41 protein-coding genes and 1 pseudogene (2 of these 42 only partly in view) are annotated in these 115343 nt (G+C 73.1%); 24 read left to right on the top strand and 18 right to left on the bottom strand.

What is annotated here, in order from left to right:
* The 8 genes from ACFXKZ_RS19090 to ACFXKZ_RS19055 all read left to right on the top strand — a co-directional run.
* Nucleotides 1–5613, top strand: partial view of an SDR family NAD(P)-dependent oxidoreductase gene (locus ACFXKZ_RS19090; protein WP_380001865.1) — the 3' portion only. The gene continues 6180 nt to the left of window position 1, outside the view; 5613 of the gene's 11793 nt are visible here — the last part of the coding sequence; its start codon lies beyond the left edge, outside the window; it ends in the stop codon at nucleotides 5611–5613.
* A gap of 79 nt (nucleotides 5614–5692) precedes the next feature.
* Nucleotides 5693–6808 carry an alpha/beta fold hydrolase gene (locus ACFXKZ_RS19085; protein WP_380001863.1) on the top strand — a complete coding sequence of 372 codons (1116 nt, stop codon included), beginning with the start codon at nucleotides 5693–5695 and terminating at the stop codon, nucleotides 6806–6808.
* A 2-nt stretch (nucleotides 6809–6810) separates the two neighbouring features.
* Complete coding sequence (locus tag ACFXKZ_RS19080; protein ID WP_380002071.1) at nucleotides 6811–11364, top strand: type I polyketide synthase; 4554 nt, start codon at nucleotides 6811–6813, stop codon at nucleotides 11362–11364.
* 116 nt (nucleotides 11365–11480) lie between these two features.
* Nucleotides 11481–13118: an ABC transporter substrate-binding protein gene (locus ACFXKZ_RS19075; RefSeq protein ID WP_380001861.1), complete on the top strand. Its 1638-nt coding sequence runs from the start codon at nucleotides 11481–11483 to the stop codon at nucleotides 13116–13118.
* On the top strand, nucleotides 13115–14050 hold the full coding sequence (locus ACFXKZ_RS19070) for an ABC transporter permease (protein WP_380001859.1): 936 nt from the start codon (nucleotides 13115–13117) through the stop codon (nucleotides 14048–14050). Before ACFXKZ_RS19075 ends, ACFXKZ_RS19070 begins: the two co-directional genes overlap by 4 nt.
* Nucleotides 14047–15276, top strand: coding sequence for an amidohydrolase family protein (locus tag ACFXKZ_RS19065; protein ID WP_380001857.1), 1230 nt, complete (start codon nucleotides 14047–14049; stop codon nucleotides 15274–15276). The genes ACFXKZ_RS19070 and ACFXKZ_RS19065 overlap by 4 nt, the downstream gene beginning before the upstream one ends.
* An 88-nt stretch (nucleotides 15277–15364) precedes the next feature.
* Nucleotides 15365–16249, top strand: coding sequence for an ABC transporter permease (locus tag ACFXKZ_RS19060; protein ID WP_380001855.1), 885 nt, complete (start codon nucleotides 15365–15367; stop codon nucleotides 16247–16249).
* Nucleotides 16239–18077 carry a dipeptide ABC transporter ATP-binding protein gene (locus tag ACFXKZ_RS19055; protein ID WP_380001853.1) on the top strand — a complete coding sequence of 613 codons (1839 nt, stop codon included), beginning with the start codon at nucleotides 16239–16241 and terminating at the stop codon, nucleotides 18075–18077. The genes ACFXKZ_RS19060 and ACFXKZ_RS19055 overlap by 11 nt, the downstream gene beginning before the upstream one ends.
* Before the next feature lie 172 nt (nucleotides 18078–18249).
* Here the strand turns inward: ACFXKZ_RS19055 and ACFXKZ_RS19050 are convergent, their stop codons facing one another.
* Nucleotides 18250–19068 carry an SAM-dependent methyltransferase gene (locus ACFXKZ_RS19050; RefSeq protein WP_380001851.1) on the bottom strand — a complete coding sequence of 273 codons (819 nt, stop codon included), beginning with the start codon at nucleotides 19066–19068 and terminating at the stop codon, nucleotides 18250–18252.
* Nucleotides 19069–19205: 137 nt separating this feature from the next.
* Nucleotides 19206–20705, bottom strand: a complete 1500-nt coding sequence (locus ACFXKZ_RS19045) for an MFS transporter (RefSeq protein WP_380001849.1) — start codon at nucleotides 20703–20705, stop codon at nucleotides 19206–19208.
* Between the two features lie 257 nt (nucleotides 20706–20962).
* On the opposite strand from ACFXKZ_RS19045, the gene ACFXKZ_RS19040 reads away from it, so the two are divergent.
* Nucleotides 20963–21568, top strand: coding sequence for a TetR/AcrR family transcriptional regulator (locus ACFXKZ_RS19040; protein ID WP_380001847.1), 606 nt, complete (start codon nucleotides 20963–20965; stop codon nucleotides 21566–21568).
* Between the two features lie 108 nt (nucleotides 21569–21676).
* Here ACFXKZ_RS19040 and ACFXKZ_RS19035 read toward each other — a convergent pair whose 3' ends face one another.
* The gene (locus tag ACFXKZ_RS19035) at nucleotides 21677–22720 is read right to left on the bottom strand and encodes an LLM class flavin-dependent oxidoreductase (protein ID WP_380001845.1); all 1044 of its coding nucleotides are present in this window, start codon (nucleotides 22718–22720) and stop codon (nucleotides 21677–21679) included.
* 355 nt (nucleotides 22721–23075) lie between these two features.
* On the opposite strand from ACFXKZ_RS19035, the gene ACFXKZ_RS19030 reads away from it, so the two are divergent.
* The gene (locus ACFXKZ_RS19030; RefSeq protein WP_380001843.1) at nucleotides 23076–23384 is read left to right on the top strand and encodes a hypothetical protein; all 309 of its coding nucleotides are present in this window, start codon (nucleotides 23076–23078) and stop codon (nucleotides 23382–23384) included.
* 107 nt (nucleotides 23385–23491) lie between these two features.
* Here the strand turns inward: ACFXKZ_RS19030 and ACFXKZ_RS19025 are convergent, their stop codons facing one another.
* From ACFXKZ_RS19025 to ACFXKZ_RS18980, 10 genes and pseudogenes are all read right to left on the bottom strand, one after another.
* On the bottom strand, nucleotides 23492–25186 hold the full coding sequence (locus ACFXKZ_RS19025; RefSeq protein WP_380001841.1) for an amidohydrolase family protein: 1695 nt from the start codon (nucleotides 25184–25186) through the stop codon (nucleotides 23492–23494).
* Between the two features lie 327 nt (nucleotides 25187–25513).
* Entirely contained in the window at nucleotides 25514–26692 is a 1179-nt protein-coding gene (locus ACFXKZ_RS19020; protein ID WP_380001839.1) for a cytochrome P450, read from the bottom strand.
* Nucleotides 26689–27225 (bottom strand): nuclear transport factor 2 family protein, encoded by a 537-nt coding sequence (locus ACFXKZ_RS19015; protein ID WP_380001838.1) that lies wholly within the window; start codon nucleotides 27223–27225, stop codon nucleotides 26689–26691. Before ACFXKZ_RS19015 ends, ACFXKZ_RS19020 begins: the two co-directional genes overlap by 4 nt.
* Nucleotides 27222–32981, bottom strand: a pseudogene (locus tag ACFXKZ_RS19010) (SDR family NAD(P)-dependent oxidoreductase); the annotation flags it as partial. The pseudogene ACFXKZ_RS19010 and the gene ACFXKZ_RS19015, both read right to left, overlap by 4 nt.
* A gap of 116 nt (nucleotides 32982–33097) precedes the next feature.
* Complete coding sequence (locus ACFXKZ_RS19005; RefSeq protein WP_380001836.1) at nucleotides 33098–43345, bottom strand: type I polyketide synthase; 10248 nt, start codon at nucleotides 43343–43345, stop codon at nucleotides 33098–33100.
* 85 nt (nucleotides 43346–43430) lie between these two features.
* The gene (locus ACFXKZ_RS19000; RefSeq protein ID WP_380001834.1) at nucleotides 43431–65747 is read right to left on the bottom strand and encodes an SDR family NAD(P)-dependent oxidoreductase; all 22317 of its coding nucleotides are present in this window, start codon (nucleotides 65745–65747) and stop codon (nucleotides 43431–43433) included.
* A 48-nt stretch (nucleotides 65748–65795) separates the two neighbouring features.
* Nucleotides 65796–91097, bottom strand: coding sequence for an SDR family NAD(P)-dependent oxidoreductase (locus ACFXKZ_RS18995; RefSeq protein WP_380001832.1), 25302 nt, complete (start codon nucleotides 91095–91097; stop codon nucleotides 65796–65798).
* 453 nt (nucleotides 91098–91550) lie between these two features.
* Complete coding sequence (locus ACFXKZ_RS18990; protein WP_380001830.1) at nucleotides 91551–91712, bottom strand: CstA-like transporter-associated (seleno)protein; 162 nt, start codon at nucleotides 91710–91712, stop codon at nucleotides 91551–91553.
* Nucleotides 91713–91762: 50 nt separating this feature from the next.
* The gene (locus ACFXKZ_RS18985) at nucleotides 91763–93877 is read right to left on the bottom strand and encodes a carbon starvation CstA family protein (RefSeq protein ID WP_380002069.1); all 2115 of its coding nucleotides are present in this window, start codon (nucleotides 93875–93877) and stop codon (nucleotides 91763–91765) included.
* A 148-nt stretch (nucleotides 93878–94025) separates the two neighbouring features.
* Nucleotides 94026–94274, bottom strand: a complete 249-nt coding sequence (locus ACFXKZ_RS18980; protein ID WP_380001828.1) for a DUF3311 domain-containing protein — start codon at nucleotides 94272–94274, stop codon at nucleotides 94026–94028.
* A gap of 183 nt (nucleotides 94275–94457) precedes the next feature.
* Here ACFXKZ_RS18980 and ACFXKZ_RS18975 point away from each other — a divergent pair, with 183 nt between their 5' ends.
* The 6 genes from ACFXKZ_RS18975 to ACFXKZ_RS18950 all read left to right on the top strand — a co-directional run bounded on the left by ACFXKZ_RS18975 (nucleotide 94458) and on the right by ACFXKZ_RS18950 (nucleotide 101100).
* Nucleotides 94458–96032 carry a sodium:solute symporter gene (locus ACFXKZ_RS18975; protein WP_380001826.1) on the top strand — a complete coding sequence of 525 codons (1575 nt, stop codon included), beginning with the start codon at nucleotides 94458–94460 and terminating at the stop codon, nucleotides 96030–96032.
* Nucleotides 96029–96652, top strand: a complete 624-nt coding sequence (locus tag ACFXKZ_RS18970; protein WP_380001824.1) for a sigma-70 family RNA polymerase sigma factor — start codon at nucleotides 96029–96031, stop codon at nucleotides 96650–96652. Before ACFXKZ_RS18975 ends, ACFXKZ_RS18970 begins: the two co-directional genes overlap by 4 nt.
* Nucleotides 96649–96930, top strand: a complete 282-nt coding sequence (locus ACFXKZ_RS18965) for a hypothetical protein (protein WP_380001822.1) — start codon at nucleotides 96649–96651, stop codon at nucleotides 96928–96930. Before ACFXKZ_RS18970 ends, ACFXKZ_RS18965 begins: the two co-directional genes overlap by 4 nt.
* 248 nt (nucleotides 96931–97178) lie before the next feature.
* Nucleotides 97179–98825 (top strand): discoidin domain-containing protein, encoded by a 1647-nt coding sequence (locus ACFXKZ_RS18960; protein WP_380001820.1) that lies wholly within the window; start codon nucleotides 97179–97181, stop codon nucleotides 98823–98825.
* A gap of 29 nt (nucleotides 98826–98854) precedes the next feature.
* Entirely contained in the window at nucleotides 98855–100147 is a 1293-nt protein-coding gene (locus tag ACFXKZ_RS18955; RefSeq protein ID WP_380001818.1) for an MFS transporter, read from the top strand.
* Nucleotides 100144–101100 (top strand): hypothetical protein, encoded by a 957-nt coding sequence (locus tag ACFXKZ_RS18950; protein ID WP_380001816.1) that lies wholly within the window; start codon nucleotides 100144–100146, stop codon nucleotides 101098–101100. The genes ACFXKZ_RS18955 and ACFXKZ_RS18950 overlap by 4 nt, the downstream gene beginning before the upstream one ends.
* 17 nt (nucleotides 101101–101117) lie before the next feature.
* Here the strand turns inward: ACFXKZ_RS18950 and ACFXKZ_RS18945 are convergent, their stop codons facing one another.
* Together ACFXKZ_RS18945 and ACFXKZ_RS18940 are read right to left on the bottom strand one after the other, a co-directional pair.
* Nucleotides 101118–101807 carry a class I SAM-dependent methyltransferase gene (locus ACFXKZ_RS18945; protein WP_380001814.1) on the bottom strand — a complete coding sequence of 230 codons (690 nt, stop codon included), beginning with the start codon at nucleotides 101805–101807 and terminating at the stop codon, nucleotides 101118–101120.
* Nucleotides 101808–101880: 73 nt separating this feature from the next.
* A complete protein-coding gene (locus tag ACFXKZ_RS18940; protein WP_380001812.1) occupies nucleotides 101881–102870 on the bottom strand; it encodes an ArsR/SmtB family transcription factor in 990 nt (329 codons plus the stop codon).
* A gap of 181 nt (nucleotides 102871–103051) precedes the next feature.
* Between ACFXKZ_RS18940 and ACFXKZ_RS18935 the strand changes: the two genes are divergently transcribed.
* Nucleotides 103052–104308: an alpha/beta hydrolase gene (locus tag ACFXKZ_RS18935; RefSeq protein ID WP_380001810.1), complete on the top strand. Its 1257-nt coding sequence runs from the start codon at nucleotides 103052–103054 to the stop codon at nucleotides 104306–104308.
* 145 nt (nucleotides 104309–104453) lie between these two features.
* Here ACFXKZ_RS18935 and glpK read toward each other — a convergent pair whose 3' ends face one another.
* Both glpK and ACFXKZ_RS18925 read right to left on the bottom strand, forming a co-directional pair.
* Nucleotides 104454–105980 (bottom strand): glycerol kinase GlpK, encoded by a 1527-nt coding sequence (gene glpK / locus ACFXKZ_RS18930; protein ID WP_380001808.1) that lies wholly within the window; start codon nucleotides 105978–105980, stop codon nucleotides 104454–104456.
* A 52-nt stretch (nucleotides 105981–106032) separates the two neighbouring features.
* On the bottom strand, nucleotides 106033–106743 hold the full coding sequence (locus ACFXKZ_RS18925; protein ID WP_380001806.1) for an MIP/aquaporin family protein: 711 nt from the start codon (nucleotides 106741–106743) through the stop codon (nucleotides 106033–106035).
* A gap of 388 nt (nucleotides 106744–107131) precedes the next feature.
* Here ACFXKZ_RS18925 and ACFXKZ_RS18920 point away from each other — a divergent pair, with 388 nt between their 5' ends.
* The 4 genes from ACFXKZ_RS18920 to ACFXKZ_RS18905 all read left to right on the top strand — a co-directional run bounded on the left by ACFXKZ_RS18920 (nucleotide 107132) and on the right by ACFXKZ_RS18905 (nucleotide 112373).
* Nucleotides 107132–107899, top strand: coding sequence for an IclR family transcriptional regulator (locus tag ACFXKZ_RS18920; RefSeq protein ID WP_380001804.1), 768 nt, complete (start codon nucleotides 107132–107134; stop codon nucleotides 107897–107899).
* 200 nt (nucleotides 107900–108099) lie between these two features.
* A complete protein-coding gene (locus ACFXKZ_RS18915; RefSeq protein ID WP_380001802.1) occupies nucleotides 108100–109674 on the top strand; it encodes an FAD-dependent oxidoreductase in 1575 nt (524 codons plus the stop codon).
* A gap of 125 nt (nucleotides 109675–109799) precedes the next feature.
* Nucleotides 109800–111407, top strand: a complete 1608-nt coding sequence (locus ACFXKZ_RS18910; protein ID WP_380001800.1) for a sigma-70 family RNA polymerase sigma factor — start codon at nucleotides 109800–109802, stop codon at nucleotides 111405–111407.
* Nucleotides 111408–111530: 123 nt separating this feature from the next.
* A complete protein-coding gene (locus ACFXKZ_RS18905; RefSeq protein ID WP_380001798.1) occupies nucleotides 111531–112373 on the top strand; it encodes a CAP domain-containing protein in 843 nt (280 codons plus the stop codon).
* 34 nt (nucleotides 112374–112407) lie between these two features.
* Here the strand turns inward: ACFXKZ_RS18905 and ACFXKZ_RS18900 are convergent, their stop codons facing one another.
* Entirely contained in the window at nucleotides 112408–113019 is a 612-nt protein-coding gene (locus ACFXKZ_RS18900; RefSeq protein WP_380001796.1) for a TetR/AcrR family transcriptional regulator, read from the bottom strand.
* Between the two features lie 92 nt (nucleotides 113020–113111).
* On the opposite strand from ACFXKZ_RS18900, the gene ACFXKZ_RS18895 reads away from it, so the two are divergent.
* From ACFXKZ_RS18895 to ACFXKZ_RS18885, 3 genes are all read left to right on the top strand, one after another.
* Nucleotides 113112–114353, top strand: a complete 1242-nt coding sequence (locus ACFXKZ_RS18895; RefSeq protein WP_380001794.1) for an MFS transporter — start codon at nucleotides 113112–113114, stop codon at nucleotides 114351–114353.
* 80 nt (nucleotides 114354–114433) lie between these two features.
* Nucleotides 114434–114622 carry a DUF1059 domain-containing protein gene (locus ACFXKZ_RS18890; RefSeq protein ID WP_380001792.1) on the top strand — a complete coding sequence of 63 codons (189 nt, stop codon included), beginning with the start codon at nucleotides 114434–114436 and terminating at the stop codon, nucleotides 114620–114622.
* 60 nt (nucleotides 114623–114682) lie between these two features.
* A protein-coding gene (locus ACFXKZ_RS18885; protein ID WP_380001790.1) for a PHP domain-containing protein crosses the window boundary here: on the top strand, nucleotides 114683–115343 show its 5' portion. 383 nt of this gene lie beyond the right edge of the window; the window shows 661 of its 1044 coding nt (coding positions 1–661); the start codon lies at nucleotides 114683–114685; its stop codon lies beyond the right edge, outside the window.

Genomic DNA, 115343 nt, shown 5'->3' with positions numbered 1-115343 from the left:
GTCTTCGACCACCCCACCCCCACTCGGCTCGCGGCATTCCTGCGCACACAACTCGCCGACGCCGAGCCGACGGCTGCCACGGCCGCGCCTGCGTCCGCGCCGACACCGAGCGCCGCAGTCGTCTCCGGGGGGAGCGAGGAGCCGATCGCAATCGTCGGCATGGGGTGCCGTTTCCCGGGCGACGTGCGGGGGCCGGCGGACCTCTGGCGGCTGATCACCGACCGGACGGACGCGATCAGCGTCCTCCCGGAGAACCGGGGTTGGGACACCGCCCGACTGCACGACCCGGACCCGGACGCCACCGGCCACACCTACGCCCGGGAGGGCGGTTTCCTGCACGACGCGGGCGACTTCGACGCCGTCTTCTTCGGGATTTCGCCGCGGGAGGCGGCGGCGATGGACCCGCAGCAGCGCCTGCTTCTCGAAACGGCGTGGGAAACCTTCGAGAACGCCCGCCTCGATCCCACCGCGCCGGCCGTGCGCAACACCGGGGTCTTCACCGGCGTCGTGGCACAGAACTACGCGGACAACCCGGCGCCCCACCACGCGCGCAACCTGGAGGGCTACCTGGCCACCGGCACCACGACCAGCGTGGCGTCCGGGCGGATCGCGTACACGCTGGGTCTGGAGGGTCCGGCGATCACCGTCGACACCGCCTGCTCGTCGTCGCTGGTGGCGATCCATCTCGCGAGCCAGGCGCTGCGCAACGGCGAATGCGACCTCGCGTTGGCCGGCGGCGTCACCGTCATGTCGACGCCGACCCCCTTCCTGGAATTCAGCCGCCAGCGCGGACTGGCCCCGGACGGCCGCTGCAAACCCTTCGCCGCCGACGCCAACGGATTCGCACTCGCCGAAGGCGTCGGCCTGGTCCTCCTCGAACCCCTGAGCCGAGCCCGCGACAACGGCCACACCGTACTCGCCGTGATCAGGGGTTCGGCGATCAACCAGGACGGTGCCAGCAACGGTTTGACGGCGCCGAACGGGCCGTCGCAGCAGCGGGTCATCCGCAGCGCCTTGACCAACGCCGGATTGACGGCCGATCAGGTCGACGCGGTGGAGGCGCACGGGACAGGCACCACGCTCGGGGATCCGATCGAGGCGCAGGCGTTGTTGGCCACGTACGGGCAACACCGCGATCCCGAGCGGCCGTTGTGGTTGGGGTCGGTGAAATCGAACATCGGACACACCCAGGCCGCCGCCGGGATCGCCGGTGTGATCAAGATGGTCCAAGCTCTGCGACACGAGACCCTGCCCGCGACGCTGCACGTGGACGAGCCGACCCCCCACGTCGACTGGGACACCGGCGCCGTCTCGTTGTTGACCGAGGCCCGGCCGTGGCCGCGCACCCCCGACCGCCCGCGACGCGCCGCGGTGTCCTCGTTCGGGATCAGCGGCACCAACGCCCACCTCGTCCTCGAACAGGGCGACCCCACCCCGAACGAAGCCACCGACCACGAAGTCCCGTCCGGTCCGGCCGTGATCGCGCTGTCCGCCAAGGACGACCACGCCCTGCGCACACACGCGGAACGCCTGCACGCCCACCTCGTCGAGCGCCCCGAGACGACGCCGGCCGCGCTCGCCGCGGCCCTGCGTACACGTTCCGTGTTCGACCATCGGGCGACGATCGTCACCGACGACAGCGACGAACTCGTGGCCGCACTCGACGCCTTGGCCACCGACGCGTCTCACCCCGCCCTCGACCGCGACGTCGCCCGTCCGGGTAAGACCGTGTTCGTGTTCCCGGGTCAGGGCGCGCAATGGGTCGGCATGGGCGCCCGACTCCTGGATACGTCACCGGTGTTCGCCGAACATCTCAACGCCTGCGCACAGGCGTTGGCCCCCTACGTCGACTGGAACCTCATCGACGTCGTCACCGGAGCCGACCAAGCCCCCAGCCTCGACCGCGTCGACGTCGTACAACCCGCCCTGTGGGCCATGATGATCAGCCTCGCCCGCCTGTGGGAACACCACGGCATCCACCCCGACGCCGTCATCGGCCACTCCCAAGGCGAAATCGCCGCCGCCCACATCGCCGGAGCACTCACCCTCCACGACTCCGCCCGCATCATCGCCCTACGCTCCCAAGCCATCACCACCCTCACCACCCACGGCGGCATGCTCTCCATCGCCCAACCCCCACACACCATCCGACAACTCCTCACCCACCACCCCCACCTCACCATCGCCGCCCTCAACGGCCCCCACTCCACCGTCATATCCGGAAACCACCAAGAACTCGACCAACTCCAAACACACTGCGAAACCCACGACATCCACGCCCGTCGCATTCCGGTCACCTACGCCTCACACAGCCCCCACGTCGAACCACTCCACCCACAAATCCTCACCGACCTCGCCCCCATCACCCCCCAACCCACCACCATCCCCCTCTACTCCACCGTCACCACCACACCCATCGACGGCACCCACCTCACCCCCGAACACTGGTACACCAACCTCCGCACCACCGTCCGCTTCCAAGAAACCATCGAAGCTCAACTACGCGACGGCTACACGCACTTCATCGAGACCAGCCCGCATCCGGTGCTGACCGCGGCCATCCTCGAGATCATCGACGAGAACACCGCCGAGGACACGAACAGCGCGAAGGGCGCGCCGGTGCCCGCCACCGTGCAGGGCACCCTGACCCGCGACGAAGACACCCCCGCGCGGGTGCACACCGCACTCGCCCGCGCGTTCGCCACCGGACTGCTCCCCGAGTGGCCGCCCTCGGCCGCGACGCTCGCGGCCGACGTGCCGACCTATCCCTTCCGGCCCGAGACCTATTGGGTCGAAGCCGGCCACACCCGGGCCGACGCCGGCGGTCTGGGACAACTCGCGTCGCCGCACCCGCTGCTGGGCGCCGCCGTGGAACTGGCGGACGGGGATGGGCTGGTCCTGACCGGCCGGCTGTCCCTGGCCACCCACCCCTGGCTCGCCGACCATGCCGTACACGACACCGTCCTGCTTCCCGGAGCCGCCTTTCTCGACCTCGCCCTGCACACGATCGGGCTGCTCGACGGCCGGCACGATCTGGAGGACCTGGTCCTGCACGCTCCGTTGGCGCTCTTCGAGCAGCAGGCGATACACCTGCAACTGTCCGTCGGCGCCCCGGACGAGTCCGGGCACCGCACACTGGCCATCCACTCGCGACCCGAGTCGGCGGACCCCGACACCGCGCCCGGCGCCTGGACCCGGCACGCCGGTGCCACCGTCACCCCGGCCGGCGGCCGGGCCACGGCGGACCGGACGATGGGCGGCGCGTGGCCCCCGGTCGGGGCGAAGCCCGTGGATCTGCTCGACCGGTACGCGGACTTCGCCCGCCAGGGCTACCGGTACGGGCCCCTCTTCCAGGGGCTGACCGCCCTGTGGCGCGACGGCGACGACCTCTACGCCGAGATCCGCCTGCCGGACGACGCCGACCCGACCGGCCACACCATCCACCCTGCCCTCCTCGACGCCGCGTTCCAACCTTTGGCGGCCGTCTTCGCCGACGGCCGCGACCTGCACCTGCCGTTCGCGTTCGGCGGCGTGCGCCACACGCCGGGGGCGGGCACTGTCGTGCGGGCACGACTGAGCCGCACCGGATCGAACACGTTCAGCGTGACCGTGACCGACCCCGACGGCGCGCATTTCCTCGACGTCGAGACGCTGACGACCCGGGTGATCGGCCCGGAACAACTCGCCGCGCTCGACCATCGCCCCGTGAAGGGCCTGCACGTGGTGCGGTGGGAACCGTACGACGCCGGCAACTCCTCGGCGGAGGCCACGAATCCGGTTGTGCTCGCGGAACCCGGTCACTGGCTTGCGACGGCCCTGGCCGCCGCCGGACACGACGTCGTCGCCCATCCACACCTCGATGCGCTGAACGCGGCGATCCGCGCCGGCGCTCCGGTGCCGGCCGTCGTCCTGGTGCCGGCGGACGGGCCGGCGGTCGACCCGGCCGCCGAGGAGGCGTCGGGCATGGACGTACCGCAGGCAGCGCGGTATGCCGTGGAGCGGGCACTCGCGTTGACGCGGGAGTGGCCGGCCCAGCTCGCGTACGAGCGCTCGCGCCTGGTGTTCGTCACCCGCGATGCCGTGGCCACCGGGCCGGAGGATCTGCTGGACAACCTGGCGCACGCACCGCTGTGGGGCCTGCTCCGCTCGGCGCACAGCGAACATCCGGGCAGCTTCGGGATGGTGGACGTCGACGGCGGCGGGGGCCCGAGCGCGCCGCAGGCCCTGGCGTCCGCCGTCACGGCGGCGGAACCCGAACTGGCCATCCGGGCGAACCGCCTGCTCGCACCGACGCTGACCGCCTACACCCCGGCCGGCGCCGAGGAAGAGGAAAACTCGTCCCTCACGATCGACCCCGAAGGGACCATCCTGATCACCGGTGGCACCGGCACCCTCGGGTCGCTGACGGCACGTCACCTGATCACCCGCCACGGTGCCAGGCACCTGGTGCTGACCAGCCGCACCGGTGGCACCCCCGAAACCGACACGATCGTCGCCGAACTCGGGGAGTTGGGCGCCGAGGTCGCCGTAGTGCGAGCGGACGCGAGCGACCCCTCACGGATGGCGGAGCTGTTCGACGGCATAGACCCGGCCCACCCACTCACCGCGATCTTCCATGCCGCCGGCACCCTCGCCGACGCCGCGCTCACCAACCAGACGTCGGAACACCTCGACATCGTGCTGCCTCCGAAGATCGACGCCGCCTGGCACCTGCACACCCTCGGCGCGCGGCTCAGCCGCGCCCCCGCCCTGATCCTGTACTCCTCGGCGGCGGCCACGTTCGGCAGTCCCGGGCAGGCCAACTACGCGGCGGCCAACACCTTCCTGGACGCCCTCGCCCACCATCGCCACGCACGGGGCCTGCCCGGCACCAGCCTCGCGTGGGGTCCCTGGCAGCAGACCAGCAACCTCACCGCCGCACTCACCGCCGTCGACCACGAACGCCACCGAGACCAGGGCGTCGTCCCCTTGGCGACGCCACACGCGCTCACCCTGCTGAGCTCCGCGCTGGCCGCACCGCTGCCCGCCCTCACCGTGATCGACCTGCGCCGACGCACCGTCGCCCAGCCCACGCCGAGGCGCCGCGCCTATGCCGAACTCCCGGCCGAGGAACGCCGGAAGGCGCTGCTCGACCTGGTCCGGGACACGGTCGCGAGCGTGTCGGGTCGTGGGGGCGGCGGGCACGAGGAGATCGACGACCGTCAGTTCAAGGACCTCGGGTTCGACTCGATGACGGCGGTGGAGCTGCGCAACCGGCTCGGCGCGGCCACCGGGCTGCGCCTGCCGGCCACACTCGTCTTCGACCACGCGACCCCGTTCGCGGTAGCCCGTTTCCTGGACGAGCGTCTGGCCGAGGGCCTGGACGACGACGGCGCCTCGCCCACGTCGGCGCTCCTCGCCGACCTCGACCGGTTCCACGCGGCGGTGGCCGGGTTGACCGCCGAGGACCGTACGCGCGGCGAGGCCGTCGTCCGGCTGCGGGAGATTCTCCGCAGCCTGGACGACGCGCACGACGTCACCGACCCGCAGGCGCCGGACCTCGACACGGAGATCGAAACGGCGTCCGCCGAGGGCATCCTCGATCTCATCGACCGCCGGTTCGGTGCGCTGTGACGCGCCACCCCCGCGAGCCCACGAGCCGTATGCCCGCCACCGCAGCCGCCCATCCATCGCCCGCCGGGAGGCGTCCCGCATGAACGACATCGACGAGCTGAAGCAATTCGTGGAGATCCACGCCAGGTCCCAGAACATCCCGACCGCGCGCTATCGCGAGATCGTCGCGAACGTGACCCACGACCGCGGCGACACCGAGGGCTCGTGGGTCCGGGCATGGAGCGACGCGGCGCGGGAGTTGGAGGCGAAGGGCCGTCCGCTCGACGCCTGTCGGCACTACAACATGGCCCGCTTCCCGTTCGTGGACGGGCCGGACCGGCAGCACGCCCTCGATCGTTGTGTGGCCGCGTTCGATCTGTGGCGCCGGACCCAGGGCGACATCGAGCCGTTGCTCGTGGAATCGCCCGACGGGCCGTTGCGCTGCTGGACGGCCAATCTGTCGCCGACCAGGGCTCGTCCGATCCTGTTGGTGACGGGCGGGATCGTCAGCGTCAAGGAGCAGTGGGCCCCGGTCCTGGCCCAGGCGAAGCGGCTCGGAATGGCCGGTGTGGTCACCGAGATGCCCGGCGTGGGCGAGAACGGGCTGCGCTACGACGCGGACAGTTGGCGGATGTTCCCCTCGGTACTGGACGCGGTGGCCCGGCACGCACCGGTGGAGTCGGTGTACGCGGTGGCGTTGAGCTTCAGCGGGCATCTCGCGTTGCGTGCGGCGACGCACGACGACCGGATCAAGGGCGTGATCACCGCCGGGGCGCCGATCGAGCACTTCTTCTCCGACGCGCAATGGCGACGACGGGTGCCCCGGGTGACCCGGGACACCCTGGCCCACCTGGCGCGGGTCGCGCCCGACGAGGTGGGTGCGCACATGAGCGAATGGGGCCTGGGCAAGAACGAGTTGGCGGCCCTGGACATTCCGGTCGCCTACATGACCAGTCTGCGTGACGAGATCATCCCGCCCGGCGACGCGGAGGCGATCCGCGAGCACGTCCGGCGGCTCACGCTGATCGGCAACGACGACGTGCACGGCTCGCCGGACCACGTGGTCGAGACGCGGTTGTGGATCCTGCTGAACCTGCTCCGGATGAGCGGTCGGCGAGGCCCGCAGCGCGCCGTGCTCGGCACGCTGTGGCGCGTGGCGCGCACACGCAACCGCTTCAAGGAGCAGGGCAGGGTCGCGGAAAGGGTGAACGGCTGATGGTGGCGAACACGCCGGACGAGGCCAGGCTCGTCGAGTATCTCAAGCGGGTGACCGCCAAGTTGAGTCGCGCGCAGCAGCGGCTGCGCGATCTGGAGGCCCGGGCCGAGGAGCCGATCGCGATCGTGGCGATGGGCTGCCGCTACCCGGGAGGCGTGCGCGATCCGGAGGACCTGTGGCGACTGGTCGCCGACGGGCGGGACGCGATCGGGTGGTTCCCCGACAACCGGGGCTGGGACCTGGATGCGCTCTATCACCCGGACCCGGACCATCCCGGTACCGCGTACACCCGGCAGGGCGGGTTCCTGTACGACGCCGACCGCTTCGACGCGGGGTTCTTCGGGATCAGCCCGCGCGAGGCACTGGCCACCGACCCGCAGCAGCGGCAGTTGTTGGAGGTGGCGTGGGAGACGTTCGAGCGCGCGGGGATCGACCCGACGACGTTGCGGGAAACCCCGACCGGGGTGTTCGTCGGGGTGATGTACGACGACTACGCCTCGCGGCTGCACCGGATGCCGGCGGAGTTCGAGGGGCTGGTGGGCAATGGCAGCGCCGGCAGCGTAGCGTCCGGACGCGTGGCCTACTCCCTCGGGCTCCAGGGGCCGGCGGTGACCGTGGACACCGCCTGCTCGTCGTCGCTGGTGAGTCTGCACGTCGCGGCGCAGGCACTGCGGCACGGCGATTGCTCGCTGGCGCTGGCCGGCGGGGTGACCCTGATGGCCACGCCCGCGCTGTTCGTGGAGTTCAGCCGGCAGCGAGGGTTGTCGGCGGACGGCCGGTGCAAGTCGTTCGGGGCGGCGGACGGCACCGGATTCGCCGAGGGCGTCGGGCTCGTGCTGTTGGAGCGCCTCGGTGACGCGCGGCGCAACGGCCATCCGGTACTGGCACTGCTGCGCGGCTCGGCGGTCAATCAGGACGGGGCGAGCAACGGCCTGTCCGCGCCCAACGGTCCGGCGCAGGAGCGGCTGATCCGGCAGGCGTTGGCCAATGCGCGGTTGTCGCCGGCCGAGGTGGACGTGGTGGAGGCGCACGGCACCGGGACGTCGTTGGGCGACCCGGTGGAGGCGCAGGCGATCATCGCCACCTACGGTCGGGATCGCCCCGAGGGGCGGCCGGTGTGGCTGGGCTCGATCAAGTCGAACATCGGACACACCCAGGCGGCGGCCGGGGTGGCGGGCGTGATCAAGATGGTGCAGGCGCTGCGGCACGGTGTGCTGCCGCGCACGTTGCACGTGGACGAGCCCTCGCCGCACATCGACTGGGACGCGGGGGCCGTGTCGCTGTTGGCACGGGAGGTGCCGTGGCCGGCCCTGGAGCGGCCGCGCCGGGCGGCGGTGTCCTCGTTCGGGATCAGCGGGACGAACGCGCACCTGGTGCTCGAACAGGCCCCGCCGGACACCCCGGCCACGCCGTCGGGCGGGGACGGGCCGCGTGCGCACGCCCCGGAGGGGCCGGCGCCGTGGCTGTTGTCGGCCCGGAGCGCGCAGGCGTTGCGGGACCAGGCGCGCCGGCTGCACGCGGCGGTCTCGACCGCGCCGGAGCCGGGGGCCGTGGACGTGGGCAGGGCGCTGGCCACCACCCGGACCGCCTTCGAGCATCGTGCGGCGGTGGTCGCGCCGGACGCCGCGGGCCGGCTGCGGGCGTTGGCCGTGCTGGCCGACGGCGGTGTGGCGCCCGGGCTGCTCGTGGGTCGGGCGGCGCGCGGGTCCACCGCGTTCATGTTCACCGGCCAGGGCAGCCAGCGGGCCGGGATGGGCGCCGAACTGGGCTCGGTGTTCCCGGCCTTTCGCACGGCGCTGGACGAGGTGTGCGCGGAGTTGGACCGGCACCTGGACCGGCCGTTGGCGGGTCTGTTGGCGGCCGAGGCCGGGTCGGCCGACGCGGCGCTGTTGGATCGCACCGGGTACACCCAGGCGGCTTTGTTCGCGGTGGAGATCGCGCTGTTCCGGCTTCTGGAGCACTACGGGGTCGAGCCCGACTACCTGATCGGTCACTCCATCGGCGAGTTGGCCGCCGCACACGCCGCAGGGGTGCTGACGCTGCCCGACGCGTGCGCGCTCGTCGCCGCGCGCGGTCGGTTGATGCAGGCGCTGCCCGGTGATGGGGCGATGGCCTCGTTGCGGGCGGGCGAGCGTGATGTGTCGCCGCTGCTGGCGGGCTACGAGGAGCGGGTGGCGATCGCGGCGGTGAACGGGCCGACGTCGACGGTGATCTCCGGGGACGCGGACGCGGTCGCGGCGGTGGCCGCGCGCTGGCGTCATCTCGGGCACAAGGCGCGCACATTGCGGGTCAGCCACGCCTTCCACTCGCCGCACATGGACGCCATGCTGGCCGACTTCCGCGAGGTGGCCCGCGGGCTCCGCTTCGCCGCGCCGAGGTTGCCGATCGTCTCGAACGAGACGGGAGTGCCGGCCACGGCACGGGAGTTGGCCTCGCCGGAGTACTGGGTCCGCCATGTGCGCGGCACGGTGCGCTTCCACGAGGGGGTGCGCTGGTTGAGTGGGCAGGGCGTCGGTACCTATCTGGAGTTGGGGCCCGACGCGACGCTCACCCCGATGGCTCAGGAGTCCTTGGCCGCGGAGCGCGACGCGGCGGTGGTCGCCCCGTTGTTGCGCCGGGACCGGCCGGAGCCGACGACGGTGGCGGGGGCGCTGGCGCAGGCGCACATCCGCGGTGTCGCGGTGGACTGGCGACGGTGGTTCGCCGACGTCGCGCCGGCGGGGGGCGGGCGCGAGGTTTCGCTGCCCACCTACGCGTTCCAGCGCAGCCGCTACTGGCTGGAGCAGACGGCCGAGCAGACCGCGCCCGAACAGCGCACCGGTGGTGCCGAGGCCCGGTTCTGGGCGGCGGTCGAGGAGGGCGACGTCGCCGTGTCCGCGGCCGAGCTGGGCCTGCGCGGCGCGCAGGAGCGGGCGTTGCGCGAGTTGTTGCCGGCGTTGTCGACGCTGCGCCGCAGCCGGCGGTGGTGGTATCGCTCGGGATGGAAGCCGTTGCCGGGCGAGAGCGAGGAGAGCGGCGAATCACCGTCGTCGGGGCGTTGGTTGGCGGTGGCCGAGGAGGGTGACGCGGGCGCGGTCGCCGACATCGCGGCGCTGTCGTCGGCCGGGCTGCGCCGGGTGTCGCGGGTGCTGCTCGCGCCCGGCGGCGATGTCGCGGACGCGGTGGCGCAGGCGGTGCCGGACGCGGCGGGCATCGACGGGGTGTTGTGGTTCGCGGCCGGGTCGGCCGAGTTGGGCGCCGCCGCAGAGCGCACCCTCGCGCTGTTGGCGGCGTTGCCCGCGGTGGGGGTCGGGGCGCCGGTGTGGGTGGCGACGCGGGGCGCGGTGTCGGTCGGCCCGGCCGATCCGCCGCGGCGGCCGGCCGACGCGGCGTTGTGGGGGCTGCGGGATCGGCTGCGCGGCGGGGGTCTGGTGGACCTGGGCGAGGTGGTGGACGAGCGGGCCGCCGGGCGGCTCGCGGCGCTGCTGGCCGAACCCGGTGCGGAAAACGAGGTCGCGGTGCGCGCCGACGGGGTCTTCGTGCGTCGCTGGTGGCACACGGCGGTCGAGGCGGGCGAGGCGTCGGGCGAGGGGGCGGCGCTGGTCGTCGGTACCGATCCGCTGGCCCTGGCCGCGGCGCGTCGGCTCGTGCGCGACGGCCGCGAGCGGGTGGTGTTGGCCGGTCCCGGCGCCCGGGCCGTGGTCCGGGACCTGCCGGACGGGGTCACGGTCGTGGACTGCGACCTCGACGACGCGGACGCGCTCGCCGCGTTGGTGGCCGCCGGGTCGGCCGACCGTCCGCTCACGCTGCTCGTCTGCGTGGCCGCGAACGTACGCGAGGCGGCCCCGGCCGTGGTGCTCGACGCCTTGACGCGCGATGGCGGGCCCGCCGCCTTCGTACTGATCTCGCCCGGCGCTGCGGCGCTGCCGGCCCCGGCTCCGGCGGCCGACACGGCCGTTCCCGCCCTGTTCGACTCCCTGGCCCGGCAGCGGCGGGCCGCCGGTCTGCCCGCGGTCGCGGCGTGCTGGGGGCCGTGGACGGAGAGCACGCACGAGTTCGGGGCGGGCGACGCGAACCACGCGGTCGTGGCGGATCTGGTCTTCCCGGCCCTGTTCGGCGCCGCGGCCTCGACGGACGGCGACGTGTCGTTGGTGATCGCCGACGTGCCGTGGTCGGCGCTCGCCTCGCCCGGTGCGCTGGTGCGCGATCTGCCGGAGGTCGCTCGCTCCCACGCGGGCCCCGCGCCCGCACTCGCCTCGGTGGTGGATCCGGATGCCGCCGAGCGGCTGCGCGAGCGGTTGGCGGCGCTGTCCGCGGACGAGGAGGAGAAGGTGCTGACGGATCTGATCACCGAGCATGCGGCCGCCATCCTGGGCCACGACTCGCCCGCGGCGGTGGACCCGACGGCAAGCCTGCTCGATCTGGGCATGTCCTCGTTCACCGCGCTGCAACTGCGCAACCAACTCAGCGCCGCCACCGGCCTGGACCTGCCCGCGACCGCGCCCTACGACCACCCTTCCCCGGCCGCGTTCGGACGTTATCTGCGGGCCGAACTCGCCGGCCGTACGGCCGCCTGAACCCGGTAAACCCGGCGTTAAGGATCCTTTAAGCGCACCCCGTGAGAGTCGTCCTCGCCCGCCCCCACCAGAGTCCGGCGGGCCCCGGGCGAGGAGGCACGACCATCGACTCACGGATGCGATCACCTGGATTGACCGGCACGTTGCGGATGATCTGCGCGCTGACGTGTCTGTGTCTTGCCCTCTCCTCCTGCGCCGGCACGCGGGAGGAGAGCGGCGCGGTCGCGGGTGCCGGCAAGACGCTGCGCTACGCGACCGCGACCGAACCCGAATGCCTGGATCCGCAGGTCGGCGGGCGCGACGTGGACGCCCTCATCGATCGCAACATCTTCGACTCCCTCGTCAGCGCGACCGAGGACGGCACCTTCCGTCCCTGGCTGGCCGAGAGTTGGACGATCTCCGAGGACCGGACCACGTACACTTTCCGACTGCGCCCGGGCGTGCGATTCCAGGACGGCACGCCGCTGGACGCGGCGGCCGTCAAGGCCACTCTCGACCACGCGGTGGATCCGAAGGCCAAGTCCTTCTACGCGGCCAGTCTGGTCGGCGCCTACGCCGGTGCCACGATCGTGGATCCGCTGGTGATCGAGGTGCGTCTGTCCCACCCCAGCAGTCCGTTCCTCCAGGCGCTGAGCACCCCCTACCTCGGTATCCAGTCGCCGAAGTCGATGCGCGAGAACGCGGGCAGGTTGTGCCAGAAGCCGGTGGGCTCCGGTCCGTTCGGCTTCGTCGAGTGGCGCAAGAACACCAGTGTCGTGCTGAAGCGGAACCCGGACTACAACTGGGGCCCACCCGATGCCAAGCACACCGGCATGGCGAAACTGAAGGGCATCACCTTCTCGTTCGTGCCGGAGAACTCGGTGCGGCTGGGTTCGCTGATGAGCGGTCAGGTGGACGCGATCGGCGAGGTGCCCACGGTGAACGCGACCACCGTGGCCAAGGCGCTGCGGCTGCTGCGTCATCCGGCACCGGGCGCGGTGTACACCATCTTCCTGAACAGCGGCAGCGGACCGCTGGTCGACGAGCGGGTGCGGATCGCGCTGCAACGCTCCCTGAATCTGGACCAGTTGATCAAGGCCCTGCATTTCGGGCAGTACGACCGGGCCTGGAGCGTGCTCGGCCCGACCACCGTGGCCTACGACCGTACGGTCGAGGGCTCGTGGAAGTACGACCCCAAGCTGGCGAACCGGTTGCTCGACGAGGCCGGGTGGACCGGCCGGGACGCGGCGGGCTACCGCACCAAGGACGGCCGACGGCTCACCCTCGTGTGGCCATATGCCAAGCAACTCTCGCGCGACGGGCGCGAGTTCATCGGCCAGGGCATCGCGGCGGACGCCCGCAGGGTCGGCTTCGACGTGCGCTTCGAGCGGGAGGAGCCGGGCGCGCTGAACACCCAACTGGCGTCCGGCAAGGGACTGGACATGTTCGCAATGAGCTTCGTGCGATCCGAACCGGACATCCTGCGGTACTTCTTCGCCTCGGACCAGACCGTGAACAAGGGTGGCGGCAACCTGTTCCGGGTCGCCGATCCACAGCTGGACCGGTGGTTCCGGGACGCGACCACCGACAACGACACGGCCGCCCGCAGGCAGTCCTTCGAACAGGCCCAGCAATACATCCGCACGCACGCGCTGGCGATACCGGTCTACGTGCCGAAGGCGATGATCGGCACCTCGAAAAAGCTGCACGACGTGGGTTTCGCGCCGGACGCCTACCCGCTGTTCTACGACGCGTGGCTGGGGGCGGGACGATGAGCGCTCGACTGGCCTGGTTGGTACGCCGGATCGTGCTCGGCGTGATGGTGGTCCTGGGCGCGGCCACGGCGGCGTTCGCCGCGATGCACCTGATGCCCGGCGATCCGGTGCAGGCGATGCTCGGCCAGAGCGGGCGCACCCCCGAACTGGTCGCGCGGGTACGCCACGACACCGGCCTGGACCGGCCGCTGTACGAGCAGTACGGGCTGTTCCTGGGCCGATTGGCCCGCGGCGACCTGGGTACGTCGTACCAACTCCAGGAAACGGTGACGGAGTTGATCCGCTCGCAGGTCTGGTCCACGGTGGCCCTGTCGCTCGCGGGCTTCCTCCTGGCGATCGTGATCGCGGTACCGGTGGCGGTGGCCACCGCCGCCCGCCGGCCGGCTTGGCGCCGGCTGACCTCGACGGTGGAACTGGTACTGGCGTCGGTGCCCGGTTTTTGGATCGGGGTGTTGTTGCTGACCGTCTTCTCCTTCCACTGGCAACTCTTCCCGGCGGTCGGCGGCACCGGGGCGCGCGGACTCGTGCTCCCGGCGCTGACCCTGGCGCTGACCCTGGTCGGCGTGTTCACCCAGGTGTTGCGGGAGGAGATGGAACGCGCCCTGCGCGAGCCGTTCGTGCTGAGTTCGCGCGCCCGGGGCGCGGGCGAGACCACGGTGCGGTTGCGCCATGCCCTGCGGCACGCGCTCATCCCGCTGCTCACCCTCTCCGGCTGGACCGTGGGCACGCTGCTCACCGGTGCGGTGACCATCGAGACGGTCTTCAACCGCCCCGGGGTGGGCCGACTCCTGGTGACCGCCGTCGACAGCCGGGACTTCCCGGTGATCAGCGGCGTGGTGGTGCTCTCGGCCGCAGTCTTCGCGGTGATCAGCATCGGCACCGACTGGCTGTACACGATCGTGGACGCGCGGGTACGGGAGGTACGGACGTGAGTGACGAGCGGATCCTGACCGCCGCGCTGGTGTTGACCGGGCCGGCGGACGAGGTGATCGAGGACGGCGCGGTACGCGTGCGCGACGGCGTCTTCGCCGATGTGGGCCCTCGTCGTGAGGTCGTGGAGCGGGCCGCGCCCGACACTCCCGTACTCGACCTGGGCGGCGCGACGCTGCTGCCCGGTCTGATCGACTGCCATGTCCACCTCGCCTTCGACGCGAGCGAGGATCCCGTCGCCGCGTTGCGCGCGGCCGACGACCGCGACCTGCTGCTGGACATGGCGGGCCGGGCCCGGCGGTTGCTCGACGCGGGGGTGACCACGGCGCGCGATCTGGGTGATCGCGGCGGGCTGGCGGCGCGGCTGCGGGACGCGATCGAGGCGGGCACGCTGCCGGGTCCGCGCCTGCTGACCGCGGGGCCGCCGATCACCGTGACCGGCGGACACTGCTGGTTCCTGGGCGGCGCGGCCGACGGCGCGGACCGCATCCGCGAGCGGGTGCGGCGCAACGTGGCCGACGGCGCCGACGTGATCAAGGTGATGAGCACGGGCGGCAGCATGACGGCGGGCGGACCGCCCGCCTGGCAGGCGCAGTTCTCGGTCGAGGAGGTGACACTGGTCGTCACCGAGGCGGCCCGCTTCGGCCGCCGGGTGGCCGCGCACGCGCACGGCACCGCGGGTATCGAGGTGGCGCTGGCCGCGGGGGTACACACCCTCGAACACTGCTCGTTCGTCACGGAACCGGCCCTGGGCGAGGATCACGAACGCCAAGATCGGCTGATCCGGGAGATCGCCGAGCGCGGTGTGGCGGTGTGTCCGACGTTCAGTGCCACGCTCACCGACGTCGAGCGCCGGCTCGGCCCGGACGTCCTGCGCCCGTGGCTGAATCTGGTACACCGCCAGTACGAGGCGGGCGTACGGCTGATCGCGGGCACCGACGCGGGCATCGCCCAGGCTCCGTTCGAGGGGTACGCGCAGGGTCTGGAGTGGTACGTACGGGCCGGACTGCCGCCGAGGGCGGTGCTGGAGATGGCCACCACGAACGCGGCGGAAGCGCTCGGCCTGGCCGAGCGGATCGGCCGGATCGCGATCGGCCTGGACGCGGACGCGGTCGTGGTCGACGACGATCCGCGCAAGGGCTTCGGCACGCTCGCCGACCCCCGGTTGGTCCTGCGCCGGGGCCGGCCGCACGTACCCGCGCCGCGTGCCTCGGCGGAAGCCGCGTGAGCGCGCCCACCCGGGCCCGCCTCGCGCGCGCCCGGCACCTTTGCGGCAAGCCCGGATCCACCGTGGGACTCGAAGGGATGGACCGCCGATGAGCGGCGCAGGCATCGCGGCGATCGAAGCCGCTCCGGTCCCGCCATCCGCCCGGCGGCGCACCGCGGCCGGCCCCGGACCCGGCCTCGTCGTGGCCGGTGTGGTCCTGGCCTTCGTCGCCCTCGCGGCGCTGTGGCCGGACCTGTTGACCACGCGGGCGCCGGACGCCATCGAGCCGGTACAGGCGCTGTCGGGCCCCAGCGCCGAGCACTGGTTCGGCACCGACCAACTGGGCCGCGACATCTACAGCCGCATCGTCGACGGCGCCCGACCGTCCCTGGAGATCGGCATCGGGGCCACCGTCATCGCGGTCGCGGCCGGCTCGATCCTGGGGGTCGTGGCGGCGACCGCGGGCCGGGTGGCCGACGAGTTGATCATGCGGATCACCGATGTCTTCCTGGCCTTTCCCGGCCTGATCCTGGCCATGGTCCTGGTGGCCGTGCTGGGCCCGGGCACCGGCAACGCGATGTTGGCGATCAGTTGTTCGCTCACGCCGGGCTTCGTGCGGCTGGCCCGGGGTCAGGCACTGGTGGTGCGCGAGGCCGACTACGTACGCATGGCGATCGTTTTCGGCCGCAGCCGTTGGAGTGCCTATCGCACCCACCTGCTCCCGAACACGATGCCGCCGCTGCTGGTCCTGGCGACCGTCAACATCGGCACCGCGATCCTCGCGGGCTCCGCGCTCAGCTTCCTGGGCCTGGGACCGAAGGACTCGTCCTCGGAATGGGGATCGATGCTCTCCGAGGGACGCGACTATCTCGGCTCGGCCTGGGCCACGGCGGTCTTTCCCGGGCTGGCGATCAGCGTGACCGTCGTCGCGATCAACGTGGTGGGACGCGGCCTGCGGCAACGATTCGACGGGAGGTCCACCGATGGCGACTGATCGTGGTGAGCCCTTGCTCAGTGTGCGCGACCTGCGCGTGTTCTTTCCGAACGGCCGACGCGGTCGGGTCGACGCGGTCCGCGGTGTCGACTTCGACCTGCGGGCCGGCGAAGTGCTGGCGATCGTCGGGGAGTCCGGCTCGGGCAAGAGCGTGACCGCACGCTCCCTGGTCGGACTCGCCGGTCCCGGCGCGCACGTACGGGCCGACCGGCTGCGCGTGGACGGCGAGGATCTGCGCACCGCCTCGGCACAGCGGTTGCGCCGGATCCGCGGCCTGCGCGTGGGCCTGGTGCTGCAGGACGCGCTGTCCGCGCTGGACCCGGTGCGTACCGTCGGTGCCGAGGTCGGCGAAACCCTGCGGGTGCACAACCTGGTCCGCCGGGCCGAGGCGGTACCGCGCGTGGTGGAGCTGCTGGAGCGCGCCCGCGTCCCGGAACCGGCGCTGCGGGCCCGGCAGTATCCGCACCAGCTCTCCGGCGGCCTGCGCCAACGTGCCCTGATCGCCGCCGCGATGGCCGCCGATCCGCCGATCCTGATCGCCGACGAGCCGACCACGGCCCTGGACGTGGGCGTGCAGGCGCGGATCCTCGACCTGCTCGCCGCCAAGCGCGACGCCGGCACCGGCATCCTGCTCATCAGCCACGACCTGGCCGTGGTGGCCCGACTCGCCGACCGGGTCGCGGTGATGTACGACGGGGTGTTCGTCGAGGAGGGCCCCACGCGCGAACTGCTCACCGACCCGCGCCACCCGTACACGCGGCACCTGCTCGCCGCGATCCCGGCCGGGCAGGACCGGGACATCCGGTTGTCCGCCGGGCAGCACCGCGCCGACGTCGCCGCTCCGGTCGCCCGGGGATGCCACTACGCGCCGCGCTGCCCCCTGGCCGAGGACGCGTGCCGGGTCGAGGAGCCGGTCCCGGTGGCGATCGGCGATACGCACACCGCGCGCTGCCGCCTCCTGGACGCGCCCTGGACACCGGCCGACCGGGTCTCGCGGGCCGAGGGGCGGCCGGCCGGGAAGACGGTCCTGGCCGCCGCGCATCTGTCGAAGTCCTTCCCGGGCCCCGACCGCAGTCGACGGCTCGCGGTGGACGACGTCTCGTTCACCCTGGGCGCGGGCGAGACGCTCGGCATCGTCGGCGAGTCGGGCTCCGGCAAGAGCACCACCGCACAACTGGTACTGGGCCTGCTCGAACCGGACGAGGGGCAGGTCACCCTGCACGGAAGTCCGTGGTCGCATCGGCGCGAGCGCGATCGCCGTCCGCTGCGCCGGCGGATCCAGTTCGTCCCACAGGAGCCGCTCGCCTCCTTCGACCCCCGGTACTCCGTCGCGCGACTGATCGCCGAGGGCCTGGGCGGCACCGCACGCCGGGAGGTGCGCCGGCACCGCGCCCGAATCGCCGAACTGCTCACCCTGGTCGGCCTGGACCCGGCGCTCGCCGACGCCCGACCCCGACGACTGTCCGGCGGGCAGCGCCAACGGGTCGCCATCGCACGGGCGTTGGCCTCGGAGCCGGACGTGATCGTGTGCGACGAACCGGTCTCGGCCCTGGACGTATCGGTCCAGGCCCAGATTCTGGACCTGCTGGGCGATCTCCGGCAGGAGTTGGGGGTGGCCCTGCTGTTCATCTCGCACGATCTGGGGGTGATCCGCCATCTCAGCGACCGGGTGCTGGTGATGCACGACGGGAAGGTGGTCGAGACCGGTACCGCGCGAGAGGTCTTCGACCGGCCGACGCACGAGTACACCCGATCGCTGCTCGCCGCGCTGCCCAGGGTCGGCGACGCGTTCGCCCGGGCCGAGCCGTTGGCGGACTCCGCCACGTGAAACCGGGGCGCGTGACCCGCGCCCGTCGACGGCCGTCGCGGAAGCTTCACCGCGGCGGCCGTTTGGCCGCCGTGTCCGTGGCGGGAGTCGGACGAACGACGAGTGTCCGACCCCACGGCACGGGGAACCGTAGGGGCCGGACACTCGGGAGAGCCGTGCGGGTAGGTGTGAGTTACCGGCGCACGGCGGTCAGGAGGCCACCATTGGACCGCCCCTGCGCCTGGCGGCCGTAGGAGGCGGCCACGTCGGCCCGGTCCAGCAGTCGGGCGTCCCAGCCGTTCTCGCCCAGCCAGGGCATCGTGCCCTCACCGAGACCGCCCTTGGCCATGGCCGCGATCTCGGCCAGTCCGGGCACCGCCTTGGCCTCGGCGAGGAACGCGGACTTGTCCAGGTTGGCGTGCTCGAACGACATCCGGCTGCCGGACGCGGACAGGTCGCCGATCATGCCGAGCAGTCGGGCCGCCTCGTCCGCGGTGAGGTAGCCGAGTACGCCCTCGACCAGCCAGGCCGTCGGCACGGTGGGATCGAACCCGCCCGCGACCAGTCGGGCGGGCCAGTCGTCGTCGCGCAGGTCCGTCATCAACACGTCGCGGGCGCAACGCGGTCGGGCGTCGGCGGCGTCCAACACCTCGTTCTTGAAGTCGAGCAGGTCGCCGAGGTCGATCTCGTACAGGTGGACGCCGGCCGGCCAGTCCAGGCGGTAGGCGCGGGCGTCCAGACCCGCGCCGACCAGAACGACCTGCCGACACCCGGCCTCGGTGGCCGCGAGCAGGTATTCGTCGAAGAAGCGTGTGCGCACGATGACGTTGAAGCTGAGGATCTGCTTCCAGGTGGCTCGGGCCTCGACCTCGGCCGGGTCGCTCTCGTGTTGCTCGGACGCCGCGATGAACAGCGGCGCGAAGGGGTCGTCGAAGAGGCGGTCGGGGCGCCGACTCTCCTCCGCACGCACGTATGTGGCCTCTATCGACGTTCGTGCGATCTTGGAACGCATCCGGACTCCTTCGTCGTGTCGGTGTGACCGGTGTGACGGGTGTATCGGGCGCCGCTGAAACCGCTCTGAAACCGCTCTGAAACGACGCCGGACATCCCGCCCGGACGGGCCCCGGGCAGGGCCCGTCCGGGACTCGATCAGCTCGACGGCTTGGGCTTGGGCGGGCCCTTGATCACGAAGATCGCGATCAGCAGGGCGGCGCCCACGAAGGCGGTACCGGCCAGGAACGCGCTTTGCATGCCCTCGCTGAAGACGTGCTGCGTCCACTCGGAGGGGGAGGCGCCGTGCCGGTCGCCGTCCGCGGCGTTCTTGCTCGCCGTGCCGAACACCGTGACCAGGATGCCGAGTCCGAGTGCGCCGCCGAGTTGCATCATGGTCTGGAGCACGCCGGAGGCGGCGCCCGCGTCCCTGGGCTCGACCCCGGCCATCACCGTGACGTTCATCGGCATGAAGCTCAGCCCCATCCCGATGCCGAACAGCAGCAGCGGTCCGAACACACCGGTCCAGAAGGAACTGTCCTCGGTGAGCCGCGTGAACCAGAAGAAGGCGCCGGTCATCAGCGCCGCGCCGACGATCATCAAGAGCTTGGCGCCGAACCGCTTGAGCAGCTTGGGCACCTGGGTCACGGTGGCGAACATCCCGAGCGTCATGGGCAGGAAGGCGCAGCCGGATTCGGCGGGGCTGAAGCCCAGTACGTCCTGGATGTACTGGCTCAGGAAGAAGAACATGCCGAGCATGCTCGCGGTGAGCAGCAGCACGTTGAGATAGGCACTGGAGCGGTTGCGGTGCGCGAACAGCCGCAGCGGCAGGATCGGCGGGTCGATCTTCGTCTCGATCACCACGAACGCGGCCAGCAACACCCCGGCCAGCACGAAGGACGCGATGGTCGTCGCGTCGCCCCAGCCGTCGTCGGGGACGCGGATGAAGGCGTACACCAGGGCGACCATGCCGACGGTCGAGGTGACCGTGCCGAGGTAGTCGATCCTGCTCTTGCGGTGCTCCGGTTCACGAATGTATCGGGGGGCGAGCAGCGCGACGGCCAGCCCGATCGGCACGTTGATGAACAACACCCAGCGCCACGAGGCCCAGTCGGTGAGCACGCCGCCGAGGATCAGCCCGATCGATCCGCCGGCGCCGGCGGTGGCCGAGTAGACGCTGAGCGCCTTGTGCCGAGGGGCGCCCTCGGCAAAGTTGGTGACGATCAGGGACATGGTGCTGGGCGCGGCCAGCGCGGCGCCCACACCCTGAACGGCCCGGGCGGCGATCAGCAGCTCCGGGTTCTGGGCCAGGCCGCCGACCAGGGATGCAACGGTGAAGACCACCGTGCCCAGGACGAGCATGCGGCGCTTGCCCAGGATGTCGCCGATCCGGCCGCCGAACAGCAGCAGGCCGCCGAACGCCAGGGTGTAGGCGTTGATCACCCAGGCCAGGCCGGTGCGCGAGAAGCCGAGGTCCTGTTGGATCTTCGGCAGTGCGATGTTCACCACCGTGGCATCGACGCTGATCATCAGATAACACACCGCGATGATCGCCAGGATGATTCCGGAGTGCGGCGCCGCGGGCGCCGCCGCCGCACGTTCGGTCTCACCGGACAGCGCACGGCTGTCGGCGACGGTGTCGGTGTGGTCCTCGGGCATTTCTCTCCTACGCGGACTCTCGACGCCTGGGTCCCGATGGTCGTGGGAACTTCACACTCGCACGCGGACGGCGTCACGACGGATTATCCAGGGACTGTCCCCGATTAGCCGTTCCGACAATACAGGGATAGTCCCCGTTTTCTCAAGAGCCGTCCGCATCAGGGCTCTGAGCAGGGCGGGGACTATCATGGGCACCTGCTCGGCGGCCCAGGGCGCGCCGACGCGACGCCCTGATGTCACGCAGTAGGGACGTTCACATGACGGTCACCTCCGGAGACCCCGCAGGACCCACCGGTCCGCGACAACCGCCGACGCGAGCCGACGCCCGCCGCAACTACGAGCGGCTGCTCGTCGCGGCCGGCGAGGCGTTCGCCGAGAACGGCGCGGGCACCTCGCTCGACGACATCGCCAAGCGCGCCGGAGTCGGCAACGCGACCCTCTACCGCCACTTCCCCACCCGCGAGGTGCTCCTCGAAACGGTCTACCGGGACGAGATCCAACAGTTGGGCGACCACGCGTGGGCGGCGCCACCGTCCGGCGACCCGGTCGAGGCGCTGGCCGACTGGTTGCGCCTGGCGGTGTCGCGACTGCGGGTCTACGAGGGCCTGAAGGGGCTGCTGGAGATCGCCCTGCGCGACGAGAGCGCCGAGTTGGCGTCGTGGTGTCGGGCCACCATCCGGTCGGCGGCGGCCCATCTGCTCGCCAGGGCACAGCGGGAGGGGGCCATCCGCGGCGACATCGACGAGTTGGTGCTGCTGCGGTTCGCCAACGCGATCTCGCTGACCGCCGAGATGAGCACGACCGGCACCGACCCGACGGACCAGCTCATCTCGCTGCTCTTCGACGGGCTGCGCACACGCTGAGCGGGCTCGCGCAGGCGACGGGTGCGACGGCGGCGGGCGCGCAGGCGACGGGTGCGGCGCGCGTGCGGGGCCTCGGCGGCGGCTCGCGCGGACACCCACGTCGCTCGCTCAGCGGGCGGTGCGCTCCGCGGCGGGTTCGCCGACCCGGACCGCATCTGCCAACAGACGGAAGGAGTGCATTCGTTCGGGCAGACCGTGGACCAGGCCGAGCGCCATCAACTCGTCCGCGCCGGTCTCCCGGACCAGTTCGCCGACCCGACGACGGATGGTGTCCGGGCCGCCGACGAGGTGATTGTCCAGCCGCTCCTCGATGAACCGTCGCTCCTGGGCGGTGTACGAGCGCCGCGCCGCCTGTTCCGGTGTGGGATGCAGGCCCGGCATGCCCGTGGTGCGGTGCAGCAGGGAGGTCAGCGCCATCGGCCCGGCCAGCCAGCGCGCCCGCTCGTCGCTGTCCGCCGCGATCACCATCGCCGCGAGGATCGCGTACGGCCGCTCCAGCTCCGGCGAGGGGTGGAAGGTGGTCCGGTACACATCCAGCGCCGCCGCCGCGCCGGCCGGGGCGAGGTGGTGCGCGAACGCGAACGGCAGGCCCAGCATGCCGGCCATCCGCGCGCTGTAGCCGCTGGTGCCCAGCAGCCAGGTGGGCATCCGCGCACCCTGCGCGGGCACCGCGAGCACGGCGGCGGAGTCCGGCGAGGCGGCCGGCTCGAAGTAGCTCATCAACTCGACCAGCCGCTGCGGGAAATCGTCCTGCTCCCCCGGCGCGACCACCCGGCGCAGCGCGCGGGCCGTGCCGGGATCGGTGCCCGGCGCCCGGCCGACGCCCAGATCGATCCGCCCCGGGTGCAGCGCCTCCAGGGTGCCGAACTGCTCGGCCACCACCAGCGGCGCGTGGTTGGCGAGCATCACCCCGCCCGCGCCCACCCGCATCCGGGTCGTGGCGTCGGCGATCCGGCCGATCAACACCGGCGGCGAACAACTGGCGATGTTGCGCATCGCGTGGTGTTCGGCCACCCAGAACCGGTAGTAGTCCATCTCCTCGACCCGGCGCGCCAGTTCGATGGTCTCGCGCAGCGCGTCGGTGGCGGTCGAACCCTCGAACACCGGTGAGATGTCCAGCACGGACAGACGAACATCCGGTACGTCGCTCATCGTTGGTTCCCTTCGGCAGGCCCGGCGATCGTGCTCTCGGACCCGCCCCCGGGCACGTCGATCCGCGTGCCGGTGGATCCCTCGACGGCCCGAACATGCGCGGAGGGCAGACCACTTCGGGGGCGGGCGAGTTCACGATACGGGGACTATCCCCGTTTGACAATCCGCGCACTCTCGGGACGAGCGGACCACGGCCGTCGCCGCCGGCACGGCACGGTGCATGCCTTCGGGTCTCCCAGGAAGATGGGATTCCGCCGCGCCGATGGTTGCCGGGAGGATGCCGGTGGGCGTGCCGACGAACTCGGGACGCCGTCGAAGTGGCACTGATCCGACTACCGACAAGGATCGACTCCGCATGGGAATACGCCGATTGGCCATGTCCGCGGCAGCCGTCGCGGCAACCGTACCGCTCCTGCTGGTCGCCACCGGAACACCGGCGAACGCCGCCGCCGGCAACGAGCCGGACCAGGCGCAGACCACGAGCACGTGCCTCTGGTGGTACAACGTCAACGCCACCGTGGGTGGCGTTCCCTTCGCCCTCACCCAACTGAAGCTCTGTCTGAACTCGGTGCATCCGAACGTGCTCCCGCCCACCGGCCCCATCGTCGTGCCCCACACGCCGATCGACGTCGATCCCCCGCTGCTGCCGGTCTTCCCCGGCTGACCGACGCCGCGCCACCGCCCTGCGGGCCCCGGAATTCTCCGCAGGGCGGTTTCGGCGCGTGCGGAGGTGAGGCGGTGGCGCTGTCGTCGACGGCGAGGGTGCTCGGGTCAGGGGGTGTCGCGGCGCAGGGCCCGGCCGGGGAGGGCGCCGGTGGGGGTGCCGTCGCGAAGTGTCGGGATGCCGTTGATCAGGACGTGGCGCATGCCTCGGGCGTAGCTCTTGGGGTTGGCGTAGGTGGCGGTGTCGGTGACGTCGGCGAGTCGGAAGACCGCGACGTCGGCGTACGCGCCGGGGGTGAGGAGGCCGCGGTCGCGCAGGCGCAGGTTCGTGGCGGGCAGGGAGGTCATCCGGCGGATGGCCTCCTCCGGGGTGACGATCGCCTCGTCGCGGGCGTAGCGGCCGAGCACGCGGGCGAAGGTGCCGAAGGCTCGGGGGTGGACCGGGTGGTCGGCGAAACGTTCGTCGGCGGCGGGGGCGTCGGAGTCCGAGCCGACCGAGACCCAGTCGTGGGCGAACGCCAGGCGGGTGTTGTCCTCGTCGCCGATGAAGTAGGCGGCGTCGGCGTGCGGAGCGGCCAGGACGATGTCGAGGAGGGTGGTGATCGGGTCGGCGTCGCCTCGGGCCTCGGCGATGTCGGCGATGGTGGAGCCGGCGGGGACGTCGATCTCCGGGTGGTGGGACAGGACCACGACGCCGGGGGCGCCGCCGCTCATCCGCCACAGGCTTTCCCAGTCGCCGCCGTCGCGGATGGCGGCGGTGATGGTCGCGCGGTCGGCGGGGTTGCCCAGGCGCTCGTGTAGCCGGTCGGCGCCGCCGAGGTGGAAGGGCGGGGGGATGGCGGAGGCCAGCAGGGTGCTGCCGGCGGCGTAGGGGTAGATGTCGGCGGTGACCTCGATGCCGGCCGCCCGGGCGGACTCGATCCGCTCCAGGACCGGGCGCATCTTGGGTCGGTTGTCCCGGCCGGCGGTCTTGAGGTGGTAGATCTCGGCGCGCGCGCCGGAGTCCCGGGCGATGGCGAGGAGTTCGTCGACGGCCTCCAGGAGGCGGTCGCCCTCGTTGCGCAGGTGCGAGATGTACAGCGCGTCGTGCCGGGCCAACACCCGGGCGTAGGCGGTGAGTTCGCGGGTGTCGGCGTAGGTGCCCGGCGGGTAGATCAGGGCCGAGCCGACGCCGAGCGCGCCGTCCGCCAACTCCTCGTCGAGCAGGGCGCACGCACGGGCGAGTTCGTCGTCGTCGAGCGGGCGGCCCTCGATGCCGGCGACGGACATCCGCAGGTTGTCGGCGCCGACGAAACTGGCGACGTTCTGGCCGACACCGGTGGATTCGAGGTGGGCCAGGAAGTCGCGCAGGCGCGGCCAGGCGGCGCGGGCGCCCTCGGGGAGCGCGCCGATGAGTTCGATCATGGACTCGGTCATCGCCCCGGTCACCGGGCCGAGCGAGACGCCCTCGCCGAAGATCTGGGTGGTCACGCCCTGGTACAGGTCGGACAGGCCACGGGGGTCCTGCTGGAGGGTGAAGTAGGCGTGGCTCAGCACGTTGACGAAGCCCGGACACACCACGCAGCCCCGCGCGTCGATCTCGTCACGTCCCGTGATGGCGCCGATGTCGCCGAGCGCGACGATCCGCCCGCCGTCGATCGCGAGGTCGCCGTCGTACGCGGGGGATCCGCTGCCGTCGACGAGGGAACCGGCCCGGACGACGAGGTCGACGAGCCGATCGGCGGGCGCGCCGGCGGCGTGCTCGTCCACGGGTGTTTCGACGGCCGTGTCGGGTTGCGGGTCGAACCGCGGGTCGGGCTGCATGTGGAACCTCTCGGGTATGGGGAACCCGCCGCCTCCCCGGGCCCCGACGTTTCCCGAGTATCGCCCGCGGCCGGGCCGGGAGCCTCGGATCCGTACACGAGCGGCGGGCCGAAGATGTGTCCGCACGGACGAAGACCGCATGCCGCCGCGCCCCTGCCGTTCGTGGCCCGGCGTCGCCCGCCGACCCCCGGAGATGCTACGCAACCGCGACGGACGCCGCGCAGCCGACATCGACTGTTCGACGGCGCGTCACACTCGCCGGACACCGGCGCGGACCGCCGCGGAGCCCGGGCGGCCCGGGTCCGGGCCGCCTGTCCTCGTCGGTGGTCACGGGGCGTACGTCAGGGGTAGTTCGGCGAGGCCGCGCAGGAAGTCCGAGGCGCGCCAGCGCAGCTTTTCCGCCGGGACCGCCAGTTCGAGGGTCGGGAAGCGGGTGACGATCTCGGTGAGGGCGACCTTGATCTCCTGGCGGGCCAGGCGTTGGCCGAGGCAGAAGTGGGGGCCGTGGCCGAAGCCCAGGTGGGCGGTGGTGGACCGGGTGATGTCGAAGGTGTGCGGGTCCTCGCGGATCGCCGGGTCGCGGTTGGCGGCGGAGAGCAGGAAGCGCACCAGGTCACCACGGCGCACGAGCACGCCGCCGATCTCCAGGTCGGTCAGCGCCACCCGGTTCGTGGTGGACAACAACGAGCCGCGAAAGCGCAGCGCCTCCTCGACGGTGCCCTCGACGAGCGTGGGATCGGCCCGGAGTGCGGCCAACTGGTCGTTGTGGGTGATGAGTTCGTACAGTGCGGCGGCGATCAGGTAGGCCGTGGTGACGTGCCCCGCGAACAGCAGCACGGAGCCGAAGCCGATCAGTTCATTGGCCGACAGCCGTGATCCGTCGTCGAGTTCGGCCTGTACCAGCTCGCTCAGCAGGTCCTCGGTCGGCTCGGTGCGCTTGGCGTCGACGAGGTTGGCGCAGTAGGCGACGAACGCGTCCATCGCCGCCCGGCGTACCGCCGTCGAGGGCGAGTCCATGTTCTCCACCCGGGTGCGGAACACCTCGCGGTCCGCCATCGGTACCCCGAGCAGTTCGCAGATCACCTCCAGCGGGAAGGGGTTGGCGAACGCCTCGACGATGTCCACCGTGCCGCCTTCGGCCGGCAGCCGGTCGAGCAGTGCGCGCGCGATGTCGACGATCCGCGGTTCGAGGTTGCGCACGGCCCGCGACGCGAACGCGGCGCTGACCAGGCGGCGGTAGCGGGCGTGGTCCGGATTGTCCTGCTCGAACAGCACGGTCGGACCGTCGGCGGACTGGGCCGCGTGCGGCGCGTGCGTGTGCAGGTCGTTGGACAGCCTTGGGTCGCCGAGGAGTTGCCGGGTCAGCCCGGCGCCGAGCACGGTCCACGCCTCGATGCCGCCGACCTGTCGGGTGCGGATGATCGGGTATCGCCGGGCCAGTTGCTCCAGTTCCCGTTCGGCGTCGGGGAGTGTGGAGATCTGGACCAGTTCGAGCACGGGAATCATGGCCGACTCTCCTCGGGAGCGGATGTGTCGCCGGGACGCGGCGCCGGCAACTCGGCCAACCACAGGTGCCGGTCGGCGATGCGCCACCGGCTTCCCTGTCGGGCCAGCACGTCGGCGTACACCCCGCTGCGGGTGAACTCCTGGCGGCCGTTCCCCGGATGGGCGAACGCCACCGCCATCAGCGACCGCGCCTCGGCGGTGTCGCCGTCGAGGCGGGTGATCACCGTGTTGGTCACGAAGTGCCGCTGGTGGGCGGCCCGGGTGCGCAGGTTGTGCTCGCGCAGCGCGGCCATCGCCGCGACGATCTTGTCCCGGCCGGACACCGAGGGCGGAAATCCCTCGGGGGCGGGAGTGAACGCGTACGTCGCGTCCTCGGTGAACAGGTCGCCGAGCCCGTCGTAGTCGCCCGCGTCGTAGAGCAGGCTGTACGCGGCGACGAGATCCTGGATCGCGGCCCGGTGGACCAGGAACTCCGCGTCGAGATGGTCGACGGAGCCGGGTTGCGGGTATCGCGGATAGCGCGGGTCGGTCATGCCGTGCCTTCCCTCGTGTCGATCGAAACCGTCCTGTCACCGGCCAGCCACGCGCGCACCACCGCACCGGTCTGCTCCGCGTGTTCGCCGATCATCGTGCAGTGGTCGCCCTCCACCTCGGCGGCGGTGTGCTCGTACGGCCAGGTGGAACGCCAGTCCTCGCCGGTCATCGGCTCCTCCGGCGAGCCCGGGACGCAGCGCGAGGGCCGCACCACGAGCGTCGGCGCGGAGCCGGGCTTGGGCTCCCAGCCCCGGAACATCCGGCGGTAGGTGCCGATCGCGGTCAGCCCGATGTAGTCGAGCGCGGTGAACGCCTGCCGGCGCACGATCACCTCGTAGTTCATCGCCTTGCGCATGCGCCGCGACATCGTGGCGGGCAGGTAGGTGTCGAGCAGTACGACCCCGGCGGGCGTACGGCCGGTCGCCTCCAGGCGGCCGGCCACCCCCTGGGCGAGCCAGCCGCTGGAGGAGTAGCCGAGCACGGCGAACGGGTCGTCTCCGGCGCACCGCAGCGTCGCGTCGGCCAGCAGGTCGAGCAGCACGTCCAGCGAGGCGGCCAGCGGCTCGCCGGGCCGAAAGCCCGGTACGGTCACCACCGCCGTGTCGTGCCGGCCCTCGAACGTGCCCGCCAGCCGGCCGAACTGGATGGCGCCCTCGACCGGCGCGAACGGCGGGAAGCAGATCACCCGGGGCCGGGCCGGTCCGCGCGCGAGCCGGGTGAAGCCGGGTGTCTTCGGGAGCCGGTTCGGGTCCTCGAAGGTCTGCCGCAGGCCGGCAGCGCCGACCAGGAGCGATTCCGCGTCGTCCATCCGGCCGAGCAGGGCCAGTTTGCGGTAGACCGTGCCGAGCATTTCGTTCGAGTCCTCGGCGCCGCCGGGTGCCGTCGGCGCCGGGCGGGTCTCGGGCACACCCTCGCGCAGGGCGTCGGCCAGGTGTGCGGCCAGGGCCGCGGGTGTCTCGTGGTCGTAGATCAGGGTGCCGGCCAGGTGTACCCCGGTGGCCTCGGCGATCCGGTTGCGCAGTCCGACGGCGGCCAGCGAGTCGAAGCCGAGGTCGCGGAACGGCCGGTCGGGTTCGATCGCCTCGACGCCCGCGTGGCCGAGTTGCGCGGCGACCTCGGCGCGGACCAGGTCGAGCAGTTCGGCCGCGAGCCGGGCCGGCGAGCGGGTCACCGCCGGGTCCCACACCCCGCCGGGCCGGGTCGGCGGGGCGGTCGCGGTCGGCGGCTCCGCGTCGATCAGGTCGGCGATCAGCGGCCGGGGACGGGCGGAGGTGTAGCCCGCCGCGAATCGGGGCCGGTCCAGGTCGGCCACCGTCACGCAGGTGAGGTCCTCGACCAGGGCCCGGCCCAGTGCGGTCAGCGCCACGGCCGGGTCCATCGCCCGTACACCGACCCGGGCCAGCAGCCGTTCCCCCTCGCCGTCCGCCATCCCGCCGGCCGCCCACGGCCCCCACGCGATCGCCGTGGCGGGCAGGCCGCGTTGCCGACGGCGTACGGCGAGCGCGTCCAGGAAGGCGTTGGCCGCCGCGTAGGCGCCCTGTCCGGCGCCGCCCCACACCCCCGCGCCGGAGGAGTAGAGCACGAACGCGTCCAGGGCCCGGTCCGCCCCAAAAAGCGTGTCCAGGGCCAGCGCGCCGGCGACCTTGGCGGTGACGGTGTCCGCGACGGCATCGGCGCCGGTCGCGGTGGGCGATCCGGGCACGCCCGCCGCGTGCACGACGGTACGGATCGGCGCACCCGTCGCGGGCAACGCGGCCCGCAGCCGCTCCGCCGCGTCGGGCGCGGTCAGGTCGCAGGCGATCGCCACCACCTCGGCGCCGACCGCCTCGAGGTCGGCCCGCAGCGCATCGAATCCGGGTGCCCGAGCGCCGCGTCGGCCCAGCAGGATCACCCGCTCGGTGCCGTGCGCGACCAGCCAGCGGGCGGCGTGCGCGCCCAACACGCCGGTGCCGCCGGTGATCAGCGCCGCTTCGCGGGTACGCACCACCCGGCCCGATCCCTCGGCCGGCAGCGGGGTCAGCCGCCGGGTGAACACGCCCAGCGGGCGGATGGCGAACTGGTCCTCGTCCGAAGTCCCGGCCAGGATCGTGGCCAGCACCCCCAGCGCGCGGGTATCCGCGACGGCCGGCAGGTCGACCAGGCCGCCCCAGCAGCCGGGTTGCTCCAGGCTCGCCACCAGGCCCCTGCCCCACAGGCCGGCGCCCACGGGATTGGCCAGGTCCTCGCCCAGAACCGACACCGCCGCCCGGGTCACACACCAGAGCGGGGCGGCGACCTCGAATCGGCGCAGCTCCGCGAGCAGTTCGCCCATCGCCACCACGGCGGCCACGAGGTCGGCGCAGTCGTCACCCGCGCACGAACCCGAGCCCGGCACCGAACCGGAGCCGCAGCTCGAACCAGAGCCGAAGCCGGAGCCCGAACCGGACCCGGAGCCCGAGCCCGAAGCGGAACCGGACCCGGAGCCCGAGCCCGAAGTGGAGCCGGACCCGGAGCCCGAGCCCGAAGCGGAGCCGGACCCGGAGCCCGAGCCCGAAGTGGAGCCGGAGCCCGAACCGGAGCCGATCAACGACACCACCCCGGCGACGGGTTCGGTACCGACGTGCGACCCGATGCCCTCGCCCCCGACCCGCACCACCTCCGCGCCACGCTCGGTCAGCTCCCGGGCCACCGCATCCGCCAGCTCGCTCGTCACCGGGTGCACGAGCAGCCAACGCCCGGACAACGCGGCCGCGTCGGACGATCCACCCGCCCACGGCTCCCACCGCACCGCGTAGCGCCACGACGCGGCCGTCGCGTCCACCCGTCGCCGGGCTCGCCAGGACGACAGCGCCGGCACCACCTCGCGCAGCGTCGCGTCCTCGGACACCGCCAGGATCGCCGCCAGTTCGCCCGCCCCGGCCCACTCGACCGCGTCCCACAGCGGGCCGTCCACCGAATCCGGCCCGGCCGGCGTCACCGAAGCCTTCCCCGGCTCCAGCCAATAGCGCCGCCCCTGGAACGCGTAGGTCGGCAGCTCCACCCGCCGCCCGCCCGGGCCGCCGAGAGCCCCGACCCAGTCCACCGGCAGCCCCCGCACGAACGCCGTGGCCAGCGCGCCGGCCAGCGTCGCCACGGCCGGTCGGCCACGCCGCTGGGCCGGCACCCCCAGCACCTCGCCCACACCCGCCGTGCACTCGGCCACCATCGCGGTCAACGCCGCGTCCGGACCCAGTTCCACGAAGGTGGCCACACCCCGCTCACGCAACGTGCCGACCGCATCCGCGAACCGCACCGCGTCGCGCACATGCCGCACCCAGTACTCGGGATCACCCACCTCCTCGGCCGTAACGACCCGCCCGGTGGTATCCGACACCAACCCGATCTCCGGCGCCCCGAACGACAACCGGCCAAGCACGTCCCGTAGTTCGGCCAACATCGGCTCCATCAGCACCGAATGGAAGGCGTGCGAGACCCGCAACCGCGAACTGCGCCAACTGCGCGCCGCACACCGCGCCGCCACCTCGTCCACCGCCGCCACCGCGCCCGAAACCACCACACTCGCCGGTCCGTTGACCGCCGCGATCGACACCGGCAGCCCATCCGACAGCGCGGTGACCTGCGCCTCGCTCGCCCCCACCGCGAGCATCGCGCCCCCGCCCGGCAACGCGCTCATCAACCGGGCCCGCGCCGCGACGAACGCCACCGCGTCCGCGAGCGAGAACACCCCCGCCACATGCGCCGCGACGATCCCACCCAGCGAGTGTCCGACCACGAAATCCGGGACCGACCCCAGCGAACTCCACAGCCGGTACAGCGCCACCTCGAACGCGAACAACACCGGCTGAGCCACGCCGGTGTTCTCGGCATCGACGCCGACCGTGCCCTCCACGCCGAGCAACACGTCCCGGACCGAGAACGGCACCACCGCGTCGAACGCCGCACCCACCTCGTCCAGCGCTCGGGCGAACACCGGGAACGCCGCGTACAGTTCCCGCCCGATCCCGGGCAACCGGCCCCCCTGCCCGGTGAACACCACCGCACCCCGCCCGGCGACCCGACCACCCGCACCACCCGCTCGCGGCACATTCCCGGTCACCACGACCGGAGTTCCCCCCTCCGACGGCTCGACCGCACCCGGAGACCCGGCCGCCAACGCGGCCAGTCCACGGCCCAACTCGGCGGCGTCCCGACCCAGCACCACCGCCCGATGGTCGAGCAACGCCCGCCCCGTCACCAAGGACCGACCGACATCCGCCGGATCCGCGACCGCCGGCTCCCGCAACCGCGCCGCCTGCGCGCGCAACGCCCCCGGGGAGCGCGCCGACACCACCCACGGAATCAACCCACCGACACCCGGCGCGGGTTCGGCCCCCTCCCCCGAAGCCCCCTCGACGGCCGGCGCCTCCTCCAGGACCACATGCGCGTTCGTCCCGCTGATCCCGAACGACGACACACCCGCCCGACGCACCCGACCGCCCGCGGGCCACGGCACCTCGTCGGTCAGCAGCTCGACCCGTCCCGAGGCCCAGTCCACGTGCGGCGACGGCCGGTCCACATGCAGGGTGCGCGGCAGCAGCCCGTGCCGCAGGGCCATCACCATCTTGATCACCCCGGCGACCCCGGCCGCGGACTGGGTGTGCCCGATGTTGGACTTGACCGACCCCAGCCACAACGGCCGATCCGCGGGCCGATCCCGCCCGTAGGTGGCCAACAGCGCGTGCGCCTCGATCGGGTCGCCGAGCACCGTCCCGGTCCCATGCGCCTCCACCGCGTCCACATCGGCGGCCGACAAGCCCGCCGCCGCCAACGCCTGTCGAATCACCCGCTGTTGCGACGGCCCGTTCGGCGCGGTCAACCCGTTCGACGCGCCGTCCTGGTTCACCGCCGAGCCGCGCAGCACCGCCAGTACGGGATGGCCGTTGCGCCGCGCATCCGACAACCGCTCCACCAGCAGCAGCCCGACACCCTCACCCCACCCGGTGCCGTCCGCCGCCGCCGCGAACGACCGGCAGCGGCCGTCCGAGGCCAATCCGCCCTGCCGGGAGAACTCCACGAAGGCGGTCGGCCGGGCCATCACCGTGACGCCCCCGGCCAGGGCCAGGTCGCACTCCCCCGAACGCAGCGCGTTGGCCGCCAGGTGCAGCGCCACCAGCGACGACGAACACGCCGTGTCGAGGGTGACCGCCGGGCCCTCCAGACCGAGCGTGTAGGCGATCCGCCCCGACACCACGGACATCGAGCCGCCGGTGACCCGATGGGCCTGGATCTCGGCGTTGTCCGCCCGCATCCCGCCGCCGTAGCCGAGCGCACCGGCGCCGACGAACACGCCGGTCCGGCTGCGCCGGATCGACAGCGGATCGATGCCGGCCCGCTCGAAGGTCTCCCACGCGGTCTCCAGGAGCAGCCGCTGTTGCGGGTCCATCGCCAACGCCTCGTGCGGCGAGACGCCGAAGAACTCGGCGTCGAACGCAGCCGCGTCGTAGACGAATCCGCCCTGCCGGGTGGTCGACCCGCCGGAGCCGGCCGAACCGCCCGAGACGCCCTCGCCGCCTGGCAGGTCCGCGTAGACGTTCGCCGGATCCCAGCCCCGGTCGGACGGGAAGCCGGCGATCGCGTCCGTCCCGGTCCGCACCAGCTCCCACAGGTCCTCGGCGGAGCGCACGCCGCCCGGCAGTCGGCACCCGATCGCCACGATCGCCACCGGCTCGCGGGCGGCCGACTCCACCTCGTGCAGCCGCTGCTTGGTGCGGCGCAGATCCGTGGCGGTCTCCCGGAGGAAGTGCCGCAGCCGTTCTTCGTTCGACATGTCCGTACGTCCGTCCTCTGCCTGGTCGAACCTGATCGAGCCGTGTGCCGTCGGGACCCGTGACCGGCGGTCGTCGCCGGCCCCGCTCAGGAGATGCCGAACTCCTTTCCGAGCATGTCGAACATCTCCTCGTCCTCCGCTGCCGCGAAGTCGGCTCCCTCGGGCTCGGCCTTTTGGCTCGCGGCCTCGATCTCCCGCCATTTCCCGGCGAGTTCGGCCAACCGGGCACCGACTCTGCCCCGTTCGGCGAAGTCGCCGCCCAGTTCGCCGAGCGCCGCTTCCAGGCGGTCCAGTTCGGCGAAGACGGAGACCGTCCCGACGGTCTCGGCGAAGAGTTCGCCGTCGATGTGCGCGGCCAGTGCGACGGCCGTCGGGTGGTCGAAGACCAGCGTGCTGGGCAGCCGCAGACCGATGGTCTCGGTCAGTCGGTTGCGCAGGCCCACCGCCGCGAGCGAGTCGAACCCGAGGTCGCGGAACGGCCGTTCGGGTTCGATCGCGGCCGGGTCGGCGTGGCCCAACTGCGCGGCGACCTCGGTGCGGACCAGCGCGAGCAGTTCCGCCTCCCGATCCGCCGCGCCCAGTTCGGCCAGTCGGGCCCGCCACACACTCGGACCGTCCGGCTCGCCCGCCCCGCGCGCTTCGGTGACCGGCGCCGCCGCGACCTCCGCCGCCACCAGGTCCGCGATCAGCGGTCGCGGCCGGGCCGCCGTGTACCCGGCGGCAAACCTCGGCCAGTCCACGTCGGCCACGGTGACGCAGGTCAGGTCCTCGTCCAGGGCCTGCCGCAGTGCCTCCAGGGCCCGATCCGGGTCCATCGCCGGGACCCCGATCCGGTCGAGGTGCGCGCCGGCCGCGCCGTCGGCCATCCCGCCACCGGCCCACTGCCCCCAAGCGATCGAGACGGTATGCAGCCCGCGCGCCCGGCGCCGCTCGGCGATCGTGTCGAGGCAGGCATTGGCCGCCGCGTACGCCCCCTGCCCCGCGCCGCCCCACACCCCGGCGGCGGAGGAGAACAGCACCACGGTGTCGGGCTCGTCGGCCCGCAACAACTCGTCCAAGAGCAGCGCGCCGCCGACCTTGGCCGCCGAGGCGTCGGCGAGATCCGCGACGGTGCTGTCCGCCAGCGGGCCGACCACCACCGCGCCGGCCGCGTGTACGACGGTGTCGATCCGCCGGCCGCCGGCCCGTACCTCCGCCAACAGCGCAGCCACCGCGTCGCGATCGCCCAGGTCACAGGCGAGCACCGCCACCTCGGCCCCGGCCGCCGCCAGTTCCTCGCGCAGTCGGTCCGCGCCCGGCGCGTCGGGCCCACGCCGCCCGGCCAACACCACCCGCTCGACGCCCTCCCGGACCAGCCACCGCGCGACCCGCCCGCCCAGCGCACCGGTACCGCCGGTGACCAACGCCGTACCACCGGGGCGCCACCGGCTCGTCCCGCTGCCCTCCGGCCCGGCCATCCGCGCCAACCGCCGGACGAACACTCCCAGCGGCCGGATCGCGATCTCGTCCTCACCCGAGCCGGTGCCGCCCGCGCCGGCTGCCAGGATCCGGGCCAGCGTCTCCGCCACCCGGCCGTCCACCACCTGCGGCAGATCGATCAGCCCACCCCACCGCCCGGGATGTTCCAGCCCGACCACCCGCCCGAGCCCCTGCACGGCCGCACCCGCCGGGCCGGTCGGCTCCTCGCCCAGCACCGACACCGCGCCGCGCGTCAGCACCCACAACGGCGCCTCGATCCCGGCGTCGCCCAGCGCCTGCACCAGCGTGAGCACCGGCGCGAGCGCGGACACGGGATCCGCGTCGGCGGCGCAACCCACCGCCGACAACGACACCACCCCGGCCGGCATACCCTCCTCGCCGATCGCCGCGAGCCGCCGCGCCAACGCGGTCCGCTCCCCCTCCGCGGACAGCACCACCACCTCGGCACCACACTCGGCCAGCGCGCCCGCGAGCACGTCCCCGATCTCCCCGTCCGGAGCGACGAGCAGCAGACGCCCCATCCTGTCGGCGGAGGCGGCCGGCGCCGCCCACGGCTCCCACCGCACTCCGTACCGCCAGGACCGCACCGTCGCGTCCGCCCGCCGCCGCGCCCGCCAGGACGTCAGCGCCGGCAACACGTCGCTCAGCGGCGCGTCCGCCGCCACCTCCAGTTCGGCGGCCAAGTCCTCGGCGCCCGCCGCCTCCAGCGCCTCCCACAACCTGCTGTCCTCGGTGTCGCCCACCACCGGCGTCGGTGTCGTCCGGCCGGGCAGCGCCGTGCCCATGTCCGGTTCGAGCCAGAAGCGGCGGCCCTGGAAGGCGTATGTCGGCAGCTGTACTCGCCGGACCCCGTCGTGGTGCAGCAGCCCGGCCCAGTCGACCGGCAGGCCGCTCACGAAGGCCGCTGCCAGTGCCGCGACCAGGCGTTCGGGGCCGCCCTCGCCCCGGCGCAGCGTCTCCAGGACCGTGCCGGACGTGCTCCCGAGGGCGTCGAGGGTGTCGCCGAGCGGCACCACCAGACCGGGGTGCGGGCTGCATTCGACGAACACGCTGTGCCCGTCGGCCGCCGCCGCCCCGACCGCCGTGGCCAACTGCACGGTGCGACGCAAGTTCTCGAACCAGTACTCCCCGCCCAGATCCGCCGCATCGGTGACCTTCAGCCCGCTCACGGTCGAGTACATCGGCACCCGCCCGATCCCCGGCTCGACCCCGGCCAGCGACTCGGCCAGCACCTCGCGTACGTCGTCCATCCGCGCCGAGTGCGAGGCGTAGTCCACCGGGATCCATCGCGCCCGAACCCCGTCGCGCTCGCACGCGGCGGCGATCGGCGTAAGGCCCTCGACCGGCCCGGAAAGCACCACGCTGTCGGGCCCGTTGACCGCCGCCAGGGACAATCCCTGCACGCGTGCCACGAGTTCGCGGCCACGCTCGGCGGACACGCCCACCGACAACATCCCGTCACCGTCGGCCGCCAGCCCCCGCAGTGCCCGGCTGCGCAGCACCACGATCCGGACCGCGTCCTCCAGGGACAGGAAGCCCGCCACATGCGCGGCGGCGATCTCCCCCTGGGAGTGCCCGATCACCGCGCTCGGTCGCACCCCGCACGACTCCCACCACCGGGCCAGGCCGACCATCACGGCGAACAGCACGGGCTGGATCACATCCACCCGCTCCAACAGCGCGGCGGACGCGTCCCGGAGCACGTCGAGCAGTGCCCAGTCGGCCAGCAGCGGATCCATCGCCGCCGCGCACTCCGCCACCGACTCGGCGAACACCGGGCAGCAGGTCAGCAGTTCCGCTGCCATCCCGACCCACTGCGAGCCCTGACCGGGAAACACGAACACCGGCCCGACGGCCGCCTCGCCCGACACGCCGGTGCCGCCGGCAAGCACGGCACGTGCTCCCGCATCCCGCCCGGCCGCCAGCGCGTCCAGGCCCGCCGTCAACTCCGCGCCGTCCCGGCCCCACACCACCGCGCGCCGCTCGAATACGGACCGTCCCGACGCCAACGACCAGCCCACGTCGGCCGGATCGACCTCGGGCCGGGCCTCGGCCCAGTCCCTCAGCCGGGCCGCCTGGGCCCGCACGCCCGCCTCGGTCCGGGCCGAGAGCACCCACGGCAGCACCCCGCCGATGCCGGTACCGGACGTGGTTCGGGCGGCCGGTTCCGGCTCCTCGTCGGCCTGTTCGAGGATGACGTGCGCGTTGGTCCCGCTGATCCCGAACGAGGACACCGCCACCCGACGGGCCCGCCCCACCTCGGGCCACGGTCGCCCCTCGGCGAGCAGTTCGACCCGCCCGGTCGACCAGTTCACATGCGGCGAGGGTTCGTCCACGTGCAGCGTCGGCGGCAACATCCCGTGCCGCATCGCCATCACCATCTTGATCACCCCGGCCACCCCGGCCGCCGCCTGGGTGTGGCCGAAGTTCGACTTGATCGATCCCAACCACAGCGGCCGTTCCGCCGGCCGGTCCCGACCGTAGGTGGCCAGCAGCGCCTGGGCCTCGATCGGGTCGCCGAGTACCGTCCCGGTGCCGTGCGCCTCGACCGCGTCCACATCGGCCGTGGCCAGCCCGGCGTTCGCCAGCGCCTGCCGGATCACCCGCTGTTGCGACGGGCCGTTGGGCGCGGTGAGGCCGTTGGAGGCGCCGTCCTGGTTGATCGCCGAACCCCGCAGCACCGCGAGGACCGGATGTCCGTTGCGGCGCGCATCGGCCAGCCGCTCCACCAGCAACATGCCGATGCCCTCGCCCCACGCCGTGCCGTCGGCCGCCGCGGCGAACGACTTGCACCGGCCGTCGGGTGCCAGGCCGCGCTGCCGGGCGAACTCCACGAAGACACTGGGCGTGGACATCACCGTCGCCCCGCCCGCCAGCGCGAGATCACATTCCCCGCTGCGCAGCGCGTGCGCCGCCCAGTGCAGCGCGACCAGCGAGGACGAGCAGGCCGAGTCCACGGTCACCGCCGGGCCCTCCAGTCCCAGCGTGTAGGCGACCCGACCGGAGGCGACGCCGAACGAGTTGCCGTTGCCGATGTACGCTTCCAACTCGTCGCCCACGTCGCCCACTCGACCCGCGGCGTAGTCCGCGTACATCAGGCCCGCGAAGACCGCCGTATTGCTCCCGCGCAGCGAGGACGGGTCGATGCCCGCGCGTTCGAACGCCTCCCAGGAGGTCTCCAGGAGCAGCCGCTGTTGCGGGTCCATGGCCAGCGCCTCGCGCGGGGAGATCCCGAACAGTTCGGCGTCGAAGCGGTCGATGTCGCGCATGAACGAGCCCTCGCGGGTGTAGCAGCGCCCGGAGCGGTCCGGGTCCGGGTCGTACAGCGCGCCCAGGTCCCAGCCGCGGTCGGTCGGGAACGGCGAGGTCAGGTCCACTCCGCCGGCGACGCAGCGCCACAACTCCTCGGGGGTGTCGATGCCGCCCGGGTAGCGACAGCTCATCGCCACGATGGCGATCGGTTCGTCCGAAGTCCGGGCCTTGGCGGCAGTGTTCGCCGCCGCCTGGGTGTACTGCGGTACGCGCAGCGTCTCGGCGCGCAGGAAGCGGGCCAGCGCGGCGGCGTTGGGATAGTCGAACAGCACCGTGGCGGGCAGCCGCAGGCCGGTGACCGTGTTGAGCCGGTTGCGCATCTCCAGCGCGGTGAGCGAGTCGAAGCCCAGTTCGGTGAACGCGCGGTCGGCGGCGACCGCGTCGGCGCCCGCGTGCCCGAGCACCACGGCGGCCTGGGCGCGGGTCAGTTCGGTGAGCAGGCGCAGCTGCTCCGGCTCGGAGCGGCCGGCGAGCCGCTGGGCCAGTCGGCGGGTGTCCGCCGCGCCGGGGCGGGCGCCGTCGCGGCGCGAAGTGGGCACCAATCCGCGCAGGATGGCGGGAAGTTCGTCCTCCAGGCGGCGCAGCGCGCTCAGGTCCAGGCGGACCGGGGCCAGGATCGGCTCGCCGTGCGCGAGCGCCGCGTCGAACAGTGCCAGGCCCTGTTCGTCGGACAGCGGCAATACACCGCTGCGGTTGATGCGTTGCCGGTCGGTCTCGGCGAACTCCTCACGCATCAGCCCGCTTTCCTCGGCCCACAATCCCCAGGCCATGGACACCGCGGGCAGCCCGAGGGCACGTCGCCGCTGTGCGAAGGCGTCCAGGAAGGCGTTGCCGGCCGCGTAGTTCGCCTGTCCGAGGCTGCCGATCACCCCGGCCACCGAGGAGAACAGCACGAACGCGGTCAGGTCCGCGTCCCGGGTCAACTCGTGCAGGTGCAGCGCCGCGTCGACCTTGGGCCGCAACACCCGGTCGACCCGCTCGGGCGTCAGTGCGCCGATCACCCCGTCGTCGACCACGCCCGCGACGTGCACCACGGCGGACAGTGGGTGTGCGGACGGGATCGCGGCCAGCTTCTTGGCCAGGTCGGCCCGGTCCGACACGTCGCAGGCCACCACGTCGACCGTCGCGCCCAGGCCGGTGAGTTCGGCGGCGAGCGACCCTGCGCCCGGTGCGGCGATCCCGCGCCGGCTGACCAGGAGCAGCCGGCGCACCCCGTGCGCGACCACCAGGTGCCGGGCGACCAGGGCGCCGAGCGCACCGGTGCCGCCGGTGACCATGGTCGTACCGTCGGGCGCGAACAGTGGCGTGCTCGGCTCGATTGCGGGTGTCCGGGTGAGCCTGGGCAGGTACGCCACCCCGGCCCGTACCGCGAGTTGCGGCTCGCCCGCGCCGATCGCGGCCGGCAGCGCCCCGGGCGAGGCCGCGTCTTCGTCCAGGTCGACGAGGACGAGCCGGTCCGGGTGCTCGGACTGGGCCGACCGCACCAGGCCGCCGACGGCGGCGGCGGCCGGATCCCGCACCTCCTCGTCCGCGACGGCGACCGCACCCCGGGTGACCACGACGAGGCGGGCGCCGGTGAAGCGTTCGTCCCCGAGCCAGGTCTGCACGGTGGCCAACGCCCGGTGTACGGCGGCGTGTACGTCGTCCGGGTCCGGCACGTCGCCGAGCGGTCCGGCCGGGATCGTGGGCCACGCGAGGACGACGACCTCGGGCGTGGGCAGCCCGGCGTCCACCGCGTCGGCGAGCGCGGTCAGATCGGGATGTACGGTGCCGCCGAGCCGGCCCGCGAACGGGTCCCCCGAGCCCGAATCGGCGATGATCGCCGGGGATCCGATGCCCGGCGCGGCCGACGGCCGGGGCAGTGGCGTCCAGCGCAGCGTGTACAGCGGGTCGCGGCGACCCGCCGTGGAGGTGCGCAGTTGTTCGGCCGAGATCGGCCGCACGGCCAACGACTCGACCTCGGCGACGGGTCGGCCGTCCTCGTCGGCCAGGCTCAGCGTCACCGACTCCGGCCCGGTCCGCACCACCCGCGCCCGTACCGAGGCCGCGCCGGGAGTGTGCAGCCGTACCTCACGCCACGAGAACGGCAGCGCCAAACCGCCGCCCTCGCTCTCCGCCGGGTCCGCGAACGCGGCCACCCCGAGAAGGTGTTGGGTGGCGTCCATCAGCGCGGGGTGCACGCCGAACCGGTCGGCCTCGTACCCGACCTGCTCGGGTAGCGCAATCTCGCCGAAGATCTCCTCCCCGCGACGCCAGACCGCGCGCACCGCCCGGAAGCACGGTCCGTAGGCCACGCCGTTGTCGGCCAGCCAGGGGTAGAAGTCGTCGATCGGCACGGGTGTCGCGCCCGTCGGCGGCCAGGGGGTCGGGTCGGCGACGGCGTCGGCGGGCGCCTCGTCCTCGACCGGCGCGACCGTGCCCACCGCGTTGCGGATCCACCCCTCGTCGCCGTCTCCGTCGTCCGGCCGGGAGTGGATGGTGATCGCCCGCCGCCGCTCGTCGGGGCCGGCCGCCTCGATCCATACCTGCACCTGGCAACCACCGCGCTCGCCGAACGCGAGCGGGGTCTCCAGGGACAGTTCCTCGACCCGATCGCAGCCCACCCGGCGCCCGGTGTGCAGGGCCAGTTCCAGGAACGCGGTCCCGGGCAGCAGGACGGTGTCCAGGACGACGTGATCGGCCAGCCACGGATGGGTGTCCAGGGACAACCGCCCGGTGAACAACGAACCGTGTCCATCGGCCAGGCCGACCACCGCACCGAGCAGCGGGTGATCCACCGTCCCCTGCCCCAGGCCGGTCGGGTCGCCCGCGCCGGTACCGGCGTCCAGCCAAAAGCGCCGCCGGGTGAAGGCGTACGTGGGCAGCTCGACCCACCGTCCGGGCACCAACGCCGCCCAGTCCACCACCGCGCCGCGCACGAACACCCGGGCCAGCGCCTCGACCACACCCGTCACCGGGTCGCGGTCACGCCGCCGGGTGGCGACCGCCACCACATCGTCGGCGTCGGCCGTGACATCGGCAACCATCGGGGTCAACGCGGCGTCCGGCCCGATCTCGACGAACGTACGCACCCCGTCGGCGCGCAGCGCGTCCAGCACATCGCCGAAGCGCACCGCGCGCCGCACGTGGTCCACCCAATAGCGCGGATCGCACAGCTGCTCCGCCGACCCGATCCGGCCGGTCACGTTCGACCCGATCGCCATGCGCGCCGGACGCAGCGTCAATCCCGAGACGACCTCGGCCAGTTCGTCCAGCATCGGTTCCATCAGCGCCGAGTGGAACGCATGCGACACCCGCAGCCGGGAGATGCGCAGCCTGCGCTCGGCACACACCCGGGCAACCTCCGCCACGGCCGCCGCCTCGCCGGAAAGCACCACGCCGGTCGGCCCGTTCACCGCCGCGATGGCCACCCCCGGATGGTCGGCGAGCAACCGGGCCGCCGCGCTCTCCGACGTGCCCACCGCGACCATCGCGCCACCGGGCGGCAGCGCGCTCATCAGCGTGGCGCGGGCCGCGACGAACGTGGTGGCGTCGGCGAGCGAGAACACCCCTGCCACATAGGCCGCGACCACCTCGCCGAGCGAGTGCCCGGCCACCGCGTCGGGCGCCGCCGCCCACGAGGTCCACAACCGGTACAGCGCCACCTCGTAGGCGAACAACGCCGGTTGCGCCACACCGGTGTCCTCGCCGCCGTCACCGTCCGCGCCGCCGCCCTCGCCCTCCGCCAGCAGCACGTCCCGTACCGAGAACGGCAACACCGCGTCGAACGCGGCACACACCTCGTCCAGCGCCGCCGCGAACACCGGGAACGCCGCGTGCAGTTCGCGCGCCATCCCGCGCGAGCGCACCCCCTGCCCGGTGAACAACACGGCGGTACGGCCCGATCCGCGCCGGGCCTCGCCAACGATCGCCTCGGGCTCGCCGTCCACCACGACGGACAACCCCTCGACCAACTCCGCCGCGTCCCGGCCGAGTACCACGGCCCGGTGGCCGGACAGTGCCCGCCCCGAGGCCAACGACCGGCCCACGTCGGCCGGATCGGCCTCCGGATGATCGATCGCCCACTCCCGCAACCGCTCCACCTGGGCCCGCAGGCCGTCCTCGGTGCGCGCCGACACCACCCATGGCGTCACTACGCCGAGGGGCCGCACCGGATCGGCCGCCCCGACCGGTTCCTCGACCGGCGGCGCCTCCTCCACGATCACGTGCGCGTTGGTCCCGCTCACCCCGAACGAGGACACCCCCGCGCGGCGCACCCGTTCACCCGCCGGCCACGCCATCGGCTCGGTGAGCAGCGCCACCCGCCCGGCGGACCAGTCCACGTGCGGCGTCGGCTCGTCCACGTGCAACGTGCGCGGCAGCACACCGTGCCGCAGCGCCTGCACCATCTTGATCACGCCCGCCACCCCGGCCGCCGCCTGGGCGTGGCCGATGTTCGACTTGATCGAGCCCAGCCGCAACGGCCGTGCGGCCGGCCGGTCCTGCCCGTAGGTCGCCAGCAGCGCCTGGGCCTCGATCGGGTCGCCGAGTCGGGTGCCGGTGCCGTGTGCCTCCACCGCGTCCACGTCGCTCGCGGCCAGTCGGGCATTGGCCAGCGCCTGCCGGATCACCCGCTCCTGGGCCAGGTCGTTCGGCGCGGTCAGTCCGTTCGAGGCGCCGTCCTGGTTGACCGCCGAGCCGCGCACCACAGCGAGCACCCGGTGTCCGTTGCGGCGCGCGTCGGACAACCGCTCCATCAGCAGCAGGCCCACACCCTCGCTCCAGCCGGTGCCGTCTGCACCGGCCGCGAAGGACTTGCAACGACCGTCGCCGGCCAGGCCCTGCTGCCGGGAGAACTCGTCGAACGCGCCTGGGGTGGCCAGGACGGTGGCCCCGCCGACCAGGGCCAGGTCGCACTCGCCCGCGCGCAGCGCCTGGCCGGCCAGGTGTACCGCCACCAGCGAGGACGAGCAGGCGGTGTCCACGGTGACCGCCGCGCCCTCCAGCCCGAAGTGGTAGGCGAGACGACCGGACGCCACGCTGACCAGGCTGCCGGTCAGCAGATGGCCCTCGACCTCCTTGGGCACCCGGGCCAGGCGCGACAGGTAGTCACTGGCGATCACCCCGACGAACACCCCGGTACGGCTGCCGCGCAGCGTGGTCGGATCGATCCCGGCGTGCTCGAAGACCGTCCAGGACGCCTCCAGGAGCACCCGCTGCTGCGGATCCATGGCCAGCGCCTCGCGCGGCGAGATGCCGAAGAAGTCGGCGTCGAAGTCGGCCGCGTCGGTCAGGAAACCGCCCCGGTACGACGTCCCGTTCGCGGCCTCGTCCACCTCCCAGCCCCGGCCCGGGGGCAGTCCGGTGATCGCGTCGGTGCCCGCGTCGACCAGGTCCCACAGGTCGTCCGGCGAGGCCACCCCGCCCGGGTAGCGGCAGTGCATGCCGACGATGGCGAGCGGTTCGTGCCACTTGTCCTCTGTCTCGCGCAACCGCAGTCGGGTCTCCTGCAGTTCGGTGGTGGCCCGGCGCAGATAGTCGCGGAGCTTGTCTTCGTTCGCCATCGGTGCTTCTCCTTGCCTGTTCAGGAGGACGGGAGAGTCCCAGCCCCGCGATCTGTCGTCGGTCCTCGATCCCGCCGTTGTCGAATCAGTGCTCGATCCCGCCGTCGATGAAGTCGAACAGCTCCTCGTCGGTGGCCGCGTCGAACCCTCGGCCGCCGGCCGCGTCACCGTTCGCGCCCGACTCGCGGCCGGCGAGCGGGGCTTCCGGGCCGCCGATCAGGTCCCGCAGCCGCTCCGTCGCCCTGGCGCGGTCCGCGTCGTCGAGTTGTGCGAGCATCGCCTCGACCCGGTCGATCTCGCCGAGCACCGAGTCCCACGAGACCCCGTGCTCGCGGCGCAGCAGACCGTGCAGGTGCCGGCCCAGGGCCGCCGCGTTGGGGTGGCTGAAGATCAGCGTGGCCGGCAGGGTCAGGCCCAGCGCGGCGCGCAGTCGGTTGCGCATCTCCAGGGCGGTCAGCGAGTCGAAGCCGAGATCCTTGAACGCCGCTCCCGTCTCGATCGCGGTCGGATCGGCATGACCGAGGATCGCGGCGGCGCAGCCGCGAACCAGGTCGACCAGGGCGCTTTCCCGCTCGTCGTCCGGCAGGTCGAGCAGTCGGCCGATCAGCGCGGGCGCCGCCTCGGCGGCGGCGCCGACGCGGTGGTTCGGGTCGGCCACCAGCGTGGTCAACAGCGCCGGCAGTGCGCCCGGTTCGGCCCGGCGCAGCGCCGAGGTGTCCGGCGCGAGCGGGATCAGGGCCGGTTCGGGCAGCCCGAGGGCCCGGTCGAACAGGACCGTGGCCTGCTCGCCGGGCAACGGCAGCAGCCCGGCGACCGGTTCGGCCCCCGGTGCCCAGGCCAGCGCGAGCGCGGGCAGCCCGGCGGCGTGCCGGTGCCGGGCCAGGGCGTCCAGGAAGGCGTCGCCGGCCGCGTGTTCGCCGCGCCCGGGGTCGGCGAGTACGCCGTCCAGGGCGGTGCAGAGCACGAAGGCGGACAGGTCGGCATCGCGGGTGAGTTCGTGCAGGTGTACGGCCGCGTCCACCCGGGCCCGCAGCATGGCCTCGGTGTGCGACCGGCCGAGCCCGGCGGTGTGCACCACGGCGGTCAGCGGGCTGTGCTCGGGGATCGTGGCCAGCAGCTTCGCCAGTTCGGTGCGGTCGGTCACGTCGCAGACGACCACGTCGATCTCCGCGCCCTGCGCGGCCAGTTCCCGAGCAAGCGGCATCCCGGCGGCGGGCCCGCCGGCCAGGATCAGCCGGCGCACTCCGTGGGCGGTCACCAGGTGCCGAGCCAGCAGTGCGCCGACCGGGTCGGTACCGTCGGTCGGGTCGGTCGGGTCGGTCGGGTCGGTCGGGTCGGTCGGGTCGGTCGCGACAGTGACCAATACCGTGCCGTCGGTCGGGAAGCCCGCCGTGCCGGTCTCGCCCGCCGGTACCCGGGCCAGGCCCGGCAGCAGTACCGTGCCCGCGCGGATCGCGAACTCGGCGCGACCGGCGGACGCTTCGGCCAGCAGCACCGGCCAGGACCCGTCCTCCCCGTCCACGTCGGCGAGCACGAACCGCTCGGGGTCCGCCGCCCGGGCCGCCCGGACCACGCCCCACACCGCCGCCGCGCCCGGATCGGTGACCCGGTCCTCGGGCCGCGCCGAGACCGCGTCGTGGGTCACCACGACCAGGCGGGAGGCCGCCAGCCGCGGCTCGGCCCGCCACTGCCGCAGGGTCTCGCGCACCGCCCGGATCGTGGCCCGGATCGCCTCCGGATCGAGCCCGCCGGCCGGGTCGATCCGCACGGGCAGCGCGACCAGATCCGGAACCGGGACGCCGACCTCGACGGCCGCGATCAGTTCGGCGGCGGTCGCATAGGCCGGCACCCCGTCCCAGGCCCGCGCACCGAGCACGGCCCAGCGACCTCCTGCCGCCGCCGGGTCGGTCGGCTCGACCCGGGCCCACTCCCAGCGGGTCAACCACGGTCGGGCCCGCCCGGCCGCCCGCACCTGCCCCGCGGTCCATGGCCGCAGCGCCACCGACTCGATCCGCGCCATGGATCGGCCTGCCTCGTCGGCCAGTTCGACCTCGACGCCGTTCCCGTCGACGCCCCGCAGCCGAATCCGGCCGGCGGTACCGGCATCGCCGCCCAGCGTCACCCCGCGCCAGGCGCCGGCCAGCCGCACCTCGGTCGGTGCGCCGCCGGGTGCCGAGCCGGGGGCAAGCCCGTGCAGGGCCGCATCGAGCAGGGCCGGGTGCAGGCCGAAGCGGGCGGTGCCACGTTCGCCGTCGGCGGTGCGCGCGACCTCGGCGAACAGGTCGTCGCCGCGCCGCCACGCCGCCCGCAGTCCGGCGAGCGTCGGGCCGTAGCCCAGGCCCAGTTCGGTCAACCGCCGATATACGTCCGCCACGTCCAGCGGCGTCGCCCCGATCGGCGGCCACGGCCCGGACTCCTGCTGCGGCCGGTGCGCGCCGGGGGCCACCGTGCCCGAGGCGTGTCGGGTCCACGGCTCGGCGGCGGGCGCGTCCTCGGGCCGGGAGTGTATGGTCAGCGCCCGCGTACCCGCGTCGTCCGGTGCCTCGACGGTGACCTGGATCCGCACCCCGTCCGCGTCCGGCAACACCAGCGGCTCGTGCAGGGCCAACTCCTCGACCACCGCACAGCCGAGGGCGCCGCCCGCGCGCAGCGCCAGGTCCACGAACACCGTGCCCGGGACCAGGACTTCGCCGAGCACGAGGTGGTCGGCGAGCCAACCGTGTGTGGTGGTGTCCAGGCGCCCGGTGAACACGGTCGCCGAGCCGTCGGCCAGGTCGACCCCGGCGCCCAGGATCGGGTGCTCCACCGCGAACTGCCCCCAGCCGACGCCCCCTCGGGCCGGTCCGACGGGCTCCACCCAGTGCCGCCGACGCTGGAAGGCGTACGTGGGCAGCGCGACCCGGCGACCCGGTAGCAGCCCGGCCCAGTCCACCGCGCCGCCGTGCACGAACATCGCGGAGAGCGCGGCGAGCAGCCGATCGGCGCCGCCGTCCGCGCGGCGCAGCGTCTCCAGGGTGGCGCCGTGCACGCCGAGCGAGTCCAGGGTGTCGCCGAGCGGCACCACCAGGCCGGGGTGCGAGCTGCATTCGAGGAACACGGTGTGTCCGTCGGCCGCCGCCGCGCCGATCGCCTCCTCGAACCGCACGGTGCGCCGCATGTTCTCGAACCAGTAGTCGATGTCGAGCAGCGCGTCGTCGGCGAGTCGGCCGCCGGTGACCGTGGAGTACATCGGCACCCGCCCGGGGGTGGGTTGGATGCCCGCGAGCAGGCGTTCCAGGTCGCCGCGTACAGCGTCCATCTGCGGCGAGTGCGAGGAGTATGCGGCCGGGATCCAGCGCGCCCGTACACCCTCGCGCTCGCAGTCGGCCACGATCAGGGCCAAGGCGTCGGTGTCGCCGGACAACACGGTGTTGGTCGGGCTGTTGATCCCGCCCACGTTGACCAGGTCCCCGGTGCCGGTGCGGGTGATCAACTCCTCGGCCCGCAGGGCGGATACCGCGACGGCCACCATCGCGCCGCGAATCATGTCGGCGGCCTGCACCGCGCGGATCCGCAGCGCGGCGATCCGGGCGGCGTCCGGCAGGGTCAGGTGGCCGGCCATGTACGCGGCGGCGATCTCGCCCTGGGAGTGCCCGATCACCGCGGCCGGTCGCACCCCGCACGACTCCCACCAGCGGGCCAGACCCACCATCACCGCGAACAGCACGGGTTGCACCACCTCGACCCGGCGCAGCAGTTCGGCCGTCTCGTCGTCGGTGCCGCGCAGCACGTCGAGCAGCGCCCAGCCCGGCAGCAGCGGGTCCATCACCTCGGCGCACTGCGTGACGGTCTCCGCGAAGACCGGGCAGCACGTCAGCAACTCCGCCGCCATGCCAACCCATTGCGATCCCTGGCCGGGGAAGACGAACACCGGCCCGGGCCCGATCGCCGTCGGCGCCTCGCCCGTTGCCGGCGAGGCGGCCAAATCAGCCAGTGCGGCGACCAGTTCGTCGGTATCCCGACCCCGGACCACCGCGCGCCGCTCGAACACCGCCCGCCCGCGCACCAGCGAGGCGGCCACGTCGGCCGGGGCAAAGTCCGGATGCGCGGCGGCCCAGTCCCGCAGCCGCGCCGCCTGCGCCCGCAACCCGGCCTGGGATCGCGCGGACACCACCCACGGCACGATCCCCCCGAGCACGGCGGCCGGCGAGGCATCGACCGGTGCGGCATCGACCGGCGCGGCATCGACCGCGCCCTCCGCCGGCGCCTGCTCGATGATCACGTGCGCGTTGGTCCCGCTCACCCCGAACGAGGAGATCCCGGCCCGACGCACCCGTTCCCCCGCCGGCCACGCCACCGGCTCGGTAAGCAGCCGCACCTGTCCCGACGCCCAGTCCACATGCGGCGTGGGCGCGTCCACGTGCAACGTCGGCGGCAACGTCCCGTGCCGCAGCGCGAGCACCATCTTGATCACCCCGGCGACCCCCGCCGCGGCCTGGGTGTGCCCGATGTTGGACTTGACCGACCCCAGCCACAGCGGCCGTTGCGCCGGCCGGTCCTGCCCGTAGGTCGCCAGCAGCGCCTGCGCCTCGATCGGGTCGCCGAGCGTGGTCCCGGTGCCGTGCGCCTCGACCGCGTCGACGTCCGTCGCGACCAGGCCCGCGTTGCGCAGCGCCTGTCGGATCACCCGCTGTTGCGAGGGGCCGTTGGGTGCGGTCAGCCCGTTCGAGGCGCCGTCCTGGTTGACCGCCGAGCCGCGCACCACGGCCAGTACCGGATGCCCGCGCCGGCGCGCGTCGGACAGCCGCTCGACGAGTACCAGGCCGACACCCTCGCCCCAGCCGGTGCCGTTGGCCGCCGCCGCGAAGGGCTTGCAGCGCCCGTCCGCGGCCAGTCCGCGCTGCCGGCTGAACTCGATGAACGCCTGCGGCGACGTCAACACCGCCACCCCGCCCGCAAGCGCGAGATCGCACTCACCCGCACGCAGTGCGTTCGCCGCCAGGTGCAGGGCGACCAGGGATGACGAGCACGCGGTGTCCACGGTCACCGCCGGCCCCTCCAGGCCCAGGACGTAGGAGACCCGGCCGGAGATCACGCTGGTCGCGGTCCCGGTCAGCAGGTAGCCCTCCTGGCCCTCGGCCATCGCCTGCGAAGTGCCGTGGTAGTCCTGCGCCATGGCCCCGACGAACACGCCCGTGCCGCTGCCGCGCAGCGTGGTGGGGTCGATGCCGGCCTGCTCGAACGTTTCCCACGCGGTCTCCAACAGGAGCCGCTGCTGCGGGTCCATCGAGGTCGCCTCGCGGGGCGAGATCCCGAAGAACTCCGCGTCGAAGTGCACCGCGTCGGCGACGAATCCGCCTTCACGGACGTACGACTTGCCCACCCGGTCGGGGTCCGGGTCGAAGAGTGTGTCCAACTCCCAACCCCGGTCCTGGGGGAAGGGTCCGATGGTGTCGGTGCCCTCGGCGAGCATCCGCCACATCTCGTCCTGTCCGGCCACCCCGCCCGGGTAGCGGCAGCCGACGCTCACGATCACGATCGGGTCGTCGTCGGTGTGTGCGGCGGGTCGCTCGGGTTCGACGACCACGGGCGCTACGCCCAGGAGTTCGGCGCCGACGTGGTCGGCGAGGGCCTGCGGGGTCGGGTGGTCGAAGACCAGGGTGACGGGCAGGCGCAGGCCGGTCGCCGCACCGATGCGGTTGCGCAGTTCGACCGACGTGAGCGAGTCGAAGCCGAGGGCCTTGAACGGGCGCAGCGGGGCGACCGCGTCCGGGGTGGCGTGGCCCAGGACGGCGGCGGTCTCGGTGCGAACCAGGGTCAGCAGCGTCTGCCGGCGCCGCTCCTCGGGCAGTCGGGCCAGCCGCTCGGCCAGGGACGCGGCGTCCGGCGCGGTGTCGGCGGCGGCGCGGCGTCCGCGCGGGCGCACCAGGTCGCGCAGCAGTGCGGGTACGGTCGGGGCGGCGGCGCGCAGCGCGTCCGGGTCCAGGCGGGCGGGCACGATCGTGGGGCGGTCGGCCGCGCGGAGCGCGTCGTACAGGGTGAGTGCGTGGGCGGTCTCCAGCGCGGCGACGCCGGTGCGGGCAATGCGGTTCAGGTCCTCGGCGCCCAGGTGTCCGGTCATCCCGCTGGCCTGCGCCCACAGACCCCAGGCGGCCGCGGTCGCGGCCAGGCCGCGGGCTCGGCGGTGCTGGGCGAGCGCGTCCAGGAAGGCGTTCGCGGCGGCGTAGTTGGCCTGTCCGGCGCCGCCGAAGGTGCCGGCCATCGAGGAGAACAGCACGAACTCGGCCAGGTCGAGGTCGCGGGTCAGCTCGTGCAGGTTCCAGGCGGCGTGCAGTTTCGGGCGCAGCACCCGGTCCAGCCGCTCGGGGGTGAGCGCGGTCAGCGCCGCGTCGTCGATCACGCCGGCGGCGTGGATCACCGAGGTGAGCGGGTGTTCGGCCGGGATGTCGGCGAGCAGCGCGGCCAGCGCCGCACGGTCGGCGGCGTCGCAGGCCGCGATGGTCACCCGGGCGCCGAGCGCGGTCAGTTCGGCGGACAACTCGGCCGCGCCGTCGGCGGCCGGGCCGCGCCGGCCGATCAGGAGCAGGTGTCGTACCCCGGCGGTGCGTACGAGGTGGCGGGCGAGCAGGCCGCCGAGGGTGCCGGTGCCGCCGGTGATCAGGACCGTGCCCTCCGGGTCGGGAGCGGCGCCGAGGGTGGGCGGCAGGGTCAGCACGATCTTGCCGGTGTGCCGGGCCTGGCTCAGGTGCCGGAACGCGCCGACCGCACCGCGCACATCCCACGGGGTCACGGGCAGCGGGTGCAGCACGCCGGTCTCGAAGAGCCGGTACAGGTCGGCCAGCATCTCCCGGATCCGCTCCGGCCCCGCGTCCATCAGGTCGAACGCCCGGTAGTCGCGGCCCGGATGGGCGGCAAGCACCTCGTCCCGGTCGCGGATGTCGGTCTTGCCCATCTCCAGGAATCGGCCGCCGGGCGCGAGCAACCGCAGTGAGGCGTCGACGAATTCGTGCGCGAGCGAGTTGAGCACCACGTCGACCTCGCCGAACCGGTGCGCGAAGTCGAGATCGCGCGAGGACGCCAGATGCGCGTCGTCCACGCCCTGGCCGCGCAGGGTGGCCCATTTTCCGGGCGAGGCGGTGCCGAACACCTCCACGTTCCAGTGCCGGGCCAGTTGCACGGCCGCCATGCCCACTCCGCCGGTGGCGGCGTGGACGAGCAGCGATTCGCCGGCGCGCAACCCGCCGAGGTCGGCCAGGCCGTAGTAGGCGGTCAGGAACACGACCGGGACGGCCGCGGCCTGGGCGTAGGTCCAGCCGGTGGGGATCGGCGCGAGCAGCCGGTGGTCGGCCACGGTAATCGGTCCGGTGCCGCCGCCGAACAGGCCCATCACCCGGTCGCCCGGGACGAGTTCGGGCACATCGGGGCCGACCTCCACGACGATTCCGGCCCCCTCGCCGCCGGGCGGGCGGGTGTCGGTGACCATGCCGAGGGCGACCACGACGTCGCGGAAGTTCAGCCCGGCGGCGCGGACGGCGATCCGGACCTGTCCGGGCGCGAGCGGGACCGCCGCGTCGGCGTTCGGGAGCAGCGCGAGCCGGTCCAGGGTGCCACCGCCGAGCAGGTCGAGCCGCCAGGCCGGGGCGCCGGCGGGCGGGCTCAGGCGCGGTTCGGTGCCGGTGCGGATCAGTCGGGGTGCGGACACGGTGCCCGTGCGGATGGCCAGTTGCGGTTCGCCGACGTCGGTGACGACGGCGGCGCGCAGCGCGGCGAAGGAGTCGGCGTGGTCGTCCAGGTCGACCAGCACGATCCGGCCCGGGTGTTCGGTCTGCGCGGAGCGGACCAGGCCCACGATCGGCGCGGCGACCAGGTCGCACACGTCCTCGCCGTGGTGCCCGGGTACTGCGCCCCGGGTCAGCACGACCAGGGTGCATGCGGTGAGGCGTGGGTCGGTCAGTGCGCGCTGGAGCAGGTCGAGTACGCGGTGTGTGGCGGCCCGGGCGGTTTCGGGGACGTCGTCCCCGGTCCGGCCGGCGCAGGTGATCAGCAGTACGTCGGCGGGGTCGGGGTCGCCGTCCGCGTGCACCTCGGCGCCGGCGGCGCGCAGCCCGGCCACCGCCTCCAGTTCGTCCGGGCCGAGCAACGACCAGCGGGCGGTGCTGGGTTCGGTGGGGGTGGGCAGCGGGGACCAGTCGACGTGGTGGAGGTCGCGGTGGGCCGGGTCGGCGGCGGGCGCGAGCCGGTCGGCGGTCGCGGGGCGGCCGACCAGGGCACCGACGGTGGCGACCAAGGCGCCGGTGTGATCGGTGAGTTCGAGGCCGACGGTGTCCGGGCCGCGGCGTTCCAGGCGGACCCGGAGCGCGGCTGCGCCGACGGCGTGCAGGCGTACGTCGGTCCAGGCGAAGGGTAGGCCGATGGCACCGTCCCCGCCGGATGTTCCGCTGTCGGCGGCGCCGGCGGCGTGCAGCGCGGCGTCCAGCAGGGCCGGGTGCAGCGCGAAGTCCCGTGCGCCGTGCGCCTCGTCGCCCGGCGCGACCTCGGCCAGGACCGTATCGCCCAGGCGCCACGCGGCCCGCACCGCGCGGAAGGCCGGTCCGTACCGGTAGCCCTGCCCGGCCAACCGCTCGTACAGCCCGTCCACGTCCAGCGCGACGGCCCCGGCGGGCGGCCACGCGGCGTCGGTCGCCGGCGCGGCGTCGAGGCCGTCCGCGACCGGCGCCAGTACCCCGCTCGCGTGCCGCGTCCACGCCTGCTCCGCGGGCGCGTCGTCGGCTCGGGAGTGGATGGTCAGCGCTCGGCGGCCCTGCTCGTCCGGCTCGTCCAGCAACACCTGCAGGTGTACGGCGCCGGTGTCGGTGAGCCGCAGCGGGGCCTCGACGGTCAGCTCCTCGATCAGGTCACAGTCGGCCCGATCGCCCGCCTGGAGGGCGAGTTCGACGAACGCGGTGCCCGGGAGCAGCACCGTGTCCAGGATCGTGTGGTCGGCGAGCCAGGGGTGGGTGCGCAGCGAGATGCGGCCGGTGAGGATGTGCCGGTCGCCCTCGGCGGGTACCACGGCCGCGCCCAACAGGGGGTGTGCCGCCGGGTGCAGGCCGAGGCCGGCCGCGTCGGTGGGCGTCTTGCCCGCCTCCAGCCAGTAGCGCTCGCGTTGGAATGCGTAGGTGGGCAGGTCGACCGGCCGGGGCCGGTGTCCGGCGTGGGTCGCGGACCAGTCCACCGGGACGCCGTGCACGTGCAGGCCGGCCGCGGCGGTGAGGAAACGGGCGAGGGTGTCGGCGTCGCGCTGGAGGCTGCCCACGACCGTCACGTCCGTACCGGCGCGCTGGGCACTGTCCTCGACGGCGGGCGCAAGGACCGGATGCGGGCTGGTCTCGACGAACACCGTGTGGCCGTCCCGCAGCAGGGCATCGGTGGCCCGGTCGAAGGCGACGGTGGCGCGCAGGTTGCGGTACCAGTACTCGGCGTCGAGCGCGGTGCCCTCGACGGGTTCGCCGGTGACCGAGGAGTAGAAGACCGCGTCGGTGGTCGGCGTGGGCACGATCTCGCCCAGGGCGGCGAGCAGTTCCTCGCGGACCTGCTCGACCTGGGCGGAGTGCGAGGCGTAGTCGACCGGGAGCACCCGGGCGCGGATCCCGTCCGCCTCGCAGTGGGCGTGCAGTTCGGCAAGCGCGTCGGCCGCGCCGGAAATCACCACGGCGGCGGGGCCGTTGACGGCGGCGATGCCGAGCCGGTCCGCGAATCCGTCGAGCAATCGGGCGATCTGCTCCGGGCCGGCCGCGACGGACATCATCCCGCCGTCGCCGGACAACCCGCGCAGGGCGCGGCTGCGCAGTGCGACGATCCGGGCCGCGTCGTCGAGGGTGAGCGCGCCCGCGATGTGGGCGGCGGCGATCTCGCCCTGCGAGTGGCCGACCACCGAAGCCGGCCGTACGCCCAGCGAGCGCCACAGTTCGGCGAGCGCGACCATCACCGCGAACAACACCGGTTGCACCACGTCGACCCGGTCGAGCGGCGGCGCGTCGGGCTCGCCGCGCAGCACGGCGAGCAGCGACCAGTCGGTGTGCGGCGCGAGTGCCGCGTCGCAGTCGCGGATCCGGGCGGCGAAGACCGGCGACTCGGTGAGCAGTCGGGCGCCCATGCCGGGCCACTGCGAACCCTGTCCGCCGAACACGAAGGCGATCCGGCCGGGTTCGCCGGCCACGCCCACCGGCACCGCCGCGTCGGGCCGGTCGGCGCTCAGCGCGTCCAGCCCGGCCCGCAGGCCCGCCGCGTCCTCGGCGACCACCACGGCGCGGTGTTCGAACCGGGATCGGCCGCCGACGAGCGCGTGCGCGATGTCGACCGGCCCGTACTCGGGGTGCGCGTCCAGGTGTGCGCGCAGCCGCTCGGCCTGCCCGCGCAGTGCCGCCGCGCTCGCCCCGGACAGTGGCCACGCCAGCGCGGCCGGAGGCGCCGACGCCGGTGCCGGTTCCGCGGGCGCGGTCGGGGCGGGGTCGCCCTGTTCCAGGATCACGTGCGCGTTGGTCCCGCTGATCCCGAACGACGACACCCCCGCACGGCGCGGACGCCCGGTTTGCGGCCACGGGGTCGCGGCGGTGAGCAGCGACACCGCCCCCGCCGACCAGTCCACGTGCGGTGAGGGGGCGTCCACGTGCAGCGTCCCGGGCAGTTCGGCATGCCGCATCGCCATGATCATCTTGATCACGCCGGCCACGCCCGCCGCCGCCTGGGTGTGCCCGAGGTTGGACTTGACCGACCCCAGCCACAACGGCCGATCCGCCGGCCGGTCCTGCCCGTAGGTGGCGAGCAGGGCGCGCGCCTCGATCGGGTCGCCCAGCGGCGTGCCGGTGCCGTGCGCCTCCACCGCGTCCACGTCGGACGGACGCAACTCGGCGTGCGCGAGCGCATCCCGGATCACCCGCTCCTGGGCGAGCCCGTTGGGCGCGGCCAGGCCGTTGCTGGCGCCGTCCTGGTTGATCGCACTGCCGCGCACCACGGCCAGCACCGGATGGCCCAACCGGCGCGCGTCCGACAGGCGTTCCACCAGGAGCAGACCGATGCCCTCGGACCACGAGGTACCGTCGGCGCCGGCCGCGAACGACTTGCACCGCGCATCCGGGGCCAGGCCGCGCTGCCGGGAGAACTCGACGAACGTGGCCGGGCTGGACATCACCGTCACCCCGCCCGCCAGCGCCAGATCACACTCACCCTGGCGCAGTGCGTTGGCCGCCAGGTGCAGTGCGACCAGGGACGACGAGCAGGCGGTGTCCACGGTCACCGCGGGCCCCTCCAGACCCAGCGTGTAGGCCACCCGCCCGGACGCGATACTGCCCGCGCTGCCGTTGCCGAGATAGCCGTCCACGCCCTCCGGCGCGCTGCCCAGCCGCGACGCGTAGTCGGCGTACATCAGGCCCGCGTACACCCCGGTACGACTGCCGCGCAGCGACCTGGGATCCACGCCGGCGCGCTCGATCGCCTCCCAGGACGCCTCCAGGAGCAACCGCTGCTGCGGGTCCATGGCCAGCGCCTCGCGCGGCGAGATGCCGAAGAACTCCGGGTCGAACTCGGTTGCCTCGTAAAGGAATCCGCCCTCGCGTACATACGAGGTACCGGCATGTTCGGGGTCCGGGTGGAACAGCTCGGCCAGGACCCAGCCCCGATCCTGCGGGAACTCCGAGATGGCGTCGGTGTGTTCCGACACCAGCCGCCACAGGTCCTCGGGGCTCGCGACGCCGCCGGGGAAGCGGCAGCTGATCGCCACCACCGCGACCGGCTCGTCCGACACCGGCCGGGCGACACCCGCCGCCCGCCCGGGTGTCGGCGCGTCGAGCAGTTGCGCGCGCAGGTGTACGCCCACGGCACGCGCGCACGGATGGTCGAACAACATCGTGGCGGGCAGGCGCAGCCCGACCGCCGTGCTCAACCGGGTGCGCAGTTCCAACGCCGCCAGCGAGTCCAGGCCCAGTTCGCCGAACGCGCGGTCCGGGTCGATCGTGCGCGCGTCGGCGTGGCCGAGCACACCGGCCGCGTGGGTACGGACCAGGTCGACCAACAGCCGGTCCTGCTCGGCCTCGGGCAACGCGGCCAATCGGCGCACCAGTGAGCGGGCGGTGTCCGAGGTACGGGCCGGCGCACGCCGGGCCCGGGTCGGCACCAGCCCGCGCAACACGGGCGCCACCCGCTCCTCCGGACCGCGCAGGATCGCCGGATCGAGGCGCAGCGGCGTCAGCACCGCCTCGGGCCGCCCGGCCGCCGCGTCCAGCAGTGCGAGGCCCTGCTCGACGGACAACGCCCGCACACCCGCGCCGGCCGCCCGGCGCCGATCGGTCGCGCTCATCGTCGCGGTCAGCGCACTGCGTTCGGCCCACAATCCCCACTGCAACGACACGGCCGGTCGGCCGCGCGCTCGGCGCCGGCGGGCCAGCGCGTCGAGGGCGACATTGGCCGCCGCGTAGTTGGCCTGGCCGGGGTTGCCGACCGGACCGGCGGCCGAGGAGAACAGGACGAACGCCGACAGGTCGGCGTCGGCGGTGAGTTCGTCCAGGTGCAGCGCCGCGTCGATCTTGGGGCGCAACACCGCCGCCAGCCGCTCGGGAGTCAGCGTCCCGACCAGCCCGTCGTCGGTCACCCCGGCCAGGTGCACCACGCCGGTCAGCGGGTGGGCGGCCGGGATCGCGGCCAACACGTCGGCCAGCACGCCACGTTCGGCAGCGTCTCCGGCGGCGAAGGTGACGTGCGCGCCGGCCTCGATCAGTTCGGCCCGCAACTCGGCGGCCTCGGGGGCTTCGTCGCCGCGACGGGAGAGCAGGAGGAGGCGGCGCACCCCGTGTACGCGCACCAGGTGCCGGGCGACCTGCCGGCCCAGTGCTCCGGTGCCACCGGTGATCAGGACGGTGCCTTCGGCGGCGAAGCCGAAGTCGGCCTTGGGCACCACGGCCGCTCGGCGCAGGCGCGGAACCAGGACGCGACCGGCCCGCACGGCCGCCTCGGGCTCGACCACGACGGCGGCGATGGCCTCGGGCGAGACCTCGTCGAGGTCGTCGGCGTCGACGAGCGCGAACCGCTCGGGGTGTTCGGAGCAGGCGGTACGAAGCAGGCCATGGGTCGCGGCGGCGGCCGGGTCCGGCGCGTCGCCTTCGGCGGCGGCGACCGCGTGTCGGGTGCGCACGATCAGGCGGGCCGACTCGAAGCGCTCGTCGGCGAGCCAGGATCGGGCCAGGTCCAGCGCTTGGGCGGCGGCTTGGTGTACGGCTTCGGCGGATACGCCGGGAACGGCGGTGACCAGGTCGTACAGGACCGTCTCGGGGATTGCCGATTCGGCCAGGGCGGCCAGGTCAGGGTGATGTGTGGCACCGAATCGGGCGGCTGTCGAGGCGAGTTCGGGGCCGCCCACCACCGCCCCGAGCGTGTCCGCCATGTCCGCCGTGTCCGCCGGTGACAGCGGCGTCCACTGCGGCTCGAACAACTCGCCCGCGTTCGCGTCGGGTCGTGGCAGTCGGTCCCGCGAGGGTTCGCGCACCGCCAGGGCCTCGACCGCGACCACCGGTCGGCCCGTCTCGTCGGTGGCCGTCACCGCGATGGTGTCGGGCCCGCTGGGACGCAGCCGAACCCGCAACGTGCGTGCCCCGGACGTGTGCAGCGCCACTCCGCGCCAGGAGAACGGCAGCCGCAGGCGCGGCTCCGCCGCGTCGAGCAGGGTCAGGCCCAGCGGGTGCAACGCGGCGTCGAACAGCGCGGGGTGCAGCTCGAACCGGCCGTCGGCGGCCGGGTCGTCGGCCGCGAGCACGATCTCCGCGAACACCTCGTCATCACGGCGCCAGGTCGCTTGTACGCCCCGGAACGAGGGTCCGTAGTCGACGCCGGTCTCGGCGAACCAGGGATACAGCCCCGCCGAGTCCATCGCGGTCGCATCGGCAGGCGGCCAACTCGCGGCATCCGAGGGTGCATCCACCTCGGCTGATGGACCCAGGGCCCCGGCGGCGTGCAGCGTCCAAGGCGCCTCCTCCGCCGAATCCGGGCGGGCATGCACCGTGATCGTCCGCGTCCCGCTCCCCTCCGGTACACCGACTCGGACCTGGACCTGCACACCGCCCGTCGACGGCAGCGCCAGCGGGGCCGACAGGGTCAGCTCGTCGACCCGCGCGCAGTCCAGGAGGTGGCCGACGTGCAGGGCCAGTTCCAGGAATGCCGTGCCCGGCAGCAATACCGTGCCCAAGACGGTGTGTTCAGCCAGCCACGGATGGGTGTCCAGGGCCAACCGGCCGGTGAACAGGAAGCCCTGGTCGTCCGCCAGGCCCACGACCGCACCGAGCAGCGGATGGTCCACCACACCCTGCCCCAGCCCGACCGCGTCGCCCGCGTCCACACCGGCGTGCAACCAGAAGCGCCGCCGCTCGAAGGCGTAGGTCGGCAGGTCCACCCGTCCCGCGGGCCCGGAACCGGTGGACAACGCGGCCCAATCCACCGTCGCGCCGTGCACGAACACCCGGGCGAGCGCCTCCACCACACTCGACACGGCCGCTCGACCCCGACGCCGGGTCGCTACGGCGGCCACGTCCTCCGCGCCGGCCGTGCCCTCGACCACCATCGCGGTCAACGCCGCCTCCGGCCCGATCTCCACGAAGGTGCGTACCCCTTCGGCGCGCAGCGTGGCGATCGCATCCCCGAAGCGCACCGCGCGGCGTACGTGCCGCACCCAGTACTCGGGATCAGCCAACTCTTCGGCGCCCGCGACCCGCCCGGTGGTGTCCGACACCACCGCGATCTCGGGCGTGCCGTAGGTCAACCCGGTCAGCACCTCGCGGAGTTCGGCCAACATCGGTTGCATCAGCGCCGAGTGGAAGGCGTGCGACACCGACAGGCGCGAGATCCGCCACCCGCGCATCACGCAGTCCGGTTCGAGCGCGGCCACCGCCTCGGCGGGTCCGGAAACCACCACACTCGCCGGGCCGTTCACCGCTGCGATCGTCACCTCGGCCGGGCACGACGCCGCCACCTCGGCCTCGCTCGCACCGACGGCGAGCATCGCCCCTCCACTCGGCAGCGCACTCATCAACCGAGCCCGCGCCGCGACGAAGACCACCGCATCCGCGAGTGAGAACACTCCCGCCACATGCGCCGCAACGATCTCGCCGAGCGAATGCCCCACCACGAAGTCGGGCGCCTGCCCCCACGAGGCCCACAGCCGGTACAGCGCCACCTCGAACGCGAACAGCGCCGGCTGGGCCACCCCGGTGTCCTGCGCGTCGGCATCCGACACCCCTTCGGCACCGAGCACGACGTCCCGCACCGAGAACGGCACCACATCGTCGAAGGCCGCACACACCTCGTCCAGGGCGCCGGCGAACACCGGGAACGCCGCGTGAAGTTCGCGGCCCATACCGAGCGCCCGCACCCCCTGACCCGTGCACAGCACGGCCGTCTTCCCCGGCCCGCGACCCACCGCACCGACCACCGCGCCCTCGGCGCCCGCCGCCACGGCGGACAACCCATCGGCCAGCTCGGCGAGATCGGCGCCGGAGACCACCGCCCGATGGCCGAACAGCGCCCGTTCGCACACCAACGACCGGGCCACGTGGGCCGGATCGAGATCCGGACGGGCCGTGACCCAGTCGCGCAGCCGGGCCGCCTGTTCCCGTACCGCTGCCTCGGACCGCGCCGACACCACCCAGGTGTGCCGTCCGCCGAGCCCGGACTCGACGGCCACATCCGGCACTTCGGTCACCGGCGGCGGCTCTTCCAGAACCACGTGTGCATTCGTCCCGCTGATTCCGAAGGACGACACACCCGCCCGGCGCACCCGCTCCCCCGCCGGCCACGCCACCTCGTCCGCCAACACCTCGACCCGCCCGGCCGACCAATCCACATGCGGCGTCGGCTCGTCCACATGCAACGTCCGAGGCAACACCCCATGCCGCAGCGCCAACACCATCTTGATCACCCCGGCCACACCCGCAGCCGCCTGCGTGTGCCCGATATTCGACTTCACCGACCCCAACCACAGCGGCCGATCCCCCGGCCGATCCTGCCCATAGGTCGCCAACAACGCCTGCGCCTCGATCGGATCACCCAACGTCGTCCCGGTCCCGTGCGCCTCCACGGCGTCCACATCGGCGGGCGACAACCCGGCGCTGCCCAACGCCTGCCGAATCACCCGCTGCTGCGACGGCCCGTTCGGCGCGGTCAAACCATTCGACGCGCCGTCCTGGTTCACCGCCGACCCACGCACCACCGCCAGAACCGGATGCCCATTGCGCCGCGCATCCGACAACCGCTCCACCAGCACCAACCCGACACCCTCACCCCACCCGGTGCCGTCCGCCGCCGCCGCGAACGACCGGCACCGGCCGTCGGACGACAGGCCGCGCTGCCGGGAGAAGTCGAGGAAGACGCTGGGCGTCGACATCACGGTGACGCCACCCGCCAGGGCCAGTTCACACTCGCCCGACCGCACCGCGTTCACCGCCAGGTGCAGCGCCACCAGGGACGACGAGCACGCCGTGTCCACGGTGACCGCCGGCCCCTCCAGACCGAACGTGTAGGCCACCCGGCCCGAGGCGACGCTGCCCACATTGCCGTTGCCGATGTAGCCTTCCAGTTCGTCCGGCACCTTCCGCAGCCGGCCACCCGCGTAGTCGTAGTAGATGGCGCCGGCGAAAACCCCGGTCCGGCTGCCGCGCAGCGAGGTCGGATCGATGCCCGCCCGCTCGAACGTCTCCCACGCCGTCTCCAGGAGCAATCGCTGCTGCGGATCCATCGCCAACGCCTCACGCGGCGAGATCCCGAAGAGGTCCGGGTCGAAGTCGGCGGCCGTGTCCACGAATCCGCCGGTGCGCACGTAGGTGCTGCCGGGTCGGTCGGGGTCCGGGTCGAAGATGCGCTCGATGTCCCAGCCACGATCGGTGGGGAAGTCGGTGAGGGTGTCCACCCCACCGGCCACCACGTCCCACAGGTGTTCGGGCGCGGTGATCCCGCCGGGAAACCGGCAGCCCATGCCGACGATCACGATCGGGTCCTCGCCGGCGTCGGAACCGACCGGCGACACCACCTGCGCTCCGAGGGTCGAGCCGACCGGGCCCCCGGCGTCCTCCTCGGCGAGCCGATCACGCAACCACCGGCCCAGGACTACCGGGCTGGGGTAGTCGAAGACCAGCGTGGCGGGAAGCCGCAGTCCGGTTGCCGTGTTCAGTCGATTGCGCAGCTCCAGACCGGTGAGCGAATCGAAGCCCAGGTCGCGGAACGCCCGTGTCTCGTCGATCTCGGTCGCGTCGGCGTGGCCGATGACGGCGGCGGCATGCACGCACACCGACCGGATCAGCGTCTGCTCCCAGTCGAAGGCCGATACGCCGGCCGGACGACGGCGCAGCTCGGCCGCCGAACTCGTCCTCGCAGCACGCCGGTTGGGCACCCGGGCCAGACCGCGCAGCAGCGTGGGCACCACCGATCCGGCGGTGCGTAGCACCGCGAGGTCCATCCGGACCACGGTCGGTGTCGGTTCGGCATGGTTCGTCGCCGCGTCGAACAGGGCCAACCCCTGTTCCGGCGCCAGGGGCAGTACACCCAAACGCGCCATCCGCTGCCGGTCGGCGTCGCCGAGCCCCGCGGTCATCTCGCTGGTCGGCGCCCACCAGCCCCACGCCAACGAGCTGCCGGGCAGGCCCTCACGGCGCCGGCGGCGTGCGAGCGCGTCGAGAAAGGCGTTGGCCGCCGCGTAGTTGCCCTGGCCGGGGTTTCCGAGCACACCCGCCGCAGAGGAGAACAGCGCAAACGCGGTCAGGTCCAGGTGCCGGGTCGCCTCGTGCAGGTTCCACGCGGCGTCCACCTTAGGGCGCAACACCGCGTCCAGCCGGTCGGCGGTGAGGGACTGTACGACGCCGTCGTCCACCACACCCGCCGCGTGGATCACCGCCGTCAGCGGGTGTTCGGCGGGGATGTCCGCCAACACCCGCTCCAGCGTGGCGCGGTCTGCGGCGTCCCCGGCCACGCAGGTCACCTCGGCACCGAACGCGGCGAGTTCCGCGACCAGGTCCGTCGCGCCGGCGGCCGTACCGCCGCGCCGACTGAGCAACAGGAGCCGGCGCACGCCGTGTTCGGTGACCAGGTGCCGGGCAAGCAGCGTGCCCAGGGTGCCGGTGCCGCCGGTGATCAGGACCGTGCCGTCGGCAGCGGGCACGAATCCGCCCGATCCGCCGTCCGCCGGGGCTCGAACCAGGCTCGGTATCAGAGCCGTTCCATCTCGCAGGATCAGCTGGTCCGCACCGGTCCGCAGGGCCCGGTCGAACTCCGGGCCGGGGTCGGCGCCGGAGTCCGCGTCCACCAGGACGAAGCGCCCCGGATGTTCGGACTGGGCGGAGCGGACCAGGCCCCAAACGGCCGCCGAGGCCGGACGTATCTGCTCGTCCGCGACCGCGACCGCGCCGGAGGTGACGAACACCAGCCGGGAGTCGGCGAATCGCTCGTCCGCCAGCCAGTCCCGGAGTACCGCCAGCACCTGCCGGCCGGCCGTGTGCGCCGCCGCCACGGGGTCCGCGTCGTCGACCGATACGGGCAGAGCCACCAGAGCCGGTACGTCCGTTCCGGTGTCCATGGCAGCCACCAGCGCGGCGAGATCGGCCGCACCGTCACCGCCCAGCAGGGTCGCGTTCGGCACGTCGTCATCGACGTCCGGTAGCTCCAACGCGGTCCACGCGAGCGTGAACAGGGAGTCGCGGACCAAAGCATCGGGCGTCCGCAACCCGTCCGCCGAGACCGGGCGAATGGTCAGCGACTCGATCGCCACCACCTCCCGGCCGCCCTCGTCCCACGCCCGGACCGACACCTCGCCGGAAGCCGAGTCCGAGCCCGCAGCCGACCCCGACTCCGACCCCGACGCCGACGCCGACGCCGACGCCGAGCGCACCAGCCGAACCCGCAACCGTCGCGCCCCGGGAACACCCGCCCGAATGCCGTGCCACACGAACGGCAGCCCGGCCACGATCGGCGCGTCGGCACCGGCCGCGACCACCAGCGGGTGCAACGCGGCATCGAGCAGCGCCGGGTGCACCGCGAACCGGTCCGCGTCCGCGTGCCCCTCCTCCGGCAACTCCACCTCGGCGAACAACTCGTCGCCTCGCGCCCGGACCGACCGCAGCCCCTGGAACACGGGGCCGTAGTCGAAGCCCGCCACCGCCAGCCGCTCGTAGGCGTCGTCGACCCCGACCGCCTCGGCACCGGTCGGCGGCCACGGCCCGGCCGGCGCGTCCTCGGCCCGCTCCTCGCCCGCCGCGACCAGCACCCCCGAGGCGTGCCGGGTCCACGGGTGGTCGGGCGGCGCGTCCTCGGCTCGCGAGTGCACATCGACCGTCCGGGCCCCGTCGCCGCCGCCGTCCGCGGCACCGACCACGACCTGTACCAGGACGCCCGAGGCGTCCGGCAGCACGAGTGGCGTGTGCAGGGTCAGTTCCTCGATCGCCGGGTAGCCGACCTCGGCTCCGGCCCGCAGGACCAGGTCCAGGAACGCCGTCCCGGGCACGATCACCGTGCCGAGCACGGCGTGGTCGGCCAGCCACGGTTGGGCGGTCGTCGACAGCCGCCCGGTGAACACGGTGCCCGCGTCGCCGGCCAGATCGACGGCGGCGCCGAGTACCGGATGCGTCACCGCGCGCTGCCCCCAGGCCACGCCGCCGCCTGCGGGCGATTCGGCCTCGGCCCAATAGCGCCGATGTTGGAAGGCGTACGTGGGCAGGTCGGCCCGCCCCTCGCCCGGAAACAGTGCGGCCCAGTCCACCGGCACACCCGCGACGAACGCCGCCGAGAGCGCGGCGACCAGCCGATCGGGGCCGCCGTCGTCCCGCCGTAACGTCTCCAGGACCGTGCCGTCGTCGACGCCCAGCTCATCGAGGGTGTCCGCGAGCGGCACGACCAGGCCCGGATGCGGGCTGCACTCGACGAAGGCGACGTGTCCGTCGGCAACGGCTGCCCCCACTGCGGTGGTCAGCCGTACCGTCCCGCGCAGGTTCTCGAACCAGTAGCCGGCGCCCAACTCGGCCGGGTCCGCGACAACTTCCCCGGTCAGCGTCGAGTACATCGGCACCCGACCCGCCCGCGGCGTCACCTCGGCCGACAAACGCTCGACCTCGTCCCGGACCACCTCCATGTGCGCGGAATGCGACGCGTAGTCCACGGGGATCCACCGGGCTCGCGCACCCTCGCGCTCGCACGCGTCGACGACGGCGGCCAGTGCCTCACGGTCGCCGGAAAGCACCACGCTCTGCGGCCCGTTGACGGCCGCGAGCGACAACCCGGCAGAGCCGGCCACCAGTTCCTCGGCACGCTCGACGGACACGCCCACGGAGACCATGCCGCCACCGGCCGCCGCGATCCCGCGCAGCGCCCGACTGCGGAACACCACGATCCGTACCGCATCCGCCAGCGACAGATATCCCGCGATGTGCGCAGCCGCGATCTCCCCCTGTGAGTGTCCGATCACCGCACCCGGCTCGACCCCACACGACTCCCACCACCGCGCAAGCCCCACCATCACCGCAAACAGCACCGGCTGAACAACATCCACCCGCTCCAACTCACCGGCAGACCCACCCCGCAACACATCCAACAACGACCAATCCGCCACCAACGGATCCATCACCGCAGCACACTCGGCAACCACACCCGCAAACACCGGCGAACACTCCAACAACCCGGCCGCCATCCCCACCCACTGCGACCCCTGCCCCGGAAACACGAACACCGGACCGGGTCCGGCGAACATCGGCCGCCCACCGGCGAGTTCTCCGCGGTCGGCCACCTCGCCGATCCCGACGGCGAGTTCGGCGACATCCCGCCCGCGCACCACGGCGCGACGTTCCAGCACCGCACGCCCCACCGCCAACGACCGGCCCACGTCGACCGGATCCGCCTCGGGGTGCTCGGCCAGCCAGTCCCGCAATCGCCCCGCCTGCGCGCGCAACGCCGCCTCGGATCGGGCCGACAACACCCACGGCAGGACACTGCCGATGCCCGTGGGCGCGGGCACCTCCACGACACCGTCGTCGCCGTCCGACGGCGCCTCCTCCAACACGACGTGCGCGTTCGTCCCGCTCGCCCCGAACGACGAGACACCGGCCCGGCGCGGCCGGTCCGACCTCGGCCACGGCACGGGCTCCGTGAGCAGTTCCACCCGCCCGGCCGACCAGTCGATGTGCGGCGAGGGCGCGTCGACGTGCAGCGTCCTGGGCAGCACGCCGTGCCGCAGGGCCAACACCATCTTGATCATCCCGGCCACCCCCGCGGCGGCCTGGGTGTGTCCGATGTTGGACTTGATCGACCCGAGCCTCAGCGGCCGATCCGCGGGCCGATCCTGCCCGTAGGTCGCCAACAGCGCGTGCGCCTCGATGGGGTCGCCGAGCGTGGTCCCGGTGCCGTGTGCCTCCACGGCGTCCACGTCACCGGTCACCAGCCCGGCGCTCTGCAGGGCCTGCCGGATCACCCGCTCCTGGGCCGGGCCGTTCGGCGCGGTCAGCCCGTTCGACGCGCCGTCCTGGTTGATCGCCGAACCGCGCAGCACGGCCAGTACCGGATGTCCGTTGCGCCGCGCGTCGGAGAGCCGTTCGATCAGGAACAGGCCCGCGCCGTCGGAGAGGATGAACCCGTCGGCCGCCGCCGAGAACGGCTTGCATCGGCCGTCGCGGGCCAGTCCGCGCTGCCGGCTGAAGTTGACGAAGATCTCCGGCGTGCACATCACCGTCGCGCCGCCTGCCAGGGCCAGGTCGCATTCCCCCGACCGCAGTGCGTTGCTCGCCAGGTGCAGTGCCACCAGGGACGACGAACACGCCGTGTCCACGGTCACCGCCGGCCCCTCCAGGCCGAGGATGTACGCCACCCGACCCGCCAGCAGGCTGGCCCCGTTGGCCATGCCGAGCGTGCCGTCCCGGCCCTTGGCGGTGCGGGCCAACACGGTCGTGTAGTCGAGGCCGTTGATCCCGGTGTAGATCCCGGTCCGGCTGTGCCGCAGCGACGTCGGGTCGATGCCCGCGCGTTCCACGGCCTCCCAAGAGGTCTCCAGAAGCAGTCGCTGCTGCGGGTCCATCGCCGCCGCCTCGCGGGGCGAGATGCCGAAGAACTCGGCGTCGAAGTCGGCGACGTCGTACAGGAATCCGCCCTCGCGGACGTACGACGTGCCCGGCCGGTCGGGATCCGGGTCGTACAGGCCGTCGAGGTCCCAGCCCCGGTCGGTCGGGAACTCGCCGATCGCATCGCCGCCTTCGACGACGAACCGCCACAGGTCCTCCGGCGTACCCAAACCGCCGGGGAAGCGGCAGGCCATGCCCACGATCGCGATCGGCTCGCGCTGCCGGTCCTCCAACTCGCGTACCCGGCGATGCGCGTCGCGCGCATCGGTGATGGCCTTCCGCAGGTACGAGCGCAGTTTCTCTTCCGACTCAGCCACGTTGCCTCTACTCCTTGCCGACACGGTCGTATGCGTGGATGGGCCGGGTCATTCGAAGCCCTGGTCGACGAGCGAGAACAACTCGTCGTCGGTGGCCGACTGCACGTCCGAGACGTCGTCGGCGGCGGGGGCGCTCTCGTCCGGCGCGGTACAGTCGGCCAACAACCGACGCAGCCGCTCGGCCAGTCGGTCGCGGGCCTCCGCCTCGCCGAGCACCGCGTGCAACTCGCCCTCGAATCGGTCCAGATCGGCCAGCAGCGCACCGATCGGGGATGCCGCCTCGACCAGCCGGCCGCTCAGGTGGCGGGCCAGTATTCGCGGCGTGGGGAAGTCGAAGACGAGGGTGGAGCGCAGGCCGACCCCGGTGCCCCGGATCAGCCGGTTGCGCAGTTCCACCGCGGTGAGCGAGTCGAACCCGACCTCCTTGAACGCCCGTTCGGGTCCGATCTCGCCGATGCCGGCATGCCCGAGCACCGCCGCGGCCTGGGCCCGTACCAGGCCGACCAGTTCGCGCTCGCGCTCCTCCTCGGACAACACCGCCAGGCGCCGGGCCAGGGCCTCGCCGTCCGCCTCGATCGAGGTCTCGGCGGGGTTGGTCGCGCCACGACCGTTCCGGGAGGGCAACAGTGGTGACGTCGACGCGGGCCCGGTGAGATCCGTCGACGCCGAAACCAACACGGCGTCCTCCCGGCGTATCGCCTCGTCGAACAGGTCGGGCAGCCCGGGCAGCGGATCCGTCCCGCACGCAAGCGACACCCCGGGCAGCCCACTCGCCCGCCGATGTGCGGCCAGCGCATCGTGGAAGGCATCCACCCCGGTCGTGGCCGCATGCGCCGACGAACCGAGCAGGCTCGCCGCCGACGAGAACAGCACGAAGAACGCCGGGTCCACGTCGGCGGTCAGCTCGTGCAGGGCCCAGGCTGCATCCGACTCGCCCGACGCGTCCACCACGCCCGCCGGCCGGTGTTCGGTCACAAGCGCGGCAAGCACGCCCGGATCGTGCCCGTCCCAGGCCGCCGAGACGACCTCGGCACCGGCCTCACCCAGCCGGGCGGCCAGTTCGGTCGGCCCCGCACCCGAAGGATCCACGGACAACAACACGAACCGACCCACCCCGTACGCCCCGGCCAGATGCTCGGCCGCCCCCGCGCCGACCGCCCGGTCCGCACCGGCGATCAACACCGTGCCGGTCCCCACCGCCGACCGTGCTCCGCCGGAGGCCGGAATCCGCTCCAGTCTCGGTACCGACACCCGACCACCGCGCACCGCGAACTGCGGCTCACCACCGGCCGAGGCAACCGCCGCCAAAGCCGCCGCCGAAGCCGGCTCGTCGTCCAGGTCGACCAGCACGATCCGCCCCGGATGCCCGGCCTGCGCCGCCCGGACCACTCCCCAGACCGACGCCGACGCCGGGTCCCCGAGCCCCGCGTCCCCGTCCACGAGCACCGCCGAACGAGTCACCACGACCACCCGGGCCGCCGCGAACCGTTCGTCGCCGAGAAACGCCTCCAGCCGCCCGATCAGTTCCGCCGTCACCTCCCGCATACGCCGCTCGGAGAACGGCACATCCGCATCCGGATCACCAACCGGGAGCAGTACCAGATCGGGCAACGGCGGGTCACACGAAGCAAGTTCGGCAAAGCGCGGATACCGGTCCACCAACCCGCCCAGACCGGGCAGATCCCACCCGCCGACCACCGCCACACGAGGCGTCGCCACCGGTACGGGAACCGCCGATGCCCGCCACGCGAGCCGGTACAGCACGTCCCGCCCGCCGCCGGCCCGCCGTAGCTGGTCGGCCGAGATCGCCCGCACCGTCAACGCCTCGATCGCGGCGACCGCCCGTCCGGTCTCGTCCGTGATCCGCAACGACACCGCACCCTCGCCCGACGGCACGCACGACACCCGCAGCCGGGTCACGCCGGCCGCGAAGAGCCGCACCCCGTGCCAGGAGAAGGCCACCCGGATGTCGTCCTCGTCGACCTGCCCCGGATCCACCCGCAGGGTCTGCACGCCCGCGTCGAGCAGCGCCGGATGTACCCCGAAGCGATGCGCGTCGCGCTCCTCCTCGGCCGGCAGCGCCACATCGGCGAACAGCTCGTCCCCGCGCCGCCAGGCGGCCCGCATCCCGCGAAACGCCGGCCCGTAGTCGACCCCGGACTCCACCAGCCGCGCATAGAAGTCCGCCACCTCGATCGGCTTCGCGCCGACCGGCGGCCACGCCTCCGCAGCCGCGTCGGGAGCGGCACCCGTATCGGCGTCGGCAACGAGGGCACCGACGGCGTGCCGGGTCCACGGCTCCTCGCCGGGAGCGTCCTCCGGCCGGGAGTACACCGCGACCGCCCGGGCCCCGGCGGCGTCCGGCCCGTCGACGGTCACCTGTACATGCACGCCGCCGTGTTCCGGCAGCACCAGCGGGGTGTGCAGGGTCAGTTCGTCCACCACCGGGCACTCCGCCTCGGCCCCGGCCCACAGCGCCAGGTCCACGAACACCGTGCCGGGCACGATCGTCGAGCCGAGCACCACATGATCCGCGAGCCACGGGTGGGTCGCCGTCGACAACCGTCCGGTGAACAACAACCCCGCGCCCTGCGCCGGCCGTACCCCCGCACCCAGCAGGGGATGTGCGACCGCGGCCAGTCCCAACCCGCCCGGATCCCCCGACCGCGCCCCGTCGTCCAACCAATAGCGCCGCCGTTGGAAGGCGTAGGTCGGCAACTCCACCCGAGCACCGACGATCAACCCGGCCCAATCCACCGCCAGACCACGCACGAACGCCGCCGAGAGCGCGGCGACCAGCCGATCGGGCCCACCTTCACCCCGCCGCAACGTCTCCAGAACCGCGCCATCCACGCCGGCCGCCTCCAGGGTGTCCCCCAGCGGCACCACCAGCCCCGGATGCGGACTGCACTCGACAAACACGGTGCGCCCATCCGCCACTGCCGCACCGACCGCCCGCTCCAACTCGACGGTGCGCCGCAGGTTTTCGAACCAGTACGCCCCGCCCAACTCGGCGGGATCGGCGATCGGCGCACCGGTCAGGGTCGAGTACATCGGCACGCGGCCCACCTGCGGCGTCACATCCGCCAACAGCCGCTCCACCTCGTCCCGCACGGCCTCCATCCGCGCCGAATGCGACGCGTAATCCACCGGAATCCACCGAGCCCGGACACCATCCCGCTCACAGCCGTCGACAACCACGGCCAGCGCTTCGACATCACCCGAAAGCACCACACTCGTCGGCCCGTTCACCGCCGCCAACGACAACCGGTCATCCCCGGCGACCAGCTCGCGAGCACGCTCCGCCGACACCCCGACGGACACCATCCCGCCCCCGGAGGACGCGACCCCCAGCAGGGCCCGACTCCGCAACACGACCACCCGTACCGCATCCGCCAGCGACAGATAACCCGCCACATGCGCGGCAGCGATCTCCCCCTGCGAGTGCCCGATGACCGCACCCGGCTTGACCCCACACGACTCCCACCACCGCGCAAGCCCCACCATCACCGCAAACAGCACCGGCTGAACAACATCCACCCGCTCCAACTCACCGGCAGACCCACCCCGCAACACATCCAACAACGACCAATCCGCCACCAACGGATCCATCACCGCAGCACACTCGGCAACCACACCCGCAAACACCGGCGAACACTCCAACAACCCGGCCGCCATCCCCACCCACTGCGACCCCTGCCCCGGAAACACGAACACCGGATCCGAGCCGCTCACCAGCGAGCCGGGGTCTCCCACCCCGACCCGCGCCAACTCGTCCAGGCCGGCGACAAGTTCGCCGGATTCCCGCCCGCGCACCACCGCGCGCACGTCCAACACCGCTCGCCCGACCACCAACGACCGCGCAACATCCGTCGGTTCGGCGTCCGGATGTTCGCTCACCCACTCCCGCAACCGCGCCGCCTGTGCCCGCAACCCGGCCTCGGTGCGCGCCGACACCACCCAGGGCAGCACGCCGCCGACGCCCGGGACCTCCGGCACGGCGGGCGCAGGCTCGGCGGCGTCGGCCGGCGCCTCCTCCAGGACCACGTGCACGTTCGTCCCGCTGATTCCGAAGGACGACACACCGGCCCGGCGCACCCGTTCCCCCGCCGGCCACGCCACCTCGTCCGCCAACACCTCGACCCGCCCGGCCGACCAATCCACATGCGGCGTCGGCTCGTCCACATGCAACGTCCGAGGCAACACCCCATGCCGCAGCGCCAACACCATCTTGATCACCCCGGCCACACCCGCAGCCGCCTGCGTGTGCCCGATATTCGACTTCACCGACCCCAACCACAGCGGCCGATCCCCCGGCCGATCCTGCCCATAGGTCGCCAACAACGCCTGCGCCTCGATCGGATCACCCAACGTCGTCCCGGTTCCGTGCGCCTCCACGGCGTCCACATCGGCGGGCGACAACCCGGCGCTGCCCAACGCCTGCCGGATCACCCGCTGCTGCGACGGCCCGTTCGGCGCGGTCAAACCATTCGACGCGCCGTCCTGGTTCACCGCCGACCCACGCACCACCGCCAGTACCGGATGCCCATTGCGCCGCGCATCCGACAACCGCTCCACCAGCACCAACCCGATGCCCTCGGCGGCGCCCATCCCGTCCGCCGCCGCCGCGAACGCCTTGCAGCGGCCGTCCGGCGACAGGCCCCGCTGTCGGGAGAACTCCACGAAGAACTCGGTGGTGGCCATCGCCGTCACACCACCGGCCAGGGCCAGTTCGCATTCGCCCGACCGCACCGCATTCACCGCCAGGTGCAGCGCGACCAGGGACGACGAGCACGCGGTGTCGATACTGACCGCCGGGCCCTCCAGGCCCAGGACGTACGAGACCCGCCCGGACGCGATGCTGGCCGAACTGCCGTAGCCCAGATAGCCCTCGACCTCGTCCGGCACCTGGTTCACCCGGGCGCCGTAGTCGTTGTCGATCACCCCGGCGAAAACCCCGGTCCGGCTGCCGCGCAGCGAGGTCGGATCGATGCCCGCCCGCTCGAACGTCTCCCACGCCGTCTCCAGGAGCAACCGCTGCTGCGGATCCATCGCCAACGCCTCACGCGGCGAGATCCCGAAGAACTCCGCGTCGAACTCGCCGATCCCATACAGGAATCCGCCCGATTCCACGTAGCTCTTCCCGGCCCGCTCGGGATCGGGGTCGAACAGCCCGGCCAGGTCCCATCCCCGGTCCGTCGGGAACGGTCCGATCGCGTCCCCACCCGAGGCCAGCAGATTCCACAGGTCCTCCGGCGAGGCCACCCCGCCCGGGAACCGGCAGCCCATGCCGACGATCACGATCGCATCGTCGGCGTTGCCGTGCCGCCCACCGACCGGCGGCACCGGCACCGGCACCGCCTGTACCGAACGACCGACCAACTCGGCGACCAGGAACGCCGCCAGCCCCGCCGGCGTCGGGTAGTCGAAGACCAGCGTGGACGGCAACCGCAGCCCGGTCGCGGTGTTCAACCGGTTGCGCAGTTCCACCCCGGTCAGCGAGTCGAACCCCAGCTCCTTGAACGCTCGCCCGGCCGACACCGCCCCGGCCGACTCGTGTCCCAGCGTGTTCGCGGCCTCGGTCCGCACCACGTCCAGGACCGCCTGCTCCCGCTCGGCCGGAGACATCCCCGCCAGCCGCCGGGTCAGCGCCGACCCGCCCGCGCCCACTGCCGCCCGTCGCGTACCGGTCCCGAGCAACTCGCGGAACAGCGCGGGTCGAGCACCGGCATCCGCCCGCATCGCCGGGAGGTCCAGGTGTGCCGGCACCAGGGCCGCCTCGGGCCGGCCCAGCGCGATATCGAACAACCGCAGTGCCTCGGCCGCCGGCATCGCCACCGCGCCGGTCCGGGCCCAGCGGGCCAGGTCGGCCTCGCTCAGCCGCCCGCCCATCCCCTGCGCGCCCGCCCACAGGCCCCAGGCCAGCGAGATCCCGGGCAGGCCGCGGTCGCGGCGCTGCCGGGCCAGGCCGTCCAGGAAGGCGTTGGCCGCCGCGTAGTTGCCCTGTCCCGGGCCACCGAAGGTGGTGGCCCCGGAGGAGAACAGGACGAATGCGGCCGGATTCACGTCCCGGGTCAACTCGTCCAGATGGAACGCGGCGTCCGCCTTGGGGCGCAGCGCGTGTTCCATGTGCGCATCGGTCAGGTTCGCGATGGTGGCGTCGTCCACCACTCCGGCGGTGTGGATCACGCCGGTCAGCGCGTGCTCGGCCGGGATACGCGCCAACTCGGCGGCCAGCGCGGCACGATCGGCCAGATCGCAGGCGGCGAGGGTGACCTCCGCCCCCTGCGCGGTCAGGTCCTCGACCAGTTCGGCCGCGCTGGGTGCGGCCGCGCCCCGGCGGGACAGCAGCAGAAGTCGGCGCACGCCGTGCGCGGTCACCAGGTGCCGGGCCACCAGGGCGCCCAGGCCGCCGGTGGCACCGGTGACCAACACCGTGCCGTCGGGCGCGAAGGCGACCGGCTCGCCGCCCCCGGCAGTCACCCTGGCCAGCCGAGGAACCCGGAATCGGCCCATCCGGACGGCGAGTTGCGGCTCGGCGGAGGCAAGAATCGCCGGCCAGGCGTCAATCGACGCCGCGTCCTCGTCGAGGTCGACCAGCGTGCATCGGTCGGGGTGTTCGGACTGGGCCGAGCGCAACAACCCCCACACCGCCGCGCCAGCCAGGTCCGCCACCCGCTCGTCGGGGTCGGCGTCCACGTCGGCGGCGACGGCCCCGGAGGTCACCACGACCAGGCGCGTCGCCGCGAAGCGGGAGTCGGCCAGCCAGTCCTGCATCCACGCCAGCACGTCCGCAAGCACCCGCCGAGTGCGCTCGACCGACCCCTCCGAATCGTCGGCCTCGCCCACGCCCACCACCACGACATCGGGCGGTCCCGCCGCCACATCCCCGGCCGCCTCGACCACACTGCGGTACACCGGCACATCCGGATACGCCGCCACCAGCCGGGCAAGCGGCCCGGAGTCCGCCGCGCCCACCACCGCCCAGCGAACCGCCGCGCCCGACTCGTCGCCCGACACCGGCCGCCACTCCACCCGGAACATCGAGTCGCGCGGCGGCGCCCCAGCCGGACGCAGCCGCTCGGCCGCGACCGGCCGCACGGTCAGGGCCCGGACCGACCCGACCGGCTCACCGTCCATGTCGCTCAGCCACAACGACACCGCGTCCGAGCCCACCGGTGCCAGCCGCACCCGCAACCGCCCCGCTCCGGCGGCAACCAGCCGAACCCCTCGCCAGGAGAAGGCAATCCGCGCCTCACCCGGCGCAAGCTCCGCCGTCGGCTCCATCCCCAGCGCATGCACGGCCGCATCCAACAGCGCGGGATGCACCTCGTAGCGTTCGGCCTCCTGCCGTGCGTCGTCGGCGAGTTCGATCTCGGCGAACGACTCGGCGCCGCGCCGCCACAGGGCTCGCAGCCCCTGGAAGGCGGGACCGTACTCGAATCCGGCCGTGGCCAGTCGCTCGTAGGCTCCGTCCAGATCGACCGGCGTACTGCCCGCGGGCGGCCAGATCGCCGCCTCCGTGGCCACGTCCGCCGGGTCGAGGTCGGTTGCGGTCAGGGTCCCGGAGGCGTGCCGGGTCCATGGCTCGTCGCCGGCCGCGTCCTCCGGTCGGGAATGGATCTCCACCGATCCGACCCCGGCTGCGTCGGGTGCGCCGACCCGGACCTGAATCCGTACACCGCCCGCGTCGGGCAGGATCAGCGGCGCGTGCAGGGTCAGTTCCTCGACCGTCGCCCGGCCGACCGTCGCCCCCGCACGCAGCGCCAGGTCGACGAACGCCGTGCCGGGCGCGATCACCGTGCCGAGCACCACATGCTCCGCGAGCCACCCGTGCGAGGCCGCGGACAGCCGCCCGGTGAAGACCGTCCCGGCTCCGTCGGCCAGATCGACCCCGGCGCCCAGCACCGGATGTTCGACCGTGAACTGCCCCCACCCGACCCCGCCGGCCCGCTCGCCGGGCTCGACCCAGTACCGCCGCCGCTGGAAGGCATAGGTCGGCAGCTCGACCCGCCGCCCCGGCACCATCCCGGACCCGGCCCAGTCCACGGCCAGACCGCTCCGGAACGCCGCCGAAAGCGCGCCGACCAGCCGATCGGGACCGCCCTCGCCCCGCCGCAGCGTCTCCAGAACGACGCCATCCACCCCGGCCGCCTCCAGGGTGTCCCCCAGTGGCACCACCAGCCCCGGATGCGGACTGCACTCGACGAAGACCGAATGCCCGTCGACAACCGCCGCTCCGACGGCCCGCTCCAACTCGACCGTACGCCGCAGATTGTCGAACCAGTACGAACCACCGAGCACACTCGGGTCGGTAACGTGCCCCCCACTCACCGTGGAGTACATCGGCACGCGGCCCGCCTGCGGCGTCACATCCGCCAACAGCCGCTCCACCTCGTCCCGCACGGCCTCCATCCGCGCCGAATGCGACGCGTAATCCACCGGAATCCACCGAGCCCGGACCCCGTCCCGCTCACAGCCGTCGACAACCACGGCCAGCGCTTCGACATCACCCGAAAGCACCACACTCGTCGGCCCGTTCACGGCCGCCAGCGACAACCGGTCGTCCTCGGCGACCAGCTCCCGGGCCCGATCGGCGGACACACCCACCGACACCATCCCGCCACCGGAAGACGCAACCCCGAGCAACGCCCGACTCCGCAGCACAACCACCCGTACCGCATCCGCCAGCGACAAATATCCCGCCACATGCGCAGCCGCGATCTCCCCCTGCGAGTGCCCGATCACCGCACCCGGCTCGACCCCACACGACTCCCACCACCGCGCAAGCCCCACCATCACCGCAAACAACGCCGGCTGAACCACATCCACCCGCTCCGCCAACGCCTCACCACCGGCAGACCCACCCCGCAACACATCCAACAACGACCAATCCGCCACCAACGGATCCATCACCGCAGCACACTCGGCAACCACACCCGCAAACACCGGCGAACACTCCAACAACCCGGCCGCCATCCCCACCCACTGCGACCCCTGCCCCGGAAACACGAACACCGGACCGGCGGCGGAGACCGAGCCGACGATCGACGCCTCGTCACCCGGCCCGCTGTCGGCCAACTTCGCGACCGCCAGGCGCAATTCCGCGAGGTCCCGCCCATGCACCACCGCCCGGTGATCGAGCGCCGCCCGCCCGGTCGCCAACGACCGCCCCACATCGAGCGGATCGGCGTCGGGATGTACGGCCAGCCAGTCCCGCAACCGCGCGGCCTGTGCCCGCAAAGCGGGTTCGGACCGGGCCGACAACACCCAGGGCACCCGACCGCCCCACACCGGAGTCCCGGCCACCGGAGGAGTCGCCGAAGGCACCGAACCCGCCGGGCTCTCCTCCGCCTGCTCCAGGATCACATGCGCGTTCGTCCCGCTGATCCCGAACGACGACACCCCCGCCCGACGCACCCGCCCGGCCTCCGGCCACGCCCGCGCGCTCGTGAGCAGTTCGACCCCACCCGCCGACCAGTCCACATGCGGCGTCGGCTCGTCCACGTGCAGCGTGCGCGGCAACATCCCATGCCGCAGCGCCCAGACCATCTTGATCACCCCGGCCACACCCGCCGCCGCCTGGGTGTGCCCGATGTTGGACTTCACCGACCCCAACCACAGCGGCCGATCCGGCGCCCGATCCCGCCCGTAGGTCGCGAGCAACGCCTGCGCCTCGATCGGATCGCCGAGCGTCGTGCCGGTCCCGTGCGCCTCCACCGCATCCACATCGGCCGCGGACAGCCCGGCGTCGGCCAGGGCCGCCCGGATCACCCGCTGCTGCGACGGCCCGTTCGGCGCGGTCAACCCATTCGACGCGCCGTCCTGGTTCACCGCCGACCCGCGCACCACCGCCAGTACCGGATGCCCGTTGCGCCGCGCATCCGACAGCCGCTCGACCAGGAGCAGGCCCACGCCCTCGGCCGCGCCCATCCCGTCCGCCGTGGCCGCGAACGCCTTGCAGCGGCCGTCCACGGACAGTCCGCGCTGCCGGGAGAACTCCAGGAAGAAGTCCGGCGTGGACATCGCGGTCACCCCGCCGGCGAGCGCCAGGTCGCATTCCCCCGCCCGCAGCGCGTTGGCCGCCAGGTGCAGCGCCACCAGCGACGACGAGCACGCCGTGTCCACGGTCACCGCCGGCCCCTCCAGGCCGAACGTGTAGGCCACCCGGCCCGAGGCCACGCTGGCCGCGTTCCCGGTCAGCAGGTGGCCCTCCAGCCCGGCCTGCGAACGGGCGCCCCCGGTCGCGTAGTCGTGGCCGGCCATCCCGGCGAAGACGCCGGTCCGGCTGCCCCGGAGCGAGGTGGGATCGATGCCCGCCTGCTCGAAGGTCTCCCACGCGGTTTCCAGCAGCAGCCGCTGCTGCGGGTCCATCGCCAACGCCTCGCGCGGCGACACACCGAAGAACTCGGCGTCGAACTCGGCCGCCCCGGAGAGGAATCCGCCGGTACGGACGTAGCTCTTGCCGACCCGCTCCGGATCGGGATCGAACAGCGCGTCGACGTCCCAGCCACGGTCGGTCGGGAACGGCCCGATCGCATCGCCGCCCGCGACCACCAGGTCCCACAGACCCGCCGCCGAGTCCACCCCGCCCGGGAATCGGCAGCCCATCCCGACGATCACCACCGGATCGGCCGCGACCACCGCACCCCCGGCAACCGGCCCGGTCGGCGCCGTGTCCATCTCGCCGACCGACTCGGCGACCAGGAAGCCGGCCAGGCCGAGCGGGGTCGGGAAGTCGAAGACCAGCGTGGACGGCAGCCGCAATCCGGTGGCGCCGCTCAGCCGGTTGCGCAGTTCCACACCCGTCAGTGAGTCGAACCCGAGGTCGCGGAAGGTGACTTCGGGCCGCACCCCGTCGATCGACTCGTGCCCCAGGACCACCGCCGCCTCGGCCCGGACCAGCCGCAATGCCACGTCCACCCGCTCGGCGGGCGCGGCCGAGGCGAGCCGTCGGGCCCACGGCGCCTCCGAAGGTGTGCCGTTCCGGCGGGTCGGGGTGGTGCCGACCAGGCCGCGCAGCAGCGGATGTACCGGCTGGGTCGCCGCCTGTGCGCGCAGTGCGGCAAGGTCCAGGCGGGCCGGGATCAGCGCCGCCTCGTCGGCCTGCCAGGCGGCGTCGAACAGGGCGAGCCCCTGGGCGGTCGAGATCGGCACCAGGCCGCCGCGCGCCAGGCGCTTCAGGTCGCCGACGCCCAACTGCGCGGTCATTGCGCTGCGTTCCGCCCACAGGCCCCAGGCCAGAGCAGTCGCGGGCAGCCCCCGCTCGCGGCGCCGACCGGCGAGACCGTCCAGGAACGCGTTCCCCGCCGCATAGCCGCCCTGGCCGGCCACGCCGAGTACGCCGGCCACCGACGAGAACAGCACGAACGCGGCCAGGTCCGCGTCCCGGGTGAGTTCGTCCAGTACGAGGGCGGCGTCCACCTTGGGCCGCAACACGTGGTCGACCCGCTCCGGGGTCAGCGCCTCGATCGGCGCGTCGTCGAGTGTTCCGGCGGCATGCACCACGGCGGTCAACGGGTGTTCGGCCGGGATCGCGGCCAACACCTCGGCCATCGCCGCCCGGTCCGCCGCATCGCAGGCCACGATCGTGGTGTCGGCACCCGACTCGGCCAATTCCGCGACCAATTCGGCGGCGCCGGGAGCGGCGGGCCCGGCCCGGCCGGTCAGCACCAGCCTGCGCACACCCCACCGCGTGACCAGGTGTCGGGCCAGACTGCGACCCAGCGTGCCCGTGCCGCCGGTGATCAGGACCGTGCCGTCGGCCGCGAGCGGCTGCGGCACGGTCAGCACCACCTTGCCCACATGCCGGGCCTGGCCCAGGAAACGCAGCGCCTCGCGGGCCCGGCGGATGTCCCAGGTCCGAATCGGCAGGGGTTGCAGCACACCGCGCTCGAAGAGGTCGACCAGTTCGGCGAACATCTCGGCGATCCGATCCGGACCGGCCTCGATCAGGTCGAAGGCCCGATAGCGCACCCCGGCCGGCAGCCCCTCGGTCCGGACGTCCGTCTTGCCCATCTCCACGAACCGGCCACCCTCGGCCAGGAGTCGCAACGACGCGTCGGTGAACTCGCCCGCCAGCGAGTTCAACACCACGTCGATCCCGCGCCCGTCCGTGGCCCGTGCGAAGCGCTGTTCGAAGGACAGGTCCCGAGACGAGGCGATCCGTTCGTCCGGAACACCCAGCCCGCGCACGGTGGCCCACTTCGCCGCACTCGCGGTCGCGTACACCTCGGCGCCCCGATGCCGGGCCAGCTGGGTGGCGGCCATGCCGACCCCACCCGTGGCCGCATGCACCAGCACCGATTCACCCGACCGCAGCCCGGCCAGATCGTGCAGCCCGTAGAGCGCGGTGAGGAAGACCACCGGCACCGACGCCGCCTGAGCAAACGACCAACCCGCCGGCACCCGGGCCAACAACCGCCGATCGGCCACCGCAAGCGGCCCGAACGCCCCCTCGAACAAGCCCATCACCCGGTCGCCGACGGCCGGTTCCGACACGCCCGGGCCGACCTCCACGACCACCCCGGCCGCCTCGGCGCCGACCACCGCCCGCCCCGGGTACATGCCGAGCGTGATCAGCACATCGCGGAAGTTCACCCCGGCCGCCCGCACCGCCACCCGCACCTGCCCGGCCGCCAACGGCGCCGAGGCGGCCGGATGCGCCGTCACCACCAGATCGTCCGGCGTCCCGGCCGTCCCGGACTCGATCCGCCACGCCTGATCCGCACCCGGCGCCGGCGGCACCAGCGCCGTGTCGTGCACCGCCCGCACCAGGCGCGGCGCCAGCACCACACCTTCGCGAATCGCCACCTGCGGCAGCCCGCACGCCACCGCCGCACGCAGCGCCGCACCCGAATCGACGTCGTCCCCATCGACCAGGACGAAGCGCCCCGGATGCTCGCTCTGCGCGACCCGCACGAGACCCCAGATCGCCGCATGCGCGGGAGAACCGACCCGGTCCTGCGCATCCGTGGCAACCGCGCCACGGGTACGAACCACCAGCCGCGCCCCGGCAAACCGCTCGTCCGCCACCCATGCCCGAACCGCGGCCAGCACCGCATGCACGGCGCCGGCCACCTCCTCGGGGGCTTCGCCGACCACGGGCGGGCAATCGAACAGCCCCACCTCGGAGACCTGTTCGGGGCCCGCAAGGGTCACCACCCGAAACCCGCCCGCCACAAACTCCGCCGACGCGTCGGACTCCTCATCCGAACCAAGAAGTTCACCCTCGACGTGCTCCGCCACCGGCGCGTCCGCGATCTCCCAGACCATCCGGTAAAGCCACTCGCGGCTCGCTTCCTCGGCCGCCACCAACTGCTCGGCAGCCACCGGCCGCAGCGTCAGCGACGCGACCGACGCCACCGGAACACCACGCTCGTCGGCCACGTCGACCGCCAGCGTCTCCCGCCCGGTACGCCGCAACACCACCCGAAGCACCGACGCCCCCGGCCCATGCAGTGCGACCCCGGTCCAGGCGAACGGCAACAACGTCGCCCCCGACTCCGCCACCGCCTCGGCCGCGGCCACATGCAGCGCGGCGTCCAGCACCGCCGGATGCAGGTCGTAGCCGTGCGCGTCCCGACCGGCCGCCTCCGGCAGCGCGACCTCGGCGAAGAAGTCGTCACCCCGCCGCCATGCGGCCCGCAACCCCCGGAAAATCGGCCCGTATTCGTACCCGTGCTCCGCAAGTCGCTCGTAAACGGCCTCCGGGTCGACCACCTCGGCGTCCGCCGGCGGCCAGACCGCCCACGCCGCGGCCCCGGCCGACGCGGATCCGGGCACACTCGCGGCACCCAGCGTGCCGGTCGCATGCCGAGTCCACGACTGCTCGTCGGGGGCATCCTCGGGCCGCGAATGGAACTCCACCACCCGACGCCCCGCCGAATCCGCCGCGCCCACCGCCACCCGAAGCCGGATGCCGACCCCGTCCGGCAGCACCAGGGGCGCATGCAGCGTGAGTTCGTCGACGACCGGGCAACCGGCCTCGACACCGACCCACGACGCCAGCTCGACGAAGGCCGTCCCCGGTACCACCACCGAGCCGAACACCGCGTGGTCCGCAAGCCAGCCGTGCGTCGCGGCGGACAACCGCCCGGTGTAGAGGAGTTCCCCGTCCCGCACCGAACCGACCACAGCCCCCAGCAGCGGATGATCGGCCGCGACCAGCCCCAACCCGGCCGGATCGCCCGCACGTTCCCCACCCGTCAACCAGTAGCGCCGCCGCTGGAACGCATACGTCGGCAGCTCGACATGGCGCCCCGGCAACATTCCGGCCCAGTCCACCGCGACACCCGCCACGAACGCCGCCGAGAGCGCGGCGACCAGCCGATCGGGCCCACCCTCACCCCGCCGCAACGTCTCCAGAACGACGCCGTCCACCCCGGCCGCCTCCAGGGTGTCCCCCATCGGCACCACCAGCCCCGGATGCGGACTGCACTCCACAAACGCACCATGCCCATCCGCGACCGCCGCACCCACGGCCCGCTCAAGCTCGACCGTGCGCCGCAGATTCTCGAACCAGTACGCCCCGCCCAACTCGGCGGGATCGACGACCACCTCCCCGCTCACGGTCGAGTACATCGGCACGCGGCCCACCTGCGGCGTCACATCCGCCAACAGCCGCTCCACCTCGTCCCGCACGGCCTCCATCCGCGCCGAATGCGACGCGTAATCCACCGGAATCCACCGAGCCCGGACCCCGTCCCGCTCGCACGCCTCGACAACCACCGCAAGTGCTTCGACATCACCCGAAAGCACCACACTCGTCGGCCCGTTCACCGCCGCCAACGACAGCCGGTCATCTCCGGCGACCAGCTCGCGAGCACGCTCCGCCGACACCCCGACGGACACCATCCCGCCCCCGGAGGACGCGACCCCCAGCAGGGCCCGACTCCGCAACACGACCACCCGTACCGCATCCGCCAGCGACAGATAACCCGCCACATGCGCGGCAGCGATCTCCCCCTGCGAGTGCCCGATGACCGCACCCGGCTTGACCCCACACGACTCCCACCACCGCGCAAGCCCCACCATCACCGCAAACAGCACCGGCTGAACAACATCCACCCGCTCCAACTCACCGGCAGACCCACCCCGCAACACATCCAACAACGACCAATCCGCCACCAACGGATCCATCACGGCGGCGCACTCCGTCACCGCCTCCGCAAATACCGGCGAGCACTCCAACAACCCGGCCGCCATCCCCACCCACTGCGACCCCTGCCCGGGAAACACGAACACCGGACCGGGACCCGAAAACATCGGCCGACCGTCGGCAATACCGCCACCCGCGGCCAACGTGTCCAACCCAGCCCCGAGTTCACCCGGATCGCGGCCACCGACCACCGCCCGCCGATCGAAAACCGACCGCTCCCGAACCAACGACCACCCCACGTCGACCGGATCCGCCTCCGGATGCCGCGCCGACCACTCCCGCAACCGCGCCGCCTGCGCCCGCAGACCGTCGGCGGTCCTGGCCGACAACACCCACGGCACCAGGCCCGCCACACCCACCGGCTCGTCCCGGGACACCACCGGCTCGGCCGCCGGCGCCTGTTCGACGATCACGTGCGCGTTCGTCCCGCTGATCCCGAACGACGACACGGCGGCCCGGCGCACCCGGTCGACCTCGGGCCACGGTCGACGCTCGGCCAGCAGCTCGACGTGTCCCGTCGACCAGTCCACGTGCGGCGACGGCGCGTCGACGTGCAGTGTCTCGGGCAGTACGCCGTGCCGCATCGCCATGATCATCTTGATCAGGCCGGCCGCCCCCGCCGCGGCCTGCGTGTGCCCGATGTTCGATTTGATCGAGCCCAGCCACAGCGGCCGATCCGCCGGCCGGTCCTGCCCGTACGTGGCCAACAACGCCTGCGCCTCGATCGGGTCGCCCAGCGTCGTCCCGGTGCCGTGCGCCTCCACCGCGTCCACGTCCGTCGCCGACAACCCCGCACCGGCCAACGCCGCCCGGATCACCCGCTCCTGGGACGGTCCGTTCGGCGCGGTCAGCCCGTTCGAGGCGCCGTCCTGGTTGACCGCCGAGCCACGCAGCAGCGCCAGCACGGAATGCCCGTTGCGCCGCGCGTCGGACAGTCGTTCCACCACCAGCAGCCCGACACCCTCGCCCCAACCCGTCCCGTCCGCGCCCGCCGCGAACGACCGGCACCGGCCGTCCGCCGACAGGCCGCGCTGTCGGGAGAACTCGACGAAGACGTTCGGGGTGGACATCACCGTCACCCCACCGGCGAGCGCCAGATCGCACTCCCCCGACCGCAGCGCGTTGGCCGCCAGGTGCAGCGCCACCAGCGACGACGAGCAGGCGGTGTCCACGCTGACCGCCGGCCCCTCCAGGCCCAGCGCGTAGGACACTCTGCCGGTCACGACGCTGCCCACGTTGCCGGCCAACAGCATGCCCTCGAACCCGTCGGGGGCGCGGTGCAGCCGCGAGGCGTAGTCGTTGTACATCACCCCGGCGAACACACCCGTGTTGCTCCCGCGCAGCGTCCTGGGGTCCAGGCCCGCGTGCTCGAACGCCTCCCACGCGGTCTCCAGGAGCAGCCGCTGCTGCGGGTCCATCGCCGCCGCCTCGCGCGGCGAGATGCCGAAGAACTCGGCGTCGAACTCCCCTGACTCGTAGAGGAATCCGCCCCGACGGGTGTAGACCTTGCCGACCTTGTCCGGGTCGGGGTCGTACAGCTTCGCCAGGTCCCAGCCACGATCCTCGGGGAAGTCGCCGACCGCGTCCGTGCCGGCCGCGACCAGTCGCCACAGGTCCTCGGGACCGGCCACACCGCCCGGATAGCGACAGCCGATGCCGACGACGGCGATCGGCTCGTCGACCGTCACGGTCGGTGCGACGGCGGGCGTGGTCGGCTCGCTCGGCACCGCACCGACCAGCTCGCGCATCATCCGAGCGACCAGGGCCGTACCGCTGGGGTGGTCGAAGACCACCGTCGCGGGCAGTCGCAGGCCGGTGAACGCATTGATCCGGTTGCGCAGTTCGAGTGCGGTCAGCGAGTCGACTCCCAGTTCGCGGAAGGCGCGGTCGAGGTCGAGTCGTTCGGGTGCGTCGTGTCCGAGGACGGCGGCGAGTTGCCCGCGCACCAGGTCGGTGATCGCCCGTTCCCGCCGCTCGCCCGGGAGTTCCCGGATCCGCCGGGGCCACGACGACGCGTCCGTGCCGTCGCCGGAGGCGGCGGCACGCGGCGGCGGGACACGCACGAGGCTGCGCAGTACGGCGGGCAGCACACCGCTCGCGGCCAGGGCCCGCAGCGCGCCGCGGTCCAGGCGGGCGGGGATCGTGTACGGGCGGTCCCGGTGCAACGCGGCGTCGAACAGGGCGAGTCCGGTCTCGGTGGGCAGCGCCGCGATCCCGCCCCGGGACATCCGGGCCCGGTCGGTGTGGTCGAGGTGTCGGGTCATCCCGCTGCCCTCGGCCCACAGTCCCCAGGCCAGGGCGTTGGCGGGCAGCCCGGCTGCGCGGCGGTGTTCGGCGAGGGCGTCCAGGAAGGTGTTGGCCGCCGTGTACGCGCCCTGGCCGGCGTTGCCCGTGATCGCGGTGATGGACGAAAACAGCACGAACGCCGCCGGGTTCGCCGCTCGGGTCAGCTCGTGCAGATGCCAGGCCGCGTCCACCTTGGGGCGCAGCACCGCGTCGAGCCGATCCGGGGTCAACGACAACAGCGTCGCGTCGTCGAGCACACCGGCGGCGTGTACGACGATCGTGGGCGGGTGCTCGGCGGGGATGTCCTCGATCACGCGGCGCAGCGCGGCCCGGTCGGCGACGTCGCACGCGGCCACGGTCACCCGGGCGCCGAGCGCGCCGAGTTCGGCGATCAACTCCTCGGCGCCGGCGGCCTCCCGACCCGCACGTCCGAGCAGGAGCAGGTGCCGGATACCGTGTTCGGCGACCAGTCGGCGGGCGATCAGCGCACCCAGGGTGCCGGTGCCACCGGTGATCAGCGCGGTCCCGTTCGGATCGGGTCGGCGTCGAGCCACCTGCGTGTCCGCCGAATCCACCGCCACCATGCGGGGTAGATGAACCACCCCGTCACGCAGGGCGAGTTGAGGTTCACCCGCAACGGCCGCGCCAGGCAGCGCGGAACGGGATCGCACCGCATCGTCCAGGTCGATCAGCACGAAACGATCGGGGTGTTCGGACTGCGCGGTCCGCAACAGCCCCCATACGGGGGCTGCGGGCAGCCCGGACAGCGCGTCACCGGTCCGAGCAGCAACCGCACCACGGGTGACCACGACCAGCCGCGCCGCACTCGACCGCTCGCCCGCAAGCCAACCCCCGACCAGGTCCAACGCCCAGCGCGCGCTGTCGTGCGCGGCGCCCGGGACGTCGTCGTCCACCCCCACCGGTGCGGCGGCGAACACCACGTCGGGCGTGGGTTCCCCCGTCGCGAGCAGTCGTGCGTCGAGATCCGCGAGGCTCGGATACACCTCGCCGTCGCCCAGGCCGAGGTCGTCCCCGATGAACGCATACCCGAGACCCGTCGGCTCCGCCGGGATCGATCCGGCGATCCAGCGCAGGTCGAACATCGCCTCGCCCGGCCCGGGTTCCGCCGCGATCAGCCCGTCCGCAGGCAGTTCGCGCAGGGTGAGCGCACCGATGGACAGGACCGGCGCACCGACGCCGTCGGCAACCGTGAGCGCCGCGGCCCCGCCATCCGCCCGGCGCAGCCGTACCCGCAACATGTCGGCTCCGGTGGCGTACAGCCGCACGTCCGCCAGCGAGAACGGAATACGCGGCGGCGCACCCGCCGGTCCGTCCCGCGTCGACGACAACGAAGTCAACGAAAGCGACGAAAGCAACGGATGCAGTGCCGCGTCCAAGAGCGCCGGGTGAATCCCGAACTCGGGCCCCACCACCCCCGAGTCCGATTCCCGCAGTTCATCCGGCAGCCGCACCTCGGCGAACAGTTCGCCGCCGGCCCCGCGCCAAGCCGCACGCAGTCCCCGAAAGGCCGGCCCGTAGCCGTAACCGAGCCCCGCCAACACCGGGTAGGCATCGGCGAGATCGAGCACATCGGCACCGGGCGGCGGCCACTGGGTGAGCCCGCCACTGCCGCCGTCGTCCACCTCCCGCACCGAATCAACGAGCAGCCCGCCCGCATGCCGAACCCACGACTCCCGCTCCGCATCGGCACCGCCCCCACCCGCACGCCGGGAGTGGATGGTGACCGCCCGTCGCCGCGCCTCGTCCGCCGGGGCCACGGCAACCCGCAGGTGCACATCGCCGGTCTCGGGCAAGAGCAGCGGGCTCTCCAGGGTCAGTTCCTCGACCTGCGGAGCCCCCACGGACTCCCCGACCCACAGGGCCAGTTCGAGAAACCCGGTCCCCGGCAACACCACGGTGTCCGCGACCGCGTGGTCCGCCAGCCACGGCAACTCCCGCAGCGAGATCCGACCGGTCGCGATCACCGTGCCATCCGGCTCGACGCCGAGCGCGCCAAGCGCGCCGAGCAGCGGATGGGAGATCGGCGTCAGACCGAGGGCAGCCGTACCCTCGGGAGCCGCCTCACGCGGGGTCAGCCAGTAGCGGCGGTGTTGGAACGCGTAGGTGGGCAGGGCAACCGCCCGCACCCCGGTTCCGGCCGGGTCGAACAGCGCTTCCGCGTCGGGCCGGGCGCCGTGCGCGACGGCCTCCGCCACCGCAACGAGAAAGCGGGCCCGGCCGCCGTCGTCGCGGCTCAGCGTGCCGATCGTGGTGCCGCCGCTGCCGCACGCGTCCAACGTTTCCTGGGTACCGAGCGTGAGCACGGGGTGCGGGCCGACCTCGACGAACAGCCGGTGACCGTCCTCGCTCAATGCCCGAACGGCCGTCTCGTATCGCACCGTTCGACGCAGGTTGCGGTACCAGTAGTCGGCGTCGAGGCCGCTCGTGTCGGCCATGCGACCGCCGGTCAGGGTGGAGTAGAAGGCTGTCGACGCGGCTCGCGGGGTCACGTCGGCCAGGTCGGTCAGGAGCCGATCGCGGATCTCCTCCATGTGCGCGGAGTGCGACGCGTAGTCGACGGGGATCCGCCGGGCCCGCAGGTCGTCCGCCGCGCATCGGTCCAGGAACGTGTCCAGTGCCGCGGTGTCGCCGCTGACCACGGTGGCGCTCGGCCCGTTGACGGCGGCCACGCCGAGTCGGCCGGCCCAGGGTTCGAGCAGCGCGGCGACCTGTTCGGCGGGCAGCGACACGGAGGCCATCCCGCCGCTGCCCGCCGCCGCGACCAGTGCCCGGCTGCGCAGGGCGACCACCTTGGCGGCGTCGGCCAGGGACAGTGCGCCCGCGACGTACGCGGCGGCGATCTCGCCCTGCGAGTGGCCGACCACGGCCTGCGGTTCGATCCCGATCGAGCGCCACAGCGCGGCCAGCGAGACCATCACCGCGAACAGCGCCGGCTGCACGACATCGACGCGCGTCAACCCCGGCGTCCCGGGTTCGCGGAGCACGTCGAGCAGCGACCAGTCGACGGCGTACGGGTCGAGCGCGTCGGTGCAGGCCCGCATGGAGGCGGCGAACGGCTCGCTGGTGTCAAGGAGTTCCAGCGCCATCCCGGACCACTGGGTGCCCTGCCCGGGGAAGACGAACACGGTCCCGCCCCGGGCCGCCGCGGTGCCGCCCCGGATCAGCCGGTCGGCGGGTCGATCGGCGGCGAGCGCGGTCAACCCGTGCAGCGCCTCGGCGTGGGTGCGCGCCGGTATCACGGCGGTGTACTCGAACCCGGCCCGGCCGCGCAGCAGCGAATATCCGACATCGGCCAGGGCCGGAGCGTCCGCCGCTCGCAGCAGTCCCGCAAGCTGCTCCGCCTGTCCCCGCAACGCGGCCTCGCTCCGCGCGGAAACCACGAGCGGTACGGGGTCGGCGACACCGGCGGACGCAAGCCCGCCGGCAGGGGCAGGCCCCGGTATCTCCGCGCCCCCGTCCGCCTCCTCCACGATCACGTGCGCGTTCGTCCCGCTGATCCCGAACGACGACACCGCCGCGCGGCGCGGTCGGTCGTACGCGGGCCAGTCCGTGGTCGTCGTCGGCAGCGTGATCGCCCCGTCCGACCACCGCACGTGGGGCGACGGTTCGCGCAGGTGCAGCGTCCCCGGTATCGCGCCGTGTCGCAGGGCCAGCACGGTCTTGATCAGCCCGGCCACACCTGCCGCGGCCTGGGTGTGGCCGATGTTGGACTTCACCGAGCCGAGCAGCAGCGGCCGATCGGCGGCCCGGTCGCGCCCGTACGTGGCCAGCAGCGCCTGCGCCTCGATCGGGTCGCCCAGCGGTGTCCCGGTGCCGTGTGCCTCGACCAGGTCGACGTCTTGCGGATCGAGCCCGGCGGCGGCCAGCGCGTCCCGGATCACCCGCTGCTGGGCGGTCCCGTTGGGCGCGCTGAGCCCGTTGCTGGCCCCGTCCTGGTTGATCGCCGAGCCGCGCAGCACGGCGAGTACGGGATGGCCGTTGCGGCGCGCGTCGGACAGGCGTTCCAGCAGGAGCACGCCGACGCCCTCCGCCCAGGCGGTGCCGTCGGCGTCCGCCGAGAACGGCTTGCAACGACCGTCGGGGGCCAGGCCGCGCTGCCGGGCGAACTCGACGAACATGCCGGGACCGGCCATCACGGTGGCGCCGCCCGCCAGGGCCAGCGCACATTCCCCGCTCGCCAGCGAACGGGCGGCCAGGTGCACCGCGACCAGCGAGGACGAGCAGGCGGTGTCGACGGTGAGCGCCGGGCCCGACAGGCCGAGGGTGTATGCGATCCGCCCGGACGCGACGCTGGGCGTGGTGCCGGTCAGCAGGAACCCGGCGAGGGCGTCGGTGGATTCGTGCATGCGCGGGCCGTATTCCTGCGCGGTGGCGCCGACGAACACCCCCACCCGCTCGCCGCGCAGCGTGCTCGGGTCGAGTCCGGCGCGTTCGATCGCCTCCCAGGAGGTCTCCAGGAGCAGCCGTTGCTGCGGGTCCATGGCCAGCGCCTCGCGCGGGCCGATCCCGAAGAACTCCGCGTCGAAGTCGCCCGCGCGGTCCAGGAATCCGCCGGATCGTGCATAGCTGGTGCCGGGTCGGTCCGGGTCGTCGTGGTGGAGCCGGTCCAGGTCCCAGCCGCGGTCGGTGGGGAAGGCCGTGATCGCGTCCACGCCGTCCGCGACCAGCCGCCACAGGTCCTCGGGGGTGCGCACCGCGCCGGGCAACCGGCAGCCCATTGCCACGATGGCGATCGGTTCGTCGGCGCGGGCCGCCCCGGGTGTCGGCCGGGGGCGGGTAGGCGCGGGCAGGTCGAGCGCCCGTGTGCGCAGGTGGTGGGCGAGCGCGGTGGGTGTGGGGTGGTCGAAGACCGTGGTCGGGGGCAGGTCGAGGCCGGTGTCCCGGGCCAGTCTGGTGATCAGTTCGACGGTGCCGAGCGAGTCCAGGCCCGATTCGCGGTAGGTGCGGTCGGGTTCGACGGTCGTGGTCGCGCCGGGGCCCAGGACCGCGGTCGCGTGTACCCGGATCAGGTCGAGCAGGATCCGATGCTGCTCGACAGCGGACAGGGCGGCCAACCGCTCGGCCAACGTCGTGACCACGGCGAGCGATTCGTCCGGCACGGCGGTGTCGGCGGCTTCCGCCGAGGCACCCGGCCAGTGGCGTACGCGCCGGAAGGCGTACGTGGGCAACGCGACCCGGCGCGCCCCGCGCCCCGCGAACACCCGCTCCCAGTCCGGGTCCACGCCGTTGGCGTACAGGCGGGCCACCGCCGTGGTCAACGCGTCCGTCTCGGGGCGGTTGCGGCGCAGCGTCGGGATCGTGGCCACGGTGTCCCGCTCGTCGTCGAGCAGGCAGGTCCGGGCCGCCGCCGACAGGCTGCCGTCCGGGCCCAGTTCGAGCAGTATCGTCGCGCCTTCCGCGCGCAGCCGGCGCACCCCGTCGTGGAAGCGCACGGTGTGCCGTACATGGCGGACCCAGTAGTCCGGGGAGCAGGCCTGTTCGGCGGTCAGCGGCAGGCCGGTCAGGTTCGACACGACGGGCAGGGTGGGTGCCCGAGCGGTCAACCCGGCGGCCACCTCGGCGAAGGCGTCCGTCATCGCGTCCATGCGCGGTGAGTGGAAGGCGTGTGCGACCCGCAGTCGGGTGGTCTTGTGGCCCTGTGCCCGCCAGCCGGCCGCGACGTCCAGGACCGCGTCCCGATCGCCCGATATCACCGTGGCCAGCGGCCCGTTGACGGCGGCGATCGAGACCCGGTCGCGGACCGGTTCGAGCGAGGCGAGCACGTCGTCCTCGGCGACCCGCAGCGACACCATCGCCCCGCCGTCCGGCAGTTCCTGCATCAGCCGACCCCGGGCCGCGACCAGCGCACACGCGTCGGGCAGGGACCAGACGCCGGCCACATGCGCGGCGCACAGCTCGCCGATCGAGTGGCCGAGCAGCAGGTCCGGGGTCACTCCCCAGTGCTCGAACAGCCGGTACAGCGCGACCTCGACGGCGAACAGCGCGGGTTGGGTGTACTCGGTGCGGTGCACGAGCGCCGCGTCCGGGCTGTCGGGCGACGCGAACAACACCTCGCGCAGCGGGCGCGGCAGGTGTGGGTCCAGGTGGGCGCAGGCGGCGTCGAAGGCCGCCGCGAAGACGGCGTGGCGGGCGTACGACTCTTGCGCCATGGCCGGGCGTTGGCTGCCCTGTCCGGTGAACAGGAAGGCGGTGCGGCCGGGTTGCGCGTCGGCCCGGACCAGGTGTGGATCCGCGCCGGCTCCGCGTAACGCGTCGAGCCCGGCGAGGAGTTCGGCGTGGTCGCGAGCGAGGACGACGGCGCGGGCGGTGAACGCGGTCCGGGTGGTGGCGGCCGAGTAGCCGAGGTCGGCCGGCGCCACGTCGGGATGTTCGCGTACATGGCCGTGCCACCGCCCGGCCTGGGCCCGAAGCCCGTCGGCGTCGACACCGGAGATCGGCACGGCAACCGCGTCCGAAGGCACCGGGCCGGTGGCGGACTCCATGCCCGGATCCGACCCACCCGAGGGCACCGACGCGACCGACGGCCCCACCTCACCCGCGGGCTCCGCCTCCGCGAGCACCACATGGCAGTTGGTCCCACCCATCCCGAACGAACTCACCCCGGCGATCAGGGTTTCGTCCGGGCAGGGCCAGTCACCCTCCGCCGTCTGCACCCGCAGGCCCAGTTCGCCCAACGGGATTCGCGGATGGGGTTCGGCGAAGTTCAGGCTTGCCGGGAGCCGCCGGTGTCGGATCGCCAACACCGTCTTGACCAGGCCGACGATGCCGGCCGCGCCCTCCAGGTGCCCGACGTTGGCCTTGACCGAACCGACGGCCAGCGGCGGCCGGTTCGCCCGCTCGGTGCCGAGCGCCGCACCGAGTGCGGCGGCTTCGATCGGGTCGCCGACGGGGGTGCCCGTGCCGTGCAGTTCGACGTATTGGACGGCGGACGCGGCGACCCCGGCCCGCCGCCGGGCCAGCCGGATCACCTCCGCCTGGGCCCGGGGGTCGGGCGCGGTCAGCGCGTCGCCGCCCCCGTCGTTGTTCATCGCGCTGCCGCGGATCACGCCGTGCACGACGTCGCCGTCGGCCAGCGCCCGGGACAGCGGCTTGAGCACCACCACCGCGCCGCCCTCGCCGCGCACGTAGCCGTCGGCCCGGGCGTCGAAGGTGAAGCAGCGGCCCTGCGGGGAGAGCCCGCCGAACTTGGCCGCGTCGCCGTCGTGGTCGGGAACCAGGTCCAGGTTGACCCCGCCGACCAGGGCCAGTGTCGACTCGCCCCGGCGCAGGCTCTCGCCGGCCAGGTGTACCGCGACCAGGGACGAGGACTGGGCCGCGTCCACCGTCATGCTGGGGCCGCGCAGGCCGAGGGTGTACGAGACCCGGTTGGCGATCATGCTGCGGTGCAGGCCGGTGGCGTGTCGGGGGCCGGGCTCGACGCCGGCGCGGCGCAGCAGGGTGGCGTAGTCGTCCCAGATCGCGCCGGCGAACACCCCGGTGGCGCTGCCCCGGATCCGGGTCGGCGGGATGCCCGCGTGTTCCAGGGCCTCCCAGCACAGTTCGAGCATCAGGCGCTGTTGTGGGTCGATCAGGGCGGCCTCGCCCGGGGTGATGCCGAAGAAGGCGGCGTCGAACCGGTCCACCGCGTCCAGGAATCCGCCTCTTCGCGGTCGGTTCGCGGCTGGGTGGGGGGATCCGCCGGCCGTTCGATTCGTGTCGTCCGCCGCTCTCGCGTCCCGACGATGGCGGGGCACTTCGGTGATCGTGTCGCGTCCGTTGCTCAGCAGGTCCCAGAACTCGTCGGGGCCGTCGGCGCCGGGGAGTCGGCAGGCCAACCCGACGATGGCCACCGCGTCTTCGGGCGCGGGATGTGCGCGATGGGCATCGGCGTTGAATTCCGTCATTCCGCGCTCCATGACCTGCATACGTTGAGTACACGGACGAACACAGATCAACACATTGGAGTACCGGGTCGATCGGCCGCAAGGGGTGAATTCAGGCCCCGCTCGGGCGCTTTCGACGGCACGGTTGAACCATTCGGGTCACCTGGTGTAGTGCGCGAACGCCCCGCGCACGCCCGCCTTCGACCTGCGTCGTCGACGCGCGAGGATCCTTGATCCGACCGGCCGCGCACCCGGCTCGCACGCCCGCGCGCGTACGGTCCCGACCACCCGTGGGCGGGGGCGAACACACCTGCCTGCGACGAACGTTCACATGTCGCTTACATATCGGTCACATGCGCAACAGCACGGGAGCGCATCGATTCGGACTAATTTTTTCTCACCCGAGCCCACCGAATACCCGAAAGGGCGGTGTCGACGCGTGTCGACACCGCCCTTCCGCTCACCGTCGGCGCCTCAGCAGCAGCGCGTCTGCGGCCGCTCCTCGCGTCGCCGGGTCCGCCAGGACTCGTACTCGCGGCGGGTCGGCGCCGGTCGGTCCGGATGCTCCCGCAGGTGTCGCCGGCGGTGTCGCTCGTAGTCCGCGTCGCCGGAGATCTCCCGCAGGTACCACCGCACCCACCCGAACACCCGCCCGGGCGCGTGCCGAAGATCCCGGGCCCACCGCGTCACGAGCGTCCCGCCGCGTCGCCGGCCCCGGCGCCGGCAAGTGCCCGATCCCCGGCCGCGCCGCCCGGCCCGAGGTCCAGGGTGGACTCGACCCACGGCGTCTCGGTGGTGGGCAACGATCCCCCGGCGCGGATCGCCCGCACGCACACCACGGCCGCGTTGGCGATCACCAGTGCGATCAGCACCAGGAAGATCGCGATCAGCACGCCGTCGACGGTGGAGTTCAGCACCACGGTGTGCATGTCGTCCATGTTCTTGGCCGGGCCGAGCACCTTGCCCGCGTCGATCGCGTCGGCGTACCGGTCGCGTTGCGCGAAGAAGCCGATGCGGGGGTCGTCGGAGAAGATCTTCTCCAGGCCGGCGGTGTACGTCACCGCGACGTCCCAGGCCAGCGGGACGCCGGTGACCCAGGCCCAGCGCAGCTTGCCGGACTTGACCAGCACCGTGGTGGCGACGGTGAGCGCGACGGCCGCGAGCAGTTGGTTCGCGATGCCGAACAGCGGGAAGAGCTGGTTGATCCCGCCGAGCGGGTCGGTGGCGCCGGCGTACAGGAAGTAGCCCCACAGGCCGACCACCGCGGCGCTGGTGATCCAGATGCCGGGCTTCCAGTCGACCCGGCCGATCGGCTTCCAGACGTTGCCGAGCATGTCCTGGAGCATGAACCGGCCGACCCGGGTGCCGGCGTCCACGGTGGTCAGGATGAACAGCGCCTCGAACATGATCGCGAAGTGGTACCAGAACGCCTTCATCCCCGAGCCACCGAACACATCGGCGAAGATCTCCGACATCCCGACGGCGAGCGTCGGCGCCCCGCCGGAGCGGGCGATCAGGGTCTTCTCCTCTACCGCGTGCGCCGCCGCGCGCAGGTCGTCGGGGGTGATCGTGAAGCCGAGACCGGCGACCGCGTGCGACGCGCTCTCCGCGGTGGCGCCGAGCACGCCGGCCGGGGCGTTCATCGCGTAGTACAGGCCCGGGTCGATCACACACGCGGCGATCAGCGCCATGACCGCGACGAACGACTCCATCAGCATGGCGCCGTAGCCGATCATCCGGACCTGCGACTCCTTGCGGATCAGCTTCGGCGTGGTGCCGGAGGCGACCAGAGCATGGAACCCGGAGAGCGCGCCGCAGGCGATGGTGATGAACAGGAACGGGAACATCGTCCCTGCGAACACCGGCCCGGAGCCGGAGCCGGCGAACGAACTGACCGCGTCGGTCTTCATGTTCGGCGCGGCCACGAGCACGCCGATCGCGAGCAGCACGATCGTGCCGACCTTCATGAACGTGGACAGGTAGTCGCGCGGGGCGAGCAACAACCACACCGGCAGCACCGAGGCGACGAAGCCGTAGCCGATCAGGCAGAACACCAGGGTGGTCGGGCTCCAGGTGAACGCGTCGCCGAGCGCGGTGTCCTCGATCTGCCCGCCGCCGACGATCGCGGCCAGCAGTAGCGCCACGCCGATCACACTGGTCTCCAGGACCCGCCCCGGGCGCAGGTAGCGCAGGTACACGCCCATGAACAGCGCGATCGGCACGGTCAGCGTGACCGAGAAGGTCCCCCAGGGCGAGTCGGCCAACGCGTTGACCACGACCAGGGCCAGCACCGCGAGCAGGATGATCATGATCACGAACACCGCGATCAGCGCCGCCGCGCCGCCGACCCGGCCGATCTCGTCGCGGGCCATCTGGCCCAGGCTCTTGCCGTCCCGACGCATCGACAGGAACAGCACGACCATGTCCTGCACGGCACCGGCGAAGATCACCCCCACGACGATCCAGATGGTGCCGGGCAGGTAGCCCATCTGCGCGGCGAGCACCGGGCCCACCAGCGGTCCGGCGCCGGCGATCGCGGCGAAGTGGTGGCCGAACAGGACCCGATGGTCGGTGGGTTGGTAGTCCACGCCGTCGTCGAGGCGTTCGGCCGGGGTGGCGCGGGTGTCGTCGGGCTCCAGGACCCGGCGGACGATGAAGCGCGAGTAGAAGCGGTAGGCGATCGCGTACGAGGCGACCGCGGCGAAGATCAGCCAGACGGCCGAGATCTCCTCGCCGCGGGCCAGCGCGACCACGCCCCAACCGGCCGCCCCGATCAGGGCGACGACGGTCCAGATCAGGATGGTCTTGGCGTTGTGTGCAAAGGCGCCGGAGTCGTTGGGGTCGTCGGAGTCGTCCGGGCGGGGGCTGCGGGTCTCGGTGGCGGACACGCGTACTCCTGTTCGAGCGGGGGAGGGACGGGCGAACGAGCCGGCGGCGCGCCGGACCGGGTCAGGAGTGGTCCCGGTCGGGGCGGCGGCGGAGCAGCAGGTGGGCGCAGAGCATGGCGATCGCGCAGCCGGGTACCCAGGCGAGCTGATACCAGTAGAAGAACGGGACACCGGCCAACTCCGGTCCCCGACGCGCGTACCAGGGCACCCACAGCAGCGCCGTGACCGGTGCCGCGAGGAGGGCGCCGGCCGCGATCCGGCGGGTCGCGCCGGTGCGTCCGACGGCGTGCGGGGGGTTCTCCCCGGTCATGTCGCCTCCTGTGGTCGATGCCGCGGACCGACGGATCGTCGGTCTGTGGAAGAGTTGCGCGGACCGGCGATTCGGTTGACAGCCGATTTCCGGCGGATTCGCGCGCGGTCGCCGATCCCGGGTCCGGTACGCTCGCGCAACCTGTGGGCAAGGGCGCCCACGCGCCGAGGCGGACGGTGACGGATGATCGACGGGGCCACGACGGCCGCCTTCCTGATCGTCGTCGGCGGCGCGTCGCTACTGGCCGTGACCGCGCCGAGGCTGCACCGCAACGACGACCTGCCGTCACTGGAGCGGTGGGCGCTGGCCGATCGTGGTCTGGGGCCGGTGTGGACCTGGTTTCTGCTCGGCGGCACGATCTTCACCGCGTACACCTTCACGGCGGTGCCGGGCCAGGTGTACGGGCGCGGGGCGAGCGCGTTCTTCGCGCTGCCGTACACGGTGATCGTCTGCCCGCTGGCGTTCGTGCTGCTCCCCCGGTTGTGGGCGGTGGCCCGGCGACACGGCTATGTGACGGTGGCGGACTTCGTCCGGGGCCGGTACGGCTCGCCGGCGCTGGCCCTGGTGGTCGCGCTGACCGGGATCCTGGCCACGATGCCGTATCTGGCCCTGCAGGTCCTGGGCATCCGCGCGGTGCTCGCGGCGGCCGGGTTGCAGGCGCACGGGGCGGCCGGGGACGTGGCGATGGTGGCGCTGTTCGCCGGGTTGGCGATCGCCACCTACCGGCACGGGTTGCGGGCGCCGACGGTGATCTCGGCGTTGAAGGGGCCGGCGGTGTTCGTTTCCGCCGCGGTGGCGGTGGGGTTCGTGCTGGCCCGGTTCGGCGGGCCCGGGCCGATGTTCGAGGCGGCCGATCGGCGGCTGGCCCGGTCGGGTCCGGGTGATGCCTCGTTGGTGCTGAGTGCGCATCAGCAGGGCGGGTTCGCCACGCTGGCGCTCGGCTCGGCGCTGGCCCTGCTGCTGTATCCGCACGTGTTGACCGCCGGTTTCGCCGCCGCCGGTCCGCACACGCTGCGCCGGGTGTGCGTGGTGCTGCCCGCCTGGACGGCGGTGCTCGCGATGTTCGGGGTGTTGGGCATCGCCGCGCTGGCGATGGCGGTGGACACGCCGCCGGGCACCGCCGAGGCGGCGGTTCCGCTGCTGGTGGACCGGCTGCTGCCGGCCTTCCCGGCCGGGCTGGTGTTCGGCGCGATCATCGTGGGCGCGCTGGTGCCGGCGGCGGTGATGTCGATCGCGGCGGCGACCTCGTTCACCCGCAACGTCTACGTCGCCTACTTCCAACCCACCGCCACCCCCAGGCGGCAGACCCGGGTGGCCCAGGCGGTGTCGCTGATCGCGAAGGTGGGCGCGGTGGCGTTCGTCTTCGGGCTGCGCGATCAGGCCGCGATCAACCTGCAACTGCTCGGCGGGGTATGGATCCTGCAGATCTTCCCGGCGGTGGTGATCGGCCTGTTCACCCGGCGCCTGCATCATCGGGCGCTGCTCGTCGGCTGGGCGGTGGGCATGCTGGCCGGCACCGTCGCGGTGGTCCGGGAGGGCTTCGTCTCGCTGGTGCGCGTCGAGGTGGGCGGTCACGGCGGGCAGGTGTACGCGGGGCTCGGGGCCCTCGCCCTCAACCTCGCGGTCACCCTGGTCCTGACCGGGGTGTACGACCGGTTCGGCGCGGCGCGCGGCGCGGACACCACGGCGCTGCCCGCACGCCTGGCGCTACGTTCGGCCCTGTGGCGGGCTCCGGGGAAGGGGGCGAACGGTTCGTGAAACGGATCCGACGCGACACCTCCGACGCCGCGCCGCCGACGCACATCCCGGTGCAGGAGGCCGCGCCCTCGGCGCCGCCCGTCGCCTCGGCACAACCGGGCTCCGCGACCCAACCAACCCCGGATCCGGCCGGTTCGGATCGGGAGGTCCAGGTGGCGCGCCTGTTCGACCTGCACTACCCCTCGATGCTCCGGCTCGCCACCCTCCTGGGCGCGGACGACCCGGAGAACATCGTGGCCGAGGCCTATTACGAGATCTACCGCAAGTACCGGAAACTGCGCACCCCCGACGCCGCCGCGGCCTATCTGCGATCGGTGGTCTGCAACCTGACCCGGATGCGAATACGCCACCTCCAGGTCGCCCGCCGACACGTCGAGGACCGGATCGACACGGTGGCCTCGGCGGAGACCTCGGCCCTGCTGCGCGACGACCAGCGTGCGCTGATCCGCGCGCTGCGCGCACTGCCCGCCCGCCAGCGCGAGGCATTGGTACTGCGCCACTGGTTGTGCCTGAAGGAGAAGGAGATCGCGGCGACCATGGGCATCTCGGTCGGTTCGGTCAAAACGCACACCGCGCGTGGGCTGGCCGCGCTCACGCACGCGATGGAGGTACGGCGATGAGCAACTCCCCCGGCGCCGACGGCCGCACGGCCGATTCGCCCGACACCGAGCACCTCCTGCGCGAGGCCCTGGAGGCGCTGGCCGGCGAGGTACACCCGGCCCCCGACGCGTATCGCGCCGCGCACGGCGACTGGCAGCGCCGCGAGCGCCGCCGTCGGCTGATCCTGGCGAGCCTGATCGTCGCCGTCTTCACCCTGGCCGTCGTCCTCGGCCTGCTGGTCCTCAACCACGCCCCCACCGGCCCGGGGCCCATCCCCCACCAACCGCCGTCCCCGTAGCGGTTATCCGGCGCGCGGGCAGACGATCCGTCGCCGGCTCGCGACCGACCGAAGTCTTGTTAGTAAAGTTTCCTAACAAGTATTGACGCGGCGCGCGGCACCTTGGGATCGTCGGGCCGACGGTCGGGCCGGAGCCTGCGTCGGCATCCCACGACGGCGCACTCCCGTCGTGTTCCGGCCCGAACGCGCGCACCACCCTGCCCGGTTCAGGCTCGACGACGATCGGCTCCTCACCACCGGAGGACGACGTGCACCTGCCCCAAGCTCTGCGCCCCAACCGCCGAAGGCCGCCATCCCGGGCCTTCCGACACGCCCTGCCCAGGCCCTCCCGATCCCGCGGATTCGCCGCGATCGCGGCGGTCCTGGCCCTGCTCGCCGCCGTGCTCACGTTCGGCGAAACCGCTTCCGCCGCCGAGGTGTTGCTCTCGCGCGGCAAACCCGCCACCGCCTCCTCGACGGAAAGTTCCTCCTACGGCGCGGCCAAGGCCGTCGACGGCAAGTCCGACACCCGTTGGGCGAGCAAGGAGGGCTCCGGCGCCCAGTGGCTGAGCGTCGACCTCGGCTCCGACGTCCCGATCTCCCGGGTGCGGCTGAGCTGGGAGGACGCCTACGCCAAGGCGTACCGCATCGAGGTCTCGCCCGACGGCGCGTCCTGGACCAAGGTGTATTCCACCTCGGCCGGCGACGGCGGTACGGACGACATCGGTTCCCTGGCCACCCACGGCCGCCACGTGCGCGTATACGCGTCCACCCGCGGCACCGACTACGGCTACTCCCTCTGGGAGTTCGAGGTGTTCGGCGGCGCGAGCGGCCCCGACACCACCGCACCGAGCGCACCCACCTCGCCCAAGGTCACCGGCACCACGCCCACCGGCGTCTCGCTGGCCTGGACCGCCTCCACCGACAACGTCGGCGTGACCGGATACGACATCCTGCGCGACGGCGTCGCGGTCGGCACCAGCGTCGGCACCACCTACACCGACACCGGCCTGACCACGGGCATCTCCTACTCCTACACGATCCGTGCCAAGGACGCGGCCGGCAACCTCTCCGCACCCAGCGCGGCGGTGATCGGCACGCCGCAGGCCGGGAGTTCGTCCTTCACCGTGGCCGCCGCCGGGGACATCTCCGACCCGGGCTGCACCGCGAGCCAGGAGTGCGGCGCCCAGCAGACCGCACGCCGGGTCGAGGCGATCAACCCGGACGAGGTGATCACCCTGGGGGACAACCAATACGACACCGGCAGTCTGTCCGACTACCGCAAGTACTACGACACCACCTGGGGCCGGTTCAAGGCCAAGACCCACCCCGCCCCCGGCAACCACGAGTACGACGACAGCACCCCGGAAGCCGGATACAAGGCCTACTTCGGCGACCGCGCCACCCCCAACGGCACCACCTGGTACAGCTGGGACCGCGGCGGCTGGCACTTCATCGCGCTCGACTCCGAGCAGTCCATGTCCTCCACCTCGGCGCAGATCAAGTGGCTCAAGGCCGACTTGGCGAACAACACGCAAGGTTGCGTGGCCGCCTACTGGCACAAGCCGCTGTACAGTTCCGGCCCGCAGGCGGACAAGGTCAGCCAGACCGCGTGGCAGGTGCTCTACGACGCCCACGCCGACCTGATCCTGAACGGGCACGACCACCTGTACGAGCGCTACGCGCCGCAGAACCCCAAGGCCAAGGCCGATCCCGCCGGCGTGCGTGAACTGCTCGTCGGCACCGGCGGCGCCGATCCCTACGACTTCGAATCCCCGCAGCCCAACAGCGAGAAGCGGGTGACCGGTTCGCCCGCCGTGCTGAAGCTGACCCTCACCGACAGCACCTACTCCGGCCAGCTCGTCCGCTACGACGGCACCCAACTCGACTCCTTCGGTCCGGTCACCTGCCACTGACCCATCCGCCCGGCCTCGGAGGATCGCCCGTGTACATCGCCGCCACCCGGCGCGCGGATCAGGCCGGTGGGCGCACGGCGGTCGGGACGTCGCGGGGATTCACCCGCAACGTCCCGGCCAACGTGCTCGCCCTCGGCGCCGTCAGCCTGGTCACCGACATCTCCGCCGAGATGGTCACCGCGGTACTGCCCACCTACCTCGTCCTGACCCTGGGACTGAGCCCGCTGCAATACGGCCTCCTGGACGGCGGCTGGTTCGGCGTCACCGCCATGGTCCGCCTGCTCGGCGGCCAGATCGCCGACCGCACCCGGCGCCGCAAACTGGTCGCGGGCACCGGGTACGGACTGTCCGCCGTGTGCAAACTCGGCCTGCCGCTGGTCGGTTCCTCCGTCGCCGGGCTCGGCCTGGTCCTGGCGGCGGACCGTACCGGCAAGGGCCTGCGCACCGCGCCACGCGACGCGTTGATCACGCTGAGCACCCCGACCCCGCACCTGGGCCGGGCCTTCGGCGTGCATCGCGCGATGGACACCGTCGGCGCCTTCCTCGGCCCGCTCGCCGCGTTCGCCGTGTTGTGGACCACCCACGACGCCTACGACGCGGTGTTCGTGGTCTCCTTCTGCATCGCCACGTTCGGCGTGCTGCTGTTGATGCTGTACGTCCGCGACCATCGCGAACCGGCGCCGCCCCGGCGCGCGGCCTCGCTCCGGGCCGCGTTCGGCCTGCTGCGCCTGGCACCGTTCCGCCGCACCTGCGTGGCCGCCGCGATGCTGGGCCTGCTCACCGTCGGGGACACGTTCGTCTACCTCGTCCTGCAGCGCGGATTCGACATCCCGCTGCGCTACTTCCCGCTGCTGCCGCTGGGCACCGCCGGGGCGTTCCTGCTGCTCGCCGTGCCGATCGGCCGGCTCGCCGACCGCGTGGGCCGCTTCCGGGTCTTCCTCGGCGGCCACCTCGCGCTGCTCGCCGCCTACCTGGTCGCCGCCGCGCCCACCGGCGGACACGCGTCCGGGACCGCGTCGCGGTGGGCGGTGCTGCTCCTCGTCCTGGGCCTTCAGGGCCTGTTCTACGCGGCCACCGACGGTGTGCTGATGGCCGCGGCCGGGCCGCTGCTGCCGGTGCACCTGCGCACCAGCGGACTGGCCCTGCTGCAGACCGGACAGGCCGGTGCCCGGCTGTTGTCCTCGGTGCTCTTCGGCGCGGCCTGGACCCTGTGGGGCGCGGGCCCCGCGCTCTACGCCATGGGCGCCGGACTGGCCGGCTGCCTGCTCCTGGCCCGGCGGCTGCTGCCGTCGGCCCCGCTCGACCCGGAGGTGACCGGATGAAGCGCGCGCTCGCCCTGGCCCTGGGACTGTTGGTCCTGGTCGGCGTGGCGGTCGGCTACTCGACCTTCGCGGCCGACCGCAACGAGGAGGCGACGGTCGAACGCCGCCCGCTCGACCTCACCGCACGCGGGCGGTTGGTCTTCGTCGACACGAACCGCGCCGGCGGACACCGCACCGTGGCCGACACCGGCCTCGACACCCCCGCCGCCCGGGTCGACAGCGGCCTGCGCTGCGAACGTTTCGCCGTCGGCGCGGGCACCGGCGTCTGCCTCCAGACCCGGGGCGGCCCGCTGCCCGGCACCGACGCGTTGATCGTCGACGCGAACACCAACGTCAAACGCCGTATCGAACTCGCGGGCACCCCCAGCCGGGCCCGGGTCTCGGCGAGCGGGAACATGGTGTCGTGGACGGTGTTCGTCTCCGGCGAGTCGTACAACAAGACCGGTTTCTCCACCTGGACCGGCATCCTGGACACCCGCACCGACTACACCCTGATCAACATCGAGGCCATCCCGTTGACCGTCGACGGCAAGCCCTACCACTCCCCCGACGTCAACTACTGGGGCGTCACCTTCGCCGCCGACGACAACCGCTTCTATGCCACGGTCGGCACGAAGGGCCACACCTACCTGGTCGAGGGCGACTACGCCAACTGGGAGGCGCACACCATCCGCGACGGCGTCGAATGCCCGTCCCTGTCCCCCGACGGCACCCGCATCGCCTTCAAGAAGCGCTCCGGCAAGTCCACGTGGCGACTGCACGTCCTGGATCTGGCCACGATGCGCGAAACCCCATTGGCCGAACACGCGAACGTCGACGACCAGGCCGCCTGGCTCGACGACAACACCGTGATGTACGGCCGAGACCGCAACATCTACGCCGTCCCGGCCGACGGAACGGGCGCCCCGCGCCTGCTCGTCACGAAGGGGGCGTCACCGACACTGCTGCGCTGACGGGTGGCCGGGGTCGGTCACGGCGCCGGCAACACTCGTACCCAGGTGCGGTGTTCGTCCAGGTAGGCGTCCACCACCAGGTCGGAGCCGGCGAGGGCCGCCTCGAACTGCGGATCCGTGAGCGGCCGGGAGCGGAACTCGTGCGCCCACCGCATGCCGTCGAACTCGTACTCGATCCGCATCGCGTTGACCCCGTCGCCGAGCGGCTCGGCGGCGAGGATGTGCACGGCGCCCCGGGGGTGTTCGTTGACCCGGGGCAACTCGTCGTGCCAGCCGCGGCCTTCGCGCTGGATGAGCACCACCCCGTCGTCGGCCACATGGTTGCGACAGGTGTCGAGCATCGCCTTGCGGACCTCGGCCTCGGCCTGGTGCACGAGGTAGGAACCCAACAACACGACGTCGAAACGCTCGTCGAGCCGCAGATCCTCGATGGTGGACAACACCGTCTTCGCCCCGCGCACCCGATCGAGCATCTCCGGCGACTCGTCCACCGCCGTCACCTCCCACCCCCGCTCGACCATGGCATGGGTCACCCGTCCGGCCCCGCACCCGAGTTCGAGCAGTGTGCGCGCCCCCTCCCGGGCCCCGAGCGCGATCATGTCCGGCTCCTCGCGCACCGGCAACATCCCGTACATCTCCACGGCACACCCGTCCGGGGTGAACGCCCCGGGCCCCTCACCGCGAAATCCCTCACGAATACGCGCCATGACCGATCCCCTTCCCCCGAACGACCCCCGGCCGCCCACGAAACGGACACCAACCCGCCCACCCAAACCGCTGTCACCCGGGACTGTCAACGGTTTGCAGACCGTGCCGGCCGATCAACAGCGTTCCGAGCGGGGTGCGTTCGTGGCGGACCGCGCGACCGATGCGGGTGGTGGTGATCAGGCCGGCGGCGCGTAGGGCCGCGGTGTGTTCGGAGACGGTGGCGTTGCTCACCCGCAGGCGGCGGGCGAGGTCGCCGGTGGTGTGGCCGACGGCCAGCACGCACAGGATGTCGGTGCGGGTTCGGCCGAGCACCGCCGCGAGTGCTTCCGCGGTGTCGGCCGGGCCGGTGGGAGTCGGCGGCAGGCCGGGGCCGGCGGGGTAGGTGACGGCCACCGGGCGGTCGGGCAGTTCGGAGATCAGCGGGTATCCGCTCCAGTGGAAGGTGGGCTGGAGCAGCAGACCGCGCCCGCCCAGCGGGATCTCCCGGGCGGCGGGGCCGGCGAACTCCCAGACGTCCTCGTGCAGTCGGCTGCCGGGGACGAGGTCGGCGAGGGTCGGGCCGAGGCCGTGCTCGGCCATGCCCAGGGCGTGGCGGGTGAATTCGGCCCGATGCAGGTCCTGGACCACGGACCACACCGGGGCCAACACCGCCTCGTAGGCGGCGTGCTGGGCCCGGCGCAGGATCCGCCAGGAGTGCTCGTCACCGCGGTGCAGATCGCGGATCCACGCCGGCGCGGCGGTCGGGTGCGGGGCGTACACCCGTTCCAGTTCGGCCCGCACCGTCTCGGGGCGGGTGGCACGGATCGTGTCCAGGCCCTCGGTCAGCGAGTCGGCGAACTCGTCGAGGAAATTCGGCGCCACCGGACCCGGCACCAGGTCCCCGAACGGTTCGGCCGCCGCCGGCAGAGCCCGGAGCAGGCGTTGTCGCCAGGTGCCGAGCAGGAGCGCCTCGTCCGGGCGGAACATGCGCATCAGGGCCACGTTCAGCTCCAGCAGCGGGGCCGGCCGCGGCGCGAACCTGATCCGGCCGAAGTCCGCGGCGGTGAATCGGATCCGGAGCATTACCCCTCCTGTCGGTGCGGCGCCATCCTTTCGGCCTCGGCCGCAAACCTCGTGTGCGGCTCCCCTCGGATGCCAACCTTCGGGTCCTGCCCCGACTTCGGCCACACGCCCGCCGAAGCCGCAATTATGCAGGTCACCGGGCACTCCGGGGGACCCGGGTAGGGCGACACGAGGAGGATCCATGGTGCACGAAGCAGGTCCCGCGATCGGTCGGCGAAGCATCCTCGGGGCGGCGATACCGGCCGCCGCGCTGCTCTTCGCGGGCGGCGTGGTCCGGGCCCGGCCCGCGCGGGCACAGTCGGGCGGCGCGGACCCGTCGGTGCCCGGCGAGCTGCGACTGCCCGCGCCGACCGGCCCGCATCCGGTCGGCACGACCACGCTGTATCTGGTCGATCGTTCCCGCACCGACCCGTGGGAGCCGATCGCGGTCCGGGAGATGATGATCACCCTGTACTACCCGGCGCGCGGTGTGGCCGGACGGACCGTCGCGGCGCAGCTACCCGAGGCCGCCGCGCGGGAGTTCGCCGTGGCCGGTCCGCTGAGCCATCCGCAGTTGCCGTCGACGGGGGTGGACTGGGCGGCCACCCGTACCCACTCCTACATCGACGCACCCGCGCAGACCACGCGGCGCCCCGTGCTGCTGTACAGCCCCGGCGGCGGCGATCCGCGCGGGATGGGCACCGGGCTCGCCGAGGAACTGGCGAGCCGGGGCTACGTGGTGGTGACCATGGACCACCCGGGGGACGCCGCGGTGGTGGAGTTCCCGGTCGACCTGGCGGGGCGGGACCGGGTGCGGTGGACCGTGTTCCGGTTCGATCCCCGCAACGATCCCACGATCGCCGACACGATGATCGACACGCGGATCGCGGACACGAAGTTCGTCCTAGAGCAGGTGGCCGTGCTCGCCGCGGGCGGCAACCCGGACCCGACCGGCCGCCCGCTCCCGGCGGATCTGCACCGGGTGTTGGATCACCGCCGGGTGGGTGTGTACGGCCACTCGGCGGGCGGCACCACCGCGGCCGAGACGATGGCCGAGGACCGCCGTGTCGCCGCCGCGATCAACCTGGAGGGCTATCTGGACCATCCGCCCCGGGTGCCCGGGCAGGTGGGCGAGTTGTACCCCGTCGCCCGCGACGGGGCCGATCGGCCGCTGTTGCTGATCGACACCGACGGCTTCCCGGAGCACGCCGTGTTGGAGCGTTCCTGGTCGGCGCTGCTCGACCGCTCCGGCCACCCGATTCCCCGGCGGCGGATGCGCTCGTCGGCGCACTCCGTATTCACCGACTACGCGGCCATCGCGCCGCAGTTGGTGGCGTCGGGCCGGATGACGCCGACCGACCGCGACACGCTGGTCGGCGCGATCGCCCCGACCCGGTCGATTCCCACGGTCCGCCGGCACGTACACGGGTTCTTCGCCCGACACCTGCCGACGCGCTGACGCCGCACGCCCGCCGGTGCACCGATGACCGGCCTGCCGGTACGCCGGTGCGCCGACCCCGGCGCCGATCACGCGCCGGGGTCGCCCCGCCCGGGTCGGCCACGCGCCGGCCCGGGTCACCGCCTTGCCGTCGATCGGGAGCCGTTCAGGACGTGCGGCGACGCGCGTCCGGCTCCTCGACCCAGTCCATCGTCCGGTCCACCGCCTTGCGCCAGTTGCGGTAGCCGCGCTCGCGCGTGGCCTCGTCCATCCGCGAGGTCCACTCCGCCGCGCGGTGCCAGTTCGCCCGCAGCGAGTCGAGGTCGGGCCAGTAGCCGACCGCGAGACCCGCGGCGTACGCGGCGCCGAGCGCGGTGGTCTCGGCGACGAACGGGCGGGCGACGGGAGCGTCGAGCACGTCCGCGATGGTCTGCATGAGCAGGTTGTTGGCGGTCATCCCGCCGTCCACCTTGAGCGTGGCCAACTCGACGCCCGAGTCGCGCTCCATCGCGTCCACCACCTCCCGGGTCTGCCACGCGGTGGCCTCCAGGACGGCCCGGGCGATGTGCCCCTTGTTCACGTAGGCGGTCAGCCCCGCGATCACCCCGCGCGCGTCCGAGCGCCAGTACGGCGCGAACAACCCGGAGAAGGCGGGCACGAAGTAGGCGCCGCCGTTGTCCTCCACGGTCAGCGCCAGCGTCTCGATCTCCGCCGCGGTGGCGATCAGCCCCATCTGGTCGCGCATCCACTGCACCAGCGAGCCGGTGACCGCGATCGAGCCCTCGAGCGCGTAGACCGGGGCGTCCTTGCCCAGCCGGTAGCCGACCGTGCTGAGCAGCCCGTGGTGCGACTGCACGATCCGCGGCCCGGTGTTGATCAGCAGGAAACTCCCCGTGCCGTAGGTGCTCTTGGCCTCGCCGGGTTCGAAGCAGGTCTGGCCGAACAGCGCGGCCTGCTGGTCGCCGAGCGCGGAAGCGACGGGCACGCCCTCCAGGACCCCCTTCGCGGTGCCGTACACCTCGGCGGAGGAGCGGATCTCGGCCAGCACCGAACGCGGCACTTCCATCGCGCGCAGGATCCGGTCGTCCCAGTCCAGCGTCTCCAGGTTCATCAGCATCGTGCGCGAGGCGTTGGTGACGTCCGTGACATGCACGCCGCCGTCCGGGCCGCCGGTGAGGTTCCACACCACCCACGACTCCATCGTGCCGAACAGGATGTCGCCCCGGTCGGCCCGCTCGCGCAGCCCCTCGACGTTGTCGAGCAGCCAGCGGATCTTGGGGCCGGCGAAGTAGCTCGCCAGCGGGAGGCCGGTCTCCACCCGGAATCGGTCCTGGCCGACGTTGCCGCCCAGTTCGCGACACAGCGCGTCGGTGCGGGTGTCCTGCCACACGATGGCGTTGTGTACCGGGACCCCGGTATGGCGATCCCACAACACGGTCGTCTCGCGCTGGTTGGTGATGCCGAGCGCGCGGATCTGGTCCCGCCGCAGGCCGGCCCGGTCCAGCGCGCCGGCGACGACCGCCTGCACCACGCTCCAGATCTCGGCGGCGTCGTGCTCGACCCACCCCGGGCGCGGGAAGATCTGCCGGTGCTCGCGCTGGTCGACGGCGACGATCCGGCCGTCGGCGCCGAAGATGATGCAGCGGCTGGACGTGGTGCCCTGGTCGATCGCGGCGATGTACGTGTCGGACATGGCTCCTCTTCCGAAGGATCCGAGCGTGGGAGTCGGGTGGGGTGGGGGACGGTCAGAAGGCGAGACGGTACAGGCCGCCGGCCGCGAGCCCGCCCAGCGTCGGGCCGACCACCGGCACCCACGCGTAGGACCAGTCCGAGCCGCCCTTGCCGGGGATCGGCAGGAACGAGTGGGCCAGGCGCGGCCCGAGGTCGCGGACCGGGTTGATCGCGTAGCCGGTCGGGCCGCCCAGGGACAGCCCGATGCCGACCACCAGGAGCGCGGTGATCAGTACGCCGGTGCCGGACAGCGCGAGCCCGTTGGTCAGGCCCTGGGTGAGGATGACGATGACCAGCACCATGGTGGCGATCGTCTCGGTGATCACGTTCTGGATCGGGTGGCGGATCTCCGGCGCGGTGGCGAACACCCCGAGTACCGGCTCGCCGTGTTCCCGGAACTGGCCGAGATAGGTCGCCCAGGCCAGCACGGCGCCGATCACCGCCCCGGTGAACTGCCCGGCCAGGTACAGCGGCACCTTGTCCCACTCTCCCGTCTTGACCGCGATCCCGAGCGTGACCGCGGGATTGAGGTGCGCACCGGACAGGGACACGCTCGCATACGCGCCGGCCAGAACCGCGAAGCCCCAGCCGAAGGTGATCGCCAACCAGCCGGCGTGTTGTGCCTTGGACCGGTTGAGCGTCACCGCGGCGCACACACCGACGCCGAGTAGCACCAGGATGGACGTACCCAAGGTCTCGCCGACGAAGATGTCGCCGTTCGTCATCACTGAGCCCCTTCGTGAATGACACCGGTTGGCCGGCGGCGGGATGCGACGCCGGAATGGACACGGCGCCGGACGACACACGGCGCACCCACGGGAGCGCACCGGTCACAGCGGTCGGCCGGCCCGGTTCGGTCTGCGGGATGACTACGACTGGTGTTCGGGACCGGTACTCGATCGGTCCTCGACGGGTATTCGACTGGTATTCGACATTGACGACCGCTGTCCGGCAGTGTTCTCTGCGGGTTGCGCCGCCGTCAAGAGTCGGTGAACATCTCGCCTTCGACTCACCCGACGGGCCCTGCGGCGCACGGGGCGGGCGCGGACCCGGCCGGCGTGTCCACGACCGCTGTTCTACATTGCCAACCTGATCTTCGACGGAGGAGTCGGTATGCCCGGTCCCATCCAGTCGCTGGAACGCGCAGCGGCGATCCTGCGGTTGCTCGCCGGCGGCGAACGGCGCTTCGGCCTGAGCGAGGTCGCGACCACCCTGGGTCTGGCGAAGGGCACCGCGCACGGCATCCTGCGCACGCTCCACCAGGAGGGGTTCGTGGAGCAGGACCCCAAGAGCGGCAAGTACCAGCTCGGCGCCGAGCTGCTGCGGCTGAGCAGTTCCTACCTGGACGTGCACGAGTTGCGTGCCCGGGCCCTGGTCTGGGCGGACGATCTGGCCCGCGGCACCGGGGAGAGCGTGCGGATCGGCGTGTTGCACAAGGGCGGCGTGCTGGTGATCCACCACGTCTTCCGGCCGGACGACAGCCGCCAAGTGCTGGAGATAGGCGCGATGTTGCCGCTGCACTCCACCGCGTGGGGCAAGGTCCTGCTCGCCCTCGATCCGGCCGCGCGCGCGGAGTTGGACGAGACCGACGCGGTCGCCTTCACCGCCCGCACGATCACCGACCCGGCGGCGATGGACGCGGAGAGCGTCACGGTGCGCGAACGCGGTTGGGCGGGCGACATCGAGGAATCGGTCCTGGGCCTGGCCGGGATCGCCGCGCCGATCCGCGACCGGCGCGGCACCCCGGTGGGCGCGGTGGGCATCAGCGGCGCCGTCGAACGTATCGTCGCCGACGGCGCCCCGCGGCCCACCCTGGTCGCCGCGGTCCGCGACGCGGCCCGCGCCATCTCGCGCGATCTGGGCGCGTCGTTCCCGTACTGAGTCGGCGCGCATCGCCTTCGCGACGCGACCCGGCTTCGGCGCGCCCGTTCGGTCCCCCGTCTCGACCGGGCGTACTTGACGCTGCCCCGCGTGGCCGGAAAACTGTCGTTCATCGTTCGACAATGCCGACCGCATAGGTTGGGTTTGGGACTCGTCCCGCCCGCACCGTAGTAGCCGGCCGAGTGGAAATGAGACGCGTGATGAGCACCGCCACGGATCCGACCGTCCCCGCACGCGCCCACAGCCGGGCCGAACTCTCGCGCGGCACCCACGACCTGCTCGTCATCGGCGGCGGCATCCTCGGCACGGCGGTGGCCTGGACCGCGGCCCAGACCGGCCTGCGGGTGGCCATGGTCGACGCCGGCGACTTCGCCGGCGCCACCTCGTCCGCGTCCTCCAAACTGGTCCACGGCGGCCTGCGCTACCTCCAGACCGGCAACCTCAAGCTGGTCGCCGAGAACCACCGCGAACGCCGCACCCTGGCCCGCGACGTCGCCCCGCACCTGGTCCGCCCGCTGTCCTTCCTGGTTCCGGTCTACAAGGACGGCCCGCACGGCTCGGCCAAACTCGGCGCCGGCGTCTTCCTCTACTCGGCCCTGTCCGCGTTCGGCGACGGCATGGGCAAGGTGATCGGCCCCGACAACGCGCTCGAACTCGTCCCGGCCCTGCGCAAGGAGGGCCTGCGCCGCGCCGCGGTGTACGGCGACCACCAGATGAACGACAGCCGGGTCGCGGTGACCACGGTGCGCGCCGCGGTCGAGGCGGGCGCGGTGGTGCTCAACCACGCCGAGGTGGTCGCCCTGCGCAAGGACGCCGGCGGCCGGGTCACCGGCGCCGAACTGCGCGACCGCCTCGACGGCGCCGAATTCGGGGTGAACGCGCGCGTTGTGCTCAACGCCACCGGCCCGTGGGTGGACCACCTGCGCCGGATGGAGGACCCGGCCGCCGAGCCGAGCATCCGGCTCTCCAAGGGCGTACACCTCGTCCTGCGCCAACAGCAGCCGTGGCGCGCGGCGTTGACCATCCCCATCGACAAGTACCGGGTGTCCTTCGCCATCCCGTGGGAGGAGCACCTGCTGCTCGGCACCACCGACGAGGCGTACGAGGGCGACCCCGGCAAGGTCTCGCCGACCGAGGCCGATATCGCGCAGATCCTGGACGAGGCGGGCAACGCCGTCGACCCGGACCAACTGCGCCGCGAGGACATCACCTACGCCTTCGCCGGCCTGCGGGTACTGCCGGGCGGGGCCGGCGCCACCAGCGAGGCCAAGCGCGAGACGGTGGTCAGCGAGGGGCGCGGCGGCATGTTGTCGGTGGCGGGCGGCAAGTGGACCACCTACCGGCACATCGGCCGCACCGTCATGGACAAGCTGGCCAAGGCCGGCGTGGTGGCACTGGAGCAGGACATGGCCACCCCGCTGCGCCGGGTGGCGCTGCCGGGTTCGGCCAACCCCGAGGCGGTGGCCCACCGGCTGCTCGGCGAGGCCACCGCGGAGGACGGCGTCGACCCGGCGGTGGCCCGACACCTGGCCTCGCACTACGGCAACCTGGCCTACGACCTGGCCGCGATGGTGCGCGCCGACCGCTCGCTCGGCGAGCGCATCCACCCCGACGGGCCGGACATCTGGGCCCAGGCCGCCTACGCCCGCGACCACGAGTGGGCAATGACGGTGGACGACGTGCTGCGCCGGCGAACCACGGTGACCATCCGCGGCCTGGACACTCCCGAGGTGCGGGCCCGGGTCGAGGACCTGCTGGCGGCCAAGCCACACTGATCCGCATCACCTTCCTCGGAACTCGTCCGGCGATTTCCGTTATCCGCGTCGATCCTCGGCATCTCCCTGGTGGGGATGGACGGGAGTGGGCCCGTCACGCCGGTCGAGAAAGCGGAAGTGGCTACGTGGAGATCGAGCACGACACCGCCCTGGTCGTCGCCGCCCGGGGCGGTGACCTGCGCGCCCGGGACGAACTGGTCGCGGCCTGGCTGCCGTTGATCTACAACATCGTCGGCCGGGCCCTCGACGGGCACGCGGACGTCGACGACGTGGTGCAGGAGACCATGGTCGACGCGCTCACCGGCCTCGGCGGGCTGCGCGACCCCGAGCGTTTCCGGTCCTGGCTGGTGGCCATCGCGATCAACCGGATCCGCCGCCGGCACGCCCGCCGCGCGTTCACCGCCCCGCTGGACGAAGTGGCCGGACACGCCGACCCCGGCTCCGACTTCGCGAACCTGACGATCCTGCGGCTGGGCCTGTCCGGCCAGCGTCGCGATGTGGCGACCGCGACCGGGTGGCTGGACCCGGACACCCGCGAACTGCTCGCGCTGTGGTGGCTGGAGGCGGCCGGTACGCTCACCCGGGTCGAACTCGCCGCCGCCCTGGACCTGCCCGCCACGCACGCGGCGGTCCGGGTACAGCGAATGAAGGAGCAGCTGGAGGCGGCCCGGGTGGTGGTCCGCGCGCTGGCCGCCACACCGCGCTGCACGGAGCTGTCCGCGCTGCTCGCCGACTGGAACGGAAGCCCGACCCCCCTGTGGCGCAAGCGCATCACCCGCCACGCCCGCACGTGCCGGACCTGCGGCGACCACCGCCGCGGCCTCGCCCCGGTCGAGGGCCTACTCGCGGGCCTGGCCCTGCTGCCGCCGACGGTAACGCTGTGGCACCTGTGCACGGGGGCGGGGACGGCCACGGCAACGGCCGGGGCGATGGGCCCGGCGGGGGCCGCGAGTTCGGGCGGCGCGGCGGGCTCGGGCGACGCTTCCGGCGCGGCGGGCTCGGGCGGTGCCACGGACCCGGGCGGCGCTTCCGGTGCCGGCACCGGGCCCGATGGCGGGGTGGCCGCCCACGCCGACCTTCGGCCGGCTCGTCGGCTCCGGCATACCGCCACGATCGCCGCCGTCGCGCTCGTCCTCGTCGTACTGGCCGCCGTCGTCCTCCTCGACCGACCCCATCACGACACACCGGCCCGGGGCGCGGCCGGCCCGACACCGGTCGCCGCGACGCCGCCCCCGCCGCCCTCACCGCTGCCGGCCACGACCCCACCCCCGTCGCCGAGCACCGAGCCGTCCGCCGCAACCACACCGCCGCCCACGACCCGCTCGACCGCCCCCGTCGACACCCGCGCCCGGCTCGAACGCGCCGTCGTCGACCTGGTGAACGCCGCGCGCGCCGAGCACGGCTGCGCCCCGGTGCGAGTCGACGACCGCCTCCGTACCGCCGCCCGCAAACACTCCGACGACATGGCGGTCCGACGCTTCTACGACCACGTCAACCCCGACGGAGTGCACGCCGACGCCCGGATCACCGCCGCCGGATACCGGTGGCGGCTGTGGGGCGAGAACCTGAATCGGGGCCGACCCGACGCCGCACACGTCGTCGACGAGTGGCTGGGCAGCCCGGCGCACCGGGCGAACATCCTCGATTGCGGCTTCACCGACCTCGGCGTCGGCGTCACGGTCGGCCCCGGCGGCACGACCTTCTGGACACAACTCTTCGCGGCACCGGCCTGATCGGCGACCGGCCGGAAAAAAACCGCGCCGATTTCCGTTATCCCCGCGCCCGCCCCGGCTCTCCCAGGTGTCACCGGCGTTCCGGCCGGTCGACGAGCCGTAGCCTCCGAGGAGCCACCCAGCGTGCAGCACCCCAAGCACTCGCAGCACCCCATGCACCCGAAGCACTCCACGCACCGCAAGCGCCCCGCACACCGCCACCGCCGAGCCGTCACCACGGCCGTGGCCGCCGCCCTGGCCGCGCTCGTCGTGGCCGGCTGCGGATCCGCCGAACACCACGACGGCGCAAGCCGATCGGCCGCCCCGCGCGCCACCGTCCCGGCCGCCGACCCCACCGCATCGGCAACGCCCTCCGCGACGACCCCACCCTCGACCGGCAACCCGACCCCCTCCGGCGGCACCAACCCGAGCAGCACCGCCCCGTCGACCCGCAAGCCCGCCCCGTCCACCACCACGAGTCGCCCCGGCACCGACGCCAAGTCCGGGACCGGAGCCGGCACTCGCCCCACCACCGCGTCCGCCGCCGATGGCCCGCCCGGAGCCAACCCCACCGTGCGCGGCAACCGCCCGCCCTCGCAGTCGATCACCGATGCCGAGGCCATGTCGCTGGAACTGCTCAACGCCGAACGGGCGAAGGTCGGCCTGCCGCCGCTGCGCGCGAGCGCCGACCTGAGCGCCTTCGCCCGCACCTGGGCCGCGCACATGCGCCGCAACGGCTTCGCCCACTCCGGCCGCGAGGCCGACGCGCTGGTCACCGGCCGGCGTACCGGGGTGGCCGAGAACATCGTGATGTGGGGCGACCCGGCCCTGACCGCCCGCCAGGCCGCCGAGAAGTTCCAGGACATGTGGCGGCACAGCCCGGGTCACTACCGCAACCAGACCGACCCCTCCCACACGGAGGCGGGTATCGGCGTATTCCACGACGAGAGCGGCTGGTGGGGCGTGCACGAGTTCGCCAACGGCTGAGGCCCCGACCCGCCGAGGCACGACCGCCCCCGTCTCACCCCGCCGCGGCGCCATCCGGCCGGAAGTGCGGGTGGTCGAGGAGGTCGGCCGCCAGCGCCCGCGCATACGCCTCGTCCGTGTCCGGGATCGAGAAGACCACCCGGAAGTACAGCGGGGCGATGATGCGATCGATGACCTGCTGCCGAGTGGGGACCACCCGGCCCCGCTCGGCCGCCTTCGCCAGCAACGCGTCGATCCGCACGGCGCACCGGTCCAGGCACCTCGCCAGCCCGGCCCGCCGGTCGTCGGGGTCCGGCGCCACCTCGGCCCGGAAGAACGCGATGCCGCCCGGCCGGGAGAAGTCGACCAGCGCCCACGCCGCGTAGCCGGCCAGGTCCTCGTCCAGCGCGCCGGTGGGCTCGGGCGGCCGGTCGGTGTCGTGCCGGACCAGCGCCACGTCCGCCAACAGCCCGGCCACCGTGCCCCAACGCCGGTACACGGTGGTCGGGTTGACCCCCGCCCGAGCCGCGACGGCGGGCATGGTCACCCGATCGGCGCCGAGTTCGCAGACCAGTTCGGTGGCCGCCCGATGCACCGCGGCCTGCACCCGGGCGCTGCGACCGCCCGGTCGGCTGGGACCGGGTACCCGGTCCGGGGCTGCGTTCATGCGGGTCATCTTAATGCAAAGAACTTTGCTATAGGGCTACCTCTGCGCTTAGTCTCACCCTAAAGCCAAGTCTTTTGCTTTAGGGGACACTCGTGACAACCGCCGCACCCGCGACCCGGTCGCACCCGCAGACCGCTCCGACATCCGGGCGAATATCCCGCCGCGCCGCGTTCTGGACACTCGCCGGGATCCTGTTCGCCTTCATGTGCGCGGCGGCGGCCCCATCCCCGCTCTACGTCGTCTACCAAGCCCGATGGCACTTCTCCGCGACCACCCTGACCGTGGTCTTCGCGCTCTACGCACTGGCGCTGCTGATCGCGCTGATGGTGGTCGGGGCGCTCTCCGACCACGTCGGCCGCCGCCCGGTGCTGATCGCCGCGCTCGCCGCCGAGGCCGTCGCGATGGCGCTGTTCGTGGTCGCCGACGGAGTCCCGTGGCTGCTGGCCGCCCGTGCGGCACAGGGCCTCGCCACCGGCGCGGCCACCGGTGCGATCAGCGCCGGCGTGATGGACCTCCAGTCCGGCCGCCGCCCGGGCCTGGCCACCCTGGTCAACAGCGCGGGCCCCGGCATCGGGCTCGGCGCCGGCGCCCTCGGCTCGGGCCTGCTGGTGGAGTACGCCCCCGCGCCCCGCACGCTGGTCTTCGTCATCCTCGGCGTGCTGTTCCTGATCGGCATCGCCGCCGTCGCGGTGATGCCGGAGACCGCCCGGCCGCACCCCGGCGCGCTCGCCTCGCTGCGCCCCCGGGTCGGCGTCCCGTCCGGCACCCGGGGCCGATTCCTGGCCGTCGTCCCGACCCTGGTCGCCACCTGGGCCGTCGCCGGCCTGTACCTGTCCCTCGGCCCGTCGCTGGCGGCCGGCATCCTCGGCGTGCGCAGCCACCTGATCGGCGGCCTCGTCGTCTTCGCCCTGATGATCGCGACCGCGGCCGCCTCGATCGTGCTCGGCGGTCGCAGGTCGCCCGTCCTGATGGCCGGCGGCTCGCCGACCCTGGCACTGGGCCTCGGGGTCACCCTGATCGCCCTGCACGCCGGCTCCGTCCCGCTGTTCTTCGTCGGCACCGTGATCGCGGGCATCGGCTTCGGCAGCGCCTTCCTCGGCGCGTTCGGCATCCTCGCCACACTGGCCGAACCGAGCCGCCGGGCCGAGTTGTTCGCCACCGTGTACACGGTCAACTACCTGGCCTTCAGCCTCCCCGCCGTGGCCGCCGGCATGGCGGTGTCCCCGATCGGCCTGAGCCGCACCGCCGACATCTACGCGATCGCCGTGATCGTGATCGCCCTGGCCTCCGCACTTGGCGCGATCATGACCCGAAAAACCGACAAAACGTCCTAAAATTGGACCATGGCCTCGCGCCGTCGTGCCCGGGGCCATGGCCCTCGGAAACTCGGGGACGAGCCGTCTTGGAGGACATCATGCGCAAGGTCGTCGACTGCCGGGACTTCCCCAGCGAAACGAATTGCAGCCTCACCATCGCCGGCACCGAGGACGAGGTCGTCGTGGCCGCCGCCCAGCACGCCCAGACGGTGCACGGCCACACCGACAACCCCGAACTCCGCGAAGAAATCCGCAAGTCCCTCAAGGACGAGGAACCCGGCCGCTGACCGTACGCCGGAAAGGCATTCCGCCGGTTTACCGCCGCCCCGCGCGGCCACAGTCCACGCATGCCCCGACACGACAGCACCCCGTCCGCGCCGGACCCCGTGACCGCGCTGGACCGCATCGCCTTCCTGCTCGAACGCGACCAGGCGCCCACGTACCGGGTCAAGGCGTTCCGCACCGCGTCCGCCGTGATCGCCGGACTCGATCCGGCGGAGCTGCGCACCCGGGTCGCCCGGCACACGCTGGGCGAGCTGAAGGGCATCGGCCCCAAGACGGCGGATGTGATCGAGCAGGCGCAGGCCGGCCGGGTCCCGGGCTATCTCGCCGACCTGGAGGCCCGTCCGTCGCCGCTGCCCACCACCGGCGCCGCGCTGCTCGCCGCGCAGCGCGGCGACTGCCACATGCACTCGGACTGGTCCGACGGCGGCAGCCCGATCGACGTGATGGCCCGAACCGCCCGGGACCTGGGCCACGAGTGGACTGTGCTCACCGACCACTCCCCCCGGCTGACCGTGGCCCGGGGGCTGACCGCCGACCGGCTGCGCGCGCAGCTCGACGTGGTCGCCGAACTCGCCGCCGAACTGGCCCCGTTCCGCCTGCTCACCGGCATCGAGTGCGACATCCTCGACGACGGCTCGCTGGACCAGGAGCCCGAACTCCTGGCCCGCCTCGACGTGGTCGTCGCCTCGGTGCACTCCAAACTGCGCATGGACGCCCCGGCGA

The sequence above is a fragment of the Embleya sp. NPDC059237 genome (genome assembly GCF_042754105.1).
Taxonomy (GTDB): Bacteria; Actinomycetota; Actinomycetes; order Streptomycetales; family Streptomycetaceae; genus Embleya.
Note: the sequence above shows the minus strand (reverse complement) of the source record. Positions and strands in the feature narration are given on the sequence as shown.

Excerpts from the sequence above, each read along its gene's own strand:
- ACFXKZ_RS18965 (WP_380001822.1), top strand. The coding sequence starts at position 96,649 with ATGAGCAACTCCCCCGGCGCCGACGGCCGCACGGCCGATTCGCCCGAC.
- glpK (WP_380001808.1), bottom strand. The coding sequence starts at position 105,980 with ATGTCCGACACGTACATCGCCGCGATCGACCAGGGCACCACGTCCAGC.
- ACFXKZ_RS19020 (WP_380001839.1), bottom strand. The coding sequence starts at position 26,692 with ATGATTCCCGTGCTCGAACTGGTCCAGATCTCCACACTCCCCGACGCC.
- ACFXKZ_RS19025 (WP_380001841.1), bottom strand. The coding sequence starts at position 25,186 with ATGCAGCCCGACCCGCGGTTCGACCCGCAACCCGACACGGCCGTCGAA.
- ACFXKZ_RS19050 (WP_380001851.1), bottom strand. The coding sequence starts at position 19,068 with ATGCGTTCCAAGATCGCACGAACGTCGATAGAGGCCACATACGTGCGT.
- ACFXKZ_RS18925 (WP_380001806.1), bottom strand. The coding sequence starts at position 106,743 with ATGACGAACGGCGACATCTTCGTCGGCGAGACCTTGGGTACGTCCATC.
- ACFXKZ_RS19045 (WP_380001849.1), bottom strand. The coding sequence starts at position 20,705 with ATGCCCGAGGACCACACCGACACCGTCGCCGACAGCCGTGCGCTGTCC.
- ACFXKZ_RS18920 (WP_380001804.1), top strand. The coding sequence starts at position 107,132 with ATGCCCGGTCCCATCCAGTCGCTGGAACGCGCAGCGGCGATCCTGCGG.
- ACFXKZ_RS19030 (WP_380001843.1), top strand. The coding sequence starts at position 23,076 with ATGGGAATACGCCGATTGGCCATGTCCGCGGCAGCCGTCGCGGCAACC.
- ACFXKZ_RS18975 (WP_380001826.1), top strand. The coding sequence starts at position 94,458 with ATGATCGACGGGGCCACGACGGCCGCCTTCCTGATCGTCGTCGGCGGC.
- ACFXKZ_RS19075 (WP_380001861.1), top strand. The coding sequence starts at position 11,481 with ATGCGATCACCTGGATTGACCGGCACGTTGCGGATGATCTGCGCGCTG.
- ACFXKZ_RS19085 (WP_380001863.1), top strand. The coding sequence starts at position 5,693 with ATGAACGACATCGACGAGCTGAAGCAATTCGTGGAGATCCACGCCAGG.
- ACFXKZ_RS18995 (WP_380001832.1), bottom strand. The coding sequence starts at position 91,097 with ATGACGGAATTCAACGCCGATGCCCATCGCGCACATCCCGCGCCCGAA.
- ACFXKZ_RS18915 (WP_380001802.1), top strand. The coding sequence starts at position 108,100 with ATGAGCACCGCCACGGATCCGACCGTCCCCGCACGCGCCCACAGCCGG.
- ACFXKZ_RS18950 (WP_380001816.1), top strand. The coding sequence starts at position 100,144 with ATGAAGCGCGCGCTCGCCCTGGCCCTGGGACTGTTGGTCCTGGTCGGC.
- ACFXKZ_RS19055 (WP_380001853.1), top strand. The coding sequence starts at position 16,239 with ATGGCGACTGATCGTGGTGAGCCCTTGCTCAGTGTGCGCGACCTGCGC.
- ACFXKZ_RS19070 (WP_380001859.1), top strand. The coding sequence starts at position 13,115 with ATGAGCGCTCGACTGGCCTGGTTGGTACGCCGGATCGTGCTCGGCGTG.
- ACFXKZ_RS19015 (WP_380001838.1), bottom strand. The coding sequence starts at position 27,225 with ATGACCGACCCGCGCTATCCGCGATACCCGCAACCCGGCTCCGTCGAC.
- ACFXKZ_RS18945 (WP_380001814.1), bottom strand. The coding sequence starts at position 101,807 with ATGGCGCGTATTCGTGAGGGATTTCGCGGTGAGGGGCCCGGGGCGTTC.
- ACFXKZ_RS19060 (WP_380001855.1), top strand. The coding sequence starts at position 15,365 with ATGAGCGGCGCAGGCATCGCGGCGATCGAAGCCGCTCCGGTCCCGCCA.
- ACFXKZ_RS18935 (WP_380001810.1), top strand. The coding sequence starts at position 103,052 with ATGGTGCACGAAGCAGGTCCCGCGATCGGTCGGCGAAGCATCCTCGGG.
- ACFXKZ_RS18890 (WP_380001792.1), top strand. The coding sequence starts at position 114,434 with ATGCGCAAGGTCGTCGACTGCCGGGACTTCCCCAGCGAAACGAATTGC.
- ACFXKZ_RS18900 (WP_380001796.1), bottom strand. The coding sequence starts at position 113,019 with ATGAACGCAGCCCCGGACCGGGTACCCGGTCCCAGCCGACCGGGCGGT.
- ACFXKZ_RS18940 (WP_380001812.1), bottom strand. The coding sequence starts at position 102,870 with ATGCTCCGGATCCGATTCACCGCCGCGGACTTCGGCCGGATCAGGTTC.
- ACFXKZ_RS19035 (WP_380001845.1), bottom strand. The coding sequence starts at position 22,720 with ATGAGCGACGTACCGGATGTTCGTCTGTCCGTGCTGGACATCTCACCG.
- ACFXKZ_RS19005 (WP_380001836.1), bottom strand. The coding sequence starts at position 43,345 with ATGGCGAACGAAGACAAGCTCCGCGACTATCTGCGCCGGGCCACCACC.
- ACFXKZ_RS18980 (WP_380001828.1), bottom strand. The coding sequence starts at position 94,274 with ATGACCGGGGAGAACCCCCCGCACGCCGTCGGACGCACCGGCGCGACC.
- ACFXKZ_RS19040 (WP_380001847.1), top strand. The coding sequence starts at position 20,963 with ATGACGGTCACCTCCGGAGACCCCGCAGGACCCACCGGTCCGCGACAA.